Annotated in this window: 89 protein-coding genes, 1 tRNA gene and 1 rRNA gene (1 of these 91 running past the window's edge); 53 read left to right on the forward strand and 38 right to left on the reverse strand. The window is 40.4% G+C overall.

Annotated elements, in window-relative coordinates:
* Positions 1 to 88 (forward strand): 5S ribosomal RNA (gene rrf, locus GSQ74_RS07500); the annotation flags it as partial.
* A gap of 469 nt (positions 89 to 557) precedes the next feature.
* Here rrf and GSQ74_RS07505 read toward each other — a convergent pair.
* The 5 genes from GSQ74_RS07505 to thrA form a co-directional block, all read right to left on the reverse strand.
* Entirely contained in the window at positions 558 to 1,430 is an 873-nt protein-coding gene (locus GSQ74_RS07505) for a restriction endonuclease subunit S (RefSeq protein WP_158991809.1), read from the reverse strand.
* 68 nt (positions 1,431 to 1,498) lie between these two features.
* Positions 1,499 to 3,310, reverse strand: a complete 1,812-nt coding sequence (locus GSQ74_RS07510; RefSeq protein ID WP_158991811.1) for a class I SAM-dependent DNA methyltransferase — start codon at positions 3,308 to 3,310, stop codon at positions 1,499 to 1,501.
* A gap of 258 nt (positions 3,311 to 3,568) precedes the next feature.
* Positions 3,569 to 4,879 carry a threonine synthase gene (gene thrC / locus GSQ74_RS07515; RefSeq protein WP_158991813.1) on the reverse strand — a complete coding sequence of 437 codons (1,311 nt, stop codon included), beginning with the start codon at positions 4,877 to 4,879 and terminating at the stop codon, positions 3,569 to 3,571.
* A 116-nt stretch (positions 4,880 to 4,995) separates the two neighbouring features.
* The gene (locus tag GSQ74_RS07520; RefSeq protein ID WP_158991815.1) at positions 4,996 to 5,985 is read right to left on the reverse strand and encodes a homoserine kinase; all 990 of its coding nucleotides are present in this window, start codon (positions 5,983 to 5,985) and stop codon (positions 4,996 to 4,998) included.
* A gap of 40 nt (positions 5,986 to 6,025) precedes the next feature.
* Positions 6,026 to 8,473, reverse strand: coding sequence for a bifunctional aspartate kinase/homoserine dehydrogenase I (thrA, locus tag GSQ74_RS07525; protein WP_158992721.1), 2,448 nt, complete (start codon positions 8,471 to 8,473; stop codon positions 6,026 to 6,028).
* Between the two features lie 262 nt (positions 8,474 to 8,735).
* Between thrA and rsgA the strand changes: the two genes are divergently transcribed.
* Positions 8,736 to 9,656 carry a ribosome small subunit-dependent GTPase A gene (rsgA, locus tag GSQ74_RS07530; RefSeq protein WP_158991817.1) on the forward strand — a complete coding sequence of 307 codons (921 nt, stop codon included), beginning with the start codon at positions 8,736 to 8,738 and terminating at the stop codon, positions 9,654 to 9,656.
* Between the two features lie 728 nt (positions 9,657 to 10,384).
* Here rsgA and GSQ74_RS07535 read toward each other — a convergent pair.
* Entirely contained in the window at positions 10,385 to 11,620 is a 1,236-nt protein-coding gene (locus GSQ74_RS07535) for a cystathionine gamma-synthase family protein (RefSeq protein WP_158991819.1), read from the reverse strand.
* A gap of 113 nt (positions 11,621 to 11,733) precedes the next feature.
* Here GSQ74_RS07535 and dtd point away from each other — a divergent pair, with 113 nt between their 5' ends.
* Together dtd and GSQ74_RS07545 are read left to right on the forward strand one after the other, a co-directional pair.
* Positions 11,734 to 12,186, forward strand: coding sequence for a D-aminoacyl-tRNA deacylase (gene dtd, locus GSQ74_RS07540; RefSeq protein WP_158991821.1), 453 nt, complete (start codon positions 11,734 to 11,736; stop codon positions 12,184 to 12,186).
* A gap of 299 nt (positions 12,187 to 12,485) precedes the next feature.
* A complete protein-coding gene (locus tag GSQ74_RS07545) occupies positions 12,486 to 12,812 on the forward strand; it encodes a nucleotide pyrophosphohydrolase (RefSeq protein WP_158991823.1) in 327 nt (108 codons plus the stop codon).
* Between the two features lie 3 nt (positions 12,813 to 12,815).
* On the opposite strand, the gene GSQ74_RS07550 is transcribed toward GSQ74_RS07545, so the two are convergent.
* The 6 genes from GSQ74_RS07550 to GSQ74_RS07575 all read right to left on the reverse strand — a co-directional run bounded on the left by GSQ74_RS07550 (position 12,816) and on the right by GSQ74_RS07575 (position 21,960).
* Positions 12,816 to 13,145: a YnfA family protein gene (locus GSQ74_RS07550; protein WP_158991825.1), complete on the reverse strand. Its 330-nt coding sequence runs from the start codon at positions 13,143 to 13,145 to the stop codon at positions 12,816 to 12,818.
* Positions 13,146 to 13,272: 127 nt separating this feature from the next.
* Positions 13,273 to 14,595: a UDP-N-acetylmuramoyl-tripeptide--D-alanyl-D-alanine ligase gene (gene murF, locus GSQ74_RS07555; protein WP_158991827.1), complete on the reverse strand. Its 1,323-nt coding sequence runs from the start codon at positions 14,593 to 14,595 to the stop codon at positions 13,273 to 13,275.
* Positions 14,596 to 14,774: 179 nt separating this feature from the next.
* Positions 14,775 to 16,928, reverse strand: coding sequence for a DNA helicase RecQ (gene recQ, locus GSQ74_RS07560; protein WP_158991829.1), 2,154 nt, complete (start codon positions 16,926 to 16,928; stop codon positions 14,775 to 14,777).
* A 110-nt stretch (positions 16,929 to 17,038) separates the two neighbouring features.
* Positions 17,039 to 19,483 carry an outer membrane beta-barrel family protein gene (locus GSQ74_RS07565; RefSeq protein ID WP_158991831.1) on the reverse strand — a complete coding sequence of 815 codons (2,445 nt, stop codon included), beginning with the start codon at positions 19,481 to 19,483 and terminating at the stop codon, positions 17,039 to 17,041.
* Positions 19,484 to 19,837: 354 nt separating this feature from the next.
* Positions 19,838 to 21,553: a PspC domain-containing protein gene (locus GSQ74_RS07570; RefSeq protein WP_158991833.1), complete on the reverse strand. Its 1,716-nt coding sequence runs from the start codon at positions 21,551 to 21,553 to the stop codon at positions 19,838 to 19,840.
* 47 nt (positions 21,554 to 21,600) lie between these two features.
* Positions 21,601 to 21,960, reverse strand: coding sequence for a PadR family transcriptional regulator (locus tag GSQ74_RS07575; protein ID WP_158991835.1), 360 nt, complete (start codon positions 21,958 to 21,960; stop codon positions 21,601 to 21,603).
* A 174-nt stretch (positions 21,961 to 22,134) separates the two neighbouring features.
* Here GSQ74_RS07575 and GSQ74_RS07580 point away from each other — a divergent pair, with 174 nt between their 5' ends.
* Positions 22,135 to 25,371 carry a SusC/RagA family TonB-linked outer membrane protein gene (locus tag GSQ74_RS07580; protein ID WP_158991837.1) on the forward strand — a complete coding sequence of 1,079 codons (3,237 nt, stop codon included), beginning with the start codon at positions 22,135 to 22,137 and terminating at the stop codon, positions 25,369 to 25,371.
* 11 nt (positions 25,372 to 25,382) lie between these two features.
* Positions 25,383 to 26,843, forward strand: coding sequence for a SusD/RagB family nutrient-binding outer membrane lipoprotein (locus GSQ74_RS07585; protein ID WP_158991839.1), 1,461 nt, complete (start codon positions 25,383 to 25,385; stop codon positions 26,841 to 26,843).
* Between the two features lie 110 nt (positions 26,844 to 26,953).
* Here GSQ74_RS07585 and GSQ74_RS07590 read toward each other — a convergent pair whose 3' ends face one another.
* Positions 26,954 to 27,883 carry an LD-carboxypeptidase gene (locus tag GSQ74_RS07590; RefSeq protein WP_254060829.1) on the reverse strand — a complete coding sequence of 310 codons (930 nt, stop codon included), beginning with the start codon at positions 27,881 to 27,883 and terminating at the stop codon, positions 26,954 to 26,956.
* 97 nt (positions 27,884 to 27,980) lie between these two features.
* Between GSQ74_RS07590 and metG the strand changes: the two genes are divergently transcribed.
* The 15 genes from metG (at position 27,981) to bglX (ending at position 52,573) form a co-directional block, all read left to right on the forward strand.
* The gene (gene metG, locus GSQ74_RS07595) at positions 27,981 to 30,053 is read left to right on the forward strand and encodes a methionine--tRNA ligase (RefSeq protein ID WP_158991841.1); all 2,073 of its coding nucleotides are present in this window, start codon (positions 27,981 to 27,983) and stop codon (positions 30,051 to 30,053) included.
* A gap of 56 nt (positions 30,054 to 30,109) precedes the next feature.
* A tRNA-Arg gene (locus GSQ74_RS07600) sits at positions 30,110 to 30,181 on the forward strand.
* Positions 30,182 to 30,423: 242 nt separating this feature from the next.
* On the forward strand, positions 30,424 to 31,386 hold the full coding sequence (locus tag GSQ74_RS07605) for an NADP-dependent oxidoreductase (RefSeq protein WP_158991843.1): 963 nt from the start codon (positions 30,424 to 30,426) through the stop codon (positions 31,384 to 31,386).
* Positions 31,387 to 31,392: 6 nt separating this feature from the next.
* A complete protein-coding gene (locus tag GSQ74_RS07610; protein WP_158991845.1) occupies positions 31,393 to 32,307 on the forward strand; it encodes an AraC family transcriptional regulator in 915 nt (304 codons plus the stop codon).
* A gap of 547 nt (positions 32,308 to 32,854) precedes the next feature.
* On the forward strand, positions 32,855 to 33,739 hold the full coding sequence (locus tag GSQ74_RS07615; protein ID WP_158991847.1) for a nucleoside phosphorylase: 885 nt from the start codon (positions 32,855 to 32,857) through the stop codon (positions 33,737 to 33,739).
* A gap of 127 nt (positions 33,740 to 33,866) precedes the next feature.
* Positions 33,867 to 36,308: an outer membrane beta-barrel protein gene (locus GSQ74_RS07620; protein WP_158991849.1), complete on the forward strand. Its 2,442-nt coding sequence runs from the start codon at positions 33,867 to 33,869 to the stop codon at positions 36,306 to 36,308.
* A gap of 597 nt (positions 36,309 to 36,905) precedes the next feature.
* Positions 36,906 to 38,015 carry a Gfo/Idh/MocA family protein gene (locus tag GSQ74_RS07625; RefSeq protein ID WP_158991851.1) on the forward strand — a complete coding sequence of 370 codons (1,110 nt, stop codon included), beginning with the start codon at positions 36,906 to 36,908 and terminating at the stop codon, positions 38,013 to 38,015.
* 9 nt (positions 38,016 to 38,024) lie between these two features.
* Positions 38,025 to 38,942 carry a sugar phosphate isomerase/epimerase gene (locus GSQ74_RS07630; protein ID WP_158991853.1) on the forward strand — a complete coding sequence of 306 codons (918 nt, stop codon included), beginning with the start codon at positions 38,025 to 38,027 and terminating at the stop codon, positions 38,940 to 38,942.
* A gap of 35 nt (positions 38,943 to 38,977) precedes the next feature.
* Complete coding sequence (locus tag GSQ74_RS07635) at positions 38,978 to 39,808, forward strand: phytanoyl-CoA dioxygenase family protein (RefSeq protein ID WP_158991855.1); 831 nt, start codon at positions 38,978 to 38,980, stop codon at positions 39,806 to 39,808.
* 67 nt (positions 39,809 to 39,875) lie between these two features.
* Entirely contained in the window at positions 39,876 to 40,658 is a 783-nt protein-coding gene (locus tag GSQ74_RS07640) for a sugar phosphate isomerase/epimerase (RefSeq protein WP_216846699.1), read from the forward strand.
* A gap of 334 nt (positions 40,659 to 40,992) precedes the next feature.
* Positions 40,993 to 43,890, forward strand: coding sequence for a triple tyrosine motif-containing protein (locus GSQ74_RS07645; protein ID WP_158991859.1), 2,898 nt, complete (start codon positions 40,993 to 40,995; stop codon positions 43,888 to 43,890).
* A 257-nt stretch (positions 43,891 to 44,147) separates the two neighbouring features.
* Positions 44,148 to 47,177 (forward strand): TonB-dependent receptor, encoded by a 3,030-nt coding sequence (locus tag GSQ74_RS07650; RefSeq protein WP_158991861.1) that lies wholly within the window; start codon positions 44,148 to 44,150, stop codon positions 47,175 to 47,177.
* A gap of 11 nt (positions 47,178 to 47,188) precedes the next feature.
* Positions 47,189 to 48,676: a RagB/SusD family nutrient uptake outer membrane protein gene (locus tag GSQ74_RS07655; RefSeq protein WP_158991863.1), complete on the forward strand. Its 1,488-nt coding sequence runs from the start codon at positions 47,189 to 47,191 to the stop codon at positions 48,674 to 48,676.
* 224 nt (positions 48,677 to 48,900) lie between these two features.
* A complete protein-coding gene (locus tag GSQ74_RS07660) occupies positions 48,901 to 50,250 on the forward strand; it encodes a glucoamylase family protein (RefSeq protein ID WP_158991865.1) in 1,350 nt (449 codons plus the stop codon).
* Between the two features lie 34 nt (positions 50,251 to 50,284).
* Entirely contained in the window at positions 50,285 to 52,573 is a 2,289-nt protein-coding gene (gene bglX / locus GSQ74_RS07665; RefSeq protein ID WP_216846700.1) for a beta-glucosidase BglX, read from the forward strand.
* 179 nt (positions 52,574 to 52,752) lie between these two features.
* Here bglX and GSQ74_RS07670 read toward each other — a convergent pair whose 3' ends face one another.
* Together GSQ74_RS07670 and GSQ74_RS07675 are read right to left on the reverse strand one after the other, a co-directional pair.
* On the reverse strand, positions 52,753 to 54,396 hold the full coding sequence (locus tag GSQ74_RS07670; protein WP_158991868.1) for an outer membrane beta-barrel protein: 1,644 nt from the start codon (positions 54,394 to 54,396) through the stop codon (positions 52,753 to 52,755).
* Entirely contained in the window at positions 54,393 to 54,971 is a 579-nt protein-coding gene (locus GSQ74_RS07675) for an RNA polymerase sigma factor (RefSeq protein WP_158991870.1), read from the reverse strand. Before GSQ74_RS07675 ends, GSQ74_RS07670 begins: the two co-directional genes overlap by 4 nt.
* Before the next feature lie 217 nt (positions 54,972 to 55,188).
* On the opposite strand from GSQ74_RS07675, the gene GSQ74_RS07680 reads away from it, so the two are divergent.
* Positions 55,189 to 56,142, forward strand: a complete 954-nt coding sequence (locus GSQ74_RS07680) for a hypothetical protein (protein ID WP_158991872.1) — start codon at positions 55,189 to 55,191, stop codon at positions 56,140 to 56,142.
* A 189-nt stretch (positions 56,143 to 56,331) separates the two neighbouring features.
* Positions 56,332 to 58,197: a M1 family metallopeptidase gene (locus GSQ74_RS07685; RefSeq protein ID WP_158991874.1), complete on the forward strand. Its 1,866-nt coding sequence runs from the start codon at positions 56,332 to 56,334 to the stop codon at positions 58,195 to 58,197.
* Positions 58,198 to 58,320: 123 nt separating this feature from the next.
* Here GSQ74_RS07685 and GSQ74_RS07690 read toward each other — a convergent pair whose 3' ends face one another.
* Both GSQ74_RS07690 and GSQ74_RS07695 read right to left on the reverse strand, forming a co-directional pair.
* On the reverse strand, positions 58,321 to 59,706 hold the full coding sequence (locus GSQ74_RS07690; RefSeq protein ID WP_158991876.1) for a hypothetical protein: 1,386 nt from the start codon (positions 59,704 to 59,706) through the stop codon (positions 58,321 to 58,323).
* Positions 59,707 to 59,771: 65 nt separating this feature from the next.
* Positions 59,772 to 60,239, reverse strand: a complete 468-nt coding sequence (locus GSQ74_RS07695; protein WP_158991878.1) for a hypothetical protein — start codon at positions 60,237 to 60,239, stop codon at positions 59,772 to 59,774.
* 315 nt (positions 60,240 to 60,554) lie between these two features.
* On the opposite strand from GSQ74_RS07695, the gene rlmF reads away from it, so the two are divergent.
* From rlmF to GSQ74_RS07715, 4 genes are all read left to right on the forward strand, one after another.
* Complete coding sequence (gene rlmF, locus GSQ74_RS07700) at positions 60,555 to 61,526, forward strand: 23S rRNA (adenine(1618)-N(6))-methyltransferase RlmF (protein WP_158991880.1); 972 nt, start codon at positions 60,555 to 60,557, stop codon at positions 61,524 to 61,526.
* A gap of 6 nt (positions 61,527 to 61,532) precedes the next feature.
* Positions 61,533 to 62,414 carry a glutamate--tRNA ligase family protein gene (locus tag GSQ74_RS07705; RefSeq protein WP_158991882.1) on the forward strand — a complete coding sequence of 294 codons (882 nt, stop codon included), beginning with the start codon at positions 61,533 to 61,535 and terminating at the stop codon, positions 62,412 to 62,414.
* Between the two features lie 43 nt (positions 62,415 to 62,457).
* The gene (locus GSQ74_RS07710) at positions 62,458 to 63,003 is read left to right on the forward strand and encodes a hypothetical protein (RefSeq protein ID WP_158991884.1); all 546 of its coding nucleotides are present in this window, start codon (positions 62,458 to 62,460) and stop codon (positions 63,001 to 63,003) included.
* 116 nt (positions 63,004 to 63,119) lie between these two features.
* On the forward strand, positions 63,120 to 63,512 hold the full coding sequence (locus tag GSQ74_RS07715) for a DUF1398 domain-containing protein (protein WP_158991886.1): 393 nt from the start codon (positions 63,120 to 63,122) through the stop codon (positions 63,510 to 63,512).
* A gap of 4 nt (positions 63,513 to 63,516) precedes the next feature.
* Here the strand turns inward: GSQ74_RS07715 and GSQ74_RS07720 are convergent, their stop codons facing one another.
* The 8 genes from GSQ74_RS07720 to GSQ74_RS07755 form a co-directional block, all read right to left on the reverse strand.
* A complete protein-coding gene (locus tag GSQ74_RS07720) occupies positions 63,517 to 64,302 on the reverse strand; it encodes a tetratricopeptide repeat protein (protein ID WP_158991888.1) in 786 nt (261 codons plus the stop codon).
* Positions 64,280 to 66,079, reverse strand: a complete 1,800-nt coding sequence (locus tag GSQ74_RS07725; protein ID WP_158991890.1) for a BatD family protein — start codon at positions 66,077 to 66,079, stop codon at positions 64,280 to 64,282. Before GSQ74_RS07725 ends, GSQ74_RS07720 begins: the two co-directional genes overlap by 23 nt.
* Positions 66,080 to 66,102: 23 nt before the next feature.
* The gene (locus tag GSQ74_RS07730) at positions 66,103 to 66,852 is read right to left on the reverse strand and encodes a tetratricopeptide repeat protein (protein WP_158991892.1); all 750 of its coding nucleotides are present in this window, start codon (positions 66,850 to 66,852) and stop codon (positions 66,103 to 66,105) included.
* Positions 66,849 to 67,889, reverse strand: coding sequence for a VWA domain-containing protein (locus tag GSQ74_RS07735; RefSeq protein WP_158991894.1), 1,041 nt, complete (start codon positions 67,887 to 67,889; stop codon positions 66,849 to 66,851). Before GSQ74_RS07735 ends, GSQ74_RS07730 begins: the two co-directional genes overlap by 4 nt.
* Complete coding sequence (locus tag GSQ74_RS07740) at positions 67,889 to 68,896, reverse strand: VWA domain-containing protein (protein ID WP_216846701.1); 1,008 nt, start codon at positions 68,894 to 68,896, stop codon at positions 67,889 to 67,891. Before GSQ74_RS07740 ends, GSQ74_RS07735 begins: the two co-directional genes overlap by 1 nt.
* Positions 68,893 to 69,864, reverse strand: coding sequence for a hypothetical protein (locus GSQ74_RS07745; protein ID WP_158991896.1), 972 nt, complete (start codon positions 69,862 to 69,864; stop codon positions 68,893 to 68,895). Before GSQ74_RS07745 ends, GSQ74_RS07740 begins: the two co-directional genes overlap by 4 nt.
* A 1-nt stretch (position 69,865) precedes the next feature.
* Positions 69,866 to 70,747 carry a DUF58 domain-containing protein gene (locus GSQ74_RS07750; RefSeq protein WP_158991898.1) on the reverse strand — a complete coding sequence of 294 codons (882 nt, stop codon included), beginning with the start codon at positions 70,745 to 70,747 and terminating at the stop codon, positions 69,866 to 69,868.
* A 126-nt stretch (positions 70,748 to 70,873) separates the two neighbouring features.
* Entirely contained in the window at positions 70,874 to 71,833 is a 960-nt protein-coding gene (locus GSQ74_RS07755; protein ID WP_371724292.1) for an AAA family ATPase, read from the reverse strand.
* Positions 71,834 to 72,223: 390 nt separating this feature from the next.
* On the opposite strand from GSQ74_RS07755, the gene GSQ74_RS07760 reads away from it, so the two are divergent.
* The 4 genes from GSQ74_RS07760 (at position 72,224) to GSQ74_RS07775 (ending at position 75,713) form a co-directional block, all read left to right on the forward strand.
* Positions 72,224 to 72,943, forward strand: a complete 720-nt coding sequence (locus GSQ74_RS07760; RefSeq protein ID WP_158991902.1) for a DUF4397 domain-containing protein — start codon at positions 72,224 to 72,226, stop codon at positions 72,941 to 72,943.
* Between the two features lie 140 nt (positions 72,944 to 73,083).
* Positions 73,084 to 73,893 carry an SDR family oxidoreductase gene (locus tag GSQ74_RS07765; RefSeq protein WP_158991904.1) on the forward strand — a complete coding sequence of 270 codons (810 nt, stop codon included), beginning with the start codon at positions 73,084 to 73,086 and terminating at the stop codon, positions 73,891 to 73,893.
* An 80-nt stretch (positions 73,894 to 73,973) separates the two neighbouring features.
* The gene (locus GSQ74_RS07770; protein ID WP_158991906.1) at positions 73,974 to 74,960 is read left to right on the forward strand and encodes a glycoside hydrolase family 43 protein; all 987 of its coding nucleotides are present in this window, start codon (positions 73,974 to 73,976) and stop codon (positions 74,958 to 74,960) included.
* 6 nt (positions 74,961 to 74,966) lie between these two features.
* On the forward strand, positions 74,967 to 75,713 hold the full coding sequence (locus tag GSQ74_RS07775; RefSeq protein ID WP_158991907.1) for a YdcF family protein: 747 nt from the start codon (positions 74,967 to 74,969) through the stop codon (positions 75,711 to 75,713).
* Positions 75,714 to 75,793: 80 nt separating this feature from the next.
* On the opposite strand, the gene GSQ74_RS07780 is transcribed toward GSQ74_RS07775, so the two are convergent.
* A complete protein-coding gene (locus GSQ74_RS07780) occupies positions 75,794 to 77,785 on the reverse strand; it encodes a KUP/HAK/KT family potassium transporter (protein WP_158991909.1) in 1,992 nt (663 codons plus the stop codon).
* Positions 77,786 to 77,807: 22 nt separating this feature from the next.
* Complete coding sequence (locus tag GSQ74_RS07785) at positions 77,808 to 79,526, reverse strand: ATP-binding protein (protein ID WP_158991911.1); 1,719 nt, start codon at positions 79,524 to 79,526, stop codon at positions 77,808 to 77,810.
* A 438-nt stretch (positions 79,527 to 79,964) separates the two neighbouring features.
* Here GSQ74_RS07785 and GSQ74_RS07790 point away from each other — a divergent pair, with 438 nt between their 5' ends.
* From GSQ74_RS07790 to GSQ74_RS07815, 6 genes are all read left to right on the forward strand, one after another.
* A complete protein-coding gene (locus tag GSQ74_RS07790; protein ID WP_158992729.1) occupies positions 79,965 to 80,690 on the forward strand; it encodes a LytTR family DNA-binding domain-containing protein in 726 nt (241 codons plus the stop codon).
* 162 nt (positions 80,691 to 80,852) lie between these two features.
* Positions 80,853 to 81,965: an acyltransferase gene (locus GSQ74_RS07795; RefSeq protein ID WP_158991913.1), complete on the forward strand. Its 1,113-nt coding sequence runs from the start codon at positions 80,853 to 80,855 to the stop codon at positions 81,963 to 81,965.
* 183 nt (positions 81,966 to 82,148) lie between these two features.
* The gene (locus tag GSQ74_RS07800) at positions 82,149 to 82,901 is read left to right on the forward strand and encodes a hypothetical protein (RefSeq protein WP_158991915.1); all 753 of its coding nucleotides are present in this window, start codon (positions 82,149 to 82,151) and stop codon (positions 82,899 to 82,901) included.
* Between the two features lies 1 nt (position 82,902).
* On the forward strand, positions 82,903 to 85,671 hold the full coding sequence (locus tag GSQ74_RS07805) for a TonB-dependent receptor (RefSeq protein WP_158991917.1): 2,769 nt from the start codon (positions 82,903 to 82,905) through the stop codon (positions 85,669 to 85,671).
* A gap of 57 nt (positions 85,672 to 85,728) precedes the next feature.
* The gene (locus GSQ74_RS07810) at positions 85,729 to 86,865 is read left to right on the forward strand and encodes a DUF4249 domain-containing protein (RefSeq protein WP_216846702.1); all 1,137 of its coding nucleotides are present in this window, start codon (positions 85,729 to 85,731) and stop codon (positions 86,863 to 86,865) included.
* Positions 86,866 to 86,908: 43 nt separating this feature from the next.
* The gene (locus GSQ74_RS07815) at positions 86,909 to 89,284 is read left to right on the forward strand and encodes a hypothetical protein (protein ID WP_158991921.1); all 2,376 of its coding nucleotides are present in this window, start codon (positions 86,909 to 86,911) and stop codon (positions 89,282 to 89,284) included.
* Positions 89,285 to 89,343: 59 nt separating this feature from the next.
* On the opposite strand, the gene GSQ74_RS07820 is transcribed toward GSQ74_RS07815, so the two are convergent.
* The 6 genes from GSQ74_RS07820 to GSQ74_RS07845 form a co-directional block, all read right to left on the reverse strand.
* The gene (locus GSQ74_RS07820) at positions 89,344 to 90,075 is read right to left on the reverse strand and encodes a DUF4397 domain-containing protein (RefSeq protein WP_158991923.1); all 732 of its coding nucleotides are present in this window, start codon (positions 90,073 to 90,075) and stop codon (positions 89,344 to 89,346) included.
* 180 nt (positions 90,076 to 90,255) lie between these two features.
* Positions 90,256 to 91,404, reverse strand: a complete 1,149-nt coding sequence (locus GSQ74_RS07825; RefSeq protein ID WP_158991925.1) for a glycoside hydrolase family 18 protein — start codon at positions 91,402 to 91,404, stop codon at positions 90,256 to 90,258.
* Positions 91,405 to 91,409: 5 nt separating this feature from the next.
* Positions 91,410 to 92,582 carry a DUF5009 domain-containing protein gene (locus GSQ74_RS07830; protein WP_158991927.1) on the reverse strand — a complete coding sequence of 391 codons (1,173 nt, stop codon included), beginning with the start codon at positions 92,580 to 92,582 and terminating at the stop codon, positions 91,410 to 91,412.
* A gap of 203 nt (positions 92,583 to 92,785) precedes the next feature.
* Entirely contained in the window at positions 92,786 to 93,730 is a 945-nt protein-coding gene (locus GSQ74_RS07835; protein ID WP_158991930.1) for a GNAT family N-acetyltransferase, read from the reverse strand.
* A gap of 153 nt (positions 93,731 to 93,883) precedes the next feature.
* The gene (locus GSQ74_RS07840) at positions 93,884 to 94,651 is read right to left on the reverse strand and encodes a GLPGLI family protein (RefSeq protein WP_158991932.1); all 768 of its coding nucleotides are present in this window, start codon (positions 94,649 to 94,651) and stop codon (positions 93,884 to 93,886) included.
* A gap of 2 nt (positions 94,652 to 94,653) precedes the next feature.
* Positions 94,654 to 97,455, reverse strand: a complete 2,802-nt coding sequence (locus tag GSQ74_RS07845) for a TonB-dependent receptor (RefSeq protein ID WP_158991934.1) — start codon at positions 97,453 to 97,455, stop codon at positions 94,654 to 94,656.
* A 333-nt stretch (positions 97,456 to 97,788) separates the two neighbouring features.
* Between GSQ74_RS07845 and GSQ74_RS07850 the strand changes: the two genes are divergently transcribed.
* The 4 genes from GSQ74_RS07850 to GSQ74_RS07865 all read left to right on the forward strand — a co-directional run bounded on the left by GSQ74_RS07850 (position 97,789) and on the right by GSQ74_RS07865 (position 101,972).
* Positions 97,789 to 99,237 (forward strand): circularly permuted type 2 ATP-grasp protein, encoded by a 1,449-nt coding sequence (locus tag GSQ74_RS07850; RefSeq protein ID WP_158991936.1) that lies wholly within the window; start codon positions 97,789 to 97,791, stop codon positions 99,235 to 99,237.
* 112 nt (positions 99,238 to 99,349) lie between these two features.
* Complete coding sequence (locus tag GSQ74_RS07855; protein WP_158991938.1) at positions 99,350 to 100,291, forward strand: alpha-E domain-containing protein; 942 nt, start codon at positions 99,350 to 99,352, stop codon at positions 100,289 to 100,291.
* Positions 100,292 to 100,333: 42 nt separating this feature from the next.
* Positions 100,334 to 101,299, forward strand: coding sequence for a transglutaminase family protein (locus GSQ74_RS07860; protein WP_158991940.1), 966 nt, complete (start codon positions 100,334 to 100,336; stop codon positions 101,297 to 101,299).
* A 409-nt stretch (positions 101,300 to 101,708) separates the two neighbouring features.
* Positions 101,709 to 101,972, forward strand: coding sequence for a Type 1 glutamine amidotransferase-like domain-containing protein (locus tag GSQ74_RS07865; RefSeq protein ID WP_216846703.1), 264 nt, complete (start codon positions 101,709 to 101,711; stop codon positions 101,970 to 101,972).
* Between the two features lie 73 nt (positions 101,973 to 102,045).
* Here GSQ74_RS07865 and GSQ74_RS07870 read toward each other — a convergent pair whose 3' ends face one another.
* The gene (locus GSQ74_RS07870; protein ID WP_371724290.1) at positions 102,046 to 102,381 is read right to left on the reverse strand and encodes a GIY-YIG nuclease family protein; all 336 of its coding nucleotides are present in this window, start codon (positions 102,379 to 102,381) and stop codon (positions 102,046 to 102,048) included.
* 295 nt (positions 102,382 to 102,676) lie between these two features.
* Between GSQ74_RS07870 and GSQ74_RS07875 the strand changes: the two genes are divergently transcribed.
* Complete coding sequence (locus tag GSQ74_RS07875) at positions 102,677 to 102,814, forward strand: hypothetical protein (protein WP_158991944.1); 138 nt, start codon at positions 102,677 to 102,679, stop codon at positions 102,812 to 102,814.
* Positions 102,815 to 102,989: 175 nt separating this feature from the next.
* Here GSQ74_RS07875 and GSQ74_RS07880 read toward each other — a convergent pair whose 3' ends face one another.
* The 3 genes from GSQ74_RS07880 to GSQ74_RS07890 are packed head-to-tail and all read right to left on the reverse strand — an operon-like array spanning position 102,990 to position 105,203.
* Positions 102,990 to 103,505: a thioredoxin fold domain-containing protein gene (locus tag GSQ74_RS07880; protein ID WP_158991946.1), complete on the reverse strand. Its 516-nt coding sequence runs from the start codon at positions 103,503 to 103,505 to the stop codon at positions 102,990 to 102,992.
* Positions 103,506 to 103,560: 55 nt separating this feature from the next.
* On the reverse strand, positions 103,561 to 104,577 hold the full coding sequence (locus tag GSQ74_RS07885) for a Gfo/Idh/MocA family oxidoreductase (RefSeq protein ID WP_158991948.1): 1,017 nt from the start codon (positions 104,575 to 104,577) through the stop codon (positions 103,561 to 103,563).
* Between the two features lie 11 nt (positions 104,578 to 104,588).
* Positions 104,589 to 105,203: a DUF4142 domain-containing protein gene (locus GSQ74_RS07890; protein WP_158991950.1), complete on the reverse strand. Its 615-nt coding sequence runs from the start codon at positions 105,201 to 105,203 to the stop codon at positions 104,589 to 104,591.
* Between the two features lie 368 nt (positions 105,204 to 105,571).
* Here GSQ74_RS07890 and gcvH point away from each other — a divergent pair, with 368 nt between their 5' ends.
* The 7 genes from gcvH (at position 105,572) to GSQ74_RS07925 (ending at position 112,059) form a co-directional block, all read left to right on the forward strand.
* Entirely contained in the window at positions 105,572 to 105,949 is a 378-nt protein-coding gene (gene gcvH / locus GSQ74_RS07895) for a glycine cleavage system protein GcvH (RefSeq protein ID WP_158991952.1), read from the forward strand.
* 3 nt (positions 105,950 to 105,952) lie between these two features.
* Complete coding sequence (locus tag GSQ74_RS07900) at positions 105,953 to 106,348, forward strand: VanZ family protein (protein ID WP_158991953.1); 396 nt, start codon at positions 105,953 to 105,955, stop codon at positions 106,346 to 106,348.
* Positions 106,349 to 106,772: 424 nt separating this feature from the next.
* Positions 106,773 to 106,988 carry a FeoA family protein gene (locus GSQ74_RS07905; RefSeq protein WP_158991955.1) on the forward strand — a complete coding sequence of 72 codons (216 nt, stop codon included), beginning with the start codon at positions 106,773 to 106,775 and terminating at the stop codon, positions 106,986 to 106,988.
* Positions 106,989 to 106,999: 11 nt separating this feature from the next.
* The gene (feoB, locus tag GSQ74_RS07910; RefSeq protein ID WP_158991957.1) at positions 107,000 to 109,114 is read left to right on the forward strand and encodes a ferrous iron transport protein B; all 2,115 of its coding nucleotides are present in this window, start codon (positions 107,000 to 107,002) and stop codon (positions 109,112 to 109,114) included.
* Between the two features lie 301 nt (positions 109,115 to 109,415).
* Positions 109,416 to 110,027 (forward strand): SprT-like domain-containing protein, encoded by a 612-nt coding sequence (locus GSQ74_RS07915; protein WP_158991959.1) that lies wholly within the window; start codon positions 109,416 to 109,418, stop codon positions 110,025 to 110,027.
* 73 nt (positions 110,028 to 110,100) lie between these two features.
* Positions 110,101 to 111,330 (forward strand): DEAD/DEAH box helicase, encoded by a 1,230-nt coding sequence (locus GSQ74_RS07920; protein ID WP_158991961.1) that lies wholly within the window; start codon positions 110,101 to 110,103, stop codon positions 111,328 to 111,330.
* A 99-nt stretch (positions 111,331 to 111,429) separates the two neighbouring features.
* Entirely contained in the window at positions 111,430 to 112,059 is a 630-nt protein-coding gene (locus GSQ74_RS07925) for an NAD(P)H-dependent oxidoreductase (protein WP_158991963.1), read from the forward strand.
* Positions 112,060 to 112,371: 312 nt separating this feature from the next.
* On the opposite strand, the gene GSQ74_RS07930 is transcribed toward GSQ74_RS07925, so the two are convergent.
* Positions 112,372 to 112,887, reverse strand: a complete 516-nt coding sequence (locus GSQ74_RS07930) for a DinB family protein (protein WP_158991965.1) — start codon at positions 112,885 to 112,887, stop codon at positions 112,372 to 112,374.
* 335 nt (positions 112,888 to 113,222) lie between these two features.
* On the opposite strand from GSQ74_RS07930, the gene GSQ74_RS07935 reads away from it, so the two are divergent.
* The 4 genes from GSQ74_RS07935 to GSQ74_RS07950 form a co-directional block, all read left to right on the forward strand.
* On the forward strand, positions 113,223 to 113,768 hold the full coding sequence (locus GSQ74_RS07935) for a peroxiredoxin (RefSeq protein ID WP_216846704.1): 546 nt from the start codon (positions 113,223 to 113,225) through the stop codon (positions 113,766 to 113,768).
* A gap of 1 nt (position 113,769) precedes the next feature.
* On the forward strand, positions 113,770 to 114,105 hold the full coding sequence (locus GSQ74_RS07940; RefSeq protein ID WP_158991967.1) for a DUF1475 family protein: 336 nt from the start codon (positions 113,770 to 113,772) through the stop codon (positions 114,103 to 114,105).
* Positions 114,098 to 114,889, forward strand: a complete 792-nt coding sequence (locus GSQ74_RS07945) for a DUF1295 domain-containing protein (protein WP_158991969.1) — start codon at positions 114,098 to 114,100, stop codon at positions 114,887 to 114,889. The genes GSQ74_RS07940 and GSQ74_RS07945 overlap by 8 nt, the downstream gene beginning before the upstream one ends.
* Positions 114,890 to 115,072: 183 nt before the next feature.
* A protein-coding gene (locus GSQ74_RS07950) for a cyclopropane-fatty-acyl-phospholipid synthase family protein (protein ID WP_158991972.1) crosses the window boundary here: on the forward strand, positions 115,073 to 115,343 show its beginning. The gene runs 764 nt beyond the window's last position; the window shows 271 of its 1,035 coding nt (coding positions 1-271); the start codon lies at positions 115,073 to 115,075; the stop codon falls past the right edge of the window.

Raw genomic sequence — 115,343 nt, forward strand, 5'->3', positions numbered from 1 at the left:
CACCTCTTCCCATTCCGAACAGAGAAGTTAAGCCCGCCAGAGCCGATGGTACTGCAGTAAAATGTGGGAGAGTAGGTCGGTGCCAAATCTTATCAAGAAGCCTTTCGTCTAATCGACGAGAGGTTTTCTTGTTTATATGCCTTTACAACCAATAATACATAAGCCCCCGTTTAATCAATGGGGGCTTTGGGCGTTATAAGAGTTGTGTAGGGAGTGCGGTGAAAACACCACAAGTGTTCGGAGTATTTAAAGAGGGTGTCATGCAGCACCCGAAGCTCTGGGCAAAGGCCTTTACGCTTATGATTTGAGTGCCTAGCCATGACAAGTTTTGTTTCAGAAATGTTTTAAGGTGTCACCCTTCGAGAGCCTCAGTATGAGACCTTTTTCTTATCATTTCTCCTTCAGATTCTGCAAGATTTTATAACATAGGACAACACCCCGCTTCAGCTGGCTCGTCCCTTTGTTGTGGACTGTGCGCTATATTAATAATTGGTTATGAACACACGCGGCACGCGTGCGCCAGCAAAGGAATCAAGGATTGCAGTAAAAGTTATGATCTATATAGCTGAAGAGAAATCTAATGTTTTTATGTACTTTTCCATAAATGCATAGTTTGGCTCACCTTTAATTGTAGGTAACTTTATTTTATCGTTTTCCATTCTGTCTTTAGACCATTTTCTTCCGTAATTGAATCGATATTTTTCTTGCCTTAATACACTACATATAAATAATCCTATATATTTATTTATTTCAAATTTTGGTTTCAAAATATTTACATCTGATGTAGCATAAAAATTTTGTGTTTGATAGAATGATTCGCCTGTTGATGCACCATTCATTGCAACTGTAATTGTATTGCCTTTGAATATTTTTTTACCAGTAACGTAAGATGATACTCCGTTATTTACGCCTGTTGCACTAACAAGGGGTGTATTTCCTAAAGTACATTTATTAATAACCTCGTGTCCCTTTTCTACGATAAATAAATATTTCAATGGGAAGTATTTCCATTCTGATACATTTAAATCTAATGAGTTAAGATCAAGCTTGTCGTTAGACAGACTAATTTCATTTTCTATAATAATATTTTTAAACTCAGAAGGTACTTCAGAAGGTAATAATAGACTGTTAATTGTTTTGTTGGCTTGACGTCCAAAGCTATAGCGATACTGATTTTCTTTAATACAATAGCAATAAAATAATTTTTCGATCTCAGACATAGCTTTTAACGGAGTAAGTACGAAAACATGATCCCCCGTATAGAACGGTTTTGGCTGAATAAATGATTCTAAAACTGAATTTCCGCTACCTGCAACGGTAATTAACCCTGCGTCAAATGGTTTAACACTATCATATGGACTCACAATTGCAGAGATTCCGTTATTAAATCTTGTGCGTGAAACATATTTTATTTTCATTTTCTTCTTCACAAGTAGTCAATAATGTAAGATTTAGACTATTACCGTATGATACACGGAATATAGAATTTAAGGCGACTTTATTCATCTATATCATTCAATTTTTTAAATAAGACAAACTTTTTTACGCTATTTATAAAATCCTTCGGGCTAATTTTATTGTAATCGGTTTCCATATAAGCTTCTGCGCACCACTCATCCAACGGAGTAACAACTTTTTTTACACTTAATCCAGGTATTTCTTTTCTATTAATATAAGAATTTAACCAATTCTCTTTTATTGCTGACCAAGAATTAAAAAAATCTATTCTGCCACGATTTTTCCTTTTTATGAATCCATCATTTTTCCAATAACCAAAGTATGTTTCTTTATTCTTGGGATGTGGTTTATGAGCCGTAAGAACCATTACAACGGTAATTACACCAACTTTTGAGTTAATAAACAGTTCATCTGGCATTGAAAAAACAGCTTCTAATGTATGATTTTCTAAAAGTTTGGTTTTTAAATTTAATAATACTCCCTTGGTGGATAGTGCTCTATCCATTGGTATAATCGCTACACAAGTACCAGAAGTCTGAAGCATTTCTAAATTATTCAAAATAAAAAGTAATTCTTCTGTATCACTTTTTTTCTTTTTATTCTTATAAGGTGGATTTAAAAGACCAATATTTGGTTTAGACAGTTTAACTTGTGAGATAATATCAGGATCAAAACAGCTGCCATGTATAATATTAGTTTTACCATCTTGATGTATGTACATATTTGAGCAAGCTAATGCAAAAATGTCATCTTGATATTCAATACCAATAAGTTGCTTTTCTTTTATTGATTTAATTTTAACAGTATCTTCATTACTATCTTTTATCATTTTATTCATTGCACTGATTAAAAAGCCACCAGTCCCTGTGCAATTATCTAATACGATGCTATCTTTATTGACACCCGCCAAGTCACAAAATAATTCAGTAATGTGCGGTGGTGTCAGAACAATTCCTAAGCCCTTATCACTATTTGCGTAGCGTAAAAATTCGATATAAAACTGTCCTAATACATCGAAATATCTATGTGTTTTAATAAAGTTGTTTACATGATCATCAATATCACTAATTAAGTCCTCTAACACGTTGTCTTCAGTAGAAAGAGCTGTATGTGTGCTAATGAACCCATAAGCTTGCTTAAGGTTTGCTAACTTTTTATTATGAAGATTTGCGTTTTGTAATTCAGTAGCGATCGTATTTACTAATGCGATCGCTAAATCTTCAGGCTTAGAGTGTTGTTTGTATGAGATTTTGAATACTTTATTTTCAAGAGCTATTAAAATTCCACTAATAAGTAAACTTCTTTGTGATTCCTTAACTTTTTTTGTATGTAAATATTCATTTAGATCTTTAGAAAATGAAAGTAAGCTCGAATAATCCTGCCTGAACTTTTCAGGTGATTGTAGATAACCTAAAACGTAATCACTTGGACTTAATAATTTGTTTCCGAATTTTTGAATTGCTACCTGTTGATCTTTTAGATATAAAAAATGGGATACTTTTAATTCTTTAGCGGTTTCACCACTTACTGCAATACATAGCACATCAAATTCTTTCGATAAAAATGAACCATATAACAATACGCCGTCTACCGAATACTCAGAATATTTATCTCTCGTAATACTTTCATGTTTTTTGGGATCTCCCTTACATTCAATTACAATTAAAAAATCTCTCCTATCCTCAAAACTTATAATGAATTCAGGATAGCCATGATTAAGACCTTTTTTAGAGGCATTTTTAAGTAGTTTATGAATTTTAGGATTATCTGATTTTTGTTCTTCGATATTTATTAAGTCATAATCACTAAAATGCTTTCTGACAATATTTTCTGTTTTTCTTTCGTTAGCCATACTTTTATATCATATCGATGACAGATACCCGGTTTCGATATTTGGTAAATATAATATGAAAAATACGATTGTTTATAGGAGTGAGATGTTTTAATTAAACCCGATAGCAGCGGATACCGGCCTCGGCGACTAAGGCCTCGCGCAGTATAAGCGAATAGCGGGACTGCCGACTATAGAAAGCACCGGCTTTGGTTTTCCAAATAAAAAAGCCCATATTATACAATACGGGCTTTACATACTCAGGAGCTTATTTCGGGATTACCCATTCTTCAACAAATAATCCTTAAACTCTTCAAATTCTTTACTCAAGATAACCGATTGTTTATCTTTTTTCTCAAGGGATTTCACTTGCTGCGGTACATTAATTTTCTCGGCTATGTTATCCGGGAATACATCAGGGAATTTACAAGGATGAGCAGTAGCTAAAAATACGCCTGAAGCCTCACTATCAGGATGCAACTTTTTCCAATCCTTTAATGCCTGCCAGGCTATTGCGGTATGTGGGCAAACTACATAGTTGTAATCTTTATCTACTTCTTTGATCGCAGCCAAAGTTTCTGTATCATCATAGCTAAAGCCAGTGATCATACCTTTTAGTTTGTTCATATCGTCCTTAAACATATCAGCAATGCGCACCCAATTGCTTGGGTTGCCTACATCCATTGCGTTAGATAATGTAGCTACCGAAGGTTTAGGCTGATAAACACCTGACTTTAAAAAAGCAGGAACGGTATCATTGGCATTAGTGGCGGCAATAAACTGCTCAATAGGCAAGCCCATTTTCCATGCGAATAAACCGGCCCCTATATTACCAAAGTTTCCGCTTGGTACCGAGAATACCACTTTATTTTTACCCTGCCTTAATAGCTGGGCATAAGCGTTAAAGTAATAAAAGGTCTGCGGAATCAATCTCGCAATGTTAATGGAGTTGGCAGATGTAAGCCTGAATTTCTCATTCAATTCTTTATCTGTGAATGCTTGTTTAACCAAGGCCTGGCAATCATCAAACGTTCCGTTAATTTCTAATGCACGGATGTTTTGCCCGTTGGTGGTTAATTGCAGCTCCTGTATGTCGCTTACTTTTCCTTTAGGGTATAAGATTGTCACCCGGGTATTTGGTACGCCCAGGAAGCCTAAAGCAACCGCGCCGCCAGTATCGCCAGAGGTAGCAACCAGTACATCCAGTTGTTTCTCGCCTTCTTCCAAAAAGTAGCTCATTACGCGGCTCATGAAACGGGCGCCAAAATCTTTAAATGCTAATGACGGGCCATGGAATAATTCCAATACATACACATCTTTCTCAAGCGGAACTATCGGCGCATAAAAATTGATCGCATCATAAATAATAGCTTTCAAATCATCGGCCGGAATAGAATCGCCTAAAAGATTTTGTGCCACATGAAACGCGATCTCAGGCAGTGTATATTCATCTAAATGATTGATGAATTTATCATCCAGGCGCGGGATAGTTACCGGCATATAAAGGCCTTTATCCTGTGGCATGCTGTTAAAAACAGCGTCTTTAAATGATACTCTTGATGCTGTATTGTTGGTACTGTATAATTCCATTTTTATTATTTTATTTTCTTGAAGCGTCATTGCGAGGTACGAAGCAATCTTTAAACTTTACAGGGCGGACCTGCACAGCATAGAGATTGCTTCGTACCTCGCAATGACGTTGTGGTTTATCCTAATACTTTAGGCCCTGCATCGTTAATAGTCGACACATAAATATTTGAACCTATTTTGATGCTGGTTAAATGTTGTTGTAATTTTTGGGTGATGAGCTTTGCTGTCTCTTCATCCTTAGTAAAGGCGAATACTGATGGGCCTGAACCTGATATGCCAAAACTAATGGCACCCATTCCCATGGCTATTTCACGCATTTTATAAAAATCAGGGATAAGCATTGATCGTACAGGTTCAACTAAAATGTCTTTCATACTGCGGCCAATCAGATCAATATCCTGCATAAATAAGCCACTTACAAGGCCCGCGATGTTACCCCATTGGGTAACGGCATCCTTCATATTTATTTTTTGGCGGATGATCTGGCGGGCTTCGCGGGTGGGTACATCAACGTCAGGGAAAACGATGGCGCAATACAAGCCTGCCGGATGTGGCAAACGAATTACATCCAAAGGATCATAACTGCGGATCAATACAAAACCACCCAATAAAGCAGGTGCAACGTTATCCGCGTGGCCATGACCACAAGCCATCTCCTCCCCTTTCATGGCGAAAGGCAATAATTTAGCAGGGTCAGCATCATCGTCCAATAAGGTCTTGATGGCATACAAACCAGCCACCGTGCTTGCCGAGCTTGAACCTAATCCGCTACCGATTGGCATTTTTTTATGTAGTTCGATATCTAAACCAACATCAGTGCGGCCTACACTTTGTAAGTAATGTTGCACACTCACGCTTACCGTGTTTTTAGCTGGATCAAGCGGTAAGCGACCATCATCACCGGTAATTTTACTGATGGTGATACCGGGTTTGTTAGTCAGGCGCATGATGACCTCGTCGCCGGGTTCATTAACCGCGAAACCTAATACATCAAAACCACAAACTACGTTAGCAACCGTTGCCGGTGCAAAAACGTGAACCCCCCGGCCCCCTGAAGGGGGAGCAATTATAGTAGGGGCTTTTATTTCTTGTTCTTTATTTTCCATTTTTGTTGAACTCTTATTCCCCCTTTAGGGGGTTAGGGGGCTAGTTAGCTCCTACGTTTATTAAATCAGCAAATACACCTGCTGCGGTTACTTCTGCACCTGCACCGGGGCCTTTAACTACCAACGGGCGTTCTTTGTACCTATCAGTAGTAAAGGAAATGATATTATCACTGCCTGATAGTGTAAAGAATGGGTGGTTCTCATCAACCATTTGAAGGGTGATAGATGCCTTTCCATTATCCAATTTACCTATATATCTTAAAACTTTGCCTTCGGCTTCAGCTGTGTTTTTAAGATTCGCGAAAAACGCGTCTTCGGTTTTCAACGCAGCATAAAATTCATCAACAGATTGCGCGTCAAGGCAGGCTTGCGGCAACATGTTCTCAATTTCTACATCAGCTTCTTCCATCGCGTAACCTGCGTCACGTGCCAGTATTAATATCTTGCGCATAAAATCCTTACCACTTAAATCATCGCGTGGGTCAGGTTCGGTATAACCTTTTTCCTGCGCCGTTTTAACCACATCGTGGAAATTGGCGTCGCCCTTGAAATTATTAAAGATGAAGGATATTGTGCCCGAAAGTATAGCTTCAATACGCTGTACACGGTCGCCGCTGTTCATCAAATCTTTTAATGTGCGGATGATCGGTAATCCGGCACCAACATTAGTTTCGTAAAAGAAATCAACCCCATGGCGTCTCGCGGTGTCATGAAAATTGCGGTATTGGCTGTAAGCGGCCGAGTTACCTATTTTATTACAGGTAACTACGGATATATTTGATTTAAAAGCTTCCTCGTAAAATGCAATCGGATTAGGGCTGGCTGTGTTATCAATAAATACGCAGTTCGGCAGGTTCATGCTTTTCATGCGTTGGATAAACTCTTTCAGATCGGCTTTTTCATCCGATGCTTGCAGATCATCTTCCCAGGTATCTAAAGATATGCCGTCAGCATTAAAAACCATTTTTCGTGTGTTGCTGATACCGGCGATTTTAACCTGTATGCCATTATGCTCCTGTAAAAAGTCGCTGTGCCCGTTTAATTGTTTAAATAATGTTTTGCCGATGTTACCGGTACCTAAACAGAATGCATGCAATGTTTTGGTAAGCTGAACAAAAAATGCATCATGTACCGCATTCAATGCTTTTGCCAGATCGTGTGAGGATATGATAACAGAAATATTGTACTCAGATGATCCCTGCGCGATAGCCCTTACATTTACACCGTTACGACCCAAGGCGTGGAATAATTTACCGGATACACCCGGGGTTTGTTTCATGTTTTCGCCTACTACGGCTAATACGGCCAGGTTGGCTTCTATTTCCGGGCTTTCAAGTTTGTTAGCTAATAATTCTAACTCAAATTCCTGTTCTATCAGCGCTTTTGCTCTTTCAGCATCGGCTGGCTGTACCGCGAAAGTTATGCTGTGCTCTGATGAAGATTGGGTGATCAATATGATATTGATCTGCTCACGGGCTAACAACGAAAACAATCGACCGCTAAAGCCTGATTTGCCTACCATGCCACTACCTTCTAAATTTAGTATGCTGATATTATTGATGGTAGATATGCCTTTGATTGGCAGATTAGATGCTTTACAATCATGGCGGATAACCGTTCCTTCAAACTGCGGCTCAAAAGTATTTTTAATAACGATCGGGATCTTCTTTAAAAATGCCGGGATCATGGTTGGCGGGTAGATCACTTTGGCACCGAAGTAGGATAATTCCATCGCCTCGGTATAAGTTAACTCCGGTAAGGAAAATGCTTTTTTAACCAAACGCGGATCTGCGGTCATCATGCCGTTAACATCAGTCCATATTTGTATTTCTTCAGCATTTAATGCTGATCCTAATATCGCGGCAGTATAATCGCTGCCACCACGACCTAAAGTAGTGATCTGTCCGGCATCGTTGCTGGCTATAAATCCGGTAACAAAAAGCATTTTGCCGCTATTCTCATTATAAAAGCCTTTTACAAGTTGCTCGGTTAGCTCCATGTTTACTTTTGCTTGCCCGAAAGCGCTGTCGGTTTTAATAATTTCAGAAGCATCCACAAAAATAGCTTCAGGAAAATATTGCGCCGCTATTTTGCTGATCATCAAAGTTGAACAACGTTCGCCATAGCTTAGCACCATATCACGTGTTTTTGGGGTGAGTTCGCGTAAAGCTAAAATCCCTTGCAATAATTCTTCTAACTGGTTAAAGTTTATTTTGAGGCGAGTGAATGCCGGGTTTTGGTTTTGAATATTCAACAGGCTTTTTACAACATCAAAATGGCGGCGTTCCAGCTCAGCCAATCCAGCGGTGAAATCTTTTCCGATCGCGGCATCTTCTGCCATTGATACCAGTAGGTTAGTTACCCCGCTCATGGCCGAAAGCACAACAACGGGTTTTGCACCAGCCGGTTCATTTTTTAAAATGTTTAGTAAGGTTTGGATGCTTTGTATAGATCCTACGGAAGTACCGCCAAATTTTAAAATTTTCATATCTGTATCTAAAACAAAAAAGCCTTCCTCTTTTCGGAGGAAGGCTTTCATTTGGTTATTTATGTTTTTTACACCATACGATTATCTTCCTCCGTGTTTTACTCCGGTGGTAATAATTGTTGTAATAATGGTGCCGTTATATATCATTGTTTAAGGTGTATTTGTTACACGCCGTAAATTAAGCAGTTAATTTTTAAAATAGCAAGGGTATTGTGTTTTATTTTTTCAGGCCCTCGCTAATTTCCTACCTTTGCTGCCGAGAATGAAGGGATTAATTACAAAATCAACAGGGAGCTGGTATCAGGTACAAACCGATGAGGGCGAAAAAATTGATTGCCGTATAAAAGGCAAGTTTCGTACAAAAGGTATTGTTACCACCAACCCTATTGCCGTTGGTGATGTGGTTGATTTTGAAATGGAGCCTGAGCAGGAAACGGGTGTGATCACCAACCTGCATCAGCGTAAAAACTATATCATCCGCAAATCCATCAACCTGAGTAAGCAGGCGCAGATCATCGCCGCTAATCTCGATCAGGCTCTGCTGGTAGTTACTTTAGCTTCGCCGAGAACTTCCTTAGGTTTTATTGACCGTTTTTTGGTTACTGCCGAGGCTTATGATATTCCCGCCAGACTTATTTTTAATAAACTCGATTTGTTTAGCGATGAAGGTTTGGAGGTTTTAGCTTATTATAAAGATGTTTACGAAAAGATAGGCTATCCTTGCTTTGAAGTATCAGCTTTGGAATGTACCAATATTGAAATTGTTCAGGAACTGTTGAAAGATAAAGTGACCTTGTTTTCCGGTCACTCCGGCGTTGGTAAATCAAGTTTGATAAACCGTTTACTGCCCGATCTGGATCTGCGGACGCATCAAATATCCGATTGGAGTGAAAAAGGCATGCACACCACCACCTTCGCCGAAGCATTTGAATTACCACAAGGTGGGTTTATAATTGATACCCCCGGAATACGCGAATTAGGTGTTATCGATATAGAAAAACAGGAACTCAGTCATTTCTTCCCCGAAATGCGCCAGCGTATGCATGATTGCCGTTTCAGCAATTGCCGTCATATTAATGAGCCGGGCTGCGCCGTGTTGGAAGCTTTGGAGAATGGTGAAATTGAATTGTCCCGTTATGATAGTTATTTGAGTATCTATCATGGGAACGACACGAGGGCTTAAGGCAAGAATCAAGAGCCAAGAAGCAAGACAGAAGAAAATTGAATTCTGATTAAAAATAGAAATTGTCATGCTGAGGGACGAAGCATCTATCCGCTGATCTGCAAGCGTTGGGTCTATCGATAGATTCTTCACTGCGTTCAGAATGACAAAGGAGTTTATAAATAATATTGTCATGCTGAGGGACGAAGCATCTATCCGCTGATCTGCAAGCGTTGGGTCTATCGATAGATTCTTCACTGCGTTCAGAATGACAAAGGAGTTTATAAATAAGATTGTCATGCTGAGGGACGAAGCATCTATCCGCTGATCTGCAATCGTTGGGCCTATCGATAGATTCTTCACTGCGTTCAGAATGACAAAGGAGTTTATAAATAAGATTGTCATGCTGAGGGACGAAGCATCTATCCGCTGATTTGCAATCGTTGGGTCTATCGATAGATTCTTCACTGCGTTCAGAATGACAAGAAGTAGAAAGGTTATCTTTTATCTACAATATCATTCACCTTTGTCATGCTGAGGGACGAAGCATCTATCCGCTGATCTGCAAGCGTTGGGTCTATCGATAGATTCTTCACTGCGTTCAGAATGACAAGAAGTAGAAAGGTTATCTTTATCTACAATATCATTCACCTTTGTCATGCTGAGGGACGAAGCATCTATCCGCTGATCTGCAATCGTTGGGCTTATCGATAGATTCTTCACTGCGTTCAGAATGACAAGGGGGATAGTTATTTCCCCAGAGCTGCTGTAAAATCAGCCAACAAATCCTCAATATCCTCAATACCTATCGAGAAACGGATCATAAAATCAGAGATTCCCATTTCTGCACGGCGTTCAGGGCCTAATTCGTTGAATATAGTTTGTGCAACCGGAATAGCCAATGTGCGTGTATCGCCCAGATTGCTTGATTTAACTACTAATTGCAATTTATTTAAAAAGGCAAAGCAATCCACGCTTTCATCCAGTTCAATACTCATTAGGCTGCCGTATTTGTCAAACAATTCAGTAGCTAAAGCATGTTGAGGATGAGATTTTATACCCGGATAAAACACTTTCTTGATCAGTGGATGTGCCTCGAAAAAGTCTGCAAGGGTTTGGGCGTTATTGCTTTGGCGATCCATACGAAGAGCCAAAGTTTCTGTGCCAACCGAAATAGTGTGTGCTGCTTCCGGTGCTAAAGTGCCACCTGCATCACGCAATCCTTTTTTCCTGATCTGGGCTATGCCCCATGATTTTGGGGCGCCTTTTTTGTACACATCGTAAATGTTTGGATAATTCTCGAAGCTGTATCTGCCGGTATCGGTAACACTGCCACCCAACGCATCGCCATGGCCGCCAATGTATTTGGTTAAGGAGTTTATAACATGAGTAGCCTTTACATCAACAGGGTTGAATAGATAAGGGGTAGTCATGGTGTTATCAACTACATATAAAATGCCTTTTTCTTCGCATAAATTGCCAATGTTTACCAAATCAGCAACTTGTGTTGCGGGGTTAGCAATGGTTTCCAGAAAAACCATGCGGGTGTTTTCTTTTAACGCTGCGCGAACATTATCAACAGAAGTAGGGTCAACAAAAGTGAAATCCAATCCCATCTCCATAAAAGTAGAAAATATACTGCGTGAGTTACCAAACAGGTATGAGCTGGCAACAATATGATCTGTTTTGCGGATTAATGCTGTAATAGTAGCTGCAATGGCTGCCATCCCGGTTGAAAAAGCAATGGTAGCCATGCCTTTTTCCATTTGGGTAACTTTATGTTCTAAAGCGGTAACGGTAGGGTTTCCCTGTCTTGAGTAAGCGTAACCCTTTGTTTTATTCTGGAAAACATCCACCAAATCCTGTACATTATCATAACCAAAAGTAACCGAGGTATGAATGGGCTTGTGTAAAGCGCCATGCTCGGGTTTGCTTAAACGATCGGAGTGCAGTAATGTAGTGGTGAAACCTCTTTTAGCAGTCATTATATCTTAATATATGTAATAAACTATTGAAATTGCGAACTTATGAGTTTTTAGGCGATAAATTAAAAGATTTGATACATTGCCTGTAAATTCTACATTTCACATATAATTTTATGCGGGCAGTAATACAACGGGTTACAGAGGCAAGTTGCACAGTTGAAGGAGAATCAACAGGGAAAATAGATGAAGGTTTTTTGGTTTTATTGGGGATTGAAGATGCAGATACGGACGAAGATCTGCAATGGCTCGCCCAGAAAATAGTAGGTCTGCGTGTTTTTGGCGATGAAAATGGCTTAATGAATAAGGCTTTGGCAGATATTGATGGTAATATCTTACTGATCTCGCAATTCACACTTTTTGCGCAAACTAAAAAAGGCAATCGACCATCATTCATCAAAGCGGCAAGGCCGGACAAAGCTATACCTATGTACGAGCAAATGATAAAAACGCTTACAACCTTAACCGGCAAAAAGATAGCAACCGGCATATTCGGCGCGGATATGAAAATTAGTTTGGTGAATGATGGCCCGGTTACGATATTGATCGACACTAAAAATAAGGAGTAGCTGTTTCAATAGTGAAACAGTTTATGCACTTTATCGATATAAAAACAGGCAAAATCGAGCTAAAAAACATGCCTTTTTGGGTGAAAATGAGTCAAAAACAAGTGAAAATTGAGCATTTTAGGTCATTTTTTCACTTAAAAATAACGTTTTTTACCTCAAAATCGATTGTAAAAACCGCTTTTTTGATGCTTTTTAGTGCGTTTTTGGAGCTAAAGGTGTACCAAATGTACCAAGTGTTTCGTATTAAATAGTGGTACACACAGTAAATATTCAAGGCAATTCGTGACATTAGTATTTATATGGAAATAAAAGAAGCACAGCAACTGGTAGATAACTGGATAAAAACAACCGGCATCAGGTATTTTAACGAGCTAACCAATACCGCCATTCTGATGGAAGAGGTGGGCGAAGTAGCCCGTATTATGTCAAGGCAATATGGCGAGCAATCCTTCAAAAAATCTGATACCGAAGTGAATTTGGCCGATGAAATGGCCGATGTGCTTTTTGTACTGATATGCCTGGCCAACCAAACCGGGATCGACCTGACTGATGCGCTGGAAAAGAACATGCAAAAGAAAAGCATCCGCGATGCCGACAGGCACAAGAACAACGAGAAACTGAAATAGTAGTTATTTACGCGGTGTGTAAATAATAATACAAGCGCCGATTAAGGCTATTGTTGCACCAATAATGTCATATTTATCGGGTTTGAAATTGTCTACCTTCCATGCCCAGATGAGTGCCATTACAATGAATATACCGCCATATGTAGCATATACACGCCCGAAATTATTGGTTTGCCAGGTTGCTACTATGCCATAAAGCGCTAATATCACCCCACCTGCAATGCCGTACCACCAGGGTTTATCCTCTTTAAGGCATTGCCAGATGAGATAGCCGCCGCCTATTTCGCATAAACCGGCAAGTATGAAGATGAAGAGTGATTTGAGTATAGCCATGTGATATATTTAGTTTTTCTTGTCATTCTGAGCGGAGCGAAGAATCTGTCGATAGGCATTTGCGCCATGTATAACGGATAGATTCTTCGCTCCGCTCAGAATGACAAAGGGTTATAGGAGATAATAGTTAAAATAAATTCACCAACCGCTCTAACGCCATACCTCTCGATCCTTTGATTAATATAGTTGAATTTTTAATCGGGTCTGCTTTTAATACTTCAATAGCCTCTTCCGCAGTGTTATAAAACTTAATTCCTGACCTTTGACTCTTGACTTGTGATTTTTGTTTAGCAAACTCTTTCCCAATAAATATCCGCTCATCAACATCGGTATCTAATGCTTTTTTAATTACCGCGGCATGTTCAGCCGGTGATTCATCTCCAAGCTCGAACATATCACCCAAAATCAATACTTTCCTGTTGGCTTGTAATTTGCCAATGTTTTCAATGGCTACTTGCATGCTGCTTGGGTTGGCATTGTAGTAGTCGCAAATCAAAGTATTAGTTTCGGTTTGTTTTATTTGGGAGCGGTTGTTTTGTGGCTGATAGCCGGTAATGCCTGCATTAATTTCATCTGTCTCCAGTTCGAAATAAACGCCGATGCAGATAGCCGCTAAAATATTATCCAGATTATAAGCACCTGTAAGCTGTGTTTTAACCGGATAACTTTTGCCGGATAGTTTATTTGTCCACTCTAACGCCAGTAGTGGAGAGTTCTCAGTCAATTTGCCGATTACAGTGTTGTCTTTATTAGAAGTGCCATATAAAACCACCTTGCTTAAGGGACGGGATTTTTGCATATCCATTAATACCACATCATCGCCATTTACAAAAGCTACACCATCATCAGCTTTCAAAAAGTCATAGAGTTCGCCTTTGCCTTTTTTTATCCCCTCAACTCCTCCAAAACCCTCCAAATGAGCCTTGCCGATATTGGTGATCAAACCATGTGACGGTTGGGCTATGCTACTCAGTAATTCAATTTCTTTTTGATGATTGGCACCCATTTCAATAACAGCGATTTCATGCGTTCTGTCGATGCTTAAAATAGTAAGTGGTACGCCAATATGGTTATTCAGGTTTCCCTGGGTAGCCAATGTTTTGAATTTTTGAGAGAGTACAGCGTTTATTAATTCTTTGGTGGTGGTTTTGCCGTTGGTGCCCGTAAGCCCGACAACCGGGATGCTTAATTGTTTGCGGTGATAACGTGCCAGGTCTTGTAAAGCTGTTAAAACATCATCAACCAAAACGTATTTATCGCCAAGTTGATAGGTTTGGTTATCAATAATGGCATATGCAGCACCTGCTGCTATGGCTTGCTCTGCAAAGGTATTGGCATCAAATTTATCGCCCTTTAAAGCAAAAAATAAACTATCCGCAGCAATTTTGCGGGTATCGGTGCTGATAACCGGGTGTTGTGTGAATAACTGATATATGTCTTTGGTAGTCATGTGTATAATTTTCTCCTTGTCATTCTGAGCGTAGCGAAGAATCTGTAAAGTAGTTTACACCCGTACAGATGCTTCGTTCCTCAGCATGACAGTTTTGTTTGAACGCTGTCAGACTTACGAAGTTTTTAAAACTTCGTAAGTCTTAATCAACTTCTTGTCGTTCCTCTTCGCAATGACATTTAAGAAGCCTCCATCTGCCCCTTCATCCAGCTGATGGTTGCTTTTATTTCGGTATAACTGTAGTTATCGCCTAATATTTCTTTCAGTGGCGATAGTTTTTCATCGCCATAGCCCTCAACCGCATCTTGTATTTTTATTAACTTTTCGCGGCTCACAAAGTTTGATACATCAATTTCGCCAGTTTGTATAAAGTATGTTAAATGGCCCTCAATGGTAATCGGCGAAAGATCGCGCAGGGCTGCAACTTCGGCAATCGTTTTACCCGAGCGATAAAGCTCCAGACTCTCTTTACGGCTATCGTTACCCTTTTCGCCTCGCGGTTTAGCTTTGCGCTCGCGTTTTTGTTTCTTTTGGGCGATTTTAGAGTTCAACCCCTTTCGCTCGCAGAAGCTTTTAACCGGGGCTAAAAATTCCCGGCCGTATCTAGCCAGCTTAATATCGCCAAACCCGGAGATCATTCGTAGCTCATCCAAACTTTGTGGGAGATAAGTGGCTATCTCCATTAATGTAGCGTCGGATTGTATTACATAAGCCGGTACATTTTCATTAATAGCAATATCTCTGCGAACAGATTTTAACTCATTTAATAGCTCAGTTTCAAATGGTAAGTTAGCAAAAGAGTGTTTCTCCTCAACAATTTCTGATTCTATAAACTCAACTGTCTGGCTGCCCTTTAAAACAGCCTCGCTTTGTGTGGTTAATTTAAGTACCGGATATTCGCCGCCATCAACCTGCAAATAACCCATGGTGGTTAATTCACGCAGGTAGCGTTGCCAATCAGGTTTGCTAATATCAGCGCCTACGCCGTAGGTTTTAAGTTGTTTATGTTCTTCGCGGATCTTTTCACTTTTTGATCCACGCAGAAAATCAATTACATAAGTGCTGCCGAACCTTTCTTTTAGCCGATAAACTGCCGAAAGCGCTTTTTGGGCGATCAGTGTACCATCAAAACGTTTAAACTCGGTTAAGCATACATCGCAGCTTCCGCAGGTTTCGGGCGATTCCTCATCAAAATATTTTAAAAGAAACTGGCGCCTGCAGGTTTGCAATTGGCAATACCTAACCATATCGTCCAGCTTTTTCAGCATGATCTTGCTTTGCTCGGGGTTGTCATCTACCATGGCGAAGCCTTTCAGCTTCATAGCATCGCCCGGCGAATAAAACAATATCGCATCCGATGCTAAACCATCACGCCCGGCGCGGCCTGTTTCCTGGTAGTAGCCTTCGATGTTCTTGGGCATATCCATGTGAACTACATATCGTACGTTGGATTTATTGATACCCATGCCAAATGCGATAGTCGCTACGATGATCTTTACATCATCCCGCAAAAAAGCTTCCTGATTACGTGCCTTGGTAATATTATCCAAACCTGCATGATAGGCCTCGGCAGAAAATCCTTCTTCCTTTAAGTTAGCGGCTAATGATTCGGTTGATTTGCGCGACAAGCAGTATATAATGCCTGATTCATCTTTTCGTTCTTCTAAAAAATCGAGTAGCTGATTAAAGCTATCTCTTTTTGGCGAAACGGTATAGGTGATATTTTCCCGGTTAAAGGAGGATATGAATATGGCGGGATTCTTAAGATTTAATTTCTCAAGGATGTCCTTTTGTGTGAGTTTATCAGCAGTTGCAGTTAAAGCAATCACCGGGATGTTGGGGAAATAATCCTTTAATCCAGCAAGCATCAAATATTCCGGTCTGAAATCATGGCCCCAATGCGAGATACAATGCGCCTCATCAATAGCGATAAGCGCTACCGGCAGCGATTTTAAGAACTCAACCAGCTTGTTTTCTGATCCGAACAAACGCTCAGGCGCAAGATAAAGCAGTTTGATCTCATTGTTTTTAAGCCTGCCCATTAGCCGGGATTGTTCGTCGGGGTTTTGTGCCGAGTTTAGGAAAGCCGCAGGGATGCCATTCACATTCAAAGCATCAACCTGATCCTTCATCAAAGCGATTAATGGGGAGATAACAATGGTCAACCCATCCAGCAACACCGCCGGCAATTGATAACATAATGATTTACCTCCACCGGTAGGCATCAATGCCAATACGTCCTTATTATCTAATACATGCTGAATAATGGCCGCCTGCTGGTGCCTGAACTCGCTGTAACCAAAATATTTTTGCAGGGCCTGTATAGGTGTCATCCTTACAAAAATGCGAAAATTATCTGAACCATGATTCGTAGAATTTAAAAGATTATCATGATTTTAATTCATCAAGCTAATCCCTAGATCCTAAGAATCAGGGTTCAGACTTACTGTCCGCCTGCTCTTGATCCTTCTTCACCCATTGCGTTTTGGTGTTCGCGTTTTTTGATTGAACTGTTGCCGAAGTTATAAGTAAGCGATAAGCGTGCTATGCGGCTTTCATTTTTCTGCCTTATCTGCAAATTGTCGCTTTGGTAATTTATATCCAGGTTGTTGCGTTGTGTATTGAATATATCGCTTACTGAAAATTTGATGTTCAGTTTTTTATTATCAAATGAATGACTGATGCCGGCATCTACATTATAACGTGCATATATATCATAAAGACCATAAGTTAACGGGGATTGGTAGTTAGCAAATAACTCGGCTTTAAAGCCTGCAAATGTAAATGTTTGGTTAGCTTTAACTACATAGGCTAGTTTGCCACGGTTAAGTGTACCGCCTGCTAGGGTGTCTGATTTAAATTTTAAGTAAAAGGCCGTCGCATCAAAATTAATCGACCACCATTTGGTTACGGTTACAGGTATACTTATGCTGGCATTGTAAGCATCCTGCGAACTTATATTGAGGTTTGTTTGGTAAGATGCCTTTGTTGCGTCCTTGGTAAGGATGATCTGTTGTATCGCATCCATTGTGTGGCTGTAGCTTAGGCTTAAATTATAGCTTTTATTATAGGTATAGTTCAGCTCAAAGTTATTGGTGTATTGTGGCCTTAAAAAAGGATTGCCTTGTGAATAAGTATATTGATCGAGATAATAAACAAATGGGTTCAGGTCCGAATAATCAGGCCTATCGATACGGCGGCTGTATGATAAGTTAACTTCGTTCTTATCATTAAACGTATGGTGTAAAAAAGCGCTTGGAAATAGGTTGAAATATTTGCGCTGATTTATGCTATCCTGGGTTACCAGGTCACCTTTTGATTGTGTGTATTCTCCCCTTAAGCCAACTTCTACCGAAGTGTTTTTGTAGGTTTTGGTAAAGTTTACATAACCGGCACTTATTTTTTCATCGTAAATAAAGCGATTGGTTAGTGCAGCGTCATTCACATATCCACTATCTGTTTTTGTAGTCGCATTCAGGTCGTTATCTGTTTTGACATCGCTGTATTTTCCGCCAACTTCCAGTTTTAATGATTTGGTCATATTTTTGGTATAATCAACTTTAGCAACCCGTATATTAATAGTTGATGGTGTTATCTGTCGCAAATAAAGCGGGATTTCTGTTGGGTTTAATGGGTTTGAAAAAAAGGTATCATAATTCGCGTTGCTGTTATTGTTGAATTTTGAATAATCAACATCAAAGGATAATTCCTGACCCAGCGTATCAATTTTATAAGTGTCGTTTAAATCAATTGTGTAGTTTCTATAAGATTGATTTATTTGTGAAAGTGTTTTCTGAGTTGAATCGGGGGCACCGGTTGGCGTTGATGATATTTTGGTGTTATTGGTATTGCCCTGATCATCCTGGTTAAAATAGCCGTTTACCGCGAATCCAAATGTGTTTTTGGGCGATGAATCATAATCGGCACCGAAGCTGTAATTATTATAATGATTTACCTGCGGCATAAATGTGGACTGTTTAAAATAGGTTGACTGACCTGCATCGGTAACTACCCGGTCAATGTCTATTATCCTGGCGCTAGGTATATCACCCCGGCTAAAATTGCCAAACACATTAAGGTTGCCTTCTTTGTGGTTAATGCTGAACTCTTCGCTGCTTTTTGCGTAAGTGCCAAGACCGCCGGTCACAGAAACGGTTCCATTGGTACCGCTCATTTTATTCTTTTTTAGTTTGATGTTGATGATGCCTGAGTTTCCCGCCGCGTCATATTTTGCTGATGGGTTGGTGATCAATTCGATAGATTGGATAGTGCCACCATCTGTTGAGCGCAAAAGCGTAGCCAACTGTGCGGCCGAAAGGTAAGTAAGCTTGTCATTTATCATAACAGTTACTCCTTGTTTTCCCTTCAGGCTGATGTTATCGTCCTTGTCAACGGTTACGCCGGGTGCCCGTTCTAATATATCCATTGCTGTATTGCCGGTTGCCAATACACTACCGGCAACATTTATTACTGTCTTATCAGCAAGGTGCTCAATGGTTGGTTTTGTCGCGGTAATAACAACAGTATTCAAATTGCGGTTGCTGGTCTTCATTTTTAAAACAGGTACCAGTATAGTTTTCGAAGAATCACTTACCGTAAAGGGTTGGCTTGACGCGTTTTCATAACCAACAACAGTAGCTTTAACTATATAAGTGCCATTTTTAATGTTATCGAAGTGGTATTCACCTGCTTCAGTGCTTAATGTGCCGATTACAGTAGTTGAATCTTTTGCGTTTAGTAAACTTACTGACGCGTAATCTACAGGTTTGCTTTGCGTGTCATTTAGCACACCCTTTATTTTACCAGGGTTGGTGCTTTGCGCGGAGGCCGTATTTAAATACCCGGCGCATAGTATTATAGTTAATATTTTAAGTAGATGTGTTTTCATTTTAAGTAAAATTTGGCAATACCATTCCCATGAGATTTTTTATCATCTTTTTTTGATTGTCCAATAAATCAGGGAGCAGGTATTTACCCAGTAATTATTATAGTATGTTGTTGTTCCTATATATAGGATGCAGAAAATGGAATAAGGTTACAGTTCCTTTGTAAAAATTTTAATAACCTAATGAATTTTCTACTACATAGGCAAAAAAAGACCGATTGGCTGCATTCTGAGTACATCGAGCTGCCGTTTTAAACGACTGTTCTGCTTTGATGCTTTTAACATATATAGTATCAGCAATTAATAAACATATAAGCCCAATTATTAATGGGCTTATATGGGCTAATCTGTTTTTCATTATTTCTTTTTTTGCACGCTGTCAGCAGTACGGGCAGAGTCAACCTGGGCTTGTAACTGTGCAATAGTTTTTGCATTCTCCATTCGGCGTGCCGAATCAATTTGGGCTTTTGTTTTAATGGTTACCACTGTATCAATTTTGCATTGCAGGCCATTATCCATCATTATAAAGGTTGCCGAGGTGGCATTGTCTTGTTTGTTGATGTTTTTACAGTCGTTCACACTAATACCATCCAGGTTTATATTGTTATTTAGGTCTTGGTCGATAATAACTTTCGCGTTTAAGGGGATTTGCAAGGTAATATCTAAATGCTCATCATGCCATGCCGCGTTTTCAACTCTTCTCAGTTTATCATCAAATTTGATTACAGAATCTTGTTGTAAAAACAGATAGGTGGTATTGCGTGCATTTAATAATGCATCGGCATCATCGCTGCCCTGAGCAATAAAGGTTTCTATTAATACCGGGTGGCTTACATCGCTTCTTTGAATGTTAATATTTACATTCCGGGGTTCGTCATACTCGTTATCATCATTTTTTATAATCATCCCATTAAAATTACCTTTAATGTTCAGGCGTAAACTATCATCATGGGTTAAATATTTAACATCATTTAACTTTAGATAGTAAACGTTATCCGGGGTAGCCTTCAGGTTTGTTACCTGACTTATTTTGCCTGATGACCTGAAATGGCTTGCCACATTCACTGCAAAGCCAATCAATAATCCTAATGAGCATAGCCATACTACTAATAATGTAGCAGCAATAGATCTGTTTATGGCCTTTGTATTAAACAGCGCTGTAATAATTACTATTATAATAGTAACTACCGGTATAAAAGCTGCTACAAATGCAACAAAGTATATCCTGTCGGCATGTTCGTTTGCTATAATGCTGAATGGGAATAATCCCTGTGGCCCGGAGTGAAACCCTATTATAGCTACCAGCATAGCAATTAATGCAATGGCAAAGCCGAAAAATACCAGTAATACCGCGAAGCCAATAATCTTTATAATTATCTTTCCGGCACCCATAAAAAATAAATGAATGTGCAAAAGCAGATCGCCAATAAAATCGCGCATCTTATATATTGTTGGGCGGGCTTCCTGGTGCAGATTGTTTAAATGGTTACGTACCGAACTTAATTCTTCTTCCAAATTATCTTTAAACCCTTGTAGGTTTAGCTTCTGACCTTTCATTGCCATACGGTCAGCACGTGTAGTTGCCTGGGGTATTACTATCCATAGTATTATATATAATAGTAAACCTGATCCGGCAAAGAAAAACGATAGCGCGAATGCCAGTCTTATCCAAAGCGGTTGTATGTCGAAATAATTGGCTATACCGGCGCATACGCCGCTAACCAAATGATCATCCGGGTCTCTGAATAATCTACGTGTACCGGTGTCATAAGTGTATTGCGTATTTGCAGCTGCCGTCTCATCATCCAGGTTTTCAAAATCTTCTACCCGGCCCATTTGCTCAATAACGGTATGTACGTCCTGTTCAACAATAACCTGTTTGTTTTCATTAGCTAACAGCTCGTTAAACATTTCGGCTACGCGGTTTTCAATATCTGTGGTTATTTCAAGGCTATCTGCCGAGTTAGAGAAATGACGTTTTACATCCGTCATGTAATTCTTCAATATTTCGTAGGCATCTTCCTCAATATGAAAGACAATGCCGTTTATATTTATGATAATAGTTTTGTTCATGATATTTAATTTAAGCGGTTTAGTATATTTTTAATGCTTGATGCTTATTAAGTTGTGGGTTGTTCAGTTGCTGGCGGTATCCTATCGCCTATTGCTATATGAACAGCAAACTCAAGTTCTTTCCAGGTTTTATCCAGTTGCTCAAGTACTACACGGCCTTCATCAGCCAGTACATAATACTTACGCGGAGGGCCCGATGTGGACTCTACCCAGTTATAAGTAAGCAGGCCATTGTTTTTTAAGCGGGTGAGTAAAGGGTACAGAGTGCCCTCAACTACAAGTAGTTGGGCTTTTTTTAGCTCGGCAATTATGTCTGAGGCATATGTTTCGCCCTTAGCTATGATGGAAAGGATGCAATATTCAAGTATGCCTTTCCGCATTTGGGTTTGTGTGTTTTCAACAATCATAAAACAAAGATATATGTTTTATAATGTATTATGCAATACATAGTACTAAATATTTTAATTATTTTTTTAAAAAGTGCATTTGTTTTAAAAAAAATGACTTTTTACTTGACTATTTGAAAATCTAACATTACTTTTATAATTAATTAACTATTAACTGATCTTATTATTAACAAAATGAAAAAACTTCTACTAGTAAGTTTGTGTTTCCTGATGTTAAGCATTACACAGGTATTCGCACAAAACCGTACAGTTACTGGTACGGTTACAGCCAAAGAAGATGGCTTACCCATCCCGGGAGTAACAGTAAAGGTAAAAGGAACTACGATTGGTACTCAAACTACCAGCAACGGAAAGTTCTCCCTATCAGTACCAGAAGGTGCTGTTCTCGAATTCAGTTTTATCGGTTACACAGCTACTGAGCGTTCAGCGAAGAGCGGTAATATCAACGTAAGCTTAGCTGCCGCAAGTGGCAACTTGGGCGAGGTTGTTGTAACAGGTGCGTTGGGTATATCCCGTACACGTAATCAACAGAGTTATGCGGCTCAACAGATTTCGGGTGATGAGGTTAGCAAACAACGTTCATCAAACTTTATCGATGGATTATCAGGCAAAGTTGCCGGTTTACAAATCAGCCAAAATAATGGTTTGGGTGCATCTACAAACGTAGTTATCCGTGGTTATAAATCAATATTTGGTAACAACCAGGCATTATTTGTGATTGACGGCGTGCCACTTGGTAACGAAAACGTAAACTCAACTACCCAGCAAGGTGGTGGTGGTGGTTATGATTACGGTAGCCCTGCTTCGGACATTAACCCTGATGATATTGAAAGTGTAACCGTATTGAAGGGTGCGGGTGCAACAGCGCTTTACGGTTCACGTGGCGCAAACGGTGTTATATTAATCACTACAAAAAAAGCTAAACACGGCGCAACCATTGTTGTCAATTCAACAATTAGTGATAACTCTGCCGATAAATCTACTTTACCTCAATACCAAACCCAATATGGTGCTGGTTACGGTCAGTATTTTTATCAGGGAACAGTTTTTGGTAATGCAAGCGCGCAAACTGCGCCAACAGCTGATGATGCATCAGATGGTTTTGCATTCAATAAAAACGAGTTGATCTACCAATGGAATGCGTTTGTACCTGGTATGCCACAGTATGGTAAAGCTACACCGTGGGTTGCAGCAGCAAACAATCCTGATTCTTTCTTCTTAAATACAATCTCTGCTGATAACAGTATATTAGTTACTAACGGTGGCGAGAACGGATCATTCAAATTGGGTTACACCAGGAGTGATGAAAATGGTATCATCCCTAACAATAAATTAACTAAAAACCAGGTTGATTTTGCCGGTACTTATAACATTACGCCAAAATTAACTGTTGGTGCATCTATCAACTACTACAATACAGTTGGTATTGGCAGAACAGGTACCGGTTATGATGGTACTAACTCTGATAACAGAAACGTTATGACTAACTTTAGGCAATGGTGGGAAACCAACGTTGACATTAAGCAGTTAAAACAAGCGTATGATATGACGCAGGCAAATACCAGCTGGAATATGTATAACCCGGTTGGTGGTCAATATAATCCTGCTTATTGGAACAACCCATATTGGGTAACTGACCATAACTATGAGACTGACTCTCGTAACCGTTATTTAGGGCAGGTAAATGCAAATTATAAAGCTACTTCATGGTTAACTTTCACTGGCAGAGCTTCAGTTGATACTTACTCTGAACTAGAAGAAGAACGTTATGATTCAGGTAGTATTGGTGTACCTTACTATTCAAGGTATAACCATGATTACTCTGAAACCAACTTTGATTTATTTGGTAATGTAGATAAAAACATATCATCATCATTAAATCTGAAAGCCGTATTAGGTACCAATATCAGAAAAGATTATAATAACAGTATTGATGCATCAACCAACGGTGGTTTAGTTGTACCGGGTTTATATTCATTATCAAATACATTAAACTCGCCATTATCACCATCTGAAGTTGATGAGAAAAACGAAGTTGATGGTATTTATGCCGGTGCTACATTAACCTGGAAAGAATTAATCACTTTAGATGGAACCATCAGAAGAGATCAATCTTCAACTTTACCTGCTGCAAATAATACATATTATTATCCTTCAGTATCAGGTGGTTTCATATTCTCAAACTTACTTAAAAACTATACCTGGCTTAGTTATGGTAAGTTAAGGGCTAGTTATTCAGAAGTTGGTAGTGATGCTCCTTACTATAGCACCCTATCTGGCTATATTATTAACAATCCGTTCGGAAGCGCATCACAAACTTATGCGAACCCACAATTAAATAATGCAAACTTAAAACCTGAGGAAACACAGAGTACTGAGTTAGGTGTAGAGCTGGATTTGTTTCACAGCAGGTTACATTTTGATGGAACAGTTTACAAAACCAAAACATTTAATGAGATATTACCTGTATCGGTTACCCCGGCAACCGGCTACACTACTATCTACGAAAATGCAGGTTCTGTACAAAATAAAGGTATTGAGTTAACATTAGGCGGTACACCTGTACTAACTAAAGATTTCAGATGGAATATCACGGTGAATTTTACAGCTGGCTACAACGAAGTTACCTCTTTATATAAAGATGGTGCAGGAAATGAAGCTCTAAATCTTCAGCTTGCGAGCTTCCAGAATGGTGAGACTATAAATGCCCCGCTTTACGGAGCTGATGGTACTATAAGAGGTACAGATTATGTGTACAATGCAAAAGGCCAAAAGGAAGTTGACGCAAATGGCGAGTATCTTATAAACTCATCTCAAACGAACGATCTTGGTAACACCAACCCTGATTGGACAGGTGGTATTAATAATGATTTCAGGTATAAAAACTTTGATTTAAGCTTCTTGATTGATATCAGACACGGTGGTTCAGTATACTCTAATGACATGGCATACGGTTTAGCTGATGGTATTTATCCATTAACTGCTTATACTAATGATTTAGGTAACCCAGTGCGTAATTCGCTTGCAACTGGTGGTGGTTACATTAACTCGGGTGTTTATGCTAGCAATGGCCAGCCAAATACTACCAGGGTAGCTTTTAACCAAATTAACTATAATGACTTTGGTGATGATGGTGCAAACCCACAAAAAGCATTTGTATATGATGCAAGTTATGTGAAACTGCGCGAAGCAAAACTTTCTTATGATTTACCTAAGAGCGCTTTAAATAAATTGGGCCCTGTTAAAGGCGTACAATTAGCATTTATTGGGCGCAACTTATGGATCATCCATAAAAACTTACCTTACTCTGACCCAGAAACAGCTTTAAGTTCTGGTAACGTACAAGGTGTACAGGAAGGTGCTTTCCCAACTACACGCACACTTTCATTTAACTTAAAACTAACTTTCTAATCGAAACAGATATGAAAAAGACAGCATTAATTTTTGTACTAGTGGGGTTATTGTCGGCCTGTACAAAAAATTTAACCAAACTGAATGTCGACCCCAAAAATCCATTGACGGTGCCTTCATATACGCTATTTACAAATGCGGAACGAGTAATGTCGACTGAAATAATAACACCGAATATTAACGATAATACTTTCCGGTTAATTGAGCAGCAATGGACGGAAACACAGTATTTGAATGAAACGCAGTATGATATTCAGGATCGTAAGATCCCTGATAATATTTATAGCATATTTTTTTCCGGTGCTTTGAACAATTTTGAATTGGCCAAGAAAACCATGCTTACTGATGTAACTGATGCACCTACCCGTGCCAACGAAACAGCTATTACAGATTTGTGTGAAGTTTATAGCTTTTATTATTTGGTAACTACTTTTGGTAATATCCCTTATACAGAAGCATTTCAGCCTAGTAATCCGTTCCCTAAGTTTGATGATGCAGCAACCATTTACCAGGATTTGTTAAAACGCATAGATACAGATATTGCGGCCTTAAATGAAGCAAATGGTACTTTTGGTACAGGTGTTGATCAGATTTATGCTGGCGACCCGAACCAATGGATAAAGTTTGCAAATACCTTGAAAATTAAATTGGGTATGACGGTATCTACTTCAACAAGTTTACAGGCTATTGGTCAAACTGCTGTAGAAGCAGCAGCTAAAGCAAGCATATTTGCTTCAAATGCTGATAATGCACTGCAAACTTATTATAGCAGCCCGCCAAGTACCAACCCAACTTGGGTTGAATTAATACAAAGCGGCAGGCATGATTATGTGGCTACAGATTTCTTTATGAAATTATTAGGTTCACAAAATACTGCAACTCCTGTCGATCCAAGAACACCATATTATTTTGCAGAAAATGCTAGCGGGGTTTATTTAGGTGCACCTGTTGCTACAGTTGTTGTTGCTGCGAATTACTCATTGCCATCAGGCCCTTTATACACAACGGGTTCTATTGGAACAATGACTAACCCTGATTATCCCGGTGATATACTAGACTATTCGGAGTTGCAATTTAATTTGGCTGAAGCTGCGGCAAGAGGTTATAGTGTTGGTGGAACTGCTGCTACATTTTTTAAGAACGCAGTTGATGCTTCAATCCAATTTTGGACTGGAAGCACAACAGGTGCGGCAGCTTATGATGTTTTGCCAGCTGGTAATTCAGCAGCTCAATTACTGGCAATCGCTCAACAGGAGTATATATCTTTGTACAACAGAGGATGGGATGCATGGACATTAACCAGGAAATTTGGTTACCCTGCTTTCACCCCTCCACCTAGTGCTTACAGTTTATTCCCGGTACGTTTCACTTACCCGGTTATTGAACAAAATACAAACCCTATCAATTATAAAGCAGCAGCTGCTGCAATTGGTGGTGATGCGGTTACAACAAAACTTGTTTTCTTTAAATAATTAAAACAGTTAATAAATAAAAAACCCTGATCGTTTAATACGGTCAGGGTTTTTTTATGCATTTATGTGAAAGTTGAATAATCTGATCGCGTTTGAAACTTATTTAAATGCTACAGATAATTAAGTATTACCTGGTGGCTATGCACCGCTAAACTTACTTTTCGTCCTAAAATAATGCTGCGGTTATCGGGTATATGGCCGGCAGGAAAATCAAAACAAACCGGGTAGTCATATTTTTTTACTACATCCATAACTATCTGTTCAACAGTTTGTCCAAAAGGAATCTCATTGTCCTTTATTGCGGTAAAACCACCAACAATTAAACCTGCAAGGTTTTTAAGTTTACCGGCGCGGTCAAGCGTACGTATCATACGATCTATCGCATATAGGTATTCACCTACATCTTCAATAAAAAGCACCTTATTGTTATAATTAAGGTCGGATACAGATCCTGATACTGCTGCCAATAAAGATAGGTTGCCTCCAATCAATATTCCTTCAGCCTCACCGCTGCGGTTTAGTGCATGCGAGTTAAACTCGTAGGAAATTTCTTCTCCAAATAATGCTTTACGCAATGATTCCAATGATTTTGCGGATGCATCCGGAATATTAACCGGCATTTGGCCGTGAATGGTTTGTAGATTAAAGTTGTTATATAAATGCGTGTGGAGCATGGTAATATCGCTAAAGCCTACTACCCATTTGGGGTTTTGCGTTATACTACTGAAATCCACCTTATCTATCATACGTATAGTGCCGTAGCCCCCACGGGCAGCTATTATGGCTTTAATGCTGTCATCATCAATCAAACGTTGCAGATCCTCAGCTCGTTGCTCGTCGTCGCCTGCAAACTGGTGAAATGATAAATTTAAGGTTTCACCCAAAACAACTTCCAATCCCCACGATTGTAAAAGGTTGATAGCATCCGCCATAGGATTTGGTAATTTTTTAGCGGGGCAGGTTATGGCAACCTTATCGCCCTTTTTAAGGTATGGAGGAGCAATTCCCTGAATAATTGAATGTTCGCCTTTATCCATCATCAAAATAAAATTCTTTCGGAAGTAACAGCCGTATGCAACCCGACTTCCTCGTTAAAATAAATTATCTTTGCCAAATTATTAATAAGGATGCAGATTAATGTCACAACTTAATAAATTTAAAAGATACACCGTTACATCAGCCCTGCCATATGCCAATGGGCCACTACATATTGGCCACTTAGCCGGGGCATATTTACCTGCCGATATTTTTGTGCGCTACCTTCGCCTTAAAAAGAAGGATGTGGTTTACATCTGCGGCTCAGATGAGCATGGTGCCGCCATCACTATAAAGGCTAAAAAAGAAGGCACTACGCCACAGGCTATCATTGATAAGTATCATAACCAGATAAAAGATAGTTTTGAAGAGTTTGGGATCGCATTTGATATTTATCACCGTACCTCATCTCCCATACATCATGATCTTTCGCAAGAGTTCTTTTTGAATTTGTATGAGAAAGATGAGTTTATAGAGAAATACTCTGAACAATATTTTGATGAAGATTATGGGCAGTTCCTGGCCGACCGCTATATTACGGGTACTTGCCCTAATTGCGGCTACGAGCATGCCTACGGCGACCAATGTGAAAACTGCGGTACATCATTAAACCCAACTGATTTAATTAACCCTATATCAACTTTAAGTGGTAAAGCACCCATTTTAAGGCCGACCAAGCACTGGTATTTGCCATTAGATAAATATCAGCCGTGGTTGGAAAGCTGGATAGATAAGAAAGAAGGCGAATGGAAAGTGAATGTATTTGGTCAATGCAGGTCGTGGTTAAAATCGGGCCTGCAACCGCGTTCAATGACACGCGACCTGGACTGGGGTATTGATGTGCCATTGGACGAAGCAAAAGGTAAAAAGCTTTATGTTTGGATGGATGCACCGATAGGCTATATATCTGCAACCAAACAATGGGCTATTGATAAAGGGAAAGACTGGAAAGCCTATTGGAAGAAGCAGGAAAATGAAGAAGATAATTCATGCCTGATCCATTTTATTGGTAAGGATAATATTGTTTTCCACTGTATAATTTTCCCATCCATATTGCATGCACATGGCGAGTATATTCTGCCGCAAAATGTGCCTGCAAATGAGTTTTTGAATTTGGAGGGCGAGAAGCTGTCCACGTCACGTAACCACGCAGTTTGGCTTCATGAATATTTGGAAGAATTCCCGGGCAAGCAAGATGAATTGCGTTATGTATTAACATCCATATTGCCTGAAACCAGCGATAGTGAGTTTACCTGGAAAGATTACCAGGCCCGTGTAAATAACGAACTGGTGGCCATATTAGGCAACTACGTTAACCGCGTAATGATACTGATGCATAAGTTTTACGATGGCAAAGTTGAAACAGAAAGTGGTGAAATAAAACTTACCGATAACCTGCTTAATGCGCAATTGGTTGAATTTTATGCTGAGCTTGATCAGAATTTAGAGAATTATAAATTCAGACAGGCGCTGCAAAATGTGATGGACATTGCCCGTTTAGGGAATAAATACCTGACAGAGAAAGAGCCCTGGAAAACGATTAAAACCAACCCGGATGATGCTAAGGAAGCGTTGCATAGCTGCTTGTTTTTAATAGCGAATTTGGCAACCTGCTTACAGCCATTTTTACCAGGCACAGCGTCCAAAATTTTTGGAATGCTAAATTATAATTTAGCAGGTGTTTCTTTTGGCGATGCAATAAAGTTTGAGAACGGGCATCAATTAAACCCTGCTGCTTTATTGTTTGAAAAAGTAGAGGATGAAGTTATTGAAAAGCAAGTACAAAAATTACTGGATAAAAAACAGGCTGCTGCGGTTACAAAACAAACACCAATAGCTGCGGCAAAGGAAAACATCAGTTTTGAATCATTCGCGGCAATGGATATTCGCACAGGTACAATTTTAGCAGCCGAAAAAGTGGCTAAAACTAAGAAGCTGTTAAAGCTTACTATTGATACCGGTATTGATGAGCGCACGGTTGTATCAGGAATTGCAGAGTATTATGAGCCGGAAGCTATAATAGGTAAGCAAGTAAGCATTTTAGTAAACCTGGAACCACGAGAAATAAAAGGGATATTATCGCAGGGTATGATACTGATGGCAGAGGATTCGGATGGAAAACTATGCTTCGTATCACCAGTTGATGCTTTACATAATGGTTCCGTTGTGCGATAAGTCAATTTACATTTTAACTGAATAATTTCAGCTATAATTTGCACCTTTGCAAAACTGGTCCCGTAGTTCAACGGATAGAATAGGAGTTTCCTAAACTCTAGATATGAGTTCGATTCTCGTCGGGACCACATTTAAACCCAAAGCCTTTAGATGAAAATCTGAAGGCTTTTTTGTTCCCGGAAGTTAATAGAACGATGACCCTGTTACTCCACATATCAATTTTATCCTTAGTACCCTTTCTTGATGAAAAACTTGATACAAAAACTAAATATAACCTGATTTTACTTTTAGGCTAAGACAAAAGGCGTTCTGGCTTAATGCGTTTTTGAAATTACGTTGACCTTTGTGCTATCAAAGAAATCAAAACAAAATGAAAGCAATAAAAGTTAATGAATTTGGCGGGCCGGAAGTCATGAAATTGGAAGAAGTAGAACGCCCTGTGCCTCAAGCCGATGAAATACTGATAAAAATGTATGCCAGCGGGGTTAATCCGGCAGATTACGTTGTCCGGCAGGGTGGTAACGAGATTTTGAAACCGTTCCTGAAACTGCCACTGGGACTTGGCCTGGATGGAGCTGGCGAAATACAAGAAATGGGAAGCGATGTAACAGGCTTTAAGAAAGGCGATAAAGTTTACGGTATTCCTAACTTTTTGAGTGGTACCTATGCAGAGTTTATTGCTGCTAAAGCCACCCAGTTTGCGATAATGCCAAACAACGTAAGCTTTAATAAAGCCGGTGCTATCCCTTCCTGCGCATTGATGGCCTGGAACGGTATGGATCTTGGTAACGTAAGTGCTTGCCAAAGGGTGCTGATTCATGGCGCCGCCGGGGGAATTGGCAGCCTGGCTTTGCAGTTTGCAAAAGCAAAAGGTGCCTATGTAATAGGTACAGCTTCCGCGCACAATTTTGATTTATTAAAACAACTTGGCGCAGATGAAGTGATCGATTATAGGGATGAACATTTTGCAGGTTTACTGCAGGACCTCGACGTTGTGTTTGACGCTTCGCCCGTATTTAATGAAGATGCCAGAATGATTATGGCAGTTGCATTAAAAGGCGGCGGCAGGTTTGTCTCTGTTCAGCTCCCGCATCCTTTCAGCGAAGAATTTCTTAGTATACTTGCAAAAAAACATGGTGAAGCAAAAATGATCAGGCGGGAACTTGATGTTGCACAGTCACTTACCGATATTGCAAAATTAATTGAAGCAGGTAAAGTGAGCGTTGTTATCAGCAAAATTTACCCAATGGAAAAAGTTGCTGAAGCACATTCAGAACTGGAAACTAAGCACGTTCGGGGTAAAATTGTACTGGAAATTAGAAAAGAGAATTAACCAAAAATGAAGCGGATTAAAACGATCAGTGAGTTTCACCAATTCCGGCAGCTGCCTGCGCCGGAACACCCGCTGCTCAGTGTGACTGAAATTGACCTGGTGAGGCGAACGGTGGGCACATCATCCATAAACTGGTGTTACGATTTTTATGCTGTAGGTATGAAAAGAGTTTCGTTTTCAAGTCCTATTAATTTCAGGTACGGTCAACAGCCATTTGATTTCAACGAGGGTATTTTATCTTTCGTGGCACCTAATCAAATAATGAGCCTTACTGTCGACACGAAACAAGAAACCACACAATCAGGGTGGCTACTGCTCATTCACCCCGATTTTTTATGGAATACCTCATTGGCTACATCAATCAGGAAATATGATTTCTGGGGGTATTCGGTTCATGAATCCTTATTTCTATCCGCAAAAGAAGAAGCGACCCTCATACAAATATTTCAAAATATCCAACAGGAATATCATGCAAATATTGACCGCTTCAGTAAACAGATTATCATAGCACAGATAGAAAGTTTGCTGACTTACGCAGACCGTTTTTATCACCGTCAGTTTATTACCAGAGAAAAGGCCAATCATCAGATACTGGAAAAACTGGAAACATTACTGGATGATTATTTTGACGGTGATGGCCTGATAACAAAAGGTTTACCTACCGTTCAATACATTTCAGAAACGTTAAATGTATCATCCAACTACTTGCGCGGTTTGCTTAAAGTATTAACCGGACAAAATACCCAACAGCTGATACACGATAAATTGATAGAAAAAGCCAAAGAAAAATTAGCTGTAACAGATTTTTCTATTAGCGAAATTGCCTATGCATTAGGTTTTGAACATCCGCAATCGTTTACTAAATTATTTAAAAGCAAAACCAATTTATCGCCTTTAGCCTACCGGCAGTCGTTTAACTGATTTTAAATTGGTATATCGCCGGTTGGCACCAATAACGCTTGATTTTTTCGGTGTGTTTCGACTAATGGTAGGTTTTTATAACCGCCCAAAATCCTCTTCCAAACCTGCTGCAAAATGCAAATCAGCCATAAAAGAGTTCGAGTTTTGTAGTCTAAGGACCACTATTTAAAAGGCTTTTTTCGTAAGAAATAAGCCTTTTTTATGCCTTTATTTTTTCAATCCTGCTGTGCTGTACCATGGCACAAGTGGAACAGCTGGTACATTTGGTACACTTTTTACCCCAAAAAGGCCCAAAACAACCGTAAAAAGGTGGTTTTTACATTGTTTTTAAGCTGTTTTTTGAGCGAAAAAGACCCATTTTAGGCTTGAAAATGATTGAAATATAGCATTTTTTGTTCATTTTTCACCCATTTTTATGGAAAATTTAGCGTTTTTATAGCTTTTACCTTCGGATTAGCATTACTAATTAGAGATAGATCGAGTAGTTACAAAATAAGATGCGAGGGAGGAAATCAGTACCTTTATAAGGATATAAGGAATGACCACGATGTTAAGATTTTTTAATACAGACTTGATTACTAATCCTGATGGAAGTGTTTACCATTTAAAACTGCTGCCCAACGATATTGCGGGAACAATTATTACCGTTGGTGATCCTTCACGGGTAGCAGAAGTAAGCCGCCATTTTGACCGGCTGGAAGTGGAAAAGAGTAACCGGGAGTTTATTACGCACACCGGGTGGCTGGGTAACAAACGGTTAACAGTGATCTCCACCGGCATCGGCACCGGCAATATCGATATTGTGTTAAATGAATTAGATGCCCTCGTCAATATAGACCTGGAGTCACGAACCGCTAAAGAGAAGCTGACATCATTGAATATTATCCGGATAGGTACTTCCGGTGCTTTACAGCCTGATGTGCAGGTGGATAGTCTGCTGGTTTCCAGTCATGCTATTGGGATGGACAGTCTGATGCACTACTACAACGCCACTATTCCGGCCGATGCGTTAGCCTTACTTAAAGCTTTTAATGAGGGCGCAACGTTCTGGCCGGGTTTAAATTCTTACATTTCTTTAGCAAGCCCGGTATTAATGAACACTTTAGGAAAAGGGTTCTTATCAGGCATCACTTTAACAGCGCCAGGATTTTACGCGCCACAGGGCAGGATCCTGCGCGGTGGATCAAATTTTCCGGATCTACTGAAAAAACTAAGCGGGATGGATATTTGCGGAAGGAAAATTACCAATATGGAAATGGAAACTGCCGCCATATATGGATTAGCTACCAACCTGGGGCATCAGGCAGTTTCCTTTAATGTGATCATGGCAAACCGTTCGGATGATCAGTTTAGCGTTGACCCGGCCAAAAGCATGGAAAAAGCTATTCAATTGATCCTGGAACGGATCATTCAAACTAGTGAATCCAATTAAATAGTTTGTGTTTTACCTTTTTTTATTAGTAACAATTCAATAATTTATTTAATATCACGTATTGATCTTCAAATAGAAATTTACAGCCTTTATGTAACGATTCCTATTGAACTGGTGTCTTATAGTTATGAAGCTACTTTCCTTAACCTTATTTGCGGTATTACTATTTAATTTTGCCAATGCGCAAACCAATGGCGGCAAAATTTCAGGATCGGTTTTAGACGAGGGGAAAAAGCCACTCAACGGCGCAACCGTTATTTTACTTGTCGCAAAAGATTCGACACAGGTAGCGAGTCAACTTGCGGAACCAGATGGTAGCTTCAACTTTCAAAACTTAAAAGACAATACTTACCGGGTAGTAGCAACCTATATAGGTTATAAAGATTACCGTAGTGACAATGTAACTGCCAACCAGCAAAATCCGGTTAATTTACCGGCATTTATTTTATCTCCAGCCGGAAAAACACTGAATGACGTAACCGTAACCGCCCAAAGGTCATATATCCAGCAAAAAATTGACCGTACGGTAGTTAATGTAGGTGCGCTAATATCCAATACCGGTGCTAATGCTTTGGAGGTGCTGGAAAAAACACCGGGTGTGCAGGTAGATGCTGATGGCAATATTACCTTTAAGGGAAAAAGCGGTGTATTGGTGATGATTGATGATAAGCCTACCTATCTATCGGCCGCAAATTTAGCTACTTATCTGCGTTCTTTACCGGCTTCGTCATTAAACCAGATTGAGCTGATGGATAATCCACCGGCTAAGTACGATGCCGCAGGAAACGCGGGCGTAATCAATATCAAAACAAAAAAAAATACCACCAGGGGGTTTAATGCAGTTGTATCGGCTGATTTTGCGCAAGGGCATTATGGGCGTATGAATGAAAGTATTAACCTTAACTACCATGTAGACAAAGTTAACGTGTTTGCTAACCTTGCTTATGATCAGGAACGAACTTTTAGGAGGCTTGAAATTGACAGGGATTATTTTGATGCGGACGGAAATCAAACCTCGTCTCTAAAGGATATTTCCTATTTCAGGCCCACAAGCAGAAACACCAATATTAAAGCGGGAATGGACTATTACGTATCGCCCAAAACAACCTGGGGAGTAGTATTTACCGGTACCATATCGCCCGAGCATGACAATAGCCCGGTATACAGTTTGCTCTACGGTAAAAACGGCGAATTGGATTCGACCATCAATACCCAAAATACATCTAAAAATAAGTTTGACAGCAAAGGCATAAACCTGAACTATACCCATAAGTATGATAGTGTAGGCAGGGAGCTTACGTTCGATCTGGATTATATTCGTGATGTATCGAGCGGTAACCAGTTGTTTGTAAATAATACTTTTTTGCCTGATGGTACTTTAACAAACTCGCAAACGCTGAGTGATAATTTACCTTCTACCATTAATATTTATTCCGCCAAGGCTGATTATTCTCATCCGCTCAAAGGCAAAGCAAAGCTGGAGGCAGGCGTTAAAAGCAGCTATGTAAATACAAATAACGCTGCCAATTACTTTAACGTGGTTAATGGTGTAAGTACCATTGATTATAATAATACTAACCAGTTTTTATATAAAGAGAATATAAACGCTGCATATATTAATTTTAATAAAGATTTCGGCAGATTCTCATTACAAACGGGCTTGCGCGCAGAAAATACCAATGGCGATGGGCATCAGTTAGGCAATGCCGAAAAGGCCGATTCATCATTTGTTAATCATTATACCAACCTGTTCCCAACCGCATTTCTTTCGTATAACCTTGATACGGCCAAGCATAACGTGCTGGTTCTTTCTTATGGCCGCCGAATAGGCCGGCCGAATTATAGCAGTTTAAACCCTTTTACATTTTTTGTGGATGAGTTTACCTATTTCTCCGGCAACCCTTTCCTTAAACCGCAGTTTACCGATAATTATAAACTGGCTTATAGTTTTAAAAGCCTGTTTACCGTTGCGGTTGCATATGATTATACAACCGATGTTCAAGGTGAAACTATTCATAACATCGGCGACGTATTTATCAGTACCACCGGAAACATAGGGCAACTGAAAACATTAAATTTTTCAGTCAATACTAATTTGCAGCCTGCCAAATGGTGGACGATTAATCTGTATGCCGAGGTATATAATAATAATTACCAGGGTCAATTTTATACGGGCTACCTTAGTCAGTCAAAAAATACATTGGATTTCAATGGCAGCAACCAGTTCACTATATCAAAAACCTGGAGTGCTGAATTAAGCGGCTTTTATGATACCGGTGGTGCTTATGGTCAATTTATTACCTTACCTAAAGGCATGCTTAATGCTGCTATTCAGAAAAAAATATTGAACAATAAAGGCTCTATCAAGTTAAATATGCGCGATATCCTTCACACATTCAGCCCGAGCGGTACTATCACCAATATTGCGGATGCAAGTGCAACGTTTCATAACTTTTTGGATACGCGGGTGGCAACCCTGGCATTTACTTATAGCTTCGGCAAATCAACCAATACACCTCCAAAACGCGATACCGGTGGCGCCGACAGTGAGCAAGGCAGGGCGCATTAGGGAAATTTCAATCTTTATTCAGCTTATGGTCGGTGTTATCACCATAGGTGTTCGGAAGATTAAAAGGGTGTAATGCTGAGCGTAGTCGAAGCATGCGGGCAGGCCTTTACGCTCATGCTTCGACTACGCTCAGCATGACACCCCTCTCTTTTTTATAGAAAACTCATTAGGAAAGAAGCAAATCTGATCTTCCGAATACCCATGGTGTTATCACTGCACCATCAACCCCCAGCCCCACTGCATAATTCAAATCATCTATAAAAAGCGGAAAGCCATTTAGTATAAACTAAGTGGCTTTTTGCATATAACCAACCTCTACAAACCAAATCCTTCGTTTTCTGGTCAAAATCAACCTTTATGCTCAAATAATCAGGATAGCATCTTACATAATTATGTAAATATCCTACACAATATGCTTTACCCGGCTGGTTAGCTTTGAGTAACCAACAAACTAAAGTTATAAACCAACCCTTCAATAGCTGGGAGAATTAACGTGAGGGCTCATTAAGGCAAATAACAGCGCATCGGAATGCGCTTGTTGTAAACGCTTTATGGTTCGCGAAAATTCGATCTGATCATTGAACCCATTTCTTAAATATGCATGAATTTATATTAGATCTGGAAATTGCAGCCCCAATGCCTTCACGCAAGGACTGGCGGATCGGCACTATCGGTTCGGGGGCAATTGTGCGTGGGTGCCATCAGGTAGCTTACCGCAACGCGGGGTTTAACTCCTATGGCATCGCTTCACTCAGCAGGGCAAGTGCAGCAGAAGTTGCAAAAGAATTTGACATACCTAATGTTTATGATTCATGGCAACAATTAATAAAGGATAAAAACATAGAAATTATTGATATCGCAGTTCCACCTGATCAGCAACTGGAGATAGTACGGGAGGCTGTAAAAGAGAACGGGCATATTAAAGGAATACTTTGCCAGAAACCCCTGGCTATGAACCTCGAAGAAGCCAATGAGATTGTTATCCTGTGCGAGCAGGCTGGGGTTAAACTGGCTGTTAACAGCAATATGCGTTACGACCAATCTATCCGGGCATTAAAAACATTACTCAATAATAATTACTTCGGCGAAATAGTTTTGGCAACAATTGATATGCGGGCCATACCTCACTGGCAGGGTTTTCTTGAAAAATACGATCGCCTGGAGATGCTGAATATGGGCATTCATCACATAGATACATTCCGTTACCTGTTTGGCAATCCCGAAAAGGTAACGGCAATAACCAGGAGCGACCCGCGAACCAAGTTTAAACATATTGATGGTATTACACAGTATACGCTTCAATACGCAGATGGATTGATGGCGACCAGTTTAGACGATGTTTGGGCATGGCAGGGAGAGGGCACACAAAAAGATATGTACATCAGGTGGCGGGTTGAAGGATTGAAGGGGATGGCATTAGGGGAGATTGGCTGGCCTAAATATCCCGAAAAGGGCTTAAGTACAATCAAGTTTACCACCCGTAAGTTCCCTGATAAATGGATAGAACCAACCTGGGATACCGTTTGGTTCCCTGATGCGTTTGAAGGAACGATGGCTTCATTACTGCGTGCTGTTGAAGAGGATACATTACCCGAAATAAATGGCCGCGATAATTTGTACACCATGGCTACCATTGACGCGCTTTATTTATCTATAAAAGAAGAAAGAACTGTAAAACTATCCGAAATATTACAAAACCTTAAATAATTAAGAGAAATGATATCAGTAGGCATTTTTAATGGATACTATCCATATACACTGGCAGAAACGATCAGTAAAGTAAAAAAAGACGGCTTTAATTGCATTCAGCTTGATCTGAGTTTTAAAGATTTTGACCTGAATGATCCGCACACTTTACCTCAAACCCTTAACATCGAAAAAGCCCGAACCATACGTAATGCTTTCCGGGATGCCAATATTGAAATTGTGGCTATTTCGGGCTATACTAATCTGATTGCTCCCGATCCTGAAAAAAAGCGTAAAAATATAGAATATGTTAAAACCCTGTTAACGTTTGCCCGTGAACTTGGAACCCCATATGTGATTAGTGAAACCGGGACCTATGAGCCCAGCAGCGATTGGGTATTTCATGAAAAGAATGCTACCGAAGAGGCTTTCCAGGAAATTAAGTCGGTAATTAAGGAATTGGCGGAATTTGCCTACAATCACGATGCTGTATTTTTAGTAGAAAACTATGTAAACAACGTAGTAGGCAGTGTTGACCAATTATTGCGGTTATTCAGGGAAGTAGACCATCCGGGCTTAGGGTTATTGATGGATCCGACCAACTATTTCAACGGTGTAAATATAAAGCATGTTGATGCCGAACTTTACCGCATTTTTAACGCTTTGGGAGATAAAATAAAGATTGCTCATGCCAAAGATATTAAGCAGGCCGAGAATAGCGGGGAAAAACACGCCGCTATTGACGCCGTAGAATCACACACCTTTCGTGGTGCCGGGGATGTTGAGCTTCCGGCAGCAGGCCTTGGGGTATTGAACTATGAATTGTATTTAAAGCTACTTTCTAAAAAACATCCAAACATCCCGATTATTATTGAGCACCTGGACGAGGAAGATATTCCGCGCGCGAAACGATTTGTGGACGACGCGTTAAAAACAATCGGAGCCTAAATAATGAACAGCATATTTATTTGAAATTTAATATCATGAAAGATTTAAAATTAAGTACCGAACAAAAGGCCGCATACAATAAAGACGGATATATTGTAGTAAAAGGTTTTTTAAGCAAAGAAGAAGTTGAGCTGCTATATAGCATTGCCACAGGCGATGATGTGCTGAAAAATAAAGCATTTGATTTTAACGACCAAACGGGAAAGCGGACCAAGCTTACCCTTTGGTTTACACCCGGCGATGATGCCTATGGCTTATTAACCCGTAGCGAGGCTTTGGTTCAAGCTGTTCAGGATTTACTGGGAGAGGGTGAAGTGTGTCATTTTCACTCAAAGCTGATGCAAAAAGAGCCGCAGGTAGGCGGTGCCTGGGAATGGCATCAGGATTATGGCTATTGGTATAAGAACGGATTTTTATTCCCCGATGCATTAATTAGCGTAATGCTTGCCCTTACAGAAGCATCCGTACAAAACGGGTGCCTGCAGGTATTAAAAGGTTCACATAAAACAGGGCGGATAGAGCATAGTTTTGCCGGAGAGCAGCAAGGGGCCGATATGGATTTTGTAAACGAAGCCCTTGGCCGCTTTGAGCGTGTGCCGGTAGAATTAGCGCCGGGCGATTTATTATTCTTCCATCCCAATACATTGCACATGTCTGAAGCCAATACATCAGATAAACCCCGCTGGTCAATGATCTCGGCATATAATTTGAGTTATAATAAACCTTTCAGGGAAAAGAATTTATCGTGCATTACACCTGTACAAACTGTACCTAACGATGCGATCATCTCCACCGGCGCTAAAGGCTTATCCGCAGATAGGGATTTTCTTCAAAAAGAAGATGAGATAACCCTGAAGGTGAAGTAATATTGTAATATTAAGACCGTAGACATTGGAAATTAATTTTTTTTGCCCCAGATGGGGATGCGAGCAAATGAGCTGGGATTTATTTTGCCGAAAGGTGAAGGATGCAGGCTATGACGGTGTGGAATACGGCATCCCAAATGATGTGGCGGTGAATGAACTAGACGAAGCCTGGAATAATTTTGAAAAATATGGCCTGGCAGTTATCCCGCAGCACTATGGTACTTATGATGCTGACTTTGCAAAACATTTTGATAATTATGCCGCCTGGCTCGATATGGTAAAGCCATATAAAGCGCTCAAAATCGATTCGCAAACGGGTAAGGACTACTTTACTTTTGAACAAAATAAAAAGTTAATAGAGCGGGCGGGCGGGCATTCACGCAGCTGCGGTGTGGAGGTATTGCATGAAACGCATCGTAACAAATTTACTTTTGCTGCCCATATCACCTTTGATTATCTGAACAGGCTACCCGGGCTTCGCATTACGCTCGACGCTTCGCACTGGGTAAACGTAGCCGAATCTTTTTTAGAGGATCAGCAGGAAGCGATAACGCTGGCAATTAACCGCACAGAACATATCCATGCCCGTATAGGTTATCCGGAAGGGCCGCAAGTTCCGGATCCGGCAGCGCCCGAGTGGAATGAAGCATTACAGCATCATTTAAACTGGTGGGATAAGGTTGTTGAACGAAAGCGGTCCGAAGCTAATGCCCTGGTAACCATTACGCCCGAATTTGGCCCATATCCGTATATGGTACACCTGCCTTATTCACAAAAACCTATTTCTGATCAATGGGCGAATAACGTTTATATGATGAATTTGCTTAAAGAACGGTATCGACAACTTTGATCTAACTTTGTTGTGATTAAAAAAGCCTCAAATTAATTTGAGGCTTTTTTCTTTAATTAGAATGACTAACGTTTTTAATTCCCTCTTTTTTGCTTGCAAAAGAGAGGGTGGTCGAGGCGAAGCAAAGACCGGGTGAGTAACTATACGAGCGGCATTAGCGCGAATACCCGGTGCATAGCCGACTCACCCCGAATGCGCTACGCTGTTCAATCCTCTCTCCGGCAAGCCGGAAAGAGGGTGAAAAACATTTCTCTTAACTTAAAGACACATATTATTTACATTGCATTCATAATATTAACTTTACGCAGGTTAAGCTGATCCAATTATACTTCTAATGCATCGTATCATCAGGAAACATATTTATACTTTATTATTTCTCTTGCTGATATTTAATATAGCCGCGGCCGGTGATATAAAGAATATTGGGGTGCCTTATGTGCAAAACTACTCCAAAGCGCTATACCAGTCTGGTAATCAAAATTGGTCAATAACAAAGGACGAGCATGGTATTATGTATTTCGGCAATGCCGATGGATTGCTTTCCTATGACGGGAAATACTGGCAAGTACATCCCATGCCCAACGACCTTGTTGTAAGGGCGGTAGCGGCAGATGGCAAGGGCAAAATATACGTCGGTGGTTTTGGCGAATTTGGATACTGGCAAACTAATAGCAAAGGCTTCCTGATTTACCATTCCCTTATCCCCCGGGTTCCTAAAAAAGATGTTCTTAACGAAGAGATCTGGAAAATATATGTCGATGGTGACCGTGTTTTGTTCCAGTCGTTTGGTGCCATTTATATTTATGCTGATGGTAAAATAACTACCATTAAATCTGCTAATCCATGTGTGTTTTTATACAAATTGGGCAAGAGGTTCTTTATCGAACAACTGAACATCGGCTTATTTGAATTAAAGAAAAATCATCTGGAGTACGTTCAGGGTAGTAATATTTTAGGTAATAGCGGTGTCCTATCTATCCTGCCGTATAAAAAAGACGAATTCATGATCGGCACATCAAAAGATGGGCTGTTTACGTTCGATGGCAAAAAAATACAACCCTGGGCCAATCAGGCTGATGATTTTTTAAAGACATATCAGCTTAATAACGGCGCGGTGGTCTCAGGTAAATATTATGCCTATGGTACCATATTAAACGGCGTGGTGATTATAGATACAGCGGGCAATGTGGTACAGCATATCAATAAATCAAGCGGATTACAGAATAATACTGTTTTAAGTTTATATGCTGATGATGAGGAAAACCTGTGGGCCGGGCTGGACAATGGTATCGACCGGATTGAACTAAACTCCCCGCTTTACTTTTATTTCGACAAAACCGGAAATTTCGGAACGGTATACTCCAGCAGCATCTATAATAACAAAATTTACCTGGGCACTAATCAAGGTTTGTTTTATAGCGAATGGTCACCGAATAGTACTAATCAACTGTTCGATAAATTGAACTTTCAATTAATCCCCGGCTCACAAGGCCAGGTTTGGGACTTGTCTACCCAGGATGGTAAACTGTTTTGCGGCCATAACGATGGCACTTATTTAGTGAACGATGCCTCGATCAAAAAAATAGCTACAGTTACCGGCGGTTGGACTATCAGAAAGCTAAATAAGGATATGCTGATACAGGGCAGCTACACCGGTTTGGTGATTTACCGGAAGGATGCCTCGGGCAACTGGGTATTCGATCACCGGATAACCGGCTTTAGCGAACCATCAAGATATGTGGAGCCGGATGCTAAAGGACAGATTTGGGTAAGCCACGCCTACAAAGGCATTTACAAACTCACTTTAAATAGTGATTTAACAGCGGTAACCTCCAAAAAATATTACGACGAGCGCAATGGCTTGCCTAGCAGCTATAACATCAATGTATTTAATCTTGATAATAAGATCGTCTTTTCATCCGATTCTGGATTTTATAGTTACGATGATATTACCGACCGTTTTTACAAATACCAGCAGTTAAACAGTAATCTGGGCGAGTTTGCCTCATCCAACAAAATCATTTCTGCCGATGGGAGAAAATATTGGTTCATCAACCATGGCCGGGTGGCGCTTGCTGATTTGTCACAAGCCGGGAAAATCGCTATTGATTCCAACACCTTTACCGTACTTAACGGAAAAATGGTGCAGCACTATGAAAATATCAGCCGCATAAACAACCGCATGTATCTGATTAGTGTTGACGACGGATTTGTGATTTATAACGATGATGATGTAAACACAACCAATAAAGTAACACTACCGCCGGTACTGATTGGCCGTGTGGAGAATATAACCGATAAAATATTGGCTATAAGCGATAATGGCAGCGACAGCTCGGTAGAGATTCCCTTCACTAAAAACAACATTCGTATTGTATACGCTTTGCCCTATTATAGGCAAGCTAAAATCAAGTATCAGTATTATTTAAAAGGCTATTCAACACAATGGTCCGACTGGACAACGCAAACCCAAAAGGAGTTTACCAACTTAAGCCAGGGGACCTATGTTTTTAGCGTTAGGGCCAAAATAAATGATAACAATATTACTGGCGCCACCAATTTTACATTTACCATACTGGCGCCATGGTACAGCAACAAAATAGCCATAGTAGTTTATGTGATATTGCTGATTATCGCTTATTACATTTTGAGGAAATTGTATGCGCGAAAGCTGAAACGCCATCAGGAGCATATCCAGGAAAAGCTGCAGAAGGAAAAGGAGGAGTTCCTGAAACAGGAAGTCATCGCAAATGAGCAACAGATAGTAAAGATTAAAAATGAGCAATTGCAGGAGGCACTCGCAGGTAAAAGCAGGGAGCTGGCTAACTCCGCCATGAACATTGTTTATAAAAACGAGTTGCTGCAAAAGATAAGTGACGAGATGCTGAATTTGAAAGATAGTAACGGTAAAAAACTATCTGAAGAGCAGCTTAAAAAAATCCAGAAGGTGATCAACGAAGGGATGACCGATGAGCGCGACTGGAATTTATTTGAAAGCAGCTTTAACGAAGCCCATGAAAGTTTCTTCAAAAAATTAAAAGTACATCACCCCGACTTGGTTCCAAATGATTTAAAGCTTTGCGCCTACTTGCGCATGAACATGAACAGTAAAGAAATGGCCTCTCTTTTAAACATTTCGTTGAGAGGGGTGGAGATCAGGCGCTACAGATTGCGGAAAAAGCTAAATCTGGAGCATGATAAGAACCTGGTGGAGTTTCTCATGGAGCTATAACACTACATCATTACCTCTCATAACCGTTTTTTTATTGTTTTGAATATTTAAAATATGTGTAGTGTATTTGTTACAATAGAAATAATGTAATTGGTTGGTAATAAATACGTTGTGAAAATTGTTTTTTGTAAGTGAGAAAGTATTTTATAAGTGATGTAATAATGTAGAGGCACATTATTTGTGATAACTCCATTATCTCCTGAATTTCGATCTCAACAAAACCAATTATTTTTTTTCACCTATTTTAAATTACCCACATGAAGAGAATTTTTACAATCTCAGGGTTTATCTTATTATGTTTCTTTTTTGTTAACTCAGCTTTTGCCCAAAATTTTACGGTAAAAGGTAAAGTGACAGACGCATCAACAGGCGAGGTATTGCCGGGTGTAAGCGTTATAATAAAAGGAACAAATAATGGTACCCAAACCGATGTTAACGGCGCCTTCGCACTAAGCGTAACGCCAAACGCAACATTACAGGTATCCTTTGTAGGATATACCCCACAAGACGTAGCCGTGAACCATGATGCGCCGGTTACAGTTAAACTTGCAGCCACAAACAGCGAACTACAGCAGGTTGTTGTTGTTGGTTACGGTACACAGCGTAAAATTGATAACACCGGGGCAGTAGCAACGGTAAAAGGCTCCGACCTTTCCAATCAACCTTCTACCAATCCGCTAAGCGCTTTAGAAGGTAAAGTTGCAGGTGTCGAAATTATTAACAGCGGCCAGCCGGGCGCATCGCCAACAATCAACATTCGTGGTGTCGGCACAGTTTCGGGCGGTACTAATCCTCTGTATGTTGTTGATGGTGTATGGTATGATGATATCAGTTTCCTTAACAACGCGGATATTGAAACGCTAACCGTTTTAAAGGATGCTTCAAGTACTGCTATTTACGGTATCAGGGCGGCTAACGGGGTTGTTATTGTTACCACTAAACATGGCAAAAGCGGCAAACCGGTAATCAGCTATAACGATTATTTTGGATGGCAAAAAGTAACAAACCAGGTAAAAATGGCCAATGGTACCGAGTACGCGACAGCCATAAATGAGTTATATGCCGATAATGGTGTAACGCCTGCATTTAGCAGTAACCCGTCAATGTACGGTACAGGTACTAACTGGTATAGCCAGGTATTAAGGACTGCACCGGTGAGCAATAACCAAATATCAATATCAGGTGGTTCTGAAAAAGATAAATACAATGTTTCAGTAGGCTACCTTGATCAGGATGGTATTGTTAAAACCAATAATTACCAAAAATATACGGTACACGTAAGTAATGAGTATACGCCGATTAAAAATTTGAAAATTGGTTTTACAGCAAATGTTTTATCAAGTAATTCAAGGGATGTAAACCCTTCAATATTCCATCAATTATATACAGCTGCACCAATAGTTCCTGTATTTCAAGCTGACGGCAAGTATGGCGATCCTGCTGACTATAATATTGGTGGTGGCGCGAATTATAATCCTCAGGCCACTATTGATTTCTACAATCAGCATTCAAAAAATAAAGAACTCTCTGGTGGGGCATATGCTGAATATACAATTACTAAGGGCCTTGTATTTAAAGAAAGCTTTGGCGGTGAGTTAGCACAGGCCGAAGTAAGAAATTACACTCCGATTTACTTTGCAACCGGTGGCCAGCAAAGCACTACTTCGTCACTCGACTTAAACCACACGGAAAACCGTAACTGGATTTGGGAAAACACCTTAACATACAACAAAAAAGTTGGTAAAAATAGTTTCACAGGTTTATTAGGTTACAGTGCTCAGGAATATAAAACTTCATATTCTACCGCAACTGCCGATAGTGTTGCATATGCAAAAACAGGCAACTTACATACTTCATTTCCTAACGGAGCACAAATATTGTATCCGCAATTAAACCAGTCGTTATACACGTTCCTGTCTCAATTTGCCCGTTTGAATTATTCATATGACGACAAGTACTTATTAAACGCTTCTATACGTCGTGACGGTGCATCTGAGTTTTATCCAAATTCATACGGATATTTCTATTCAGCAGGTGCAGGCTGGGTTGTTACTAATGAAGCTTTCATGAAAGATCAGCACGTTTTTAATATGCTGAAATTACGTGCCAGTATAGGAACAGTGGGTAATGCCGCTGTACCTCATAGTGTAAACGTATTAACAGTAACTAATGATCCAACACAATACACTGCTATTTACGGCAATCCACAATATCCTGTAAATGGCGAAAGCATCAACACTGTAGTACCTCCATCTACAAAATGGGAACAAGCAACATCAACAGATTTTGGTATAGAGGGTACAATTCTAAATAATCATTTAACGTTTGATGCTGAATACTATAACAGGCTTACCAACAATGCTATTTTTGCCGTACCTATCCTGGCATCAACCGGTTTGAATGGCCCTAACGGAGGTTTGGTAGCTAACCAGGCCGATATCAGAAATCGGGGCTTTGAGTTTTCCATCACCTGGCAGCAGCATATTAATAACGACATATTTTACTCTATCAGCCCTAATCTGGGTATAAATAGTAATGTAGTAACCAAAGTTCTTTCAGGCAATAACCCGCTATATGGTGGCAGCAATGGTATTACCAATGGCGCGTTGGCAACCCGTACGGTAGAAGGCCAGCCGATAGGTGAATTTTATGGTTATAAAGTGATAGGCATTTTCCAAAACGCGGCGCAGGTTGCTGCTTCAACAGCAAAAGGCACTGCAAAACCAGGTGATTTTATTTACCAGGATACTAACGGCGACGGGCAAATATCCAGTACCGACCGTGTTGACCTAGGTAACCCAAATGCTAAGTATGGTTATGGCCTTAATACCTATTTAAAAGTGAAGAATTTTGATTTGACACTTGATTTTCAGGGCCGCGCGGATGTAAGCGTATATAACTCAAACCTGGCTTACCGTTTTGGTAATGAAAACTTCACCCAGGATTTTTATGAGCACCGCTGGCATGGTGCGGGTACTTCCAATACTTACCCATCTGTAAACCTTGGCTCTACCTATGATTCAGCACCTAACTCATTTTATGTTACAAGTGGTGCTTATTTCAGGGTTCGTAATATCCAGCTAGGTTATACATTACCGCAGGATATATTAAAGAGAGTAGGAGTACAAAGCATCAGGTTCTTTGCAAATGCCCAAAATGCTATTAACATATTTGGTTACAAAGGCTTTAGCCCCGAAGTTGGTGGCGGCCCAACCAGTGAGGGTATTGATGCCAATGTATATCCTCTGTATGCTACTTACAATTTTGGTGTTAACGTTACATTTTAATTCGTATAACGATGAAAAATAAAAAATATAATTTACAAAAAACGATCGGGCTTGGCCTGGTCGCCGCAATAGTTATTTCCCAGGGATGTACGAAAAGCTTTTTAAATAAAACCCCGGCTGGTACAACCGTTGCTACTCAGTTTTTCAAAACATCTGCCGATGCAACAGCTGCAGTTGCAGCTATGTATGCCGACCTTCATGGTTATAACGAGACCGCTTTCCCTCCTGTCGCGCTCGAGAGTGTGGGATCGGATGATGCCACTAAAGGCTCGGTGCCAACCGATGCTACTTTTCTAAATTCGTACCATAATTTTACGATTACCTCGGGTGATGGGCAATTGGATGGTTTTTGGGGCGCACTGTATAATAACATCAATTTTGCCAACCAGATACTGGATAATGTGCCGAATATTGATATGGATGCTTCTTTAAAAGCGAGATATTTGGCTGAAGCACGATTTATCCGCTCTTATGATTACTTCAGGCTGATATGTAATTTTGGTGATGCTCCATTGCGTCTGCATGTTCCAACATCTACAACAGATTACAATTTGCCACGTACCCCTAAAGCGCAGATTTATGCCCAAATTGAGGCCGATCTTACAAGCGCCGCGGCAGTATTGCCTGCAACCTATAATTCGGTTGATGTTGGCCATGTTACCAAAGGCGCGGCGTTAGCCCTGCATGCAAAGGTGGCATTATATTTAAAAAACTGGGCAGATGTGATAACCTATACCAACCAGGTAACCGCTTTAGGTGTTTATTCTTTGTTTCCGAACTATGAAAAGATGTTCAGGACTCAAAATAAAAATAACTCTGAATCCATCTTTGAGATACAGAATATGCTGATACCTAATGAGCCAAGTGAATCTAATTCGCAATATTCACAGGTACAAATGCCAAGGGTTACAGCGCCTGCGGGCGGTTGGGGATTTAACAACCCAAGCCCAAGCCTGATAGCTGAGTTTGAACCAGGTGACCCTCGTTTAGCAGCCACCGTTATTTATACCGGCCAAACTACTGCCGAAGGTGACTTCATTGATTCATCGGCGCCTAACCCTTACTATAACTATAAATCGTATGTGCCTTTTTCCCTGTTTGTTTCTGGCTTTAACACGGGTTGCCAGCAGGATAAAATTGTAATACGTTATGCTGAAGTATTATTAATGAATGCTGAAGCTAACAACGAATCAGGAAATACAGCTGCCGCGTTAGCTTCATTAGAATTGGTAAGAGCCAGGGCAAGAGAAGGGAATGCAGCTATTTTGCCCGCGGTTACAACTACAGATCAAACCGCTTTACGTGCCGCTATTTATCATGAAAGAAGAGTGGAAATGGGTATGGAGTTCGATCGCCATGCTGACGTGATACGCCAGGGCCGTGGTGCCGCTGTATTTGGCCCGCAAGGTTTTGTTACCGGCAAGAGTGAAGTTTGGCCTATCCCGCAAAACGAAATTGATTTGAGCGGTGGTACACTTACTCAAAATCCGGGTTATTAATTTATTAAGAAGATAATAATTGTTTACTCTCATAGGTTGCCCGGTGAATGCCGGGCCGCCTTTTTATATGTTTAACTAATAGTGGCCATTCAGCATAATTAAAAATATAAAGGCACGAGGTTTTTTAACAGTGCGATGATTAACATAATTTAAAACTACCGCACCGGCTTACTCTGGAGTTTATTTATGAGTTGTCCCGTTGCAAACCGGAATAAAAAACTTAAATGAAAAAACTACTTATACTTCCCTTTCTTATTCTCTCAGCCTTTTGTTGCCAGGCGCAATCCACAAAGAAAAATGTGGTTAGCGATGGCATTAAACCCGTAGGCATCATCAAGAATTTATCTGACAGCGCTTTGCTTGATGTGGTGCAGCGCCAAACCTTCCGGTACTTCTGGGATTTTGCCCATCCGGTAAGTGGACTGGCCCGCGAACGCAGCAATACCTCTTATAATTATGGCCCCGAAGTAGTAACCATTGGTGGTTCCGGATTTGGGATCATGGGTATTGTGGTGGCTACCCAACGAAAATGGATCACCCGCGAGCAGGCAGATGATCGCATGCTTAAAATTGTACGCTTTTTATATAGAGCCGATTCTTTCCACGGTGTATTTCCGCATTGGTTAAATGGCGAAACAGGTAAGGTAATCCCTTTTGGTCGCAAGGATGATGGGGCAGATTTGGTAGAAACATCGTACATGTTTGAAGGATTATTATGTGCACGCCAGTACTATAATGCCGATAACGCCAAAGAGCGGGAAATTCGTGATAAAATAAATGGGATGTGGAACGATATTGAATGGAATTGGTTCACCCGCCACGGTCAGGATGTGCTGTACTGGCATTGGTCGCCAAACAATGGTTGGGCCATGAACTTCCCTATCCATGGTTTTAATGAGTGCTTGATTACCTATGTTTTGGCAGAATCAGCCACAAGGTATCCGGTTCCGGCATCTGTTTATCATAAAGGTTGGGCACAAGGCGATTTCTTCAAAAATGGAAAAACATTTTATGGCTATAAATTGCCTTTAGGCTTCGATTATGGTGGCCCGTTGTTCTTCTCACAATATTCTTTCATGGGGCTCGATCCGAAAGGGCTAAAAGATGAATACGCTGATTATTGGGAACAAAATCAAAATCATACCTTAATCAATAGGGCATATTGCGTTGATAATCCTAAAAAATTTAAAGGTTATGGCGAAAACTGCTGGGGTTTAACCGCCAGCGATAATTACGATGGCTATAATGCCCAGTCGCCAACTAACGATCTGGGTGTTATTACACCAACCGCGGCTTTATCGGCTTTCCCTTACACGCCTAAATATTCTATGCAGGCCTTACGCCATTTTTATTATGATCTGGGCGATAAAATATGGGGGCAATATGGTTTTACCGATGCTTTCAGCGAATCACATAACTGGTATGCTAAATCATACCTGGCTATTGACCAGGGACCGATAGTGGTGATGATAGAGAACTACCGCAGTGGCCTGCTATGGAACTTGTTCATGAGCTGCCCCGAAGTAAAAGCGGGATTAAAGAAGTTAAACTTTGAAAGTCCGAAAATAAACTAAATTAGAATTCCTGAATACCAAAATACAAATCTATATGTTACGTAAACCTATTTTACTTTTTATGCTGATCGTATCAGCAAGCAGCGCCTTTTCGCAGGCCGTATTGCCCGCTCAACAGAAAAAAATGGATGCCTTTATCAATAACCTGATGTCGAAAATGACATTGGATGAAAAGATAGGGCAGCTAAACCAGGTATCGGTTGGCTTTGATGTTACGGGCCCGATAGTAAGTAAAAATGTGAACGAAAATATAGAAAAAGGAAATGTAGGGTCGGTACTAAACACTTATACGCCCGACGCGGTACGTAAATTACAGCAAATAGCGGTTGAGCATACCCGTTTAAAAATCCCGTTGTTATTTGGTTACGATGTTATTCACGGGCATAAAACCATATTCCCTATACCCTTAGGTTTAGCATCAAGCTGGGATTTGGATATGATCAAACAAACGGCAACTATTGCCGCGCAGGAAGCCAGCGCTGATGGTATTAACTGGGTATTCTCGCCAATGGTTGATATAGCCCGCGACCCTCGCTGGGGCCGCATTGCTGAAGGCTCGGGTGAAGATACCTGGTTGGGATCACAAATAGCTAAAGTGATGGTACAAGGCTATCAGGGTAATACATATTTAAACAACGATAAAGTAATGGCCTGTGTTAAGCACTTCGCGCTATACGGCGCGGTTGAAGCAGGGCGCGATTACAATACCGTAGACATGAGCGAACACAGGATGTTTCAGGATTACCTGCCACCTTACAAAGCTGCCATAGACGCGGGCGCAGGCAGCGTGATGTCGTCATTTAACGAGATCAATGGCGTGCCGGCAACCGGCAATAAATGGCTGATGACCGACCTGCTGCGCAAAAAATGGGGTTTCACAGGTTTAGTGGTTACGGATTACACCGCTATCAACGAAATGATAAACCATGGCATGGGCGAAACCACCTATGATGTAGCGAAGGTTGCGCTTGATGCAGGTATCGATATGGATATGGTGGGCGAAGTGTATTTAGATAACTTGAAAAAATTAGTTAAAGATGGCAAAGTACAGCAATCACAAATTGATGTGGCCTGCCGCAGGGTATTAGAGGCAAAATACAAGTTAGGTTTATTTGCTGACCCGTACCGTTATTGCAACGATGAGCGTGCGCAAAAAACCATCATGAAGCCGGAATTTTTAGAAGCGGCTACCGAAGCCGCGAAAAGAAGCATCGTGTTACTAAAAAACAGCAACAATACCTTACCATTAAAAGCAACCGGCTCAATAGCCCTGGTTGGTCCGTTGGCTGATGATCATCGTGATATGATTGGCCCATGGAGCGGTGCAGGCGACTGGCAAAAATCGGTTACGGTATTAGAGGGTATTAAAAAACTTGCTGGCAACCAGGTGCAGATCAACTACGCTAAAGGAGCAAACATTACTAACGACGACTGGATGATCAAACGCTTAGGTGCTGATCAACTAAATAATGATAAACGCCCGGCTAACGAAATGATTGACGAGGCCGTAAACGCTGCTAAAAAATCAGATGTTATTGTGGCTGTTGTGGGTGAATCCTTCGGCATGTCGGGTGAAGCGGCAAGCCGTTCAGAAATAGGCATTCCATCGGCACAAGAAGACCTGCTTAAAGCTTTAAAAGCTACAGGCAAACCAATGGTAATTATACTGATGAATGGTCGTCCATTAACCCTTAAATGGGAAAATGACAACGCCGATGCCATGCTGGAAACCTGGTTTGCCGGTACCGAAGCAGGTAGTGCTATTGCCGATGTTTTATTTGGCGAATACAACCCATCTGCAAAAATTACAGCAACCTTCCCGCAGGATGTTGGGCAGATCCCTTTGTATTACAGTCATAAAAATACAGGCCGCCCGTACCAAGGCGATTTCACTGATCGTTACAAATCACGTTATTTGGATATATCTAACGATCCATTGTATCCATTTGGCTTCGGCTTAAGCTATACTACGTTTACTTACAGTGATGTAAAACTGAACAATAACACCATTAAACCCGGCCAATTGCTGCAAGTAAGCACCACCGTTACAAATACCGGTAAATACGATGGTACCGAAATTGTACAGTTATATACCCGCCAAATGGTGGGCTCGGTAACACGCCCGGTTGAGGAATTGAAAAAATTTAAAAAAATATTCCTGAAAGCAGGCGAAAGCCAGGTGGTCAACTTTACCATCAGCTCTGCTGATCTGCGTTTCTATGACATCAACATGAAATACACCTATGAGCCCGGCGACTTTAAAGTGTTTGTAGGAACAAACTCACGTGATGTTAAAGAAGCTGATTTTAAGCTGACGAATTAAGAAACTATTCAAAAATGATAAAACTATCGTCATTGCGAGGAACGAAGTAATCTCTAGGCTATGCAGAAAAGCATTTATGGTTCGCTCGTCCTGTGTAGAGATTGCTTCGTTCCTCAGCAATGACGCTTTGTTCTTTGGGTTTATCTTCCCTTCTGAACCACAAAAAAGCCGGTAATTAATTACTGCCTTTTTGATTTAAACAAATGGTAACCAATCCCAACTTGAACAGTCCGGTAATATATTTTACCCGACCCTAAGCCAGAGCCTATAGTGTACGGACTAAGCCCCTGTAAATATGTCGCGTCAAAATAAAACCTTTTAATAGTATACTGTGCCCCTGCGGAGAAGCTAAAGTTTACTTTGCTGCTTATGGTTGTACTATTTACATAAGGCGTTACTGTGCGTATGGTTGTGGTATCGGCAGAGCTGCTTAATGGCCCCAACGTGTTTTTATTTGCCTCGGTTTTTATAGGGATGCTGATAACCGGGCCAGCTTTAATAGTAAACTTATCTGAAACTTTGTAAGTAACCAGTACCGGCACATCAACATAAACTATTTTTCTGGTGCTGTTTATAGTTAGTTGGCCACTATTATGCGTGATTTTTTTACTGCTATCGCCTATGGTAATATAATTTAAATTACTCTTACCATAACTGCCCGAGATGATCCTGGTTGATAGTACGTTAGCCCCAATAGCTATACCCCATTTATTATGAACCTGATAGTTACCCATAACCCCTAAAAATGGATTCAGGTTTGAGCCTTTGTTGGTGTTTGCACCAAGGTTAATATCAACAGTAAACTTAGAATCAGCTGTTTTTTTGGCGACTGATGCCTTACTCTTCGCCCCAGACTTATTTGACTGGTTTTTGACTTTAGCATCTGCCACTTGCTTTGCAGCAGCACTTTTTGCAGCCGTTGGATTATCCGTTTTTGCGGGTGAATTTGTCGCGTTAACGTTCTGTGTTGTACCGTTTGTGCTGGCTCCGGCTATGGCATTTCCGGTGTTAGATGACGCTACGCCATTTGTTCTTATTAAGTTTTGATCAGCAAGTAATTGTTGATCACTTTTAGATGTACCGGTATTTCTTTTCACCACCTTGGAATAAACCTGATTAGTGGAATGATACTGAGATACCCCTCTTTGCAAGCCCGGGTTATATAAACCAGCCCCCGGGGTTGTCACCGCACCGCTATTTCCTCTGGGAGCAAAGTGGTTAACTATTCTGTTTCGGGGAGTACTACTGCCACCCGCCGCTTTGTTATTTACCCCGGAGGATTTAACATTTGATATAGCAGCATTATTTGTAATATGTTTCAACTCAACTTTATTCACATTAGTAGTAGCGCCATTTACATTGCTATTATTGGCAGATGGGAATTTGCCGGGTTGTACAGATGAGTTAAGCATATTTTGCTTAACGTTGGATTTAATGGTATTACTGCTCGCGGCATTCTTCGTACTGTAAACAGCGTTACCGGTTGATGAACCTGTTGTGGCTAGGTTGCTTTTATTAGCAGCGCTATCTGTAATTATCTGGGCATGTTTGCCTATTGGTTTATTTGTTTTTTCATGGTGATGTGCCAGTATACGGGTAGCGGCATAATACAATATCGCGGCGCTGATAATAGTAGCTAAAACATACATCAGTTTTACCCATAATGATGTCCCTGCCTTTGGTGTAATAACCGGACTGTTTACAGGCATATGCTGATCCAACAAACCCTGCATTTTTTGCCACGCACCATGCTCATCTCCCTGTAAAGGAAGTTCCTGCATTTTGGTTTGCCAGAGTTTATTATACCACGCTGAATCTTTCATTTTGCTGTATTATCAGTTGGTTGTGAACTATTATCAGGGCTTACTAATAAAGCCCTTAATTTCTTCTTGCCTTCCGCAAGGTGCCATCGTGAGGTACCTTCGGTAATATTTAATTGTGTACTTATTTCTTTGTGCGAATAGCCATCAATCACCGACAGGTTAAAAATAACCCGTGTAGCATCCGGCAGTTGTTGTATGGTTTTAAGCAGATCCTCAGCATATAGCTTACTAAGCACGCTGGGTTCTAAAAAAAAATCATCGGTATCCTGGTCGTCAAAATCCTCCGTGAAAAACTTAAATTCCTTACGATTATAGTCGATAGCGGTACGGATTATTATAGTACATATCCACGCCCCTAGGTCGCCTTTATGAGCATCATATGTTTTAATGTTCTGAAAAATCTTTAGAAAGCCCTCGTTAACAGCTTCCTGCGCCAGATCATTCGTTTTTAAATAGCGATAGCAGATACGCAACATTTGGGCATAAAAATGCCTGTACAGGCTTTCCTGAGCACTACGCTCATTGCCTATACAGCCATTCACCAACTGTGTAACCTGCTTCTTAGAAAGATCCATTCAGTATATAAACACGCTAAATCCCTAACATCCTTAATTGCCTTACGTGCTTTAATGGTAAAACGCGGGGTGCAATTAAAAATAAATTGCATTTGCCTAATCCCGGCTTAATTTATAAAAATATATGCAGGCCAACCCCGCGTTTTGGATTTTAGTTGCGTAATGTAAATGTATGCATGCTACAACCAACACACATTAATCATTAAAAACTTAAACCATGAAAAAGATATTATTATTTGCGGTGGCTTTACTGGTGCTATCAACATTTTTTCTAACAGGCTGTAAAAAGGACGGCCTGTCAATAAAACCCAAATCAACGGACTCCACTGTTACTACCTTAGCTACCGGTTCTTCTTATTATTATGTAACAACTGATAATAGCGGAAATTTATATGCGCTGGGTCTTGGTGGCACTACCATATATAAATATGATATCCATAACGGTAAAACTCCCTTTTACACATTGCCACAAGGAACGGGTAATGACACTACAGTTATTAATAGAATGGAATGCCTAACCAGTGATTCGCTGGGAAATATTTATACCCTAAGTGTAAATAATGCGGGTACGGCAAACGTTCTAAAAATCACGACATCTGGATCAGCAAGTACTATTTTTAGTGATATAAATCCCGATAAGGAACTTCCGGTGCAGTATATAGGAACGTATAACGAAACCTTTTATTTTAGTACTCAAGCGGGTATTTATAAGATAGCATCCGGGGGTAGCCCGCAGTTTTTAATAAGTAATGTGAGCGCGAATTTTGCTATCGACAAAAATGGAAATGTGATTTATGCCACCTATGCACAACCAAATAATGCCGGTGAAAGCAGCCTCAGCCAAATCAGCCCACAGGGTGTGCAATCGGTTATAGTCGCCAATTTGTATAATACAGGCAATACCGGTAATTATGTTACCACTATTGTAATCGATAAATTTGGAGATATATACGCTTATATTACTACAAGCTCTTTTGTATTGCTTAAAGTAAATGCGGCTGCAAAAATATCCACTGTAATGACAGGGGCACTCGGGAATGTCGATGGTCTGTTTGGTGCCGCAGAAATTGGAGGGGCCTTTAATATGGTCGCAGACCCAACAGGTAATATCTATTTCACTCAGACAAACAATGACGGTTCAGAAAGCTATCTCAGAAAGATCACTTTTTAATATATAATAACATCCTACCTAAACCCTGAAAATTCTGCAAGCCGGTAATCTATTTGAATTGCCGGCTTTTCAGCTTATCATCGGTAACAAATTACTATTCGTAATATTTTATCCGTATTGATTTTGCCTATCAATCTCCAATAAAAAAGTTATAAATTAGGTTTTTATATTCACGGAAAATTATTGTCGATGTTAAAAACAATCTTTATAACGGGCCTTCTATGCATAACATTATCTTATGCTGATGCGCAAACGCTAACTATCCCACCAAGAATAGAACAGGCCTATACAAAAGGCACCCGATCATTAAGCGGTAAACCCGGTAAAAAATATTGGGAAAATCATGCCCGGTACAATATCTCTATGACCATTACCCCTCCAAACAGGATAATTAATGGCGTTGAACAAATAACATATTTTAATAACAGCCCGGATGTGCTGGATAGTTTAAATATGAAACTGATTGAAAATGTCCACCTTGCACATGGCAGACGGGGTGGTTTGGCAGATACCGCCGCAGGCATAATTGTTGATGACATCAAGATAAATGGCGCTAAAGCCAATTGGGATAATAAAACGGCTGTAACAACCAATCAAATGGTTGCCTTAGCTTCGCCATTAATGCCGCATGATTCGGTAAAACTCAACATTAGCTGGCATTACCAATTATCAACCCGGGAAGGCAGGGAGGGTGTTATTAATCCGACTACTTTCTACCTGGCTTATTTCTATCCCCGTGTTTCTGTTTATGATGATTACAAAGGATGGGATACTCAACCACATACTGGTGGCTTAGAGTTTTATAATGATTTTAGCGACTATACCTTGCGTGTAACTGTTCCTAAAAACTATCTGGTATGGTCAACCGGTACATTGCAGAATCCAAACCAGGTGCTTCAGCCGGAATTTGCAAAAAAGCTGCAAGAATCAATGACCAGCGATTCAACTGTGCATATTGCTACACCGCAGGATCTGGCTAATAAAAATATCACCACGCAAAACGAAACCAGTACCTGGATATGGATAGCCAACAACATTACAGATGTAACCTTTGCGGTAAGCGACAATTATGATTGGGATGCTGCAAGTGTTTTGGTTGATGATAAAACACAACGCCGCACAGCTGTGCAGGCTGCTTTTGCTGATAGCGCGCAGGATTTTCATCACTATGTGCAGTTTGCCAGGAATGCTTTGAGCTGGTTCTCGCATAATTTGCCGGGTGTGCCTTATCCATTCCCTAAAACAACCTCTGTGCAGGGTTATGCCGATATGGAATACCCAATGATGGTAAACGATAGCCACGAAACGGATCTTGGTTTCGCGCAATTAGTGCAGGATCATGAAATAGCGCATACTTATTTCCCTTTTTACATGGGCACCAATGAAAGTTATTATGCTTTTATGGACGAGGGTTGGGCAACCACCTTTGAAATATTGATAGGCACTGCCGAAAGAGGTAAAGAAGCAGCGGATGACTTTTATAAGAAATTTCGCGTTAACAGTTGGACGCATGGCCCGCATGAAAAGGAGATGCCGATAATCACACCTTCGCCGGAAACAACTTTTAATGCAGGCGATAATTTTTATGGTAAACCATCATTAAGTTATTTGGCTTTAAAAGATATGTTGGGTGATGCTTTATTCAAAAAAGCACTGCAAACTTACATGAGCAACTGGAATGGTAAACATCCAATCCCGTGGGATTATTTTTATTCGATGGAAGAAGGCTCTGGCAAAAAGTTGGATTGGTTTTTTTATAACTGGTTTTATACACCATATTATATCGACTTGAGTTTAGACAAAGTACAGAAATCATCAAATGGATATGATCTATCTATAAAAAACATAGGAGGTTTTGCTGTTCCGTTTGATGCGATTTTGACTTATGCCGATGGCACAACCGAAACCATCCACCAAACACCAATAGTTTGGGAAAAAGATCAAAAAAATATCTCGGTAAACATCAAAACATCAAAAGAAGTTAAATCCATTACTTTAGATGGTGGAATATTTGTAGATGCCGATATGAAGAATAATACATGGACAGCTAATTAAATATTAGCGTTATAAGATCAATAAAGGTATATAAAATACAAAAACAACCAACGTCATTGCGAGGGACGAAGCAATGACGTTTTGTTTTTAGACAGCGTCTAATGCGTAATCAACGCAAAAATACTATCCCGCAATGCTTTTTAAAGTGCTGATACTTGGCAGCAAGCAATAAGCAGTTCCCCGTGTAATAACAAAATGAGGCAGGCTATCTATTGTTATTGAACCGTCTGCTGTAGGGATATTAAATGACCTATCGGCACCGGGTGTATCTCTGTTAGCTATTAAGCCATCCTGCCCTTGCTGCGAAGTAAAAGTACTGGCGAAATTGGTCGTATTCATCCATGAATAAAGCAATTCGAACTGTGTAGCAATTGATCCGCACAGAAAAAGACCAATCAATCCACGTTCTCCGTCATAACTCTTCAAGGTAGGCGGTGCACCATAAGCCATCCCCCGCCTTATTAATCGTGGAACAGGGCTTGGTTCTGATGAATTTAATACTTCATCCCTTGGGTTACCTACCCGGGTATGGGCCGCAAAAGGGCATTTCATCCCGGTAGTATCACCTTTGTACCCGAAATCGGTTGCATGGCTGGTAGCCACATCAGGGGCATTAGGTGATAATTCAAGCGGCGAACCATTCCTCCATCTGCCGTTTAACTTTGCAGCAATCCATTCCTGTGCATATTCAGGGGTTTGCTGTATTTCCTTGGGAGCCTTTGGTGCATTGGCAATCAGAAATTCATCAAAAACCTTTACATCCTGATATAGCATCCGGAACGCGTTATAACAACCATCTTTGGCGAAATCACCTGCTGGGTTATCGCCAGTTGGTCCCGGGCCTGAATCAGAGAGCGGGTAGCCGATAAGAAAATTTCTTAAGTCGCCGGTATCATTAGGGTCCGCTGGATCATTCCATGTCAGATCGGGCTGATCAATCCCATCCAAATAGGCGAAATGTATAAAATTGCGTGGCATCAAAGCATACTCTTCCAGCCTTTTAGTACCATTATCTATCGGTAGAAATTCTGTGAGTCCATTGGCCTTAGCAGCATCTGATACTATTGATACAATTAATGCACGCGTCTCGTCAGTCATGGCGTAAGTGTGCACTATACAATCAACATGTTGTTCGTCAGTGTCGTTTCCAAACGCCCAGCCCGATGGGTCGCTCACTCCCCAGTCATTCAGTGAACCTTGTGAACCTGCCGACGTTGGGCCTTCAATAAATGAATTAGGAAAATATTCCAGATAGGTTTCACTAAGATCGCTTGTTGCTTTTATGCCGCTATAGGTAAGCCCTATGTTGAGCATTATATCTGGTTTTGCATCGCCCCAGCTTTCAGCAGATTGTATGTAAGGGAATATAGATTTGATAAAGTTTTTAGCCCCTGGCTTATCATTAAACTGAAAAATCAGGTGGCAGGAGTAAGGATGCGTAAACCCGCGCAATATCATCCCCTGTATATTGGATTTATCGGGTATTGAATTGTTATTTGTTTTTGTCATGATAAGGTTTTATTAAGAGCCAACAGCCAAAAAAATGGGCTATTGACCCAGAAAATAGAATGAGCTTATACGCTTTGTTTTGGAAGAACCAACTCTTTAGCGGTGCTCGTAATTTCTTTTACCGTTTTTGTGTAAGCTTCATAAAGGTCACCCGGTTTTCCCGGCGATGCTGATTTGCTCAGGTTATTTTTATTGATGAAGTTTTCGAAGCCTGTAAGGTCTTTTACCGGTGGGTTTGGTGGGGTTAGCGCTATTGCCGCAATGCCTGCAAATGCTTGTTGCGTACCTGGATTTTTCCAGAAGAAACCGAGATAAGGATTCATCGGGCCATCAAATGTGGTGATCAATAAAATAGCATAAGTGCCCTGTCCTGAAGCATTGGGGATAAGTGCAACCCGTGCGTAATGCACAATGCCAGACTCGTCAAGGCCCGAGGTTACGCTTTTTACAAAATTTTGATAGGCTAGTTGTGCTGCTGCCTGTGATACCGCGTCCTGTTTAATTGGAACGTAGAGGGTTAGTGGATTTGCCATAAGATTTGGTTTTAGGTATTAATAATGCTTACTCTGTTAAAGGCTTTTCAGCATACGCCATTAATATTTAGAAGATTGTGCTTCGTGATTCGGTTTAAATACAGGCTTAGCTATTAAGTAATCGCAAGTCAAACATAAATATCTCTGTTTAATATAAAATAGTTTATTTAGCTATAATGGCAGGGTAATTAAACCCTATTTTACTGTGGTTTTAAACGCAAATCAATGTCTTAAATAGGATTATAGCCTATGTTGTTATAAATGTTGTGTTTATTTGTACCTTGAAAGGAAAGCTGAAAAGCAAACACATCTATTATGCCACCAGAGATTAAACAACCGCCGGTAGAAAAAACTAATTTACATCCCCGTAATTTGCATCGGCAAGGTTATGATCTGGATTTGCTGATGAAGATCACCCCGGAACTGACCAAATTTGTAAAGCCGAATAAATACGAAACTAAGTCTATAAACTTTAGCGATCCGGAGGCTGTAAAAACCTTAAACCGGGCACTGCTTAAACAATATTACCGCATTAAACATTGGGATATTCCCGAAGGTTATTTGTGTCCGCCGATACCTGGCCGGGCCGATTATATTCATTACATGGCTGATCTTTTGGCTGAAACTAATGGCGGAACAATTCCAAAGGGCGAACAGGTTAAAGTTTTGGATGTAGGTACTGGTGCCAATTGCGTTTACCCGATAATTGGTAACAGCGTTTATGGCTGGGAGTTTGTGGGCACTGATATTGACCCGGTGGCCATCACTTCGGCTAATGAGATCATCACAAAAAATAATAAAATAAATGATAGTATTATATGCCGCTTGCAAACTAACGCCGCCGACGTCTTTAAGCGGGTAATAAAGCAAGATGAGGTTTTTGATCTGACCATTTGCAATCCGCCATTCCATGCTTCATGGCAGGAGGCGCAGGCCGGTACTAACCGTAAATGGGATAATTTGAATAATGCCAAATCACAAGCGCCAGTGTTAAATTTCGGCGGAAAAAATAATGAGTTGTGGTGTAAAGGTGGTGAAGCCGCTTTCATTAGGCGAATGACGGATCAAAGCGCCTTATTTGCTAAACAGGTGTTATGGTTTACAACGCTGGTATCTAAAAAAGAAACGCTGGCCGGTGTTTATAAAGGATTAAGGACGGTTGCCGCGAAAGATGTAAAAACCATCAGCATGTCGCAAGGCCAAAAGGTGAGCCGTATTGTAGCCTGGACTTTCTTGGATGAAGCAGAACGCGCGGCCTGGAAACAAAAGCACTGGAGTGATAAATAAACCGCGATGCCTGATCCTAAAGTTAAATACAACAGAACAAGGATTGCGCCTACCCCAAGCGGATTTTTACATATAGGCAACGTATTATCCTTTGCTATTACTGCTGCTTTGGCTAAACAAAGCGGCGCAAAAATACTACTGCGGATTGATGATATTGACCAGGCAAGAGCCGATAAACAATATGTGCAGAATATTTTTGATACGCTGAATTTTTTAGAAATACCGTGGGATGAAGGGCCGCGGGACGCAAAGGAATTTGATGTCGAATATTCACAACTGCATAGGATGGGTTTGTATAATGAAGCCTTGAAATATTTGCAGGATAAAAAGTTGGTTTTTGCCTGCAACTGTTCGCGTAAGCAATTGAGCGAGAGCCCGTGTAGTTGCTATGAAAAACAACTATCATTAACCGCCGATAATGTAAGCTGGCGATTAATAACATCTCCTAATGATCGGCTTGCTATTAAGGATTATAATGGCGAATTGATACAAGCAATTTTGCCTACGGAGATGAATAACTTTGTGGTAAGAAAAAAAGATGGTTTCCCGGCTTATCAGCTTACATCTGTGATTGATGATTTATATTATGGCGCTGATCTGGTAGTACGTGGGCAAGATCTGTGGCATTCATCATTAGCGCAGTATCAATTAGCGATAGCCCTTGGGCGAGATGATTTTAATAATATTACCTTTTATCATCATCCTTTGATTAAGGATACAGCCGGTAATAAGCTATCAAAATCGACTGGTGCAACTTCAATTAAGTATTTACGGGAGCAAGGCAAAAGTGCAAGCGATATTTATCAATTAATCGCGGCAATAACAGGCATCAATGAGCCTGTATATAATTGGGAGCAGTTAGTAAGCATCATGATAAATAAACACTAAGTAGGAATAATGATTATATTTAAGCTTTAAGATACACAGGAGAATGGCTAAAGATTTATCGCTATTATACTTTGAACTATTGGAAAAGCTATCCGAACAAGGCGTTGGCGTTGGGAGCAATGTGGCTGATTTACTACAAAGATATTTTTTTAATACAAAAGAAGTTGATATAACTATATATAATAAAAGAGTTAATGATATTGTTATCACGTTAAACACCATGAAGAATAATAACCATATTATTTTTGATGATAGAGCCGCTGTAAATGATTTAATGAACTTATTTTATAATGGAGGGGCTATTGAAGTGTCTTTAAGAAAAGAGGGTTTGGATTATTACTATGCGGAGATACTTAGAAACGCTACTATACAGTCATTTGAAAATTCAAGAACACAATCAACCATAATATCCAATCAAAGTAAGATATTTAAAGCGGGTGCAATATTTGCATTTGGTAGTTTAATAGTGGCTATAATAACTCTTCGCATACAAATAAACCAAGACAATACAAAGATCCAAATACAGAAATTGCGGCAAGACACCACACAATTGCGTCACCAACTGTATCTGTTGGGAAATAAGCAGTAAAATTTTTGATGAACTCTTTAGTGTAGTCATATATTATATACTCTCAAGAGGGGAACTATAATAACGCCCATATTTCCAATCGCTAAACACACTAAGTTTACTCATTATTAAGAATCATGTTTACAATAGACCAAATTAAAGCAGCCCATTCCGAAGTGGAAAGCGGTGCGGATTTCCCAAAATACATTCAGGATATTAAAACTTTAGGCGTTAAAGCCTTTACTACTTATGTAAGCGACGGCCGCACTGAGTATCATTCTGTTGATGGGGATTCTGTACAGTCGCCGGGCATGTATGGTGCTTTGCCAATCTCGGATGAGACTAATATCGAGGAATTTAAGCAAGATCTGGAGATACATCAGAATGGCGAAACAGGCTACTACCGGTTTTGCCAGGACTGCGCCAGATCGGGCATTGAAAAATGGGTAGTTGAACTGGACAACATGACCTGCATTTATTACGACAATGCAGGCGTTGAAGTATTGGTTGAACAAATACCGATGGCTTAATAGATCAAATATCCTTTACATTGTCGGCCGTAATCCAGCCGGTATTGCCATTAGGCAGCTCTATCTCTATCCAGTTTTGATTGGTTTGATTGACATTCACCTTGGTTCCATCATGAATTACAAAAAGAGGCTTGGCGTTTAAGTCCGGCGAGCCCTTTACAATAACCGAATTGCTGAAAACAATAGCCTGATGATGTCCGTCAAAATAACTTACCTGCCTGTTCGCCATAAAGATATATACGATCCCAGCGAGAATAGCAATAATGCCGATATAAAAGGTTGCTTTTTTGATGATATATGAACGGGTAAACAGGTACCAGATCAATAACGCGAATCCACCAATAAAAAACAGCACGCCTATACCTGCCAATTTATTTACGGGTAAAAACAGGATGAAACTATGCCACCAACGGTTCACAAAAAACTCCGGTTGCGGTTCTATCTTATCAGCTATTTTTAGGTTAGCGAATTGTATGTTAATGCCAATGTCCTGGTCATTTGGGGCAAGCTTGTGGGCCTTCTCGTAATATAAGATAGCCGATGGCATATCGTCCATCTTATAATAGGCATTGCCTGTATTAAAATAGATCACCGCCGATTGATAACCTTCATTCAATATCTGTTGATAAGCCTGTACAGCCTCAGGATAATGTGCTTTTGCGTATAGTTGGTTAGCTTTATCAAAAAGCGCGTTCACTTTATCATCACCCAAAGAAAACAAGGGTAATGCAAGCATTAACAGCAGGTACAACCCGCGGTTTAGCCGGTTATATTTTATCTTCAATTTCATTGATCGTGTTTTTTGCTTTATCAAATACCTGTTGTTCTGATATGCCTGTTACAGGGGCAAAACGCGCCATCTCGCACAGGTCCATGGTATCAACCAATTGGGTGATGATGGCGCTGTCTAATTTGCGTGCCTGTAATTGCGTTATAATATTTTCTTTATTTAAATCCGATACCGGGATGTTGAGCTTGTCGCTTAAATAACCATACAACCCTTTGGCAACAGCATCATAAAATGCGGCGCGGTTGCCTGCTGTTAATTCTTTCTGTGCAAAAGCTAAGTGTTTAGCTGCCATTCTGCTGGCTTCGCGGCTACGTACCCTTACAATATCGCTGTTATATTCAGTCATCCATCTGCGATAAAATAAAGCACCTATAAATAGGACAGGCCCTAATAAAAGCAGTATGTAATATAGTGCCGAATTATAAAATCCCTCACCGTCTTTAAACTCATCCGCTGATGTTGTTTTGATGTATCTGATGTCGCTGCCCAGTAATTTAATATCCTGTTGCTCCGAAGAGTTAAAAGCGGGTACGTTGGCTTGCGCATCACCCTTATCAACCTTAATAGTAAATGGTTTGGTTGGTATGGTTACGTATTTTTGGGTAGATGGATTAAAGAAAGTAAACTCAACCGGGTTTAACGTAAAGTTTCCCTGGTGACGAGGTATCAGCAAATAGCTAAACTGTCTGCTGCCAGAAACACCATTTGAATCCACCACAATATGGTCGTTAGTTTTTGGATCATACTTTTCAACATCAACCGGCGGCGCTATTTTTGGCGAGTTGATCAGGTTAAGATTGCCCGTTCCCGAAATATCAATAGTATAGTTAAGCGTTTCGTTCGCTTTTAATTCCCTTTTATCTACATCGCTGTAAACGGTGTAATTACCTACTGCACCGGTAAAATCAGCCGGTTTACCTGCTGTTGGCAGCGCTATAGCATGTATGGTTATAGGCTGGCTTTTGGCTGAATATTTAAGGTCCTTAACATTACCATACATATCATCCAAAACATTGCGTGATGGCAGCCTTAGCTCTACCATAAAGGTAATAGCTAAAGGATCAATGGTCAGATCGCCGGCGTGCTGCGGGAAAAGCATAGATTGCTTTACTGTAGTAACATTATAGCGTATGCCTTTATAAACTTCGCTTTTCCAGGTGTTTTGCCCCTTGCTTTGTACATCCTGGTTCCAGAACCCATTCAGATCGGGTGCTTTATCAGGCTGGCCGCCTAAAATGCCAACACGGGTATATATTTTATAATATACTTTAATTTGTTCGCCTACGTAAGCACGGGTTTTATCGGTTACGGCACGAACGAATATTTGTTTTGACAGATCTTTGGTATCAACTTTAGGGTTATCATCAGGTGCCGCTGCTTGTGCTTGCTGTGCCTGTTGTGGTGGCGCCTGTCCCTTTACCTTAATTTTTATGGAATTGGTAGTTAATGTATGCCCATTTAAAACAATCGCGGCTTCATCAATTGTAAACGTTCCTTCTTTGGTTGCAGTCAAAATATAGCCATAAGAAATACTCATGGTTGAAACGCCATTTATAGATGCGAAGCTTGACGAGATGTTAGGACCCGACAGTACCTGGAAATCATGAAAATCGGGTTGGGTATAGTGTGTGCCACCCGCATTTATGGTAAAGTCAACTTCGAATTGCTCGCCTACGCCAACGTTAGTTTTGCTTGCAGTGGCAACAAATTTGCCTTGTGCAAAAAGCAAGCTTGTGTAAAGCAGTAATCCTATTATAAGGGTAATTCTCTTTTTCATTTATAGGGGTAAAAATAACAAGATTACCAATCTTTTAATACACGTGTACCTGTGCCTTTTAACTTTTTATTTTTGAGCTTGTCCTGTGTGCCTTGCTCCTGATTATTAAGGGCATTAAGCATGCGTTGGGCATCGTCTTTTGAGATGCCATCCTTAGGTTGCTCCGGCTGTTTTTGCTGATCCTGTTTGTTGGGATCTTGCTTACCCGGATCCTGTTTACTAGGATCTTGCTTGTCTTTATCCTGGTTCTTTTTATCAGGATTGCCTTTATCGTTTTTATTCTTATTCTGATTATTTTGATTGTTCTGATTCTGGTTGTTCTGGTTATTCTTGTTTTGCTGCTGCTGTTTCTTCAGCATTTCCTGCGCGTAAGCCAGGTTATAACGGGTAGCATCATCTTTAGGGTTATTCAGCAAAGCTTTTTTGTAGGCCTCAATACTTTCGTCGTATTTTTTAGTTTCGAGTAAGGAGTTGCCAAGGTTATGGTATGCGCCAGCCTTTATCTGCGGATCGTTAGTTGATGAAGCGATATTGGTAAAGTTCTTTGCCGCGTTATCAAACTGTTTTTGTTTGTACATGGCATCACCCATATTAAAATTACTCTCTAAAGGCATCTTCTTTTTTTGGATTGCCTTTTGGTAATCGGCTTCAGCCTCCTTAAAGTTTTTCTGATCGTAAAGCTGGTTACCTTTATAAATATACGTTTTTGCATCCTGCGCCAAAAGCACCGAACCATTCAGGATCATTAATATAATTATGATATACTTCTTCATGGCTTTTTCACTTCAAACAATTTTAAATTGCTTAACCTTAAACTTTTCCGGTTAGAGATAAAAAACTCGGCAATAAACAAAAACAAGGCAATCGCTATGAAAAACTGAAAACGATCTTCAAAATCTTTAAAAGATTTGCTGTCATACGTTTTCTGTTTCATTTTGTGCACCTGGTCCATCACAATACCCAGGCCGCTGTTAGCATCAGTAGCCCTGATGTAAACGCCGTTGCCTGCTACGGCTATCTCTTTACACATATCCTCATTCAGCTTGCTAATAACGGTGTGCCCAGCACTATCCAGATGGAAGCCAACTTGCTTACCATTATCATAAATTGGTACTGGTGCACCCTGCGGCGATCCAAAACCAATAACATGCACAACCACACCTTTATCGTGCGCATTTTGCGCTGCCGTAACGGCATCATCTTCGTGGTTTTCGCCATCGGTCATTAGTATGATTGCTTTGCCGGTTCCGTCTTTATAATCAAAAGATTTTACACCCAGATCAATAGCAGCACCTATGGCTGTTCCCTGTACGGGCACCATGCCGGTATTAATGGTATTTAAAAATATTTTAGCAGCCGAGTAGTCGGTAGTAATGGGCATTTGTACATAGGGTTCGCCGGCAAAAACAATAATGCCAATGCGATCCTCGTGTAAATTATCGATCAATTGAGCTAAAGCCCTTTTTGCATTCTCTAATCTGTTGGGCGCATAGTCCTGCGAGAGCATACTGTTTGAAACATCCAGCACGATCATAATGTCAGCGCCTTTCTTTTTAACCTCATCAATATGGTTACCCACCTGCGGATCGGCAATACCGATGATCAGCAAGGTATAGGCAACAATAAAGAAGATGAATTTTAACGTAGGCCGTGAAGACGAAACCTGGGGCATAATACGGCTGATCACCCCTTTGTCGCCCAAAGAAGCAAGCGCCTTTTTCTTCCACCTGCGTACCAGCATAAAGATGATGATCAGCAGCGGCACAAGCACTAAGGCCCATAAAATATATGCATTTGCAAAACGTAGCATTAGGTTATAGCTCCTTTAAAAATTGTGTTACTCAATAAAAACTCCAGCGATAATAATATCAGCGCTATAATGGCAATTGGCAAATAACGTTCGGTTTTTTTATGATATTGTGTTACCGCTATTTTAACTTTCTCCATTTTATCAATCTGCGCGTAAATTTGGGTAAGCTCTGTATTATTCCTCGCCCTGAAATATTTACCGCCAGTTATATCCGCTATTTGTGTTAAGGTTTTTTCGTCCACATCTACCGGGATCATCTGGTAATGCGTGTTGCCCATTTGATCTTTAAAAGGATATGGCGCAGACCCATTTGTGCCGATACCAACCGTATAAACCCGGATGTTGAATTGTTTAGCAATTTCAGCCGCGGTAATTGGCGGGATAGAGCCGGTGTTGTTCACCCCATCAGTAAGTAAAATAACTACCTTACTTTTCGCTTCGCTATCTTTTAAACGGTTAACGGCTGTTGCCAAGCCCATACCTATGGCAGTACCATCATCAATCATCCCATTTTTTATATCAGCAAACAGGTTGATGAGTACATCATGATCAATAGTCAGCGGGCATTGTGTAAAGCTTTCACCACTGAAGATCACCAAACCGATACGGTCATCCGGACGGGCTTTGATAAAATCTATGGCGATATTTTTACCGGCTTCCAGGCGGTTGGGTTTAAAATCTTCAGAAAGCATACTACCCGAAATATCTGAAGCGATCATAATGTCGATACCCTCGGTAGTTTCATTTTCCCAGCTCATTGCAGATTGCGGCCTTGCCAGCGCCACAATAATGGCAATAAATGCCAAACACCTCAGCACAATACTGTAATGCCTGAAAATATGCATCTGACTTTTATGCGCCAGTGCAAAGCTTTTGGTAGTCGACATGCCCAGCGTGCCTTGCAGCTTGCTGTTACGCCACCAGTAATAAGCCACCATCAATGGGATAATGAGCAATAGCCAGAAAAATCCCGGTTGGGCAAACTCTATTCCACTAAACCATTTCATTTAGGTAGTTCCTCCTTATTTTGAACGGGTTGAATAGGTTGTGGTATAAACCTGGTTTGTTGTATAAAAATGATGGCATTTTCCATGCTCTGCTCATTTTCATAAGCGGTGGGTTGCTGCTTGGCAAATTTCACCAAATCGGCCAATTTTAATATTTGAAACAGAATATTGCTGCTCTCTTTAGTAAGCTCTTTGCTTTTTAAGCCGTCAAAAATCTGATCAGTTGTTTGCTCGTGGGCTTGTACATTATAACGTTTCTCTAAATAATCACGCAGTATTTCGGTCAGCTCGATATGATATAGTTTGATATCGCCCTGCTGCCAAAGCTTTTTATCATTTAACTCATTTAGTTTAATGATAGCGATCTCGTCAATAGTATACACACGCGCGGCTTCAACCTGTTCAACTGTTTTAGGTTTGTTTTTGATGTAGTAGAGGATGCCTAATCCTATTAGGATAATTGCCAATACAATAACTACTATAACCCAATGGTCCTTTAGCCAATCCCAAAGATTGTAAGATACGGCAAGCGGCTCTTTAATATCATAAAAAGCCTTCGTGGTATCAACCGGTACCGACTTTATTTGTAGGGTTATTGTGCCTGTTTTAATATCGCCCGCTTTAGTGTGGAAGGTAAATTGCGGCAACACATACACACCGGTATCAAATGATGTTACGGTGTAACTGTGGCTTATGGTTTCCAGGTTGGGGTTGTTCTTATCTACAACGGTATCCCCCTTTAAACTTTTTACAATTTTTACCTTACCAATGCTGTCAACAATCTCAGGAAAGGTAATGTCCGCTTTAAGCGGCATATTTGCTGAAACATGCAGGATGGTTTGATCGCCGATAGGCATAGAATTCCTGTCGATGCTGGATTCTACTTTAACATATTGGGCATTGGCTTTGAATCCAAAACCAGTTAAAAGCGAAATAAATAGTAGTGTTACTTTGAAATATTGTTTCATGTTACCGCCTGCTCTCACGTTTTTTAAATAGTGTCATAAGTGGTTTAACATAGGATTCATGGGTGCCGATGCTGGTAAAATCAACACCCGATTTGGCGAAGGTTTCTTTTAAGCGGGCATTCCGTTCAATAGCTGCCTTTTTATAAGCGGTACGCACATCCCTGCTGCTGGTATTTATCCATTGCAGGTCGCCGGTTTCTTCATCAACAACAGGAATTAAACCCAGATCCGGGAATTCCTCTTCGTGCTTGTCGTACAATCGCAGCGCTATAATGTCATGCTTTTTATTAGCGATCTTGATCTGATCATCAAACGGGCCGCTCATAAAATCAGAGATGAGGAATGCTGTACTGCGTTTTTTGATGGCGCCGGTAAAATAGCGCAATGCAACCGCAACATCAGTGCCTTTGCTTTCCGGTGTGAAATCTATCAGCTCGCGGATGATCATCAAAATATGACTTCGGCCTTTTTTAGGCGGGATGAATTTCTCGATCTTATCACTAAAAAATATCACGCCTACCTTATCATTATTCTGAATCGCCGAGAAAGCCAATACCGCGCATAACTCCGTAGCAATATCCTGCTTTTGTTGAACAACGGTACCGAAATTTCCTGATCCGCTCACATCAACCAGCATCATTACGGTAAGTTCACGTTCTTCGTCAAAAACCTTTACGTAAGGGTGGTTAAAACGTGCGGTAACATTCCAGTCGATAGTGCGTATTTCATCACCCGGCTGGTATTCACGAACCTCATTAAAGGCCATACCCCGCCCCTTGAAAGCCGAATGATATTCGCCCGAGAATAAGTGGTTACTTAAACCCCGGGTTTTTATTTCGATTTTCCTTACCTTTTTTAGCAGATCCTTGGTATCCCTTGCCATAACCAGCCCCCTCTAAATCTCCCCCGGTAGGGGAGACTTCTTAGATACGATTGTTATTTTAATTATCTTCACTTAATCAATTTTTTAAGTCCTCCCTACCGGGGAGGGTTTGGGTGGGGCTTGTTTCTAAGGTACTTCAATAGCATTTAAAATACCGGTAATAATTTGCTCTGAAGTAATGTTTTCTGCCTCAGCCTCGTAAGTTAAGCCAACACGATGCCTTAATACATCATGCGCGATAGCGCGAACATCCTCAGGAATAACATAACCACGGCGTTTGATGAACGCATAAGCTTTTGCAGCCAGCGCTAAATTGATACTTGCCCTTGGCGATGCACCAAAGCTGATGAGGTTTTTGTATTGCGCTAATTTGTATTGCTCAGGGAAACGGGTAGCGAAAACAATGTCAATAATATATTGCTCAATTTTCTCATCCATGTAAACCTGGCGAACCACCTTGCGGGCGCTGATGATATCATCCGTTTTTACAATAGGGTTGATCTTAGGGAAGCCTTGTGCCGATATATTAGCACGAACAATCTTCATTTCATCCTCTTTGGTTGGGTAGCCAATAACTACCTTCAGCATAAAACGGTCAACCTGCGCCTCGGGCAGTGGGTAAGTACCTTCCTGCTCAATAGGATTTTGGGTTGCCAGTACTAAAAATGGCTTTGGTAACGGGTAGGTATTATCGCCGATAGTAACCTGGCGTTCCTGCATGGCCTCCAACAGCGCGCTTTGCACTTTTGCAGGTGCACGGTTAATCTCATCCGCCAAAATAAAGTTAGAGAACAAAGGCCCTTTACGAACAATGAATTCTTCTTTCTTTTGATTATAGATCATCGTACCGAGTAAATCGGCAGGTAACAAATCAGGGGTGAATTGTATACGGCTGAAATCAGCTTCAATAGCTTTTGACAATGAATTGATAGCCAAGGTTTTTGCCAATCCGGGAACACCTTCTAACAGGATGTGTCCGTCGGCCAATAAACCGATCAATAAACGTTCTACCATATAACGCTGACCAACGATCACTTTATCCATCTCAATTTTCAACAGATCGATGAACGCGCTTTCCTTTTGGATCATCTCGTTCAGGGCGCGTATATCGGTTCCATAAGAGGTACTGCTGGTAGCCGTATCAGTTACAACTGGTTGTGTGCCACTATTTATTTCTTCCATTAGCATTCGTATTTTAAGGCTTGCAAGTTAAAAAGAGTTGTTTCTTTAATCAAATTCTAAGTATTAGATTGTAGTTAGAATTTGTTAAAAAATGTTAAAACGGGGCATAATGGGTTTATCTAAGCCTCCAGTATGGCAAGTTGGGGTTATTATTGTAGGAATTCAAATATGATTTGTAATAATAAGGCTACAATCATACTTAATTGTACCGTTAATGTTTTTTTTACGTTAAACAAAAATCTAAAGTATTAGTCAAACAAAAAATACCCCAAAATCAACTCTAATTATAATATTATGAAATTAAACTTTACCAAAATTAAAGAGATTCGCCAACTTGGAACAGTCGCTTTATCAACCGGAATAGCTTGCTTGCTGGCAGTATCAATATCGTCTTGCAATAAAAGCTCAAGCACTGCCGGATCGGCCACGTTAGCAGTGGTTGCAGCCGCACCCGATGCACCGTCAGCAGATTTTTATATAAATGGCAGCCTTGTTAATGGTACCCCATTAGTATATGGTAGTTATATATCTTATTTTAGTGCTGTATCGGGTACAAGTAAAGTGGGCTTTGATGATACAGGTACTACTACAGCTATAGCTCTTGATACCATTAATCTCGCAGCTAGTAAGACATACACTCTTTTCTTATGCAATTTGGTAGCTAAGCGCGAATTCGTATTAGTTAAGGATACCATTGTTAGCCCTCCAACTAATAAAGCTTCTATTCGATTGGCTAATATGAGCCCGGATGCTCCAAATGTCGATCTGGTAATAGGTGGAAAAGTAATAGTTTCAAATGCATCATACAAGCAAGTGTCTTCTTTTGTAGCAATACCTGTTGTGGATAATGACACGTTAAGAATAGTGCAAACAGGCACAAGTAATTTATTAGGTGTTGTAAATGCGCTAACTGTAGAATCCGGGGCAGTATATACCATTTGGCTTAACGGTTTTGCCAGTGGCATAAACGGTTATGTTCTTCAGGCCAACATCATGAGAAATGCTGCATTGTAATTAATATTTACACTAAATTAAAACAAAAGGCTGCCACTATTAGTGGCAGCCTTTTGTTTTAGGATCGAAATTTATAAGTAAGGAATCGGGTTCTTAACGTAAATTAGTATGTTTACTAAAAATTATCAACCCATATTAAAATGAAAAAAGTAATTCTTGTTACGGGAGCCTCTTCAGGTTTAGGTTTAGCTACGGCAAAAGCGCTGCAGGCCCAGGGCCATACAGTTTACGGAACCTCCCGCGATGCGAAAAAAATTAAAGATGTAGCTTTTAAACCACTATCAATGGATGTTACTGATGACGCATCGGTTAAAGCAGCTGTTGATGCCATTATTAAAGCCGAAGGCAAAATTGATGTGCTGGTTAACAATGCTGGCAACGGTATAACTGGTCCGCTTTACGCTATGCCGGTTGATGTGGCTAAAAAACAATTTGAGGTTAACTTTTTTGGCGTAGTACGTGTAAGCAGCGCGATACTGCCGGGTATGATCGAAAAGAAACAAGGATTGGTTATTAATATAGGTTCATTGGCAGGTTTGTTTGGATTGCCTTACCAGGGTTTATACAGCGCGTCGAAATTTGCTATTGAAGGTTACTCTGAAAGCTTGCGTATGGAATTGCAAAATACCGGCATTAAGGTTGTTGTTGTTAACCCCGGCGATTTCAAAACCGACTTTACCGCGAGCCGCGAAAAAGTGCCTTTCCCGTTGAAAAATGAACAATTAAATAAAGAATATGCTGCTGCCGTTGCCGCTATGGAAAAAGATGAAAGCATTGGTGCTGATCCAGCAAAATTAGCCGCTAAAATTGTTAAGATAGTAGATACGAAAAGCCCTAAACATAGTTATCTGGTTGGTGCTTTAGGCCAAACTATTGTACCTACATTGAAGGCAACTTTGCCGGGTGGCCTGTTTGTGAAATTAATGAACGACCATTACGGGATTAAGTAACCCCCTGAAGGGGGAATGAAAATGTTTAAAGGGGATAGTAGTTTTGAAGATTACTGTCCCTTTGTTATTTATTATCTACCATGAAATTTAGAACGATATTATTTTCAATAGCTGTTGTTGGATTGTGCAGTAATGCCGTCGCGCAGCAGAAAAAGGAATTCTCCGGTAACCCTGTTATACCCGGTTGGAATGCCGACCCGGAAGCTAAGATATTTGAGGGGCAGTATTGGATATACCCAACCTACTCTGCTCCTTATGAGCAGCAGGTGCATATGGATGCATGGTCGTCGAAGGATTTGGTGCATTGGACAAAGCACCCCGATATTATTGATACCGCCGCCATAAAGTGGGCCAAAAAGGCCATGTGGGCACCAGCCGTTACCGAAATGGGTGGCAAATATTATTTCTTTTTTGGGGCGAATGACATTCACGATGATAAAAAAGAGATCGGCGGGATAGGTGTGGGTGTTTCGGATAGCCCGGCAGGCTCGTTTAAGGATTATTTAGGTAAGCCGCTTATCGGGCAGATCCATAATGGCGCGCAGCCTATTGATCAGTTTATTTTTAAAGATCATGACGGCCAGTATTATATTATTTATGGTGGCTGGCAACATTGCAACATCGCGAAGCTGAATAAGGATTTTACCGGTTTTATTCCCTTTGCTGATGGCACTACGTTTAAATCCATCACCCCTGAACATTATGTGGAAGGATCGGTAATGTTTACCCGGAAAGGAAAATATTACTTAATGTGGTCTGAAGGGGGCTGGACCGGACCGGATTATCGTGTAGCTTATGCTATTGGCGATGCACCGACAGGCCCGTTTAAACGGATTGGTGTTGTTTTGCAGCAGGACCCTAAAATAGCTACGGGTGCAGGGCACCATTCGGTGATACAGGTACCGGGTAAGGATGAATGGTATATTGTTTACCACCGCAGGCCGTTGACAGAGACGGATGGTAACCATCGCGTTACTTGTATTGACCATATGTATTTTGATAAAGATGGGTTGATAAAGCCTGTGATTATTACTAACGAGGGCGTAGCGGCGGTGCCTTTAAAATAATTGCTTATGTATTTTGCACTATCTAAACTATTGTTGTTTTTGCTTTACCCTGCTTTTTGGGTATTTATTGTATTTGTGATCGCTTTGTTTGTGAAAGATCGTAAACGCAAACAACGCTGGTTAATTGCCGCAGTAGCATTACTGTATATATTTTCAGCACCTCTGTTTTTAAATTTATTTGCCCGTGCCTGGAGTATTAAACCTACTTTAGCTAAAGTGCCTAATGTTTATAGTTGCGCTATTATTTTAGGGGGCTACACATCGGTTCATCAAAATGGGGACGGATATTTTAATAGTGCATCTGATAGGTTTATAGAAGCTGTTAGATTATTCAATACAGGTGTGGTTAAAAACTTATTACTTTCCGGAGGAAATGGAAGCTTGATGCCAGGTGAATACAAGGAAGCTAATTGGGCTAAAACGCAATTGCTCACCTTTAAAGTGCCGGATAGTAGCATATTGATTGAAAGTAACTCCAGAAATACAATTGAAAATGCTATTTTTTCAAAACAGATTTTACAGAAATCAGGGTTGAAGCCACCATATTTATTGGTAACATCTGATTTTCATATGCGGCGGGCGTTCATGATATTTAAAAAGGAAGGTTTGCAGGTAATACCTTATCCGTGTGATTACTCGGTTGGCCAGTGGATGGATTTATTTAGCGACCTGATACCTGATGGTGTGGCCTGGGCTGAGTGGAATATTTATTTAAAGGAATTGGTGGGTTATGTGGTGGACAAGTGGAAATAATCTAAAATAAAAAATCCCTCTCTGAAAAAGAGAGGGATCGGGGTTGCAGGCCTGACCTGCTTATTTAGACAGGGGTATTATTAAAAAATGGGTTCCATCGTTACCGGATCAATCCTTTTTAGGTTGATGTTGCTAACCGGTTTTACCACTAATGGAATTTTCTCAACATAAGTTTCACTGGTATCTAAACCAAAAGCTTTGGCTTCGGATAGTGCCAGCTTTTTGATGCTGAAGTAACTGTTCAGGATAAATGATTCGGATACGCTGAACAGGTTATTATATGACAGGAATTTCTCCAATATCACAAAGCGGAAATCAGATACTACTTTGAATTTTTTAAGTGATTCGTAACTGCTGGTGATGTCAAGCTCTTTACGGGCAACCATATCTTCAACCACTTTGCGGAACAATACGTTAACACGGGGTTGTATACGGAATCCTAACCGGAAATCAACACGGATGATCTTGTCTTGCTCAACCTGATCCACACTATATTCCATAGTATACGGCTCATCAGTAGTATCAATATGCACAAACCAATAAGTGTCAGCACGCTTAGGGCTTCGGCTCATGATAGAGTAGATGACCTTCTCTTCTATTTGCCTGCTGTTATTTGCCTTGGTAAGGTAGATCAGCTGGCTTGAATATTTTGGAATAGTTGTATCGGCGCTTAGTGCATTTAACATTGGGATCTGATCCTCCAGGTCGATAAAATGCAGGAAGCGGTTGTTTATTTTACGAGCCCTGAACCATATATACATGGTGAATATCAATCCAACCTCAAACACCAGGAAGAAGATCCTTTTTAGTAGTTTGGCAGCATTCTCCACAAAGAAAGCCGACTCTACACATAAGAATACACAAAGGATGATGGTTACCAACCATATAGGCCAATGTTTAACATAGCGCATAAAGTAGTACATCAATACGGTAGTCATAAGCATGGCTATAGTAATAGAAAAGCCATAGGCAGCCGTCATATGCTCGGATGTTTGGAAGTATAATGTTACCGCTATACAGCCAAAGCACAATAACCAGTTAATGCTGGGTATATAAATTTGCCCGCGAATGTTTGAAGGGTATTTAATGGTAATGCGGGGCCAAAAGTTCATACTTACGGCTTCGCTGATTAGTGTAAATGACCCGCTTATCAGTGCCTGGCTGGCAATAATAGTAGCTAGTGTTGCCAAGGCAACACTGGGGATCATTAATAAATGCGGGTTAGGCACTATCTGGTAAAATGGGTTTACATTGGCGAAATTAGTATTTTCAGGCTGGCTTAATACCCATGCACCCTGGCCTAAATAGCTTAATACCAATGTGGTTTTAACAAATATCCAGCTGTACTGGATGTTTTTGCGCCCGCAATGGCCAAGATCAGAATACAAAGCTTCGGCACCTGTGGTACATAAAAATACCGCGCCTAATAAAGCAAGGCCACCGGGATGGTTGAATAATAATTTTGCGCCATAGTAAGGGCTTAATGCTTTAAATATAGATGGGGAATGCAAAATTTGAAGGGTACCTAAAACACCTATCATCAAAAACCACATTAACATAACCGGGCCAAATGCCGAGCCCACCACCTTGGTGCCAAATTGCTGAAAGAAAAACAGCAATAATATAATGCCGATAACAATGCCAATAATAAGCTTACTGCCCGGAACAAATGAAGCTGCCAATGATGGTACATTGCTTAATCCCTCAATAGCTGAAGTAACCGAGATTGGTGGGGTTATGATACCATCAGCCAATAAAGTACCTGCACCTATAATAGCCGGAATAGCCAGCCATTTGCCGTAACGGCGAACTAAAGCATATAGCGAGAATATACCACCTTCGCCCTTGTTATCAGCCTGTAGGGTGATGAGGATATATTTAAAAGTGGTTTGCAGGGTTAATGTCCAGAATATACAGGAGATTGAGCCTAATACCAGCAACTCGTTTGCTTTTCCTCCTTCGGTTAATAAGGTTTGGAACACATAGAGCGGTGAAGTACCAATATCGCCGAAGATGATGCCAAGCGCTAACAGCATGCCACCGGCGGTAAGTTTTCTTAAGTGCGGATTCATTTGTTTGTATGTTGTTTAAAAATTATAGGGCATTGTTGTTAATGTTAAGGTTGAAATGGAAGCGGCTGCCTTCGCCAACTTCACTTTCAACACCTATGTTGCCTCCCTGGGCTTCAATAAAGTCTTTGGCTATTGCAAGGCCTAAACCGGTTCCGGTTTTATCAGCTTCGGCACCCGGGATACGGAAATAGCGTTCAAAAATGCGGGCGAGATACTTTTCGTCAATCCCGCGCCCCTGGTCTTTCACTGCAAACTCTATGAAATGATTTTTTTTCTTCACATCCAGATTAATAGTAGCTTTTTCGGGGCTATACTTAATGGCGTTTGATAGCAGGTTGATTAATACCCATGTTGTTTTATCCAAATCGGCCATTACGTTTGGCAGGGTATCGGCACAATTTGTATTGATGGTGATCTGTTTTTGTTCGGCTAATGAGCGGATAGCTTTTACCGCGTATTCTACGATGTTTTTAGGGTGTGTACTGCCGAAGTGCAGGTTTATCTTGCCGGTTTCTACCTGCGCGGCGTCAAGCAGTTCAGCGGTGATCTGTAACAGGCGGTGGGTATCGGCATCAATATTTTGGATGAGTTGTTTTTGCTCATTATTTACTTCTCCTACACGCGCATCTTCCAGTAATTTAACGCTCATACGGATAGATGCGAGCGGTGTTTTTAATTCGTGCGATATGGTTGCGATGAACGCTGTTTTGTCATCATTAAGCTGCTGAAAATCGGTGATGTTTTTCAGGATGAAAACCTTGCCTATTACCTTGTCGTCATTAGTTACTTCTAAAACATCTTTGGTGAAAAAGCTATCGCGGTTATCAGCAAAAAGCTTCATTTTAGGCTGATTAACAAATAGCATGTTGCGTAACAGGTCATTTTCCAGAGCTATGTTTGGGGCGTATTGACCTGTTAACCGATCCTCTGGAATGCCGATTAGCATGCATGCAACTTTATTGGCGAAAATGATAAACTGTTTGTCATCAATACCAATAATGGCATCACCCATGGAGTTGATGATGGTTTCGATCCTTCTTTTTTCGAACATGATGCTGGCAATATTGCTGCTCTCATACTCATTAAGCTTGCCGGCCATTTGGTTAAAAGCTATCGCCAGATCGCCAAACTCATCTTTTGCAGGGAAAACAAGGCGTTTATTATAGTTTTTGTTGGCAACCTCTTTTATGCCCGATATTAATTCTTTTACAGGGTTAGCAATGTAGCCGGGGAAATTTACCATAAAGCTAAAAGCGATAAGGAAACATAGTGTGCCAACAAGCGATACAAGAATTATTGCCCGATCGGCAGTAGTTGTGGCTTTGGTATTGCGATGCTCAATAGCATTCATGTTAAGCTGCATAATATTGTAAAGTATGCCGCGAATTTTTGAGCTGAGCTGAATTGTTGCCTGAGGGTTATTTACTGAAAGTTTGTAGCCTTCGAAAGTTGAACGTAATGAATCGGCTAATTGCTCTTCGCCGGGTTCGGTTATGTTTTGTTCTTCTTTGCTTATGTTGGCCTCTATGGTTTGTAATTTGGTAGCTGTGTTTACGGTTTGAGGATAATCAAGCGCCTGCTCAATAGCCTTTACATACACCAATGAACGATAGTTGTCTTTTAATATAGCTTTCGAATCATTTGAAAGGCGGGTTAAATAATAATCTGCCATTCCTGAGCTGATCAGCGCCATCAAAAAGATGAAGCCAATACCTGCGCGAAGTTTGTTTTTTATGTTCATGATAACGAAACCTTGATAAGCCATTAATAATTATAATGCCAAGGCAACAGGAATATTTTTATTTTGTTGAAATACAGGTTTTTATATATGAATTATTTGTATTTGTTAACTCATACTATATACGAAACCATATCATTTTGATAGGGTATTATCAAAATGGTGTGTATATATAACACTATTGGTTTAATTGGGATGCTTCCAAATGTCGGCATAAGGATTTGAAAAGGTGTTGACACTGTTTTGTCAGTATGATGGCTGCCTGTTGTAGTTACTCACCCGATCTTGCTTCGCTCGACCACCCTCTCTTTCGCTGTGCGACAAAGAGGGGATTGGGGGATAGGTAGTTTGTCATAGAATTGAGGCGGTAAGTTAAGTTTTAAAATAAGGAGCGCCAGCAAATTTATCTAACCAAACAAAAAAATACTTAGTTTTATGCCCATGATCAGATGCCTTGTTGTTGATGATGAGCCATTGGCCCTGCATATTGTTGAGGATTACATATCAAAGGTGCCTTTTTTGGAATTGGTTAAAGCTACAACCAATCCTATAGAGGCGTTGACTTTGGTACAGGAAGGCAATGTCGACCTGGTTTTTCTGGATGTGCAAATGCCTGAACTTACGGGTATACAATTTTTAAAGATAGCAAATGGCAAAGCCAAAGTAATATTGACCACTGCTTACCCAGAGTACGCGTTAGAGGGTTATGAGCTTGATGTGGTTGATTATCTGCTTAAACCCATTGCTTTCGATCGTTTTTTTAAAGCGGTGCAAAAAGCGCAGGGGATTTTGCAGCCATCTGCCAAACCTGTCGCGAGTATAGAATCGGCACCACAAAATGATTTTTTGAGCGACTTTATTTTTGTGAAGAGCGAGCATAAAATACAAAAGGTGTATCTGCGCGATATTTTGTTTATTGAAGGGTTAAAGGACTATATCTCTATTTTTAGTTCGGGCGAGCGGATCATCACGCTGCAGAATATGAAAAAGATGGAAGATGCTTTGCCTGAGCGGCATTTTGTGCGGGTGCATAAATCATATATCGTATCGCTAAACAAGATTGATAGCATTGAACGCAGCCGTATTTGGATAGGTGAAAAAATAATACCCGTTGGCGATACTTACCGCGACCAGTTTTTTAAGATCATCGACGGGAAGAATATCTAAGAAACTGTTTAAAAAAGATTGGGTATTTTTTTCATATAAACACCAAAAACAAATGTCATTGCGAGGAACGAAGCAATCGCACGTAGAAAACCGGTCTTGCAAAGTTCGCGATTGCTTCGTTCCTCGCAATGACAATAGTTTTATTATTTTTTAAATAACTGTATGAAAGAGAGATTCAAAACGCTGGATATTTTCAGAGGAATATTTTCCAGCTTTGTTATCTTTTTCCATATGACGGCGTTTTCTGTCACACCAATCATCAATAATAGCTTTTTTTATAACGCCTATCTGTTTGTTGATTTCTTTTTTGTGTTGAGTGGCTTTGTGATAGCCTACACGTACCAAAATATAGATAGCTGGCCGGCATTTGGCAAGTTTTATAAAAAACGCTTTTTTAGGCTTTACCCATTACATGTTATTGTTTTGCTTTTATTTTTAGCTATCAACTTAGCAAAACACCATGCCTCGGGTTATGTGCATGTTAACGAATTAGGGTATGGCATTGATAATTGGCGTAGCTTTTTAGCCAACCTGTTCTTACTCAACTCGGTAAAAATGCCAGGGATACATGATGTCAGCTGGAATATTGCCAGCTGGTCAATAAGTGCTGAGATGATTGCTTACCTGGTATTTGGTGCAGTGGTAACGGTTATCAATACAAAAAAACTGCATGCGTTTAAATCATACATCTACCTAATTATTGCTGTTGGCGCATTTTTGGCAATGGCCGCACTAACACATAGCTTTAATATTGATAATACTTTTGACTACGGCTTTCTGCGTGGGATAATGGGCTTTTTTACAGGCGTGTTATGCTTTAACTTGTATAAATTTATTAAAGATAAATACACCACGTTTAAGTCACTTGCTTTTAATATACTTGAACCGGTTTGTTTGGTTGTTATAGTGGTTTTAATATGCTTTGGAGAGATGTTAAAACCCATCAATTTTATTTTTGATATTTTCTTTTTCATCACTATCCTGGTTTTCGCTTTTGAAAAAGGATGGGTGTCGGCAATGCTTAATAAATCAGAGCTGTTACACAATATGGGCAAGTATTCGTATTCTATCTACATGATACATACGCTTTTGCTCAGTTTGTTTAACGTGTTTTTTATCAGGCTATTAAAGCTACCCCCATCGGCGTACTGGTATTTGTTTATTGTTAATTACCTGATTATATACATGGTATCGGCCTGGACGTATAAGCATATAGAAATGCGGTTTAGCTTAAAACCCTCCCCCAAGGGAAATAGCGGATGGTGGTTATGGTAATTGGCGTTAAAATGGCATTGCTTTAAGTAACAAGATTGATACTAAATATTATTAAATCGATATTTTAAATATTGCCGATTGTTTTTTATTATATCTTTATATTCTCCCCGGTAGTTTTATTGTAATTAAACTTGTATCTATTGAATTATTAATCGCTTATTTACATTTTAAAGCATTACCTAAATGTTAAAAAGATTACCTAAATACTTATTGCTTTTTCTGATTGCCTGCTGTATAAAAAACGTTGCCCTGGCGCAAACTGTTGCCGATAGTTTGAGCGCTAAGCAAACAACTGTGTATGCCAATGTTGAGCGCGATTTTTATAAAAAGATGGGCCCGCAATCAAGGTTATATAATGGCATGGAGTATGATCTTTACAATCCGCATATGAAAGGCAACGCTTATTATGACGATGTAGACAGCTGGAATAAGGGATCGGTGTTTTATGATGGGTATTTGTACACCAATGTAGATATGATGTACGATATATATAAGGATGAAGTAGTTATTTTGATTTATAACAACTTTATGCGGATAAGCCTTATTAGTGAAAAGGTAAGAGATTTTGATTTACTCCATCAGCACTTTATTTATCTTAAAAATGACCCTGCTAACAGCAGTTCATTAAAAACCGGGTTTTACAATGAACTGTATGGTGGCAAAATTCAGGTTTTGTTGAAAAAAACAAAAAGCATCCAAAACTCCACGGATTATACAGGGGATATAATACCATACTTTTCGCCGACAAAAGATTACTATCTATTTAAAAACGGCAAATATTATACAGTAAATGGCCAGGGTGCTTTTTTAGATGCTTTGAGCGATCATAAAAAAGAAATCAAGCAATTTATCAGAACTAACAATATCAAATTTAAGAAAGCACCTGAACAAGCCATGACCGCAATAGCAGCTTATTACGACCATTTAACTGATTAATATGAAGAGAATATACTTCACCATTATTTTTCTATTTATTACAAAGCTATTGCTGGCACAAAATTCCACAGGCAAAACAGTTAGCGTAAATTATAACCAGGCCGGTATTGATGCTGTAGTAAAGGATTTGGAAGCACAAACCGGATACCATTTTTACTATGACCATGCACAATTTGACAGCCTGAAAGTAACCCTGCAAATAAGCGATGCTTTATTCGAGAATGTGCTGAATATGGCTTTTAATAATACAGCCTATCATTATGCCATTGTACCATCAAGCATGGAGGTTTTTTTAACTAAAGGCAAAGTAATACGCACACAATTAGCCGCAGGGTATTTTAATAGTTCAAAAACCAATATTATTAGTCAGGCTGTGCCGCAGGCCGATTTTAGCATGGATAAAGAAACTCCTGCAACGGAAGCTACTACAGAAAATAAGTTGTATTCGATAGGTATCAAAACCAATAATATTGAACCGGGGAGGGCTATAATATCCGGTTACGTTAGGGATGCTAAATCAGGAGAGGCCATTGTAGGAGCGAGCGTTTTTACAACTGATGCAAAAACAGGGGTGGTATCAGATCAATATGGTTATTTTACCATTACCCTGCCAAAAGGAAGGCAAACGCTAGTTATACACGGCATTGGCATGAGGGATACACGCAGGCAGTTGGTTTTATATAGTGATGGCAAATTGAATATTGAGATGCAGGAACAGGTATACTCCTTAAAAGAGGTTAAAATTTCTGCGGATAAAGTTGCCAATGTGCGTAGTAACGAAATGGGGGTTAACCACCTGGATATAAAAAGCATTAAACAAATACCCGCCATATTTGGCGAGGCTGATATTTTAAGAGCTGTTTTAACTTTACCGGGTGTACAGTCGGTTGGTGAATCAACAACTGGATTTAATGTTCGAGGTGGCGCGGCAGATCAAAACCTAATATTGCTTAACGATGCCACAATATATAATCCTTCGCACTTTTTTGGATTCTTTTCGGCATTTGACCCCGACATGGTGAAGGATGTTGAACTATACAAGAGCAGTATCCCTGAAAAGTACGGAGGCCGTTTAGCATCGGTGCTTGAAGTAACAGATCGTGAAGGAAATAAAAAGAAATTTACAGGTTCGGCAGGTATTGGCTTGCTTACCAGCCGTATAAATATTGAGGGGCCTATTATCGAAAATAAAACATCGTTTATATTAGGTGCGCGTACTTCATACTCGGATTGGTTGCTTAGCGCCTTGCCGCAGGAATATAAAAACAGCGAAGCCAATTTCTACGATATTAACCTGGGGATAAGTCACCAGATTGATGATAAGAATAATATCTATTTAACCGGTTATATAAGCCATGATGGGTTTAAACTTAACAGCGATACTACCTATAAATACGGCAATAAAAACGCGAACATAAAGTGGAAGCATAATTTTAATAATAAGCTGTTTAGTGTTTTTTTGGTTGGATATGACCGTTACCAGTACTCCGTTTCGAGTGATGAAAACCCGGTAAATGGGTATAACCTTAACTATAATATCAATCAGTCTAATTTTAAAGCTGATTTTACATATTATCTAAATCAAAAAAACACCTTAGATTTTGGGTTAAGCTCTATTTATTATAAACTGAATCCAGGGAATTTTGAGCCTTATAACAATCAATCGCTGATATTGCCTGATGTTGTTCCTGCAGAGCAGGCGCTTGAGAGCGCTTTATACCTGGGTGATAAATATGATATAACTCCCGATTTTACCGTCGATTTGGGTATAAGGTATTCTATTTATAATGATCTGGGAGCGCAAACAGTTGATTATTATGCACCTAATTTGCCAAAAACAAGCGGTAACGTAATTGATAGTGTTACTTACGGTAAAAACAAGATAATAAAAACCTATACTAAGCCGGAGATAAGAGCATCTGCCAGATATAATTTAAATGATAATACATCGCTTAAGGCTAGTTATAATACACTTACCCAATATATCCATTTGTTATCAAATACAACGGCTATATCTCCTACGGATATATATAAGTTAAGCGACCCTAATATTAAACCACAGTCTGGCGATCAGGTATCATTAGGAATATATAAAAATGCACAGTCAAATACGATAGAAATGTCGGTGGAGGTGTATTATAAGCGTATCTGGGATTATCTTGATTACAGGGATGGGGCTACGCTACTATTGAATGACCATATTGAACAAGATGTGATTAATACCAATGGCAAGGCTTATGGGGTTGAAATGTTATTGAAAAAAACAGAAGGTAAATTAAACGGCTGGGTAAGCTATACTTACTCTCGTACTTTCTTGAAGCAGGATGATCCAAATGCTGGTGAACTAATAAATAATGGCAATTATTACCCTGCAAACTATGATAAACCTAATGATTTTAATTTTACAGGGAATTATCGTTTTACTCACCGGTACAGCATATCACTAAATGTTGTTTACAGTACCGGGCGCCCTATAACATTGCCAGTGGCTAAATATAATTATGACGGATCGGATCGTGTTTATTATTCTGACAGGAATGCATACCGGATACCGGATTATTTCCGAACCGACTTTTCAATAAATATTGAGGGTAACCATAAAGTACATCAACTTACACATAATTCATGGTCGATAGGGGTTTATAATTTAACCGGAAGGGCAAATGCATATTCTACTTACTTTACCGAACAGGGCGGTGCTATAAATGGTTACCAGCTATCGATATTTGCTAAGCCGATACCTTTTATTAACTATAATATTCGCTTCTAGAGGATGATGACAAATAGAGGATATACGATATTATATACTTTGGCAGCCTTTTTTATAATGAGCTGTACAAAGCCCTATAACCCCAAAGTTATTGCCAGTGCAAATAACTATTTGGTTGTTGAAGGAACGATAAATACGGGCGGTGACTCAACCATAATTAAATTAAGCCGTACGGTTAATTTGAATGCAGCTACTACAACTAATCCTGTAACGGATGCTACAGTTGCTATACAGGATGATCAGAACGTGTCGTACAGCTTACAAAGCCTTAATAATGGTTATTATACAAACCCAATTCTTAATCTTGTTAACACACGCAAATACAGGCTTAGTGTCACTACCAGCGATGGGAAAATTTACCTGTCGGATTATGTTACACCGATAGCAAGCCCGCCTATTGACAGCATAGGATTTAATGCAGGAAGTAATAAACAACAAGGAGCAGGTGTGCAAATTTATCTTAACACGCACGACCCCAATAATAATACCCATTACTACCGTTGGGATTATGTTGAAACCTGGCAGTTTAATGCCAAATATGAATCGCAATATATATCAGATGGTACTCAAATTATTGCTCGTACCCCGGCTCAAAATATATACTCGTGCTATGGGAATAGTATTTCAAACAATATTTTACTGGGCTCATCAGCCAAACTATCACAGGATGTTATTTCGCAGGCTCCTATAACCTTTATCCCGTCAACATCAGAAAAAATTGAACAACGGTATAGCATCAACATTAAACAATACGCGCTGAGCGCGGATGCTTATAATTATTTTGCGCTATTAAAGCAAAATACCGAAGATCTGGGGAGTATTTTTGATGCGCAACCTGCACAGCTTACCGGTAATATTCATTGTACTACGGATGCAACATTGCCGGTTATTGGCTATATATCAGCAGGGGCGGTACAACAAAAACGTATCTATATAAATGAAACGCAGCTCCCGGTTGCCTGGACACCAACGTATCCTTACGATTGTGAACTTGATTCGGCTTATTTTTCGGCCCCGAAATCAGGCGTAAACGAAGTACAAATATATTTAATACCATTACCTAATAGTAGCATTCCTGCAGTGCAATTCTTTAAGGGAGGGCCAGCTCCTGCTGGCTACTTATATTCAGATGTGGATTGCGTTGATTGTACTATACGCGGTACTGTAACAAAGCCAGGTTTTTGGCAAAATTAAAATAGCGTTCGAAATGATTTTATACATTGATTTAAAACATAAAATGAATACCTATAAAAAAAACATCTTTTGCTTATTTGTATTAACAGCGATAACTGTTAATACATTGCAAGCACAGGTATTACCTGATGTACAAACCGGTTTTAATCAATACAATGCGAATACGGTACAGGAGAAACTTTTTGTACATACTGATAAAAGCGTTTATACCGCCGGCGAGTTAATGTGGTTTAAAGTTTATAATGTTGATGGGGCTAATCATAAACCAATTGATTTAAGCAAGGTTGTATATATCGAAGTTCTGGACAAAAACCAAAACCCTGTTTTGCAGGCTAAGGTAGCTATGAAAGACGGTGAAGGCAGCGGATCGTTGTTTTTGCCTATATCATTAACAACGGGCAATTTTGTACTGCGGGCCTATACCAGTTGGATGAAAAACTTTAGTTCTGATTTTTATTTTTATAAAAAGCTAACTATCATCAATCCTTTAAAGTCTCCGGCCGCGGCATCAAAACAGATTGCTTCGAGTTATGATATCCAGTTTTTTCCTGAAGGAGGGAACCTGGTGAATGGTGTACCAAGCACAGTTGGTTTTAAAGCTACTGATGAATATGGTAAAGGGGTGAATTTTAGAGGCGTAATTATTGATAAAAATAATGATACTGTTGCAAAGTTTGAGCCGTACAAATTCGGGATGGGACATTTCTATTTTACCCCTGATAATCATAACAGCTACAAAGCTGTTGTAAAATTGAATGATAAAACTTTAATTGAAGACCTACCTAATATTAGCGATAATGGTTATACGTTAAATGTAAAAGATGGCGGTAGTAACCAGTTGCAGGTAACTGTGAATACCAATATGCCTGATGGTAATATTTTCTTGTTCGCTCACACAAGGGGCGTTATAAAAGATGTTGAAACCGCGGTTGTTAGTAGCGGCAAGGCTGTTTTTGCTATTGATAAAAGCAAGTTAGGAGATGGTATATCGCATATAACTATTTTTAACAGCCAGCGCCAGCCGGTGTGTGAAAGGTTGTATTTTAAACGCCCGGTTAATCAGTTATTTATAGTTGCCGGTACCGATGCTCAGCAATATGCTACCCGTAGAAAGGTAAAAGTCAGCATAAATACAAAAAATAGTAGTAATGCTGTTACGGCAGACATGTCGCTTTCCGTTTACAGGCTTGATTCATTGCAACATGCTAGTCAGCAGGATATACAAAACTATTTGTGGCTAAGTTCTGATTTGAAAGGGAATATTGAGTCGCCTGATTACTACTTTAAAAACACAGATGCCGCCGCCAATGAAGCGCTTGACAATTTGATGCTTACGCAAGGCTGGAGCCGGTTTGCATGGGCTGATGTTTTACAAAATAAAAAGCCTGAGTTTAAGTTTTTACCAGAATACAATGGGCCAATTGTAAATGCTAAAATTACCAATACCATAACTAATACACCCCAAAACAATATGATCGCGTATTTGGGTATACCGGGCAAAAGAGTGCAATTATACGCGGCACAAAGTGATACTACAGGTAACCTGATATTTAACATGAAGGATTTTTATGGGCCGGGTGAAATTGTTATACAAACCAATACGCTACGTGATACATCAGTTCGTATTGATGTGATGAATCCGTTTTCAGATCAATATTCTAAAATTAAGCTTCCTGAGTTTAGTCTAACTCCTGCCATGCAGTCAACAATTGAGGATGATAATTTGGGTATGCAGGTTCAGAATATATATAATGGAGAAAAACTAAGACAGTTTTATGATCCGAACATAGATAGTAGTGCTTTTTATGGTACTCCGTTTAAAACCTATCTACTGGATAATTATACCCGCTTTTTAACAGTTGAGGAGGTAATGCGCGAATATGTAAGCGAGGTAAATATAACTCACACGCATAATCAGTTTCATATAAAGGTGTTGAATAACAATCAGTATCTGAACGATGGCGACCCAATGGTATTGATTGACGGCGTGCCATTTTTTAATATAGATAAAGTATTTGCAGCAGATCCGTTAAAACTTAAAAAGTTAGAGGATGTGCCGTTTGTGTATCTGTTAGGGCCGTCATACGAGGCCGGGATATTTAGTTTCAGTACTTATAAAGGTGATATGGGAGGTAATGAAATTGACCCACATGCTGTGATAATGGATTATGAAGGCCTGGAAATGCAACGCGAATTTTACTCGCCTGAATACGATACGGAGGCGGCTCTGGCCAGCAGAATACCCGACTTTAGAAATGTTTTATACTGGGCTCCAAATGTAATTACCAATAAAAATGGAAACGGCGGGCTGAGTTTTTATACCTCAGATGAAACCGGGAAATATATTGGCGTTATACAAGGCCTGACCGTTGATGGAGAAGCAGGAAGTCAGTATTTCACCTTCGACGTAACAAAATGATAAAAGAAAAGGCTGCCACTATTAGTGACAGCCTTTTCTTTTAGTTATAAACGTATTAATTAAAACAACGCATTTTGCATTAGGTTGGCGTTAAGGCCCTGCCCGTTTGTGCCATTGGCAAAACCATAAAGCCAAATGGTATATACCCCCTCAGATTGTACAGTTACTGCATTAACAACCCCTAATAAATTACTTGTGCCTGTTTGCACTATTTTTAAAGTGTCATTCCCCGAAACTGGTATTGTTATAAAAGAAGACACTTGTTTATACGATTTATTTGAAACTATTACTTTCCCACCTATTACCAGGTCAACATTTGGCGCATTGGGGCTCATATTAGCCAATCGAATAGAAGCGTTACCGTTTGCAGGGGCAACAAGGGTGTCTGTAGTTAATAAAAAATCGTGCTTGGCAACTAGATTGGCAAAGAAAAGGGTGTATACCTGATTAACTTTGATGTTAATTGTATCAATAGCTATAGTAGTTAAACTGCCTGTATCAAAAAAACCGGCCTTAGTTACGCCAGTTGTCGATTTAAAATAAGGGATATAATTGCCGTATGTTAATGCTGCGCCATTAACTATGCTGCTATTGATATAAAAATCTGCTGCCGGTGCATCCGGCGAAGCCGCAACCACTGATAATACACCGTAAGGCACATTCGTGTTAGAGGAGTTGTCTGATTTTGTACAAGACGATATTGACACTGCCAGCAAGCAAGCTATTCCGGTTAACAAAGGGACTGTTCCGAGTTGGTGAACTCCCTTAATTTTGGTAAAGTTTAAATTCATAATAATATTATAATTGGAGTTGAGTTTGGGGCGTTTTTTTATATAGAAAAACACTCTGGATTTTTGTTTAACGTAAAAAAAGTATTAATGGTATTTATTAATGTAATAATTGTAGCCTTAAGGGCTTAAAGTGTTGCAAATTACGGGTTTTATTGTTTTGTAGCCTAGTTTAATTATTGGCTATAGATCGCTATCTAGCTCATCCAATAAATACTCTTTTTTATCGTTCGCATATTCCCAGAACATAACACCGGCCATATCGTTTTTACGAACATATTCACATTTGTTTTTTACCGACCACTCATCATCAAAGGAGACAAATTGTTTGGTATCGGCATTATATAAATAAGGAGCCTTGGCGGTTTTGTCTTTATAATATTTAAAGCCTTTTTTGTTTATCAAACTATCTTTTATGTAGGTGTAGCCACCACCAAGTTGAATACGACCCCCAACAACTTTTACGCCTAAGCCGTGCTGATCATTATCAATAACTTTAAATGAATGGCCATAAAACGCAACGCCCATTACCAGTTTGTTTGCCGGCACACCCGCTGCTTCAAAATCGGTTACCGCGCTGGCTGCATATTCATCTGAAGAATACTGTTTTGAGGCGAACAGATTAGTGTGGTGTATAGCAACGCTGTCTCCGTGCGAATAATCGTAGGTCATGAGGTTAATGTAGTTGAGGTATTGGGCAACTTTATCCATCTCGGTATGCAGCAAAAATGTTTTAAAACCACCTACTGCTGCTGATAAAAGCATTTTTTTACCTGTTTCATGTTCTACGCTATCTAATCCATGGCGAAGATCGCGGAACATTAGGGTGTAATTTTGTTTATCAGCATCGCGATAGATATTTCCGGCACCTGCCATGCCCGGGTATTCCCAGTCGATGTCTATACCATCCAAGTGGAACTTGCGTACTAATACAATAGCGCTTGCTACGAAAGCCTGCCGTGAAGTATCAGAAAGTACAGCATCAGAAAAATTCCTGCTCCATAGCCAGCCACCAATAGAGATCACAACCTTTAAATCGGGATTTGCTTTTTTTAGACCGAGCAGATACCTGAAATTTATAGTATCGGTTTTTAAATTGGTTAAAAAGGCGCGGTTGTTTTTAACGTTAACAAAGGCATAGTTAATTACATTAAGCTTTGAGGCATGCACCATAGTGGTGTCCACCAAGCCATGATAACCACCCACGTAGCCTATAACAACATACTTGTGCTGTTTTGCTGATTGTGCATTTACTGTCGGGCTAAAAACAATAGTTATAACTGTTGTTAAACCTACCGTTAGCAGTTTGTTAAGGCATTTAAGTTTCGGCATGGTGATTATATTTTTAGGCGTAATCTTCGTTTTTCCATTAATCCGACCAGCCAAATAATAATAAGTGCGGTAGCCAATGAGCGCAGCAGGCCAATTATGCCGCTGTTAAATACTGATGGGTAGGTAACATTAAACAATTCGAGTAAAGCGATCTGGAAATAAGGGATAAGATAACAGGTTAAAGTACTTGTACCTGCGGGGCGTATCGCTTTAAACCAATTGATTTTTCCTTTGATGTCAACCAGATAAATAAACAGCTCGAGCATTAAAATGGTTAGCCCGCTGCTAATGAATACCCATGCCGGTGTTGAGCGTATTTTGGAAATGCCTTCGGTATATGGCCTTATGATTAAACCACCTGCAATAAGAGCTATTCCTATTATTCCGAAAAGCATCCATAGCTTTTGTGTTTTCTCGATTTTTACCAGATGGGCATATAATCCAATAGTAACCACGCCACCCATGGTTAAAACTACTGCTGAGCAATCGCCAATTATCGGCAGGAAGTCATGATCAAGGAATGTGTGTGACGCGATATTCATAGCTGCAAACAATCCCCATATAACAATTAGGGTAGTTAGTTTACCTTTTGAGAAGTAATAAACCAACGCGCATATTAAATAAGACCAGCCGATAATGCCCAGGATGCCCCACCAGGAGGTATGCATCCAGTGTGGGTGTGCAAGGTCGCCGCCTTTAAATATTACAGCTAGCGCAATTAATAAGGCCAAACCAGAGCCCATTATGGTATACTTTTTAGCTTTCGCCATAGTCTCAGGATAATCAAGCCATATTATAAAGAAACTTAGCGTGATCAGTATTTCCCACACCGCCTTTGGTAATATGGCTGCAGGGCTATAGCTCTCCAGGTTTACATGGTAAAAGCCCATAATAAGCAGCGCGGCACTACGGCTGATGATGTAGAATAGTACCTGCCATGTTGAGTCTCCTTTGCTGATTCGGCTTTTTATAGCCAGTGGAATTGATAAGCCGGCGATAAGTAAAAATGCGGGAAATATTGTATCGGCAAAACCAAGCGCGTCCTCGGTTTCCTTTGCGTGGTCGAGCCAGGTAGGGATGCCAGCTACACTGCTTGCATCATTAACAAATATCATTAATAGCATGGTAAGCGCGCGAAGCACATCAATAGATAAAAGGCGCTTTGGAAGTTGTGTCATATTGGCTAATTATCATTTATGTATATACCCCGGCGGTATTTACAAAGTTGAAAGATACCAATTACTGATAGAAATTAGATCGATGGTTATAACATCTTTACGAAAACGGCCACTATATAAATCCTGCAAGTGATTGATAATAGGCTAAATAGCGTGTTTTCTTTAACATGACATCAATTTATTAGCATTTGTTACAAAAAAAATCAAAGTTCTAATTCCATCTGGATATTACAGCGTTCATATGGCGAGGGTGCTCCGCTAATCTTTTTAAAACCAAGTTTATGATATAAGTTGATGGCAGGTTTAAGGATGGTATTACTTTCGAGATAAAGCTTCTTTGCTCCTTTTTTGCGTGCTTTTTTGATTGCTGCGTGCCCAAGTAGCAGGCCGATCCCTTTGCCTTTGGCAAGCGGACTAACCGCCATTTTAGCCAGCTCGAAAACTTTGCCGCTTGTTTTTAGTAATGCGCAAGCGCCAACAGGTTCGCCTTTATATAGGGCGATGAATATGTAGCCACCTTTATCCAAAATATATTCCTGCGCGTGGTCCAACGATTTATGGTCGGCCTCTTCCATTTTAAAATACTGGGTTATCCACTCTTCGTTCAGGCGTTTAAAGGCGTGGTGGTATTGTGGTTCATAGGGTACTACTTTAACATCTTTGCTTTCACGGATTTTCTTTTCATCCTGAACTCGTTTCAACAGATCCTTTTGTTCCAGCAGAAACTCCCATTCTTCAATCGCTTTCCAAAGGTTGTATTGGGTTTCGTGCAGTGCATTTTCAATCGCTGCATTTACATCGCTGTATTGGTCTTGTATTTTTTCGGTAATGGCTTGGCCCTGCGCTGTTAGCTTTACATAGTTTTTACGAGCATCGCTTTGGTTTGGGCTTTCTTTTACTAAGCCCTTTTTAATCATTTCTTTAACAATAGTACTTACAGAGGGATGGGAATGGCCAATTTCCACTGCTATTTGTGTAATAGATTTTTCTTCACCGGTTGACAGGGCATAAAACACTGGGAACCATTTAGGCTGCATGTCAATATCATACAAACCATACACCTTGCCAGCCTGCTCGGTAATGAGCTCGCTTAAGCGACGAAGCCTGCTACCCAAGGCCATTTTGCCGGTTTTATTGTAAATATTCATATCGATTACGTAATTGATTACGTAAATGTATTCAGGTAATTTGATAAATGCAAATTATATATTAAAATAAGGGTTGAATCGTGTGCGCCAATGGAGAAGTATTTCTAATTCCAGAAATACTTCTCCATTGGCGTGATTGAGGTTAGGATTATCTTAGAATAAAAAACCTTTTAAATAAAACTGGGCATTATCGCCCCAATTTTTGGTTAGGCTTAATAAAGTTGTTTTTAGCCCGGCATTGGTTGTCAGTTTGCCTTTTTTGGGCTCTTGAATGGCATTGTCGGCAATAGGTATATCGGTTACTTTGGTTGCAACCCATAGCATGTTTTCGTGTGGTACAGCTACTTCTAATATCATACCCGGCAAACCATTAAATGATTCTGGGCCGCCAGAAACATGTATTTTTTCTGTATAAAAAGCAACCACATATATTGAATCCATCATGATGCCGTTTGCGCGCCTACAACTGTAGCCCGCAACATCACGGGTCTCGCCGGTTATCTTCCATTTAATTTTTCGGGTTGTATCCTTTACCAAAAAGGTAGCTTCAAATACTATTTTCTGATTGGTGGTTGTCCTTGTTTTTAAATCAGTATAAACCGTATTGTTTTGATTAGCCAATGGGAAGTTGAAAAATCCACTACCTGCATTATCTGGCTCGATAGGGGTAAATAAGGTTTTATCATCCGAAAAAGTAAGTGTGCTTTTTAATGTTTTGAATTGTGGGTTTGCTTTTTTATAAGCATCAAGAAAAGGCCGAAAGAAGGCTTCGTTTTCTGGGTTTATCTGCTTTTCTAGCATTGCATAAGTATTACTGGTTTTGTTATACTCAATAGTGCCCGATGTAGTAAAATGGGCATTCTGTGCAAAAAGATTAAGCCCTTGTATTAAAACTGCAATTAAAAATAGTATCCTTTTCATAATTAGTTTGCTGATTTAACTGTACCGAATTTTGTGAAATCCCAGGTTACAGAAAGCATAAAAAATCTCCGGATGCCTGTGGTGTTAGTTTGTGTGGTTGTATTACCCGATATACCCCTGGTAAAGTTTAAGTTTTGGTTGAGGAGGTCATTTGCCGACAGTGATATTTTAAGTTTATCCTCCTTAAGGAATGTTTTAAAAATATAAGCATTTAGTTTAGTCAAATGCTGCGCACTGAATGCCTGTGTAGCCGCGTTGTATGTATAGTTAACGCTTGAGCCGGCACCAAATTTTAGCGGGAGGTATAAATTAAATTGACCGTATCCATTAAAACCGGCAGCATTGTTATTGGTAAGCGGCTGTAAAGACATGCTACTAAAAGTATAAGAGGGGCCGCCGTAAAAGTAAAAATCGTATTTTTTCTGCACGTATTTATCGAAATAAAGCCCAGCGGAATAAGAATGGCTGCGGCCCATATCAAGCTGGCTGTTAATATAACTGTACGATATGCTGCCCGCAGTACTTGCGTCTAACCCAACCTGTAGATCAATAGGGCTGATTTTTTTGCCCAGCGATGCATTTATATTATAATTATATGGGTTTTGGTTACTAAGATTGGTGTAAGTGGTGGTGTTTACGCCTGTAGATTCATTATAAGATGTGTTATTTGCAATTGCATTATACGTATTGGAAAAAGTAGCCCTAATAAATACCTGCTGGCCGCTCACAACTTGATATGAGTTATAATACATGCTCAGGTTGTTGTTGAAAGCTGGTTTAAGGCCCGGATTACCTGTGGTGATATTTAAGGGATCGTTATTTATTGTAACCGGTTGTATTTGGTCAATAGTTGGCTCGGTATTATTTCCATTATAATTAAACCTGAAAGTCTTATACTGTGAGAATTTATACATGAACATAGCCTGCGGAGCCCAGTTTAAAAAGGATCTGCTTAATATATCGCCGGTGTATTCATCAACCTGTGTGAAATTAACGTCGGAAACTTTGGTGCCAAAGTTTAAAGTTGCTTTTTTATATTGATAATTATATATGGCACCAAGCTGATTGGTTAACTGGTTAAATTTATAATCGTTGCTATTAGCGCTATCAAAAACATTGTACTCACCACCTGGTGCAGACTGGTTAAATGACTCCCGGTTGCTGGTGCTGTTGTTTACTGCAAAACCATAGTTAAAAAGTAAAGATGTTTTGGTAGTGAGCGGTTCGGAGTAGGTGATATTACTATTTAGTACCGAACTCACCGTATTAGTAGTTTTGTATTGATTGGTAATGTTGGTGCTATCCACTTTTTGGGTGGTTGGGTTAAAATAATCAATCTCGGAGTTTAAATAACCCTCAGTAGTGCTTTTGTTGTACGACTCGCTGAGGCTCCAGGATAATGTACGCCTTGGCTTTTTAAACTTTTTGGTGTAAAAAGCACTAGCATCAAATATTTGCTGATTACCGTGATTGGTAATATCCCTTTTATCTGTGTTTATTTTGTTATTAGCAGAATCTGCAGTAGTTGTGAAGTAATTGTTATTCACATGGAAATTTTTAAAGGTTCCATCTACGCTGATTTTTAGGTCGGAAGTTGTATCCAGCTTTATTTTATAGGTAGCGTCAAGTTTCTGGCGAAAAGCATAATCGTTAAAGTTTTCGGTGCTTTTGGTATTAATAATTCCTGTTGGCAATGTTTGCTGGCTGGTAGTGTTGGTAGCTCCGTTTACATCAATCGATCCTATTTTATAGTTTGTATTGATGGATTGGTTATCATTATCAAACTTATCATCATAATGCACACCACCTGATCGGGCTATGGGTATACCTTTACCATCATAATAACCATTAAAAGAATCGAGCGCATCGTTGCCTCCGTTACTGGAAATTGATATTCCGCCATCAACAAACTGAATATCATTATTATTTACACCCAGGTTGTTGCTGTCCTGAAAGCCAAGCCCGGTCTTGCCATCATTAGCCAGTGTGCCGTAAAGCGAGAATTTTTGCTTCTCTTTAAATTTATTGTATTGCAATTGTCCTTCGTAGTAGCCATCGGTACCCTCGTTGGCATCTACCTTGCCAAACTCGCCGTTCTTTTTATCGGCCTTGAGTTTAATATTAATAGTTTTTGTGGTTTTGCCATCATCAATACCAGTAAAAGTAGCCTGGTCGCTTTTTTTATCATAAAGCTGTACTTTATCAACCATGTCGGCACGGATGTTTTTGGTTACGAGTGTAGGGTCATCTCCAAAAAACTCTTCACCATCAACCAATACCTTGGTTACTGTTTCGCCTTGCGCAGTGATTTTGCCATCCTTATCAACTTGTATGCCAGGGAGCTGTTTTAACAAGTCCTCTACCTTATCATTAGGCTGTATTACAAATGATTTGGCATTGTATTCTGTGGTGTCTCCTTTTATTTTTATAGCCGCTGCCTTTGCTTTTACAATAACATCGGCCAATAAGCGCGATCTCAAAATCATATCAATTTTTCCAAAATCGTGAGCGGTATGGGCAGAGTCAATGGTGAAATTGTCCACATAGTCCGCATATCCCGGGTAGGTTATCAGTAATAAAAATTTTCCCTTGGGTAAGTTGTTTATGGTGAAGTTGCCGTTGGTTTCGGCCCAGGTGAACGCTTTGAGGATAGAGTCCCTGGCGTTTAAAACCGTTATGGTGCTGTTAGCTAATTTAGAATTTGCGGCCGAATCAGCAACTGAGCCTTTTATGGAATATGAATTTTGCGCTTGCGATGACAAGCCCCACATACAAAGAATGACTGCAATAATTGTGAATTTCATTTTAGGTCTGATAGTGAAACCTAAAGTATAACTAAATTTTTAGGTATCAAAACATTTAACGTTTATTAACAATTAAATGCTTGTGAATGTAGTAGTTAAAATTGAGCCGGGATGATAAGCAGTTTCTTAAAAAGGAAATAATTAATGTGCGCCTTTTGTGCAATAATTATTGCCAATAATTTACTAAAATCATTTAATATTGGGTGATTTTTTTATTTTTATTGAATTATTTTATAAAAATTAAAAAATAATTAGCTTTTTTTCGAAAACACTTCATAAATTACAGTTTTTAAAATAACTGGTTAATATATTTTACACACTAAGTAATTTTTCATGCAAGAATCAGCTTATTTTAATGAATATTCCCCAATTAATGGTGTTTGGGATGAAATGTATGGCCAAAATGCAGAGGTAAGGGAGCATTATCGTAAGGTAATTGAATATATTTCTAAAGAATCTGCCGATGATCTCAATAAAAAAGAAGAATTAGCCAAGCGCCTGTTCATGAGCCAGGGTATAACCTTTACTGTATATAATAGCGGCGAAGGAATTGAGAAGATATTTCCTTTTGATATTATCCCCCGCATCATCACCGCTCCTGAATGGGCATTTGTTGAGAAAGGTATTAAGCAACGTTTAACCGCGCTTAACCTGTTTTTGAAGGATGTTTATAACAATCAGTTTATTGTAAAGGACGGCATCGTTCCAATCGATATTATTTACTCATGTCCGCATTTTTTGCGTGAGATGTATAAGTTGCAAGTGCCTTATGATATTTATATCCACATCTCAGGTATTGATTTAATCCGCGATCACGACGGCACTTTTTATGTTTTGGAAGATAACCTGCGCACGCCATCCGGCGTGAGTTACATGCTGGAGAATCGCGAGATAACCAAGCGTTTATTTCCCGATCTATTACCGCAGTGCGGGGTTAGGAGTGTTACGGAGTATCCTACAATACTATACAAGAATCTGTTAGCCATATCGCCAAGACAGATCAGCAATCCTACTATTGTGCTGTTGAGCCCGGGTATTTATAACTCGGCATATTTTGAGCATACCACCCTTGCCCGTTTAATGGGTGTTGAGCTGGTTGAAGGGCGTGATTTGGTGGTGAACAATCACAAGGTATATATGAAAACGACCACCGGCCTACAACAGGTTGATGTTATTTACCGCAGGGTTGATGATGATTACCTTGATCCGCTGGTGTTTAACCCCGGGAGTATGCTGGGTGTGGCGGGCATTATGGGTGCTTATCGCAAAGGAAACGTGGCTATTGTAAATGCCATAGGCAATGGGGTAGCCGATGATAAAGCGGTTTATACTTATGTGCCGGATATGATAAGATATTACCTGAACGAAGAACCCATACTGAAGAATGTACCAACTTTCCAGTTAGGTAATGCCGATGAGCGTGAGCATGTTTTTAAAAGCATGGATACAATGGTGGTTAAAAAAACCAACGGCAGCGGTGGTTATGGCATGCTAATGGGCCATGCGGCAACCGAACAGGAAATTGACGAATATAAATTAGAGATATTAAAAGACCCACGCAATTTTATCGCGCAACCAACCATCAGTTTATCCGCAGCGCCATGTTATATGCAGGGCTCTTTGCAGCCAAGACGCATTGATTTAAGGCCTTACGCTTTATACGGCCCTGATGGGATAGAAATTGTTCCGGGTGGATTAACAAGGGTAGCTTTGAAGGAAGGATCACTGGTGGTAAATAGCTCGCAGGGTGGGGGTAGTAAGGATACGTGGGTATTGGCGTAAGCCCCCTCTAAATCTCCCCCGGTAGGGGAGACTTTTTTTGTATGAATAATAAACCCAATTTAAAGTCCTCCCTACCGGGGAGGATTTAGGTGGGGCTTCTAAAACAGAGTATATGTTAAGCAGGGTAGCAGCAAGTTTTTATTGGTTAAGCCGTTACATTGAGCGTAGCGACGGTATGTTACGTATGCTCAAAATAAATTACGCTTCATCGCAGGATGCTGTGCAGGAATTTACATGGGAGCCGGTGATCAGGATTTACGCGGGATTGGATGAGGAAGATGAAGGGCATGCACCTTTAGATACCGATAGCAGGGCTGTACTTAAATTTATGGTTACGGGTAAGGCCAACGCCAATTCGGTATTAAATATAATTACACTCGCCCGTGAAAATGCGCGCGGTGTTCAAGAGCATATCACCAAGGACCTTTGGCAGTGCCTGAATGAGTATTATCATACCATCAAAGACCCTAAAATAGAGAAAGCTTTACAGCGTGAAGATCCAATAGGTGTGCTGGATATTCTCATCAAGCAGGTAATGCTATATTACGGTACGGTAGAGATCACTATGGAGCGTGGCGAAGGCCGCAGCTTTATGAACATTGGCAAATACCTTGAGCGCGCCATCCAATCCGTGGATTTGCTGGATACCAAATTTGGTTCTATAGATGATAACCCAGATCTGCTAACAGATACTACTTACTGGAAGCATTTGCTGCTATCATTAGGAGGGTATGAACTCTACCTGAAAACTTATCGCGAGGGCTTCGAGGCCGAAAACGTATTGGAACAGGTGGCCTTGAATAACGATTTCCCCCGCTCGGTAATTTATTCGGTGAATAACATTCAGCGGTATTTTGAGCGGTTGAAGAACGAGAGCAATATCAACGATTTCCGTGAACTGTCGTTCCGGATCGGCAGGTTGCAAAGCAGGATAAAATACAGCTCAGTAAAGAGTATACGCGAGGAAGGGCTGCATACCTTTTTAACGCAGATCCGCAGCGAGCTTTATGGTATAGCCAACAGGTTGAACGAATATTACTTTGCTCATTCCTGATTAATTAAAACATTCGGTTAATATCCATCTTAATACATTACGATGCCTGAAATAGAAATTAAACATATAACCCGGTATATATACGATAGCCCTGTTCGCGATAGCGCAAACCAGATTATCCTATACCCAATAAATGATGATTACCAGGATGTGGTAAAGCAGGAGATCACAATTACCGGCAGCCCGCTTGTTGATACGCATATTGATTATTATGGCAACGAGGTGGGCAGCTTTACTTATGTAGAGCCGCACATGGAGATGACCATCAGCTCAAAGATCACGGTTAATACCAAACATCGGTTATTGCCTGTTAACGATATTTTCCCCGGCGAACAGTGGGAAGATCTGAAGCGCCTGCAAAGCATCGTCCCTTATATTGATTTCCTGAAGCAGGAATACTTCGAAGGATTAAGTGAACTAAAAGCCATTGTGGAAGCCGAAAAAGCAAAGGATGATACCCCTTACCAGGTTGTACTGCGCTTTTGTCAGTACGTATATGATAACTTCGACTACATAAAAGGTGTTACCACGGTTGATACCACGTTGGATGAGATCTGGAAGATAAAATCAGGTGTTTGCCAGGATTTTGCTCATATTTTGATGGAGATGCTGCGTATCATCAACATTCCCGCCCGTTATGTAAGCGGTTACATCTGCACTGGCCAAAACGGTATGCGCGGCGAAGGCGCCACCCACGCCTGGGCCGAAGCCTATATCCCCGACTACGGTTGGCTAGGCCTCGATCCCACCAATAACTGCATCGCCAATGAATCGCATGTGCGCTTAGCGGTTGGTCGTAATTTTTCGGATTGCTCCCCGGTGAAAGGTGTATACAAAGGCGCTGCCAAGCACAAGCTGCAAGTTGCCGTAACAGTTGACGAAGACGATAATTACTACAACCATGAAAGACAGATAATTGAAGTGCCCACCGCCAGTCAGGTTACCGAGGTATCCAAAAATAGCTACCAGCGGTATATGGAGATGGTTCAGCAGCAGCAACAACAATAGTATTTAGTAGCTAGTATCAAGTAGCAAGATCTGCCTGTACTGTTTCACGAAACAGGTGGAACACATGGTACATTTGGTACACTTTTAGGCCAATAAACGCCCGAAAAAGTACTGAAAACACGATTATTACACGCTAATTTGGCCGCTTTTTCGCCCTAGAAACGCCATTTTTGGTCTCAAAAACATCAAAAAACGAGTCTTTTTTAACATTTTTTGATGTTTTTTTACGAGTTTTAATCAGAAAAATACTGTTTTCAAACTTATTTGATCACCTTATTACGCTGAATTTGTTTCAGCATGAAACAAAAAAATAGACTATGAAACTCCTTCTTACCTCCGCCGGGATTAGTAATTCAAGCATCCGTAACACGCTCGTTGAACTCCTGGGTAAACCGGTTGCGCCGGCAGTATGATCATGACCCGCTATGGAACAACCTTCGGTAACCATACACTGCCTGCCGAAACCGATAAGTCGCTGAACCTGGTTGATTTTGAAATACACCCGCACTTGGATCATGAACAGTTCCCGGAGAATTCCCTGGACAATATACAAAAGTTAGCTGCCACGATACCAGTGCCATCATATGCGATTGATGATCAACCCGCAATTAAAGTAACCGACGATAATATTGAAGTTGTTTCCGAAGGACATTGGAAACTGTTTACTCCCTAATATCAGATCAATCTAAACATCCACCTTGTCATTCTGAGGAACGAAGCATCTATCCGCGTTCTATGGGAAAATGCTATTGTTTTTTAGGAGGCCATTCCATTATCTTAGAATTAAGAAAGTCCCAATTAGGATTTTCCGCTTCAATTAAAATATTTTTCCGACTTCTTGTCCATCCCTTAATTTCTTTTTCCCTTTCAATGGCATGTTGAATATATTGATGACGTTCATACCACACCAAATTAAAACATCGGTATTTTGCTGTGAAACTATCATTCTTATCCGAACCAAAATAATGTTCGGTTAATCTTCTCTCCAAATCGTTCGTTACACCGGTATATAGAACTTTCCGGTTATAATTAGTTAGTATGTATGTGAAGAAGTTATAATTGAGCATGGTACTTAAATGCATATTGGTAAGAATGCGGATAGATTCTTCGCTCCGCTCAGAATGACAATAAAAAGAGAGAACCCTATTCACCTTGTCATGCTGAAGAACGAAGCCTCTATCCGCCTATCTGCAAGCGCTGAGCCTATCGATAGATTCTTCGCTTTGTTCAGAATGACAAAAATGAGAAAACCTTAACCACCCTGTCATGCTGAGGAACGAAACATCTATCCGCTAATTTGCAAGCGCTGAGCCTATCGATAGATTCTTCACTGCGTTCAGAATGACAAAAAAAGAAGCGAACCCTATCCAACCTGTCATGCTGAGGAACGAAGCCTCTATCCGCCTATCTGCAAGCGCTGAGCCTATCGATAGATTCTTCACTGCGTTCAGAATGACAAAAGAGACAAGCCCTAACCACCTTGTCATGCTGAGGAACGAAGTATCTATCCGCTAATTTGCAAGCGGTGAGCCTATCGATAGATTCTTCGCTCCGCTCAGAATGACAAATAAAGAAGCGAACCCTATCCAACCTGTCATGCTGAGGAACGAAGCATCTATCCGCTAATTTGCAAGCGGTGCGCCTATCGATAGATTCTTCGCTCCGCTCAGAATGACAAATAAAAAAGCAGTTATTCCGCTTTCTTCACCGCAGCAATCAACTCCGGTATTTTAGGCACTTTATCAAAAGCCTCAACCAATTTACCATTACGACCATAAATTGCAATGTATGGAGTAGTAGCAACAGAATAATAACGTTGTAATTTATAGTCAGGATATTCGGTACCCATCAGCACGTTAGGTTGGGCGGCGAAAATGTAATCGCGGTGAAATTCCTTCAACATTTTTAACATGTTAATTTGGGTGAAGGTCACTAACACAACCTGAATGTTTTTAAAGTCCGTTATATGAGGTTTCAATTCATACATCAGGCGCTGACAGTGGCTGCAATCCGGCGAGAAATAAACGAACATTACCGCTTTGCCCTTTTTTAGGTTGGCGTTGGTAATGTAAACGCTGTCTTTACTTAAAATATGGAACGCTGGTATATTTTGAATATTTGGTGATGGGTTTTTTACCGCGGCATCTTGTGCCTGGCTGCAACCTGCTATGATGATCAGGCTTAAAAAAACTAATATTTTTTTCATTTGATTGATGTTGTTCACGTGTGGGTTTTATATGCAGAGCAATTTTACGATATTTTTAATTTTCCAGCAACTCAATTTGCCAGGCAACCTGCTCTTCGGTTACAGGGAATAACGCATTGTGGCGTATTGTATGATGTACTGCCTCAAATATATGTTCATAGCAGCCTTTTTTACCGGGGATCATCTCTGTTGTTTTGGTGCCGTCAATGCCGATTGTTACCAGTTTACCCTCATTATTTTCGGGTTCAAAACCATAGGCCGGGTTGGTTGGCAACATGCCTTTATCTAACTGATCTTCCTGTACATCGGTACGATTTTTAATAAAACTACCCACGGTGCCATTAATCACAAAACCAGCCTGCGGTTCAACGGTAAGCATGCTCGATGTTAAATACACATTTAGCTGGTTAGGGTAAGTCAGGCGATAGCTGAAATAATCCGGCACTTCTGAGCCTTCGCGATGGATGGAGGTCACCCTATCAAACGATAAGGGCTTACCAAATAAACTAATGGCGTTATCCACCAAATGCGCGCCAAGATCATACACCAAACCCGCCGCAGGCATATCCTTCTTCTCTTTAAATAATTTTGGTCCGATGGCTGCTTTGTATCTATCCAACCTAAAATGCACTTCTATCAGTTCGCCAAGCTTGCCACTTTCTATTAGTTCTTTGGTAGATAAAAAACCGCTGTCGTAACGGCGGTTTTGGTAAACCATTACATGCCGGTTGAGCTTGCGGCCTAAATCATACAATTCCTTCACCTCGGCAACAGTAGCGGCGCAGGGCTTTTCTATCAGCACGTGTTTGCCCGCATGCAGGGCTTGCTCCGCATGTTCAAAATGCAGGTAGTTGGGTGTATTTACGATGATTAGCTCAATCTCGTCATCATTCAGCAAGTCATCAATAGCATTGTAGCTGATGATGCCGGGATACGTTTTCGCGGCTTTCTTTTCGTGGCGCTCTACCACTGCTTTCAATTTAAATGCGGGGTTAGTGGCTATAAATGGCGCGTGAAATATCCTGCCGGACATTCCGTAAGCCATAATTCCTGTTATAATAGGTTTCGACATGTATATATTATTTATTGGCTCATACTATCATGTATGGCGGTTATTGCATCAAGGTGTTTTTGTAATACGGGTAATGTTTTTTTGGCGTAAGCCTTAATATCAGGGTCTTGTATTTTGGTTGAGGCTGTGGTGAAATCGCTTACATCATTTTTATGGTCCTCTATCATCATATTTACATAAGCCTTATCAAAATCGTTGCCTGTTTTTTTTGCCAGTTCTGCCAGCATTTTTTGTTCGTCGGCAGCTGGTTCTGTAGGTAAAGTTAACTTTTTAGCGGTTGCCATCGCCATTAATTTGGTATTGGCTTTGCCATGATCCTTAACCATCATCAACCCAAAGTTTTTAACCCTTTTACTCTTACCGTTTTTTATGGCGAGGTTGCCCATTTCAATTTCGGCAAGGTTGCCTGCGGCTGCCTTTACAGCGAATAATGAATCTTCCTGATCTACTACCAGGTTAATTTGGGGTGCGGTAGTATCCGGCGCGGCCTCTGTCGGGCTTACGATTGTATCCGAAGTGGCGCTGTCATTATCGGCACCGTTGTTGCCACTTTTAGCTGAATGATTACAAGCCTGCGTTGCCAGGGCAACCGATAAAATAAATAAAATAGTCCTAAAGTTTTTCATAGCAATGGGGTATTCTTATGCTTACAACAACATAACTCATCTTGATAGGTTTTATTCTGTTAACAGAGGCTTAATATATGTTAAATTATTTGAAAGTTCGGAATAGGGTCAAGGCAGGAAAGTAATGCGCAAAATGCATTGACGTGTTGACTCACCCGGTTTTCGCTCAGCCGCTCAACCTGCCCTCTCTTTTGCTGTGCGACAAAGAGGGCACAAAAAGGAACATTTTAGTTTCTTACCCTCTTTGCGCCACCGGCGGAGAGAGGGTGACCAGCGAAGCGTAGTCGGGTGAGTAATCCCCTCGAATTCACGTTAAATTATTGTGTTCAATTAAGTTTTATTATTTTTGGGCACATAAAATAAACAATATGAATTTCCCTGCTGAATTAAAGTACACTAAGGACCACGAGTGGATAAAAGTTGAAGGTAATGTTGCTACCATTGGCATAACCGAATTTGCACAGCGCGAACTGGGCGATATTGTTTATGTTGACATTCCATCGGTAGGCAAAACCATTAATAAAGATGATGTTTTTGGAACAGTTGAAGCTGTTAAAACAGTATCAGATTTATTTATGCCAGTTACCGGAACTGTTGATGAAACAAACCCGGCATTAGATAGCCAACCTGAATTAGTTAACAGCGACCCTTACGGCGCAGGCTGGATGGTTAAGGTTACCGTTAATGCTGCCGACGTAGAAGGTTTATTATCTGCCGACGCGTACAAAGCCATTATAGGCGAATAATTAATGCAAGCAACCCTAAAATATTACTGGCCCGCAATTTTGTGGGCCTTATTTATTTTTATCCTTTGTACCATTCACCTGGGTACAATTACGCAATCCCCTTTATTTTTCCCGGGGGTTGATAAGCTGGTGCATTGCGGGTTCTTTTTTGTGTTTGTAATTTTTTACAGTCAGGGGCTGGTTCGGAAACATAAATTAATCCGTTTTCCGTATAAGTATGCGATAGCAATTGTGGTAATAGCCATTTTATACGGGTATAACATTGAGCTATTACAAAAATATGTTTTCACCTGGCGCGACTTTGAATGGAATGATGTATTTGCCGATTCGGTTGGAGCCTGTATGGGGATGTTTAGTGTGTTAATTTTATCGGCAGCGTTTAATCATGAAAATAAATAAATTACTCCTTTTTACAGCTTTACTAGTTGTGGTAAGTTTTTCTTCCTGCGGGATATTTAGCAAGGGATGTGGTTGCCCTACGTTTGGGAAGGTAAAGCAGCACAATTCAGTATCGCCATTGCGATCCGTTGGCTAACGGAAAGGCAATCCCAACCTGTACAAAGCAAATCTGCATGTCTTTTCTCGCACAATTTCTCCACCATGTCATTGCGAGCGGGTTCTGTGAAGAGCCTGCGCGGCGAAGCAAACTCGTCGCGTTCATCTGCATGCTACGAGTTTGCTTCGTGGTTCCTCCTCGCAATGACAAATAGTTAAGAAAAAGCCCGGTATCCAAAATCTTACAAACCACCAACAAATTCCCACTAACCTTATTTGGATTTAATTTAAATAAGCGTACATTTGCTTAGTTCATAAGCACAAACATATGAGGCTCTCACAACTTGAAGTAGGCGAAACCGGAATTGTAAAGGAATTTACCGACTTAGAAATGTCGGTAAAGTTGATGGAAATGGGTTGTTTGCCTGGTGAAGAAGTCAGAATTGAACGCATTGCCCCACTGGGCGATCCAATTGCCATAAATGTTGCCGGTTATCAGTTAAGTTTACGTAAGCGCGAAGCATATACCGTAGTGCTTCAATAGTTTTTTAGGCATTGAAAGCTGATATAAGAGTCGCACTTGTAGGGAACCCCAACACCGGAAAATCAACACTTTTTAATGTTTTAACCGGTCTCAATCAAAAAATAGGAAATTTTCCCGGCGTTACCGTTGATAAAAAGGTAGGTTATACCACCTTGCCCGATGGTCGCACTGCTGAGATAATCGATCTTCCCGGTACCTACAGCATCTATCCAAAAAGCCAGGATGAATCCATCGTGTTCTCTGTTTTGGCAGATAAACACAATGCGCATACCCCCGATTTGGTGGTGATCATCCTCGACGCATCCAACTTAAAAAGAAATTTACTGCTCTACTCGCAGGTAGCCGATCTGAAGATCCCGGTTGTTGTTGCCTTGAATATGATGGATATGGCTAAAAAAGCCGATATCGACATTGATGTAAACCTATTCGCTAAAAAACTGGGTGTACCGGTGGTTCCCATCTCCGCAAGGAAAAATGAAGGCACCGCAGCATTAAAAAATGCCATATCATTCGCTAATAAATTCGCTTTTCAGGAAGATAGTATAGATGTAAATACCATCGCCCCGGAATTGGTTGAAGCCATTGGCCGTGAGTTAAATATAGATAATCCGTATCTTGCTTTACAGCTTGCGCATCAGCACGAAACCCTAAAGTTTTTAACGCCTGAGCAAAGCGATAGGATAGAGGAGCTTGAAAAAGAACATTCCTTCAACTCGCAAAAAGCACAGGGCGCTGAAACCATTGCCCGCTACGCTTTTATAAACGACTTGCTATACGACACAGTTAAAAAACCGGTAACCGCGCAAGGGGAAACACACAGCAATAAAATAGATAAAATATTAACACATAAATTCTTTGGCTTCGTGATATTCTTCGCGATACTGATGTTTATGTTCCAGGCGATCTTCTCCTGGTCGTCATACCCGATGGAGTTAATTGGTGATGCCTTTGTTTGGGTACAGGATTCACTGCATCACACTTTGCCCCCGGGTCCGCTAACCAGTTTATTGGTTGATGGTATCATAGCGGGTTTAAGCGGTGTAATGGTTTTCATCCCGCAGATCGCCATACTTTTCGCCTTTATATCCATACTGGAAGATACCGGCTATATGTCGCGTGTTACGTTTATGATGGATAAGCTGATGCGTAAAGTTGGACTAAACGGCAAATCGGTAGTGCCGTTGATCGGTGGTTTTGCTTGCGCTGTGCCCTCTATCATGGGCACACGTACTATCGAGAACTGGAAGGACAGGATGATTACCATTATGGTTACGCCACTGGTAACCTGCTCGGCGCGTTTACCTATTTATACTTTATTAATTGCCCTTGTAGTACCTAACCATAATGTTTGGTGGGTATTTAATATGCAGGGTTTGGCCCTAACGGGGATGTACGTTTTCAGCCTGATATCGGCCATTGTAGTTGCCTGGGTATTTAAATTTATACTAAAAGGTAAGGAACGTGGCTACTTTATTATGGAGCTGCCCGTTTACCGCATGCCGAGGTGGAACAATGTTATTTTCTCGATGTATGACCGCTCCAAGGCCTTTGTTTTTCAGGCAGGCAAGGTGATCATCGCTATATCTATTATTCTTTGGGTGCTTGCATCCTACGGTCCGGGCGACAGGTTTACAAAAATCGACCAAAAGTTTAGTGCGCCGCAATACACCCAACACATGACGCCCGATAGTTTGAGCCGGACAATATCATCAGCCAAATTAGAAAACTCTTATGCAGGTGTTTTAGGCCATGCCATTGAGCCGGTGATCCGTCCCTTAGGTTTCGACTGGAAAATCGGTATCGCGCTAATAACCTCCTTTGCAGCCCGCGAAGTTTTTGTAGGCACCATGGCAACCATCTACAGTGTAAATGGTAGTGCCGAGAAAATGCAGTCCGTCTACCAAAAAATGAAGGAAGCCAAAAACCCTGATACCGGGCAACCTGTATTCACGCTGGCGGTCGCATTCTCGCTCATGATGTTTTATGCCTTCGCCATGCAATGCGCCAGTACGGTAGCCATCGTTTTCCGCGAAACCAAAAACTGGCGCTGGCCCGCCATCCAATTCGCCTATATGACGGTGCTGGCTTATGCGGCGAGTTTTATAGCATATGTGGTGTTGAAGTAATTCTCTTTTGCTATTCTGTCCTATTTGTCATTCTGAGCGCAGCGAAGAATCTATCGATAGGATCACCGCTTGCAGATTAACGGATAGATGCTTCGTACCTCAGCATGACAAGGTGGTTAAGATTCTTCTTACTTGCCATTTTGGATGCAATGAAGATTCTATCCGCCGATGCACTTCATCATGCTAAGCGGCGAGCAAAGTTCTGAGATTCTTCGCTCCGCTCAGAATGACAAAGTGCATATAAAAAACCTTTATCCTTTTACCTTTCAGCTTTTAACCTTATTTTTGCATCGAGGTAAAATTGGATAAAGTAAAAGTTTTAGAAAAGTATCTTCCACCCGAAGCGGCACCGCTTATCGGCCGCTGGATCGACTACTTTAAGTGCGAATTTAAAATATCGCGCAACCGCAACACAAAATTTGGCGACTACCGTTCACCGCATGGTGACAAGGGGCATCGCATCTCCGTTAATTTTGATTTGAACCCCTACGCGTTTTTGGTGACTACCGTACACGAATTTGCCCATCTGCATACCTGGAACGAGCACAAGCACAAAGCCAAACCGCATGGTACCGAGTGGAAAAATAATTTCAAAAAAATGATGCAGCCTTTTTTTGAGAAGGATATTTTCCCTGCGGACATTAAGCATACCATTGTTAATTATCTGAATAATCCGGCAGCTTCCAGTTGTTCCGATTTGAGTTTGTATCGTGCCCTCCGCAGCTACGATGCGCATCACGAATCAATCACGACAGTTGAAAAAATACCATTAAAAGCATTATTTAAACTAAAGGATGGCAGGATTTTCCGCAAGGACGAGAAACTACGCAAACGCTTTAAATGCACCGAGATCAAGAGTAAACGGATTTATTTATTTAGTCCGGTTGCAGAGGTGGAAATAGTGGAAGATTAAGCCCTCAAAAAATCCGAAATTGCTGTAACACAACATTTTTTATTAACTTGCCTACTTCATCTTACAGATACAAGTGACTTTTCAAGATTTCAATTTCAACGAACATTTATTAGAAGGCGTACTAAGCATGGGCTACACCAGCCCAACCCCTATACAGGAAATGGCCATCCCTGCTATTTTACAGGGCGACGACCTTATAGCCTGCGCGCAAACAGGTACAGGTAAAACAGGTGCTTTTTTGCTACCGGTTTTAAACCTGATCACCCAAAACCACGAGGAAAAAACCAGCACGCTCATCCTAACCCCAACCCGCGAACTCGCCCAGCAGATCGATCAGCAGGTAGAAGGGTTGGCTTATTTTACCGGCATCAGCTCCATTGCTGTTTTTGGCGGTGGCGATGGTATCGTGTACGAGCAGCAACGCCGTGGTATACAAAATAACGTCAACATTATTATAGCAACGCCGGGCAGGCTGATAGCCCACCTAACATCGGGTGTATTAAAGCTTAACCATATTAAATATTTGATACTGGATGAGGCTGACCGCATGCTGGATATGGGTTTCTCGGATGATATTATGCGTATCATTAGCTACTTGCCAAAACAAAGGCAAACCATGCTGTTTTCGGCTACCATGCCGGGTAGGATTCGTAACATGGCTAAAAGCGTTTTACATAATCCGCAGCAGATCAATATCGCTATATCGCAACCTGCGGTAGGGATCGATCAACAGGTTTATTTGGTTAACGATCATCAGAAATCAGGTTTATTGCAGTTGATATTAAAAGAAGGAGGCTTTGTAAGCATCATCATTTTTGCATCAACAAAAGACAAGGTTAAAGAAGTTCATAAGCAATTAAAAGCCGCGCATCTAAAAATCAACGCCTTCCACTCCGATCTGGAGCAGAATGAGCGTGAAGAGATCCTGCTGAAATTCAAAAATAAACAAGTGCCTATTATTATTGGTACTGATGCGCTTTCGCGTGGTATTGATGTTGAAGGGATTGACCTGGTAGTAAACTACGACGCGCCCTCTGACCCTGAAGATTATATCCACCGTATAGGCCGTACCGCGCGTGCCGAAACTACCGGTACCGCAATTACCTTTGTTAACGACCGCGATCAGCGCAAGCTAAAAAACATTGAGGAAATGATGGACCGCCAGATCAAGCGCATAGTATTACCGGAAGTGTTAGGCGACCCAACACTCATAAAAATGGCTCCGTTAAAAAGAGACGGTGGTGGCAGAGGCGGCAATAACAGGGGTAACAACAGAAGGCAAGGCGGCCCTAAAAAAAGGTAGTGATCTTTAATCGCAATCTAATTTTCAAATTACTTCCTCGTGACCATTTTAAATGTTGTAACATCTAAATTTGTGTTGTAAAACGAAAAAGAAAACAACATGTCATTAATAGAAAAATTACAAAAGCGCGCGGCTATTAAAAACTTCGACGCTACAAAAAAATTAACTAAGGCACAGTTAGATCAGTTATTGGATTCAGTTCGATTAGCACCGTCATCAATGGGTTTGCAGGCTTACCGTATTTTGGTGGTTGAAGATCCTGATATCCGCGAAAAATTGCGTGAAGCAGCACACGGCCAGGCGCAATTAACACAAAGTTCACAAGTGATCATATTTGCTATCGAGAAGGAAATAGATAAGGATTATGGTAACTATTACCTTGATCTGATTGCTAAAACACGTGGTATTGGCCGCGAGCATTTAGCTGGTTTTGAGCAAATGGTACAAGGCACTATTGCCAGCTTGAGCGAAGAGCAAAAAATTAACTGGGCAACCAAACAAACTTACATCGCTTTGGGCGTATTGTTAACAGCTGCTGCCGAAATGGATATTGATACCTGCCCAATGGAAGGTTTTGATGCCGGTAAATTCGACGAGATATTAGGTCTGAAAGCATTAGGCTTATCTGCCGTAGTTATCGCACCAGTAGGTTACCGCTCTGACGAAGATGTTTACAGCAAAATGGAAAAAGTAAGAAGACCTAAAGAAGATTTGTTCATACATATCTAATAATTTAGGCTTTTAATAAAGCAAAAAGACCAATCTTCATCACGAAAATTGGTCTTTTGTTTTATTGTTTGAAACTGTTTATAACCGCCCCATTGTCATTCTGAGGAACGAAGAATGACAAATCATTTTGTCTTTGTTGGTGACAGCACCAAAAAGGGCATTATCTCCAATATACAGGGCGGAATGCGAGAATCTTTACCATTGTGCGGTAGCTGTCATCCTAAGCGTAGTCGAAGGACGTGCGTAAAGGCCTGCCCACATAATCGACTACGCTCAACATGATAGCCCTTGTGCACGCCTCGCCAATGACGATTACTCTTGCTCCATCAATTTAAATTCCTGTTCATCAGCGCTTGGGCCATAACTGCCGGGGATAGGGATATTTAATAATCTTAAGAATACCCCCAGTTGTGCCCGGTGATGTGAGGTTTGGCTAAAAGATACTCGTATCACTTCTGCTTTTGTTCTTACCATGTATATTTGGTCGCCGTTACGCATGGTCCAGTTTTCTTCTAACACATCTTCATTAGTTGCCTCAAGTTGGGCGCGGGCATCAGCTACATTTTTCTCCAAAACCTCCAAAACCTCTTCAATAGTATTCGGCACGTCAGTATTGTAAGGGATAGTGGCAAAATCAAGTTCATCTGTAGTAAGCGCTATTGTTATCCATGAAGGTAGTTCGGCAATATGGTTTACCAATTTGCTGATGGTCATGCTTTTGGGGTGTGGCTGCCAGCTGAATTTGTCGTTTGGTACACGTTGTAGCATGTTACGGGTGGCCTGGGCTTCCTGCTCAAGTTCCTTTAAAAACATTGGGATGATTTGCATAGCTTTTTGTTTTTTAGTTTGTAATACAAATAAACAATGCGCTAATGACAGCCCTATGTCAGTAGGATTTTTTAAATATTAAATTAGTCTTTATATCTGAATACAAAAATAAATTGTCATTGCGAGGAACGAAGCAATCGCACGTAGAAAAGCCACCTTGCAAGTTCGCGATTGCTTCGTTCCTCGCAATGACAATAGTTACACAGCGTTTAAGATTTACGAATCTTAAAACTTCGTAAATCTGTTCTCAGGTGAGGAAAGCGGCTTCGGTCTTGCTACTAATAATATTCCCACAATAAAAATCGCTCAGGCATACAAAAACGTATATTGTGTATATGAAAAGCATCACCCTAAAGAACTCACTGCTGGTATTGGCTTTTATGCTGATAGGCTTTTGCAAAAGCACCCATGCACAAAAACGCGACACCGAATTACAGGTAGGCGAAAATGTACCCTCGTTCACTTTGCACGATCAGGACGACAAGCTATTTAACGTACGCGATTATATTGGTAAAAAAGTATTGGTACTTTATTTCTATCCGAAGGATGAAAGCATGGTTTGCACTAAAGAAGCCTGCGCTTTTCGTGATGAATTTGATTCATTTAGTAAAGCCGGGGCTATGGTTATAGGTATTAACGGTGGTACTGTCGCCAGTCATAAAGAATTCCAACAGCACTATAAATTGCCATTTACCTTATTGAGCGATCAGGACAATAAAGTTTATAACCTGTTTGGTATCAAAAGCAAAATGTTCATCCCCGGCCGTGTAACTTACGTTATCGACCTGCATGGCAAGGTAGTTTACATGCACGAGGCCATGATGCAAGGCAAAGAACATGCTGATGATGCTTTAGCGTTTATTCGTTCAGCTAACAAATAGCATGATCAATTTCCTGAGAATATTATTTAGTGTGCTTTTTGTGTGGATGTGTTACGTGGTGATTACCACTAGTCTCAACAGCAACTTGTTCAACAATTGGAATTACCTGGGCGGCATCCCCTGGATGCGAGCTACGCTTTGGGATTTCTATACCAACGTAACCGTGATTTTTATTTGGCTTTGCTGTAAAGAAAATAAACTATACATGAAGATTATCTGGTTAATATTACTGGTAACATTAGGCAGCATAGCCAGCTGTGCCTATGTGCTTATCCAGTTATTTAAATTAAAACCCGGCGAGGGATTAAAGGGACTTTTTAGCAAACAAAATGGATAACAGCTCATTGCTCAGTTTAGTTATTTACAGCCTGATAGCCTGTTGTATTATTATGTTTTTGGTATGGCTATGGTCGTACAAAATTAAGAACGCGGGTGTGGTTGATATTTTCTGGTCGTATAACTTCCCGGTTATCGCTATTATTTTACTATTGTTCGCGCCGGGATTTGAAACAAGAAAAATATTACTAGCAGGTATGGTTATCATTGCCGGTTTGCGACTTGGCACACACCTGGCAGTGCGGGTATTAAAACATCTGTACGAAGAAGAACCCCGCTACAAACAAATACGTGAGGACTGGGGCGCTAACGCGGAAAAAAAAATGGCAGGCTTTTTCCAGATGCAGGCATTATCAAATGTGTTGCTGGCTATACCGTTCTTTATCAGCATGATGAACCTAAAGCCGGAATTATCCCCGCTGGAAATAGCAGGTGCTATTTTATGGGCGATAAGCGTTATCGGCGAAGCCACTGCCGACCAGCAATTAGCCAATTTTAAGAGAGATGAAAGCAATAAAGGCAAAGTGTGCGATAAAGGCTTATGGTATTACTCCCGCCATCCCAATTACTTTTTTGAATGGCTGATGTGGATGTCGTATTTCGTTTTCGCGCTGGGGTCGCCTTATGGGTATGTAGCAGTTATTAGTCCGGCTATTATATTGTTTCTGCTGCTGAGGGTTACGGGAATACCTACTACGGAAAAACAATCTTTGAAAACAAAGGGTGAAGCATTTAAGAAGTATCAGGCGAGTACGAGTGTGTTTGTGCCGTGGTTTAAAAAATAGTCTTTGGTGGGGTGGGCATGTCATGCTGTGTAGTAGAAGCATGTGCGTTAAGGCCTGCCCACATGCTTCTACTACGCTCAGCATGACATCCTTCGCTTTTATTCTTTCCCACCCATTTTTTTCAATTCTAAATCCAATATCCCCCGTACAACGTATACCTCTAAAACACAACCCTGATTATCCATGTGGTACGACAAATTAGTAGAACAAAATAAAGTCCCCGATTTTTTATTGCGTAAAGGCATCCAAAATCTGTTAAAACAAAGGTTACGCGACGAAAACAAAGGCGGTGTTGAAGCTCAGCAGGCTCACCTGATGACGTTGATAGCGCAACTGAAAGCCACATCGATAGCTATTAACACCATTGACGCTAACCAGCAACATTACGAGGTACCCACTCAGTTTTACCAATACTGCCTCGGCAAAAATTTAAAATACTCAAGCGCGTACTACA

It is taken from the genome of Mucilaginibacter sp. L196, from assembly GCF_009765905.1.
GTDB lineage: Bacteria > Bacteroidota > Bacteroidia > Sphingobacteriales > Sphingobacteriaceae > Mucilaginibacter.

Excerpts from the sequence above, each read along its gene's own strand:
- GSQ74_RS07510 (WP_158991811.1), bottom strand. The coding sequence starts at position 3,310 with ATGGCTAACGAAAGAAAAACAGAAAATATTGTCAGAAAGCATTTTAGT.
- thrC (WP_158991813.1), bottom strand. The coding sequence starts at position 4,879 with ATGGAATTATACAGTACCAACAATACAGCATCAAGAGTATCATTTAAA.
- GSQ74_RS07520 (WP_158991815.1), bottom strand. The coding sequence starts at position 5,985 with ATGGAAAATAAAGAACAAGAAATAAAAGCCCCTACTATAATTGCTCCC.
- thrA (WP_158992721.1), bottom strand. The coding sequence starts at position 8,473 with ATGAAAATTTTAAAATTTGGCGGTACTTCCGTAGGATCTATACAAAGC.
- rsgA (WP_158991817.1), top strand. The coding sequence starts at position 8,736 with ATGAAGGGATTAATTACAAAATCAACAGGGAGCTGGTATCAGGTACAA.
- GSQ74_RS07535 (WP_158991819.1), bottom strand. The coding sequence starts at position 11,620 with ATGACTGCTAAAAGAGGTTTCACCACTACATTACTGCACTCCGATCGT.
- dtd (WP_158991821.1), top strand. The coding sequence starts at position 11,734 with ATGCGGGCAGTAATACAACGGGTTACAGAGGCAAGTTGCACAGTTGAA.
- GSQ74_RS07545 (WP_158991823.1), top strand. The coding sequence starts at position 12,486 with ATGGAAATAAAAGAAGCACAGCAACTGGTAGATAACTGGATAAAAACA.
- GSQ74_RS07550 (WP_158991825.1), bottom strand. The coding sequence starts at position 13,145 with ATGGCTATACTCAAATCACTCTTCATCTTCATACTTGCCGGTTTATGC.
- murF (WP_158991827.1), bottom strand. The coding sequence starts at position 14,595 with ATGACTACCAAAGACATATATCAGTTATTCACACAACACCCGGTTATC.
- recQ (WP_158991829.1), bottom strand. The coding sequence starts at position 16,928 with ATGACACCTATACAGGCCCTGCAAAAATATTTTGGTTACAGCGAGTTC.
- GSQ74_RS07565 (WP_158991831.1), bottom strand. The coding sequence starts at position 19,483 with ATGAAAACACATCTACTTAAAATATTAACTATAATACTATGCGCCGGG.
- GSQ74_RS07570 (WP_158991833.1), bottom strand. The coding sequence starts at position 21,553 with ATGAACAAAACTATTATCATAAATATAAACGGCATTGTCTTTCATATT.
- GSQ74_RS07575 (WP_158991835.1), bottom strand. The coding sequence starts at position 21,960 with ATGATTGTTGAAAACACACAAACCCAAATGCGGAAAGGCATACTTGAA.
- GSQ74_RS07580 (WP_158991837.1), top strand. The coding sequence starts at position 22,135 with ATGAAAAAACTTCTACTAGTAAGTTTGTGTTTCCTGATGTTAAGCATT.
- GSQ74_RS07585 (WP_158991839.1), top strand. The coding sequence starts at position 25,383 with ATGAAAAAGACAGCATTAATTTTTGTACTAGTGGGGTTATTGTCGGCC.
- GSQ74_RS07590 (WP_254060829.1), bottom strand. The coding sequence starts at position 27,883 with ATGATGGATAAAGGCGAACATTCAATTATTCAGGGAATTGCTCCTCCA.
- metG (WP_158991841.1), top strand. The coding sequence starts at position 27,981 with ATGTCACAACTTAATAAATTTAAAAGATACACCGTTACATCAGCCCTG.
- GSQ74_RS07605 (WP_158991843.1), top strand. The coding sequence starts at position 30,424 with ATGAAAGCAATAAAAGTTAATGAATTTGGCGGGCCGGAAGTCATGAAA.
- GSQ74_RS07610 (WP_158991845.1), top strand. The coding sequence starts at position 31,393 with ATGAAGCGGATTAAAACGATCAGTGAGTTTCACCAATTCCGGCAGCTG.
- GSQ74_RS07615 (WP_158991847.1), top strand. The coding sequence starts at position 32,855 with ATGTTAAGATTTTTTAATACAGACTTGATTACTAATCCTGATGGAAGT.
- GSQ74_RS07620 (WP_158991849.1), top strand. The coding sequence starts at position 33,867 with ATGAAGCTACTTTCCTTAACCTTATTTGCGGTATTACTATTTAATTTT.
- GSQ74_RS07625 (WP_158991851.1), top strand. The coding sequence starts at position 36,906 with ATGCATGAATTTATATTAGATCTGGAAATTGCAGCCCCAATGCCTTCA.
- GSQ74_RS07630 (WP_158991853.1), top strand. The coding sequence starts at position 38,025 with ATGATATCAGTAGGCATTTTTAATGGATACTATCCATATACACTGGCA.
- GSQ74_RS07635 (WP_158991855.1), top strand. The coding sequence starts at position 38,978 with ATGAAAGATTTAAAATTAAGTACCGAACAAAAGGCCGCATACAATAAA.
- GSQ74_RS07640 (WP_216846699.1), top strand. The coding sequence starts at position 39,876 with ATGAGCTGGGATTTATTTTGCCGAAAGGTGAAGGATGCAGGCTATGAC.
- GSQ74_RS07645 (WP_158991859.1), top strand. The coding sequence starts at position 40,993 with ATGCATCGTATCATCAGGAAACATATTTATACTTTATTATTTCTCTTG.
- GSQ74_RS07650 (WP_158991861.1), top strand. The coding sequence starts at position 44,148 with ATGAAGAGAATTTTTACAATCTCAGGGTTTATCTTATTATGTTTCTTT.
- GSQ74_RS07655 (WP_158991863.1), top strand. The coding sequence starts at position 47,189 with ATGAAAAATAAAAAATATAATTTACAAAAAACGATCGGGCTTGGCCTG.
- GSQ74_RS07660 (WP_158991865.1), top strand. The coding sequence starts at position 48,901 with ATGAAAAAACTACTTATACTTCCCTTTCTTATTCTCTCAGCCTTTTGT.
- bglX (WP_216846700.1), top strand. The coding sequence starts at position 50,285 with ATGTTACGTAAACCTATTTTACTTTTTATGCTGATCGTATCAGCAAGC.
- GSQ74_RS07670 (WP_158991868.1), bottom strand. The coding sequence starts at position 54,396 with ATGAAAGATTCAGCGTGGTATAATAAACTCTGGCAAACCAAAATGCAG.
- GSQ74_RS07675 (WP_158991870.1), bottom strand. The coding sequence starts at position 54,971 with ATGGATCTTTCTAAGAAGCAGGTTACACAGTTGGTGAATGGCTGTATA.
- GSQ74_RS07680 (WP_158991872.1), top strand. The coding sequence starts at position 55,189 with ATGAAAAAGATATTATTATTTGCGGTGGCTTTACTGGTGCTATCAACA.
- GSQ74_RS07685 (WP_158991874.1), top strand. The coding sequence starts at position 56,332 with ATGTTAAAAACAATCTTTATAACGGGCCTTCTATGCATAACATTATCT.
- GSQ74_RS07690 (WP_158991876.1), bottom strand. The coding sequence starts at position 59,706 with ATGACAAAAACAAATAACAATTCAATACCCGATAAATCCAATATACAG.
- GSQ74_RS07695 (WP_158991878.1), bottom strand. The coding sequence starts at position 60,239 with ATGGCAAATCCACTAACCCTCTACGTTCCAATTAAACAGGACGCGGTA.
- rlmF (WP_158991880.1), top strand. The coding sequence starts at position 60,555 with ATGCCACCAGAGATTAAACAACCGCCGGTAGAAAAAACTAATTTACAT.
- GSQ74_RS07705 (WP_158991882.1), top strand. The coding sequence starts at position 61,533 with ATGCCTGATCCTAAAGTTAAATACAACAGAACAAGGATTGCGCCTACC.
- GSQ74_RS07710 (WP_158991884.1), top strand. The coding sequence starts at position 62,458 with ATGGCTAAAGATTTATCGCTATTATACTTTGAACTATTGGAAAAGCTA.
- GSQ74_RS07715 (WP_158991886.1), top strand. The coding sequence starts at position 63,120 with ATGTTTACAATAGACCAAATTAAAGCAGCCCATTCCGAAGTGGAAAGC.
- GSQ74_RS07720 (WP_158991888.1), bottom strand. The coding sequence starts at position 64,302 with ATGAAATTGAAGATAAAATATAACCGGCTAAACCGCGGGTTGTACCTG.
- GSQ74_RS07725 (WP_158991890.1), bottom strand. The coding sequence starts at position 66,079 with ATGAAAAAGAGAATTACCCTTATAATAGGATTACTGCTTTACACAAGC.
- GSQ74_RS07730 (WP_158991892.1), bottom strand. The coding sequence starts at position 66,852 with ATGAAGAAGTATATCATAATTATATTAATGATCCTGAATGGTTCGGTG.
- GSQ74_RS07735 (WP_158991894.1), bottom strand. The coding sequence starts at position 67,889 with ATGCTACGTTTTGCAAATGCATATATTTTATGGGCCTTAGTGCTTGTG.
- GSQ74_RS07740 (WP_216846701.1), bottom strand. The coding sequence starts at position 68,896 with ATGAAATGGTTTAGTGGAATAGAGTTTGCCCAACCGGGATTTTTCTGG.
- GSQ74_RS07745 (WP_158991896.1), bottom strand. The coding sequence starts at position 69,864 with ATGAAACAATATTTCAAAGTAACACTACTATTTATTTCGCTTTTAACT.
- GSQ74_RS07750 (WP_158991898.1), bottom strand. The coding sequence starts at position 70,747 with ATGGCAAGGGATACCAAGGATCTGCTAAAAAAGGTAAGGAAAATCGAA.
- GSQ74_RS07760 (WP_158991902.1), top strand. The coding sequence starts at position 72,224 with ATGAAATTAAACTTTACCAAAATTAAAGAGATTCGCCAACTTGGAACA.
- GSQ74_RS07765 (WP_158991904.1), top strand. The coding sequence starts at position 73,084 with ATGAAAAAAGTAATTCTTGTTACGGGAGCCTCTTCAGGTTTAGGTTTA.
- GSQ74_RS07770 (WP_158991906.1), top strand. The coding sequence starts at position 73,974 with ATGAAATTTAGAACGATATTATTTTCAATAGCTGTTGTTGGATTGTGC.
- GSQ74_RS07775 (WP_158991907.1), top strand. The coding sequence starts at position 74,967 with ATGTATTTTGCACTATCTAAACTATTGTTGTTTTTGCTTTACCCTGCT.
- GSQ74_RS07780 (WP_158991909.1), bottom strand. The coding sequence starts at position 77,785 with ATGAATCCGCACTTAAGAAAACTTACCGCCGGTGGCATGCTGTTAGCG.
- GSQ74_RS07785 (WP_158991911.1), bottom strand. The coding sequence starts at position 79,526 with ATGAACATAAAAAACAAACTTCGCGCAGGTATTGGCTTCATCTTTTTG.
- GSQ74_RS07790 (WP_158992729.1), top strand. The coding sequence starts at position 79,965 with ATGATCAGATGCCTTGTTGTTGATGATGAGCCATTGGCCCTGCATATT.
- GSQ74_RS07795 (WP_158991913.1), top strand. The coding sequence starts at position 80,853 with ATGAAAGAGAGATTCAAAACGCTGGATATTTTCAGAGGAATATTTTCC.
- GSQ74_RS07800 (WP_158991915.1), top strand. The coding sequence starts at position 82,149 with ATGTTAAAAAGATTACCTAAATACTTATTGCTTTTTCTGATTGCCTGC.
- GSQ74_RS07805 (WP_158991917.1), top strand. The coding sequence starts at position 82,903 with ATGAAGAGAATATACTTCACCATTATTTTTCTATTTATTACAAAGCTA.
- GSQ74_RS07810 (WP_216846702.1), top strand. The coding sequence starts at position 85,729 with ATGAGCTGTACAAAGCCCTATAACCCCAAAGTTATTGCCAGTGCAAAT.
- GSQ74_RS07815 (WP_158991921.1), top strand. The coding sequence starts at position 86,909 with ATGAATACCTATAAAAAAAACATCTTTTGCTTATTTGTATTAACAGCG.
- GSQ74_RS07820 (WP_158991923.1), bottom strand. The coding sequence starts at position 90,075 with ATGAATTTAAACTTTACCAAAATTAAGGGAGTTCACCAACTCGGAACA.
- GSQ74_RS07825 (WP_158991925.1), bottom strand. The coding sequence starts at position 91,404 with ATGCCGAAACTTAAATGCCTTAACAAACTGCTAACGGTAGGTTTAACA.
- GSQ74_RS07830 (WP_158991927.1), bottom strand. The coding sequence starts at position 92,582 with ATGACACAACTTCCAAAGCGCCTTTTATCTATTGATGTGCTTCGCGCG.
- GSQ74_RS07835 (WP_158991930.1), bottom strand. The coding sequence starts at position 93,730 with ATGAATATTTACAATAAAACCGGCAAAATGGCCTTGGGTAGCAGGCTT.
- GSQ74_RS07840 (WP_158991932.1), bottom strand. The coding sequence starts at position 94,651 with ATGAAAAGGATACTATTTTTAATTGCAGTTTTAATACAAGGGCTTAAT.
- GSQ74_RS07845 (WP_158991934.1), bottom strand. The coding sequence starts at position 97,455 with ATGAAATTCACAATTATTGCAGTCATTCTTTGTATGTGGGGCTTGTCA.
- GSQ74_RS07850 (WP_158991936.1), top strand. The coding sequence starts at position 97,789 with ATGCAAGAATCAGCTTATTTTAATGAATATTCCCCAATTAATGGTGTT.
- GSQ74_RS07855 (WP_158991938.1), top strand. The coding sequence starts at position 99,350 with ATGTTAAGCAGGGTAGCAGCAAGTTTTTATTGGTTAAGCCGTTACATT.
- GSQ74_RS07860 (WP_158991940.1), top strand. The coding sequence starts at position 100,334 with ATGCCTGAAATAGAAATTAAACATATAACCCGGTATATATACGATAGC.
- GSQ74_RS07865 (WP_216846703.1), top strand. The coding sequence starts at position 101,709 with ATGATCATGACCCGCTATGGAACAACCTTCGGTAACCATACACTGCCT.
- GSQ74_RS07870 (WP_371724290.1), bottom strand. The coding sequence starts at position 102,381 with ATGCATTTAAGTACCATGCTCAATTATAACTTCTTCACATACATACTA.
- GSQ74_RS07875 (WP_158991944.1), top strand. The coding sequence starts at position 102,677 with ATGCTGAGGAACGAAGCCTCTATCCGCCTATCTGCAAGCGCTGAGCCT.
- GSQ74_RS07880 (WP_158991946.1), bottom strand. The coding sequence starts at position 103,505 with ATGAAAAAAATATTAGTTTTTTTAAGCCTGATCATCATAGCAGGTTGC.
- GSQ74_RS07885 (WP_158991948.1), bottom strand. The coding sequence starts at position 104,577 with ATGTCGAAACCTATTATAACAGGAATTATGGCTTACGGAATGTCCGGC.
- GSQ74_RS07890 (WP_158991950.1), bottom strand. The coding sequence starts at position 105,203 with ATGAAAAACTTTAGGACTATTTTATTTATTTTATCGGTTGCCCTGGCA.
- gcvH (WP_158991952.1), top strand. The coding sequence starts at position 105,572 with ATGAATTTCCCTGCTGAATTAAAGTACACTAAGGACCACGAGTGGATA.
- GSQ74_RS07900 (WP_158991953.1), top strand. The coding sequence starts at position 105,953 with ATGCAAGCAACCCTAAAATATTACTGGCCCGCAATTTTGTGGGCCTTA.
- GSQ74_RS07905 (WP_158991955.1), top strand. The coding sequence starts at position 106,773 with ATGAGGCTCTCACAACTTGAAGTAGGCGAAACCGGAATTGTAAAGGAA.
- GSQ74_RS07925 (WP_158991963.1), top strand. The coding sequence starts at position 111,430 with ATGTCATTAATAGAAAAATTACAAAAGCGCGCGGCTATTAAAAACTTC.
- GSQ74_RS07930 (WP_158991965.1), bottom strand. The coding sequence starts at position 112,887 with ATGCAAATCATCCCAATGTTTTTAAAGGAACTTGAGCAGGAAGCCCAG.
- GSQ74_RS07935 (WP_216846704.1), top strand. The coding sequence starts at position 113,223 with ATGAAAAGCATCACCCTAAAGAACTCACTGCTGGTATTGGCTTTTATG.
- GSQ74_RS07940 (WP_158991967.1), top strand. The coding sequence starts at position 113,770 with ATGATCAATTTCCTGAGAATATTATTTAGTGTGCTTTTTGTGTGGATG.
- GSQ74_RS07945 (WP_158991969.1), top strand. The coding sequence starts at position 114,098 with ATGGATAACAGCTCATTGCTCAGTTTAGTTATTTACAGCCTGATAGCC.